This is a genomic window from Pseudomonas citronellolis (assembly GCF_001586155.1).
Classification (GTDB): Bacteria; Pseudomonadota; Gammaproteobacteria; order Pseudomonadales; family Pseudomonadaceae; genus Pseudomonas; species Pseudomonas citronellolis.
Window position 1 is genome coordinate 1,129,880 of record NZ_CP014158.1, and the last position, 113,228, is coordinate 1,243,107.

Annotated in this window: 95 protein-coding genes, 1 tRNA gene and 1 pseudogene (1 of these 97 cut by a window edge); 48 read left to right on the forward strand and 49 right to left on the reverse strand. The window is 67.2% G+C overall.

Translation table 11 applies throughout. The features are described 5' to 3' along the window. The first annotated feature begins 395 nt into the window (after positions 1-395). Genes cyoA through cyoE form a run of 5 tightly spaced genes read left to right on the forward strand, consistent with a single transcriptional unit; the run spans position 396 to position 5,176 of the window. The gene (cyoA, locus tag PcP3B5_RS05190; RefSeq protein ID WP_009617601.1) at positions 396-1,322 is read left to right on the forward strand and encodes a ubiquinol oxidase subunit II; all 927 of its coding nucleotides are present in this window, start codon (positions 396-398) and stop codon (positions 1,320-1,322) included. An 8-nt stretch (positions 1,323-1,330) separates the two neighbouring features. Next, entirely contained in the window at positions 1,331-3,307 is a 1,977-nt protein-coding gene (gene cyoB, locus PcP3B5_RS05195; protein WP_009617603.1) for a cytochrome o ubiquinol oxidase subunit I, read from the forward strand. 3 nt (positions 3,308-3,310) lie between these two features. Further along, positions 3,311-3,940: a cytochrome o ubiquinol oxidase subunit III gene (cyoC, locus tag PcP3B5_RS05200; protein WP_009617605.1), complete on the forward strand. Its 630-nt coding sequence runs from the start codon at positions 3,311-3,313 to the stop codon at positions 3,938-3,940. Beyond that, the gene (cyoD, locus tag PcP3B5_RS05205; RefSeq protein WP_009617607.1) at positions 3,940-4,278 is read left to right on the forward strand and encodes a cytochrome o ubiquinol oxidase subunit IV; all 339 of its coding nucleotides are present in this window, start codon (positions 3,940-3,942) and stop codon (positions 4,276-4,278) included. The genes cyoC and cyoD overlap by 1 nt, the downstream gene beginning before the upstream one ends. 10 nt (positions 4,279-4,288) lie before the next feature. After that, the gene (gene cyoE / locus PcP3B5_RS05210; protein WP_009617609.1) at positions 4,289-5,176 is read left to right on the forward strand and encodes a heme o synthase; all 888 of its coding nucleotides are present in this window, start codon (positions 4,289-4,291) and stop codon (positions 5,174-5,176) included. A gap of 373 nt (positions 5,177-5,549) precedes the next feature. Here cyoE and PcP3B5_RS05215 read toward each other — a convergent pair whose 3' ends face one another. From PcP3B5_RS05215 to PcP3B5_RS05225, 3 genes are all read right to left on the reverse strand, one after another. Beyond that, positions 5,550-6,848, reverse strand: a complete 1,299-nt coding sequence (locus PcP3B5_RS05215) for an NAD(P)/FAD-dependent oxidoreductase (protein WP_061560719.1) — start codon at positions 6,846-6,848, stop codon at positions 5,550-5,552. A gap of 46 nt (positions 6,849-6,894) precedes the next feature. Further along, positions 6,895-7,068: a DUF3094 family protein gene (locus tag PcP3B5_RS05220; RefSeq protein ID WP_009617611.1), complete on the reverse strand. Its 174-nt coding sequence runs from the start codon at positions 7,066-7,068 to the stop codon at positions 6,895-6,897. A 69-nt stretch (positions 7,069-7,137) separates the two neighbouring features. Beyond that, entirely contained in the window at positions 7,138-7,767 is a 630-nt protein-coding gene (locus PcP3B5_RS05225; RefSeq protein ID WP_009617612.1) for a DUF1780 domain-containing protein, read from the reverse strand. A gap of 132 nt (positions 7,768-7,899) precedes the next feature. Here PcP3B5_RS05225 and PcP3B5_RS05230 point away from each other — a divergent pair, with 132 nt between their 5' ends. From PcP3B5_RS05230 to PcP3B5_RS05245, 4 genes are all read left to right on the forward strand, one after another. Beyond that, entirely contained in the window at positions 7,900-8,316 is a 417-nt protein-coding gene (locus tag PcP3B5_RS05230) for a GNAT family N-acetyltransferase (protein WP_058071484.1), read from the forward strand. Positions 8,317-8,318: 2 nt separating this feature from the next. After that, a complete protein-coding gene (locus PcP3B5_RS05235) occupies positions 8,319-8,795 on the forward strand; it encodes a hypothetical protein (protein ID WP_061560720.1) in 477 nt (158 codons plus the stop codon). Further along, on the forward strand, positions 8,792-9,508 hold the full coding sequence (locus PcP3B5_RS05240) for an energy-coupling factor ABC transporter permease (RefSeq protein WP_061560721.1): 717 nt from the start codon (positions 8,792-8,794) through the stop codon (positions 9,506-9,508). The genes PcP3B5_RS05235 and PcP3B5_RS05240 overlap by 4 nt, the downstream gene beginning before the upstream one ends. A gap of 107 nt (positions 9,509-9,615) precedes the next feature. Further along, the gene (locus tag PcP3B5_RS05245) at positions 9,616-9,831 is read left to right on the forward strand and encodes a hypothetical protein (RefSeq protein ID WP_061560722.1); all 216 of its coding nucleotides are present in this window, start codon (positions 9,616-9,618) and stop codon (positions 9,829-9,831) included. A gap of 6 nt (positions 9,832-9,837) precedes the next feature. On the opposite strand, the gene PcP3B5_RS30520 is transcribed toward PcP3B5_RS05245, so the two are convergent. The 7 genes from PcP3B5_RS30520 to pilB all read right to left on the reverse strand — a co-directional run bounded on the left by PcP3B5_RS30520 (position 9,838) and on the right by pilB (position 15,258). After that, positions 9,838-10,113 (reverse strand): type II toxin-antitoxin system RelE/ParE family toxin, encoded by a 276-nt coding sequence (locus PcP3B5_RS30520; RefSeq protein ID WP_024128153.1) that lies wholly within the window; start codon positions 10,111-10,113, stop codon positions 9,838-9,840. After that, positions 10,113-10,307 carry a type II toxin-antitoxin system RelB family antitoxin gene (gene relB, locus PcP3B5_RS05255; protein ID WP_009617620.1) on the reverse strand — a complete coding sequence of 65 codons (195 nt, stop codon included), beginning with the start codon at positions 10,305-10,307 and terminating at the stop codon, positions 10,113-10,115. The genes PcP3B5_RS30520 and relB overlap by 1 nt, the downstream gene beginning before the upstream one ends. A 265-nt stretch (positions 10,308-10,572) precedes the next feature. Next, positions 10,573-10,782, reverse strand: coding sequence for a DNA gyrase inhibitor YacG (gene yacG / locus PcP3B5_RS05260; RefSeq protein ID WP_043272268.1), 210 nt, complete (start codon positions 10,780-10,782; stop codon positions 10,573-10,575). Beyond that, positions 10,779-11,387, reverse strand: a complete 609-nt coding sequence (coaE, locus tag PcP3B5_RS05265; protein WP_009617624.1) for a dephospho-CoA kinase — start codon at positions 11,385-11,387, stop codon at positions 10,779-10,781. The genes yacG and coaE overlap by 4 nt, the downstream gene beginning before the upstream one ends. Positions 11,388-11,460: 73 nt before the next feature. Next, positions 11,461-12,333, reverse strand: a complete 873-nt coding sequence (locus PcP3B5_RS05270) for a prepilin peptidase (RefSeq protein WP_061560723.1) — start codon at positions 12,331-12,333, stop codon at positions 11,461-11,463. Further along, a complete protein-coding gene (locus PcP3B5_RS05275; RefSeq protein ID WP_061560724.1) occupies positions 12,334-13,551 on the reverse strand; it encodes a type II secretion system F family protein in 1,218 nt (405 codons plus the stop codon). Between the two features lie 3 nt (positions 13,552-13,554). Next, positions 13,555-15,258, reverse strand: coding sequence for a type IV-A pilus assembly ATPase PilB (gene pilB / locus PcP3B5_RS05280; RefSeq protein ID WP_061560725.1), 1,704 nt, complete (start codon positions 15,256-15,258; stop codon positions 13,555-13,557). A gap of 229 nt (positions 15,259-15,487) precedes the next feature. Here pilB and PcP3B5_RS30525 point away from each other — a divergent pair, with 229 nt between their 5' ends. The 4 genes from PcP3B5_RS30525 (at position 15,488) to PcP3B5_RS05295 (ending at position 19,446) form a co-directional block, all read left to right on the forward strand. Continuing rightward, positions 15,488-15,907 (forward strand): pilin, encoded by a 420-nt coding sequence (locus PcP3B5_RS30525; RefSeq protein WP_082816254.1) that lies wholly within the window; start codon positions 15,488-15,490, stop codon positions 15,905-15,907. Between the two features lie 164 nt (positions 15,908-16,071). Further along, complete coding sequence (locus tag PcP3B5_RS30530; RefSeq protein WP_145923854.1) at positions 16,072-18,066, forward strand: sulfatase-like hydrolase/transferase; 1,995 nt, start codon at positions 16,072-16,074, stop codon at positions 18,064-18,066. Between the two features lie 80 nt (positions 18,067-18,146). Beyond that, positions 18,147-18,222 (forward strand) — tRNA-Thr (locus PcP3B5_RS05290). Positions 18,223-18,441: 219 nt separating this feature from the next. Next, positions 18,442-19,446, forward strand: a complete 1,005-nt coding sequence (locus PcP3B5_RS05295; RefSeq protein ID WP_420820162.1) for a diguanylate cyclase — start codon at positions 18,442-18,444, stop codon at positions 19,444-19,446. On the opposite strand, the gene PcP3B5_RS05300 is transcribed toward PcP3B5_RS05295, so the two are convergent. From PcP3B5_RS05300 to nadC, 3 genes are all read right to left on the reverse strand, one after another. Then, entirely contained in the window at positions 19,443-20,639 is a 1,197-nt protein-coding gene (locus PcP3B5_RS05300) for a type II toxin-antitoxin system HipA family toxin (protein ID WP_061560728.1), read from the reverse strand. The genes PcP3B5_RS05295 and PcP3B5_RS05300 overlap by 4 nt on opposite strands. Then, the gene (locus PcP3B5_RS05305) at positions 20,639-20,890 is read right to left on the reverse strand and encodes a helix-turn-helix transcriptional regulator (RefSeq protein WP_043318092.1); all 252 of its coding nucleotides are present in this window, start codon (positions 20,888-20,890) and stop codon (positions 20,639-20,641) included. The genes PcP3B5_RS05300 and PcP3B5_RS05305 overlap by 1 nt, the downstream gene beginning before the upstream one ends. Before the next feature lie 297 nt (positions 20,891-21,187). After that, a complete protein-coding gene (gene nadC / locus PcP3B5_RS05310) occupies positions 21,188-22,036 on the reverse strand; it encodes a carboxylating nicotinate-nucleotide diphosphorylase (RefSeq protein WP_061560729.1) in 849 nt (282 codons plus the stop codon). Positions 22,037-22,305: 269 nt separating this feature from the next. On the opposite strand from nadC, the gene PcP3B5_RS05315 reads away from it, so the two are divergent. From PcP3B5_RS05315 to PcP3B5_RS32510, 4 genes are all read left to right on the forward strand, one after another. Further along, the gene (locus PcP3B5_RS05315; RefSeq protein ID WP_061560730.1) at positions 22,306-24,588 is read left to right on the forward strand and encodes a DUF1631 domain-containing protein; all 2,283 of its coding nucleotides are present in this window, start codon (positions 22,306-22,308) and stop codon (positions 24,586-24,588) included. A gap of 700 nt (positions 24,589-25,288) precedes the next feature. After that, entirely contained in the window at positions 25,289-25,849 is a 561-nt protein-coding gene (gene ampD / locus PcP3B5_RS05320; protein WP_043318097.1) for a 1,6-anhydro-N-acetylmuramyl-L-alanine amidase AmpD, read from the forward strand. Continuing rightward, on the forward strand, positions 25,846-26,685 hold the full coding sequence (ampE, locus tag PcP3B5_RS05325) for a regulatory signaling modulator protein AmpE (RefSeq protein ID WP_009617658.1): 840 nt from the start codon (positions 25,846-25,848) through the stop codon (positions 26,683-26,685). The genes ampD and ampE overlap by 4 nt, the downstream gene beginning before the upstream one ends. Positions 26,686-28,162: 1,477 nt before the next feature. After that, positions 28,163-28,867: a methyl-accepting chemotaxis protein gene (locus tag PcP3B5_RS32510; RefSeq protein WP_370311529.1), complete on the forward strand. Its 705-nt coding sequence runs from the start codon at positions 28,163-28,165 to the stop codon at positions 28,865-28,867. A gap of 361 nt (positions 28,868-29,228) precedes the next feature. Here the strand turns inward: PcP3B5_RS32510 and PcP3B5_RS05335 are convergent, their stop codons facing one another. Next, on the reverse strand, positions 29,229-30,014 hold the full coding sequence (locus PcP3B5_RS05335; protein WP_061560732.1) for a TatD family hydrolase: 786 nt from the start codon (positions 30,012-30,014) through the stop codon (positions 29,229-29,231). Positions 30,015-30,019: 5 nt separating this feature from the next. Next, on the reverse strand, positions 30,020-31,012 hold the full coding sequence (cra, locus tag PcP3B5_RS05340) for a catabolite repressor/activator (protein WP_061560733.1): 993 nt from the start codon (positions 31,010-31,012) through the stop codon (positions 30,020-30,022). Positions 31,013-31,240: 228 nt separating this feature from the next. On the opposite strand from cra, the gene ptsP reads away from it, so the two are divergent. Genes ptsP through PcP3B5_RS05355 form a run of 3 tightly spaced genes read left to right on the forward strand, consistent with a single transcriptional unit; the run spans position 31,241 to position 36,830 of the window. Next, a complete protein-coding gene (gene ptsP / locus PcP3B5_RS05345; RefSeq protein ID WP_061560734.1) occupies positions 31,241-34,117 on the forward strand; it encodes a phosphoenolpyruvate--protein phosphotransferase in 2,877 nt (958 codons plus the stop codon). Beyond that, positions 34,117-35,079 (forward strand): 1-phosphofructokinase, encoded by a 963-nt coding sequence (gene pfkB / locus PcP3B5_RS05350; RefSeq protein WP_061560735.1) that lies wholly within the window; start codon positions 34,117-34,119, stop codon positions 35,077-35,079. Before ptsP ends, pfkB begins: the two co-directional genes overlap by 1 nt. A gap of 14 nt (positions 35,080-35,093) precedes the next feature. Further along, positions 35,094-36,830 carry a PTS fructose-like transporter subunit IIB gene (locus PcP3B5_RS05355; RefSeq protein ID WP_061560736.1) on the forward strand — a complete coding sequence of 579 codons (1,737 nt, stop codon included), beginning with the start codon at positions 35,094-35,096 and terminating at the stop codon, positions 36,828-36,830. 275 nt (positions 36,831-37,105) lie between these two features. On the opposite strand, the gene PcP3B5_RS05360 is transcribed toward PcP3B5_RS05355, so the two are convergent. The 8 genes from PcP3B5_RS05360 to arnB are packed head-to-tail and all read right to left on the reverse strand — an operon-like array spanning position 37,106 to position 45,974. Further along, positions 37,106-38,482 carry a UDP-glucose dehydrogenase family protein gene (locus tag PcP3B5_RS05360; RefSeq protein WP_058488561.1) on the reverse strand — a complete coding sequence of 459 codons (1,377 nt, stop codon included), beginning with the start codon at positions 38,480-38,482 and terminating at the stop codon, positions 37,106-37,108. Positions 38,483-38,499: 17 nt separating this feature from the next. Further along, entirely contained in the window at positions 38,500-38,955 is a 456-nt protein-coding gene (gene arnF, locus PcP3B5_RS05365) for a 4-amino-4-deoxy-L-arabinose-phosphoundecaprenol flippase subunit ArnF (RefSeq protein WP_043272300.1), read from the reverse strand. Next, entirely contained in the window at positions 38,952-39,296 is a 345-nt protein-coding gene (arnE, locus tag PcP3B5_RS05370) for a 4-amino-4-deoxy-L-arabinose-phosphoundecaprenol flippase subunit ArnE (protein ID WP_061560737.1), read from the reverse strand. Before arnE ends, arnF begins: the two co-directional genes overlap by 4 nt. Continuing rightward, the gene (gene arnT, locus PcP3B5_RS05375; RefSeq protein WP_061560738.1) at positions 39,293-40,939 is read right to left on the reverse strand and encodes a lipid IV(A) 4-amino-4-deoxy-L-arabinosyltransferase; all 1,647 of its coding nucleotides are present in this window, start codon (positions 40,937-40,939) and stop codon (positions 39,293-39,295) included. The genes arnE and arnT overlap by 4 nt, the downstream gene beginning before the upstream one ends. Continuing rightward, positions 40,936-41,820, reverse strand: coding sequence for a 4-deoxy-4-formamido-L-arabinose-phosphoundecaprenol deformylase (gene arnD, locus PcP3B5_RS05380; RefSeq protein WP_162493539.1), 885 nt, complete (start codon positions 41,818-41,820; stop codon positions 40,936-40,938). The genes arnT and arnD overlap by 4 nt, the downstream gene beginning before the upstream one ends. After that, positions 41,817-43,820, reverse strand: a complete 2,004-nt coding sequence (arnA, locus tag PcP3B5_RS05385) for a bifunctional UDP-4-amino-4-deoxy-L-arabinose formyltransferase/UDP-glucuronic acid oxidase ArnA (protein ID WP_061560740.1) — start codon at positions 43,818-43,820, stop codon at positions 41,817-41,819. The genes arnD and arnA overlap by 4 nt, the downstream gene beginning before the upstream one ends. Then, a complete protein-coding gene (gene arnC, locus PcP3B5_RS05390; protein WP_043272305.1) occupies positions 43,817-44,830 on the reverse strand; it encodes an undecaprenyl-phosphate 4-deoxy-4-formamido-L-arabinose transferase in 1,014 nt (337 codons plus the stop codon). Before arnC ends, arnA begins: the two co-directional genes overlap by 4 nt. A gap of 4 nt (positions 44,831-44,834) precedes the next feature. Continuing rightward, positions 44,835-45,974, reverse strand: coding sequence for a UDP-4-amino-4-deoxy-L-arabinose aminotransferase (gene arnB / locus PcP3B5_RS05395; RefSeq protein ID WP_061560741.1), 1,140 nt, complete (start codon positions 45,972-45,974; stop codon positions 44,835-44,837). A 263-nt stretch (positions 45,975-46,237) separates the two neighbouring features. On the opposite strand from arnB, the gene PcP3B5_RS05400 reads away from it, so the two are divergent. Then, on the forward strand, positions 46,238-46,441 hold the full coding sequence (locus tag PcP3B5_RS05400; RefSeq protein WP_061560742.1) for a hypothetical protein: 204 nt from the start codon (positions 46,238-46,240) through the stop codon (positions 46,439-46,441). Positions 46,442-46,520: 79 nt separating this feature from the next. On the opposite strand, the gene PcP3B5_RS05405 is transcribed toward PcP3B5_RS05400, so the two are convergent. Further along, complete coding sequence (locus PcP3B5_RS05405; protein WP_043272311.1) at positions 46,521-48,104, reverse strand: peptide chain release factor 3; 1,584 nt, start codon at positions 48,102-48,104, stop codon at positions 46,521-46,523. 113 nt (positions 48,105-48,217) lie between these two features. Further along, positions 48,218-49,489: a cation:proton antiporter gene (locus PcP3B5_RS05410; RefSeq protein WP_061560743.1), complete on the reverse strand. Its 1,272-nt coding sequence runs from the start codon at positions 49,487-49,489 to the stop codon at positions 48,218-48,220. A gap of 738 nt (positions 49,490-50,227) precedes the next feature. Here PcP3B5_RS05410 and PcP3B5_RS05415 point away from each other — a divergent pair. Next, positions 50,228-51,391, forward strand: coding sequence for a type III PLP-dependent enzyme (locus PcP3B5_RS05415; RefSeq protein ID WP_043315266.1), 1,164 nt, complete (start codon positions 50,228-50,230; stop codon positions 51,389-51,391). Positions 51,392-51,500: 109 nt separating this feature from the next. Beyond that, a pseudogene (locus PcP3B5_RS05420) lies at positions 51,501-52,921 on the forward strand (IS1182 family transposase). An 871-nt stretch (positions 52,922-53,792) separates the two neighbouring features. Here the strand turns inward: PcP3B5_RS05420 and PcP3B5_RS05425 are convergent. The 3 genes from PcP3B5_RS05425 to PcP3B5_RS05435 form a co-directional block, all read right to left on the reverse strand. After that, positions 53,793-55,583 (reverse strand): phosphoethanolamine transferase CptA, encoded by a 1,791-nt coding sequence (locus PcP3B5_RS05425; RefSeq protein ID WP_061560744.1) that lies wholly within the window; start codon positions 55,581-55,583, stop codon positions 53,793-53,795. Positions 55,584-55,698: 115 nt separating this feature from the next. Beyond that, positions 55,699-56,493, reverse strand: coding sequence for a tetratricopeptide repeat protein (locus PcP3B5_RS05430; RefSeq protein WP_009617708.1), 795 nt, complete (start codon positions 56,491-56,493; stop codon positions 55,699-55,701). A 1-nt stretch (position 56,494) separates the two neighbouring features. Continuing rightward, entirely contained in the window at positions 56,495-57,175 is a 681-nt protein-coding gene (locus PcP3B5_RS05435; RefSeq protein ID WP_061560745.1) for a Fe2+-dependent dioxygenase, read from the reverse strand. Positions 57,176-57,378: 203 nt separating this feature from the next. Here PcP3B5_RS05435 and PcP3B5_RS05440 point away from each other — a divergent pair, with 203 nt between their 5' ends. Next, positions 57,379-59,628, forward strand: coding sequence for a TonB-dependent receptor (locus PcP3B5_RS05440; protein ID WP_058071451.1), 2,250 nt, complete (start codon positions 57,379-57,381; stop codon positions 59,626-59,628). Positions 59,629-59,718: 90 nt separating this feature from the next. Continuing rightward, a complete protein-coding gene (locus tag PcP3B5_RS05445) occupies positions 59,719-62,262 on the forward strand; it encodes a PepSY domain-containing protein (RefSeq protein ID WP_237143097.1) in 2,544 nt (847 codons plus the stop codon). Between the two features lie 443 nt (positions 62,263-62,705). Here the strand turns inward: PcP3B5_RS05445 and lpxO are convergent, their stop codons facing one another. Then, positions 62,706-63,605, reverse strand: coding sequence for a lipid A hydroxylase LpxO (lpxO, locus tag PcP3B5_RS05450; RefSeq protein ID WP_061560747.1), 900 nt, complete (start codon positions 63,603-63,605; stop codon positions 62,706-62,708). A gap of 144 nt (positions 63,606-63,749) precedes the next feature. On the opposite strand from lpxO, the gene PcP3B5_RS05455 reads away from it, so the two are divergent. The 3 genes from PcP3B5_RS05455 to PcP3B5_RS05465 are packed head-to-tail and all read left to right on the forward strand — an operon-like array spanning position 63,750 to position 66,096. Continuing rightward, positions 63,750-64,505 carry a 5-oxoprolinase subunit PxpA gene (locus tag PcP3B5_RS05455; protein ID WP_043315259.1) on the forward strand — a complete coding sequence of 252 codons (756 nt, stop codon included), beginning with the start codon at positions 63,750-63,752 and terminating at the stop codon, positions 64,503-64,505. Beyond that, positions 64,502-65,179 carry a 5-oxoprolinase subunit PxpB gene (gene pxpB, locus PcP3B5_RS05460; RefSeq protein ID WP_061560748.1) on the forward strand — a complete coding sequence of 226 codons (678 nt, stop codon included), beginning with the start codon at positions 64,502-64,504 and terminating at the stop codon, positions 65,177-65,179. Before PcP3B5_RS05455 ends, pxpB begins: the two co-directional genes overlap by 4 nt. After that, on the forward strand, positions 65,176-66,096 hold the full coding sequence (locus PcP3B5_RS05465; RefSeq protein WP_061560749.1) for a 5-oxoprolinase subunit C family protein: 921 nt from the start codon (positions 65,176-65,178) through the stop codon (positions 66,094-66,096). The genes pxpB and PcP3B5_RS05465 overlap by 4 nt, the downstream gene beginning before the upstream one ends. Here the strand turns inward: PcP3B5_RS05465 and PcP3B5_RS05470 are convergent. Then, the gene (locus tag PcP3B5_RS05470; RefSeq protein WP_061560750.1) at positions 66,093-66,575 is read right to left on the reverse strand and encodes an Lrp/AsnC family transcriptional regulator; all 483 of its coding nucleotides are present in this window, start codon (positions 66,573-66,575) and stop codon (positions 66,093-66,095) included. The genes PcP3B5_RS05465 and PcP3B5_RS05470 overlap by 4 nt on opposite strands. 137 nt (positions 66,576-66,712) lie before the next feature. On the opposite strand from PcP3B5_RS05470, the gene PcP3B5_RS05475 reads away from it, so the two are divergent. Further along, on the forward strand, positions 66,713-67,339 hold the full coding sequence (locus PcP3B5_RS05475; RefSeq protein ID WP_061560751.1) for a LysE family translocator: 627 nt from the start codon (positions 66,713-66,715) through the stop codon (positions 67,337-67,339). Positions 67,340-67,883: 544 nt separating this feature from the next. Here PcP3B5_RS05475 and PcP3B5_RS05480 read toward each other — a convergent pair. From PcP3B5_RS05480 to PcP3B5_RS05515, 9 genes are all read right to left on the reverse strand, one after another. Next, on the reverse strand, positions 67,884-68,855 hold the full coding sequence (locus PcP3B5_RS05480; protein ID WP_061560752.1) for a peptide ABC transporter ATP-binding protein: 972 nt from the start codon (positions 68,853-68,855) through the stop codon (positions 67,884-67,886). Beyond that, the gene (locus tag PcP3B5_RS05485; RefSeq protein WP_043315253.1) at positions 68,855-69,826 is read right to left on the reverse strand and encodes an ABC transporter ATP-binding protein; all 972 of its coding nucleotides are present in this window, start codon (positions 69,824-69,826) and stop codon (positions 68,855-68,857) included. The genes PcP3B5_RS05480 and PcP3B5_RS05485 overlap by 1 nt, the downstream gene beginning before the upstream one ends. Further along, the gene (locus PcP3B5_RS31800; RefSeq protein WP_160336926.1) at positions 69,823-69,990 is read right to left on the reverse strand and encodes a hypothetical protein; all 168 of its coding nucleotides are present in this window, start codon (positions 69,988-69,990) and stop codon (positions 69,823-69,825) included. Before PcP3B5_RS31800 ends, PcP3B5_RS05485 begins: the two co-directional genes overlap by 4 nt. A gap of 11 nt (positions 69,991-70,001) precedes the next feature. After that, positions 70,002-70,913: an ABC transporter permease subunit gene (locus PcP3B5_RS05490; protein WP_058071443.1), complete on the reverse strand. Its 912-nt coding sequence runs from the start codon at positions 70,911-70,913 to the stop codon at positions 70,002-70,004. Positions 70,914-70,923: 10 nt separating this feature from the next. Continuing rightward, positions 70,924-71,934 carry an ABC transporter permease subunit gene (locus tag PcP3B5_RS05495; protein ID WP_061560753.1) on the reverse strand — a complete coding sequence of 337 codons (1,011 nt, stop codon included), beginning with the start codon at positions 71,932-71,934 and terminating at the stop codon, positions 70,924-70,926. Positions 71,935-71,998: 64 nt separating this feature from the next. Beyond that, the gene (locus PcP3B5_RS05500) at positions 71,999-73,582 is read right to left on the reverse strand and encodes an ABC transporter substrate-binding protein (RefSeq protein ID WP_061560754.1); all 1,584 of its coding nucleotides are present in this window, start codon (positions 73,580-73,582) and stop codon (positions 71,999-72,001) included. 10 nt (positions 73,583-73,592) lie between these two features. Beyond that, positions 73,593-74,972, reverse strand: coding sequence for an OprD family porin (locus PcP3B5_RS05505; RefSeq protein ID WP_061560755.1), 1,380 nt, complete (start codon positions 74,970-74,972; stop codon positions 73,593-73,595). Positions 74,973-75,117: 145 nt separating this feature from the next. Further along, positions 75,118-76,701 (reverse strand): ABC transporter substrate-binding protein, encoded by a 1,584-nt coding sequence (locus tag PcP3B5_RS05510; protein WP_420820163.1) that lies wholly within the window; start codon positions 76,699-76,701, stop codon positions 75,118-75,120. A gap of 239 nt (positions 76,702-76,940) precedes the next feature. Continuing rightward, positions 76,941-77,504: a helix-turn-helix domain-containing protein gene (locus tag PcP3B5_RS05515; RefSeq protein ID WP_009617731.1), complete on the reverse strand. Its 564-nt coding sequence runs from the start codon at positions 77,502-77,504 to the stop codon at positions 76,941-76,943. Between the two features lie 182 nt (positions 77,505-77,686). On the opposite strand from PcP3B5_RS05515, the gene PcP3B5_RS05520 reads away from it, so the two are divergent. Beyond that, the gene (locus PcP3B5_RS05520; protein WP_061560756.1) at positions 77,687-78,904 is read left to right on the forward strand and encodes a M24 family metallopeptidase; all 1,218 of its coding nucleotides are present in this window, start codon (positions 77,687-77,689) and stop codon (positions 78,902-78,904) included. Between the two features lie 379 nt (positions 78,905-79,283). Here PcP3B5_RS05520 and PcP3B5_RS05525 read toward each other — a convergent pair whose 3' ends face one another. From PcP3B5_RS05525 to PcP3B5_RS05545, 5 genes are all read right to left on the reverse strand, one after another. Further along, the gene (locus PcP3B5_RS05525; protein ID WP_061560757.1) at positions 79,284-80,672 is read right to left on the reverse strand and encodes an OprD family outer membrane porin; all 1,389 of its coding nucleotides are present in this window, start codon (positions 80,670-80,672) and stop codon (positions 79,284-79,286) included. A 264-nt stretch (positions 80,673-80,936) separates the two neighbouring features. Beyond that, complete coding sequence (locus PcP3B5_RS05530; RefSeq protein WP_061560758.1) at positions 80,937-82,319, reverse strand: OprD family porin; 1,383 nt, start codon at positions 82,317-82,319, stop codon at positions 80,937-80,939. 688 nt (positions 82,320-83,007) lie between these two features. Beyond that, positions 83,008-84,633 carry an ABC transporter substrate-binding protein gene (locus PcP3B5_RS05535; RefSeq protein WP_061560759.1) on the reverse strand — a complete coding sequence of 542 codons (1,626 nt, stop codon included), beginning with the start codon at positions 84,631-84,633 and terminating at the stop codon, positions 83,008-83,010. A 33-nt stretch (positions 84,634-84,666) separates the two neighbouring features. Then, the gene (locus PcP3B5_RS05540) at positions 84,667-86,268 is read right to left on the reverse strand and encodes an ABC transporter substrate-binding protein (RefSeq protein ID WP_061560760.1); all 1,602 of its coding nucleotides are present in this window, start codon (positions 86,266-86,268) and stop codon (positions 84,667-84,669) included. Between the two features lie 199 nt (positions 86,269-86,467). After that, entirely contained in the window at positions 86,468-87,181 is a 714-nt protein-coding gene (locus PcP3B5_RS05545) for an SIMPL domain-containing protein (RefSeq protein ID WP_009617743.1), read from the reverse strand. A 195-nt stretch (positions 87,182-87,376) separates the two neighbouring features. Between PcP3B5_RS05545 and PcP3B5_RS05550 the strand changes: the two genes are divergently transcribed. The 13 genes from PcP3B5_RS05550 to PcP3B5_RS05610 all read left to right on the forward strand — a co-directional run bounded on the left by PcP3B5_RS05550 (position 87,377) and on the right by PcP3B5_RS05610 (position 104,708). Further along, positions 87,377-88,633, forward strand: a complete 1,257-nt coding sequence (locus PcP3B5_RS05550; protein ID WP_009617745.1) for an ATP-binding protein — start codon at positions 87,377-87,379, stop codon at positions 88,631-88,633. A gap of 22 nt (positions 88,634-88,655) precedes the next feature. Next, positions 88,656-89,216, forward strand: coding sequence for a response regulator transcription factor (locus PcP3B5_RS05555; protein ID WP_009617747.1), 561 nt, complete (start codon positions 88,656-88,658; stop codon positions 89,214-89,216). Positions 89,217-89,287: 71 nt separating this feature from the next. Beyond that, entirely contained in the window at positions 89,288-91,021 is a 1,734-nt protein-coding gene (locus tag PcP3B5_RS05560; RefSeq protein ID WP_043272330.1) for an ABC transporter ATP-binding protein/permease, read from the forward strand. 199 nt (positions 91,022-91,220) lie between these two features. After that, the gene (locus PcP3B5_RS05565; RefSeq protein ID WP_061560761.1) at positions 91,221-92,168 is read left to right on the forward strand and encodes a M23 family metallopeptidase; all 948 of its coding nucleotides are present in this window, start codon (positions 91,221-91,223) and stop codon (positions 92,166-92,168) included. Then, positions 92,149-92,511, forward strand: a complete 363-nt coding sequence (locus tag PcP3B5_RS05570; protein ID WP_043315240.1) for a hypothetical protein — start codon at positions 92,149-92,151, stop codon at positions 92,509-92,511. The genes PcP3B5_RS05565 and PcP3B5_RS05570 overlap by 20 nt, the downstream gene beginning before the upstream one ends. 17 nt (positions 92,512-92,528) lie before the next feature. Continuing rightward, entirely contained in the window at positions 92,529-92,975 is a 447-nt protein-coding gene (locus PcP3B5_RS05575) for a bactofilin family protein (RefSeq protein WP_009617754.1), read from the forward strand. A gap of 73 nt (positions 92,976-93,048) precedes the next feature. After that, on the forward strand, positions 93,049-93,990 hold the full coding sequence (locus PcP3B5_RS05580; protein ID WP_061560762.1) for an AEC family transporter: 942 nt from the start codon (positions 93,049-93,051) through the stop codon (positions 93,988-93,990). A gap of 532 nt (positions 93,991-94,522) precedes the next feature. After that, the gene (locus PcP3B5_RS05585) at positions 94,523-95,329 is read left to right on the forward strand and encodes a YfaP family protein (protein ID WP_058488588.1); all 807 of its coding nucleotides are present in this window, start codon (positions 94,523-94,525) and stop codon (positions 95,327-95,329) included. A gap of 40 nt (positions 95,330-95,369) precedes the next feature. Then, positions 95,370-97,097, forward strand: coding sequence for a DUF2138 domain-containing protein (locus PcP3B5_RS05590; protein WP_061560763.1), 1,728 nt, complete (start codon positions 95,370-95,372; stop codon positions 97,095-97,097). Further along, entirely contained in the window at positions 97,067-97,726 is a 660-nt protein-coding gene (locus PcP3B5_RS05595) for a DUF1175 domain-containing protein (RefSeq protein WP_043315235.1), read from the forward strand. The genes PcP3B5_RS05590 and PcP3B5_RS05595 overlap by 31 nt, the downstream gene beginning before the upstream one ends. After that, a complete protein-coding gene (locus tag PcP3B5_RS05600; RefSeq protein ID WP_082816256.1) occupies positions 97,723-102,267 on the forward strand; it encodes an alpha-2-macroglobulin family protein in 4,545 nt (1,514 codons plus the stop codon). The genes PcP3B5_RS05595 and PcP3B5_RS05600 overlap by 4 nt, the downstream gene beginning before the upstream one ends. Beyond that, positions 102,268-103,905, forward strand: coding sequence for a DUF2300 domain-containing protein (locus PcP3B5_RS05605; protein ID WP_061560764.1), 1,638 nt, complete (start codon positions 102,268-102,270; stop codon positions 103,903-103,905). 5 nt (positions 103,906-103,910) lie between these two features. Next, positions 103,911-104,708, forward strand: coding sequence for a YfaP family protein (locus tag PcP3B5_RS05610; RefSeq protein WP_061560765.1), 798 nt, complete (start codon positions 103,911-103,913; stop codon positions 104,706-104,708). Between the two features lie 424 nt (positions 104,709-105,132). On the opposite strand, the gene PcP3B5_RS05615 is transcribed toward PcP3B5_RS05610, so the two are convergent. From PcP3B5_RS05615 to gatC, 5 genes are read right to left on the reverse strand one after another with little or no spacing between them, the layout of a single operon-like run. After that, a complete protein-coding gene (locus PcP3B5_RS05615) occupies positions 105,133-105,519 on the reverse strand; it encodes a carboxymuconolactone decarboxylase family protein (protein ID WP_061560766.1) in 387 nt (128 codons plus the stop codon). Positions 105,520-105,530: 11 nt separating this feature from the next. Continuing rightward, positions 105,531-105,917, reverse strand: coding sequence for a septal ring lytic transglycosylase RlpA family protein (locus tag PcP3B5_RS05620; protein WP_061560767.1), 387 nt, complete (start codon positions 105,915-105,917; stop codon positions 105,531-105,533). A 53-nt stretch (positions 105,918-105,970) separates the two neighbouring features. Then, on the reverse strand, positions 105,971-107,416 hold the full coding sequence (gatB, locus tag PcP3B5_RS05625; RefSeq protein WP_061560768.1) for an Asp-tRNA(Asn)/Glu-tRNA(Gln) amidotransferase subunit GatB: 1,446 nt from the start codon (positions 107,414-107,416) through the stop codon (positions 105,971-105,973). An 11-nt stretch (positions 107,417-107,427) separates the two neighbouring features. Further along, positions 107,428-108,882 carry an Asp-tRNA(Asn)/Glu-tRNA(Gln) amidotransferase subunit GatA gene (gatA, locus tag PcP3B5_RS05630; RefSeq protein WP_009617766.1) on the reverse strand — a complete coding sequence of 485 codons (1,455 nt, stop codon included), beginning with the start codon at positions 108,880-108,882 and terminating at the stop codon, positions 107,428-107,430. 19 nt (positions 108,883-108,901) lie between these two features. Then, positions 108,902-109,189 carry an Asp-tRNA(Asn)/Glu-tRNA(Gln) amidotransferase subunit GatC gene (gene gatC, locus PcP3B5_RS05635; protein WP_009617767.1) on the reverse strand — a complete coding sequence of 96 codons (288 nt, stop codon included), beginning with the start codon at positions 109,187-109,189 and terminating at the stop codon, positions 108,902-108,904. A 241-nt stretch (positions 109,190-109,430) separates the two neighbouring features. Here gatC and mreB point away from each other — a divergent pair, with 241 nt between their 5' ends. The 5 genes from mreB to rng all read left to right on the forward strand — a co-directional run. Next, positions 109,431-110,468, forward strand: a complete 1,038-nt coding sequence (gene mreB / locus PcP3B5_RS05640) for a rod shape-determining protein MreB (RefSeq protein WP_009617768.1) — start codon at positions 109,431-109,433, stop codon at positions 110,466-110,468. 127 nt (positions 110,469-110,595) lie between these two features. After that, the gene (gene mreC / locus PcP3B5_RS05645) at positions 110,596-111,612 is read left to right on the forward strand and encodes a rod shape-determining protein MreC (RefSeq protein ID WP_237143098.1); all 1,017 of its coding nucleotides are present in this window, start codon (positions 110,596-110,598) and stop codon (positions 111,610-111,612) included. Beyond that, complete coding sequence (gene mreD / locus PcP3B5_RS05650) at positions 111,612-112,100, forward strand: rod shape-determining protein MreD (protein WP_009617770.1); 489 nt, start codon at positions 111,612-111,614, stop codon at positions 112,098-112,100. Before mreC ends, mreD begins: the two co-directional genes overlap by 1 nt. Before the next feature lie 71 nt (positions 112,101-112,171). Further along, positions 112,172-112,756, forward strand: coding sequence for a Maf family protein (locus tag PcP3B5_RS05655; RefSeq protein WP_009617771.1), 585 nt, complete (start codon positions 112,172-112,174; stop codon positions 112,754-112,756). Positions 112,757-112,795: 39 nt separating this feature from the next. Next, on the forward strand, positions 112,796-113,228 hold the start of the coding sequence (rng, locus tag PcP3B5_RS05660; protein ID WP_009617773.1) for a ribonuclease G. 1,025 nt of this gene lie beyond the right edge of the window; 433 of the gene's 1,458 nt are visible here — the first part of the coding sequence; it begins with the start codon at positions 112,796-112,798; its stop codon lies beyond the right edge, outside the window.

Consider the following 113,228-nt stretch of genomic DNA (forward strand, 5'->3'; position numbering starts at 1 on the left):
GCCTCGGTTCCAGCGTCGCAGAACCTTGGCAGGCACCCGCCGCAGGCGGTGCTGGAATAACAACGAGGGGCTGACTGTGGTGGGTTTCCGCTCAACAACGAGTAGGGCAATCCGCTCGTGAACAGGTGTCGGCCAGGCAGGCTTCCGAGGAAGCGGCAGGGCAGGCGCCAACACGCTGAATAACACGGAACGAATCAGCACACGGATCGGTTTCGCTACGCGAAAGCCGGGCTGGGTTCCTTTTGCCTTGTTTTCTTGCAGCGCCGATTCGCTACCCCATGGATCCACTAAGACGTCTCGCCTTGGAAGGCGCGGCGGGCAGTTCGTCGAGCATGAACCCTGCGTGGGTAAATCTCATGGGCGGTGTAGCTATGTTCATCCATTAAGGCCGCAAGATGAAAATAGACCAGTACTCTGGATACCTGAAGAGATTGTCCGTGCTGCTCCCCCTGCTCTCGCTGGGTGGCTGCAACATGGTCCTGTTCGACCCCAAGGGGCAGATCGGCGTCGACGAGAAGTCGCTGATCATCACCTGCACCCTGCTGATGCTGCTCGTGGTGGTGCCGGTCATCGTCATGACCCTGGCATTCGCCTGGAAATACCGCGCTTCCAACACCAAGGCCACCTACATGCCCGACTGGGCGCACTCCACCCGCATCGAGGTGGTGGTGTGGCTGGTGCCCTGCATCATCATCGCCATCCTCGGCTGGCTGACCTGGGAATCCACCCACAAGCTGGACCCCTATCGCCCGCTGGATTCCGACGTCAAGCCGATCACCATCCAGGCCGTCTCGCTGGACTGGAAGTGGCTGTTCATCTATCCGGAACAGGGCATCGCGACCGTCAACGAGATCGCCTTCCCGAAAGACACCCCGGTGAACTTCCAGATCACCTCGGACACCGTGATGAACTCCTTCTTCATCCCGCAACTGGGTAGCCAGATCTACTCGATGACCGGGATGCTGACCAAGCTGCACCTGATCGCCAACGAAGAAGGCGTGTTCGACGGTATCTCCGCGAACTACAGCGGCAGCGGCTTCTCCGGCATGAAGTTCAAGGCCATCGCCACTTCCGAGCAGGGCTTCCAGGACTGGGTCGCCAAGGTCAAGTCCGCCCAGGCCGGCCTCACCGAGGAAGGCTTCCCCGAGCTGGCCAAGCCGAGCGAGAACGTTCCGGCTACCTACTTCTCCTCGGTCACCCCGGACCTGTTCCAGCACATCCTGACCAAGCACGAGCGTGCCGGTCTGGCCATGGGCAAGGGCAAGGCCGAGCACGCCGAAGGCGAAGCAGAATCGCAATCCAATCCGAGTATCCAGGAGTAACCGCGCAGATGTTCGGGAAACTGACTCTGTCGGCCGTGCCTTATCACGAGCCGATCATCATGGTCACGCTGGCGGTCGTTGCCCTGTTGGGCATCGGCGTCTTCGGCGCGATCACCTACTACCGCAAGTGGACCTACCTGTGGACCGAATGGCTGACCTCCATCGACCACAAGAAGATCGGCGTGATGTACATCATCGTCGCCCTGATCATGCTGCTGCGCGGCTTCGCCGACGCCATCATGATGCGCGGCCAGCTGGCCCTGGCCGAAGGCGCCAACCACGGCTTCCTGCCGCCTGAGCACTACGACCAGATCTTCACCGCGCACGGCATGATCATGATCATCTTCATGGCCATGCCCTTCATGACCGGCCTGATGAACCTGGCCGTGCCGCTGCAGATCGGCGCCCGCGACGTGGCCTTCCCGTTCCTGAACTCCCTCAGCTTCTGGCTGCTGGTGGTCAGTGCGATGCTGGTCAACGTGTCCCTGGGCCTGGGCGAATTCGCCCGTACCGGCTGGGTGGCCTACCCGCCGCTGTCCGAGCTGGCCTACAGCCCGGGCGTGGGTGTGGACTACTACATCTGGGCCTTGCAGATATCCGGCATGGGTACGCTGCTGACCGGTATCAACTTCCTGGTCACCGTGTTCAAGATGCGCACCCCGGGCATGAAGCTGATGCAGATGCCGATCTTCACCTGGACCTGCACCTTCGCCAACATCCTGATCGTCGCGTCCTTCCCGATCCTGACCGCGGCCCTGGGCCTGCTGTCGCTGGACCGCTACCTGGACATGCACTTCTTCACCAACGAGCTCGGCGGCAACGCCATGATGTACATCAACCTCTTCTGGGCCTGGGGCCATCCTGAGGTGTACATCCTGATCCTGCCGGCCTTCGGTATCTTCTCCGAAGTCACCGCCACCTTCGCCGGCAAGCGCATGTTCGGCTACACCTCGATGGTGTGGGCGAGCGCCGCGATCACCTTCCTCGGCTTCACCGTGTGGCTGCACCACTTCTTCACCATGGGTTCGGGCGGCGACGTCAACGGCTTCTTCGGCGTTGCGACCATGCTGATCTCCATCCCCACCGGGGTGAAGCTGTTCAACTGGCTGTTCACCATCTACCGCGGCCGCCTGCGCTTCGACACCCCGATCCTGTGGACCCTGGGCTTCATGATCACCTTCACCATCGGTGGCATGACCGGCGTTCTGCTGGCGATTCCGGGCGCTGACTTCCTGCTGCACAACAGCCTGTTCCTGATCGCCCACTTCCACAACACCATCATCGGTGGCGCGGTGTTCGGCTACCTGGCCGGCTTCGTCTTCTGGTTCCCGAAAGCCTTCGGCTTCAAGCTGGACGAGAAGTGGGGCAAGCGTTCCTTCTGGTGCTGGCTGGTCGGCTTCTACATGGCCTTCATGCCGCTATACATCCTCGGCTTCATGGGCATGACCCGTCGCCTGAACCACTACGACAACCCGCTGTGGAAGCCGTACCTGGTGGTGGCGTTCTTCGGCGCCGTGCTGATCCTGTTCGGCATCCTCAGCCAGCTGATCCAGCTGTTCGTCTCCATCAAGAACCGCAAGCAGCTGGCCGACGTGACCGGCGACCCGTGGGGCGGCCGTACCCTGGAATGGTCCACTTCCTCGCCGCCGCCGTACTACAACTTCGCCGAGCTGCCGGTGGTGCGTGACGTCGACGCCTTCCACGAAATGAAGCAGAACGGCCGCGCCTACCAGGCCCCGGCCTCGTACAAGCCGATCCACATGCCGAAGAACACCGCCGCTGGTTTCTCCATCGCGCTGTTCGCCTTCATCTTCGGCTTCGCTGCGATCTGGCACATCTGGTGGCTCGCGGGCATCGGCTTCGTCGGCATGATCGCCTCCGTCATCGTGCGCAGCTACGTCACCGACCTGGACTACTACGTCCAGCCGGACGAGATCGAGCGCATCGAGAACCGCCACTTCCAGCAACTCGCCAAACAGGTCTGATCCATGTCTACGGCAGTATTGAGCAAACACTCGGTCGCCCACGAAGCGGGGCATGACCACGATCACGAACACCACGACGCGGGTGGCATGACGGTCTTCGGCTTCTGGCTGTACCTGATGACCGACTGCATCCTGTTCGCCAGTGTCTTCGCCACCTACGCTGTGCTCGTCGGCCATACGGCCGGCGGCCCCAGCGGCAAGGACATCTTCGAACTGCCCTACGTGGCCGTCGAAACCGCGATCCTGCTGATCTCCAGCTGCACCTACGGCCTGGCCATGCTGGCCGCGCACAAGGGCGCCAAGGCCAAGGCCATCGCCTGGCTGGGCGTGACCTTCCTCTGCGGCGCCGCGTTCATCGCGATGGAAGTCAACGAGTTCCATCACCTGATCGTCGAAGGCTTCGGCCCGAGCCGCAGCGCGTTCCTGTCGTCCTTCTTCACCCTGGTCGGCATGCACGGCCTGCACGTGACCGCCGGCCTGCTGTGGATGCTGGTGCTGATGGCGCAGATCGGCAGCCGTGGCCTGACCGCGCAGACCAACACCCGCATGATGTGCCTGAGCCTGTTCTGGCACTTCCTGGACATCGTCTGGATCTGCGTATTCACAGTCGTCTACCTGATGGGGGCCGTGTAATGAGCGCCGCTGCACACGACAACCACGGCGCCGGCCACGGCAGCCTGGGTTCCTACGCAATCGGTTTCGTGCTGTCGATCATCCTCACCGCGATTCCGTTCTACATGGTCATGGACGGCGGCTTCACCCGCCACGCGACCATCCTCACCATGGTCATCCTCGGCCTGGTGCAGGTGGTGGTGCACCTGGTGTGCTTCCTGCACATGAACATGTCCTCGGAAGGCCGCTGGAACGTGATGGCGTTCATCTTCACGGTGATCGTCATCCTGCTGGTGGTGGGCCTGTCGCTGTGGATCATCTTCAGCGCCGATGGCCTGATGATGCCGATGGTGAACTGAGGCTGACGACGTGAAGCTGAAGCGTTATCTCCTGGTGACCAAGCCGGGCATCATCTTCGGCAACCTGATCGCCGTGGCGGGGGGCTTCTTCCTCGCCGCGCGCGGCAGTGTCGACCCGATGCTGCTGCTGGCGACGGTGATCGGGCTGTCGCTGGTGGTGGCCAGTGGTTGCGTGCTGAACAACTGCATCGACCGCGACATCGACCGCCACATGGAGCGGACCCGCGGCCGCGTGACCGTGACCGGGCAGATCTCGCTGAAGGCCGCTCTGGCCCACGGCGTGGTGCTCGGCCTAGCCGGCTTCGGCCTGCTGCTGTGGAAGACCAACCTGCAGGCGACCCTGATGGCGGCGTTCGGCTTCGTGGTCTACGTCGGCTTCTACAGCCTGTGGCTCAAGCGCACCTCGATCTACGGCACGCTGGTGGGCAGCCTCTCCGGGGCCATGCCGCCGGTGGTGGGCTACTGCGCCGCGGCCGGTCATTTCGACATGGGCGCCGCGGTGCTGCTGCTGATCTTCTGCCTGTGGCAGATGCCGCACTCCTACGCCATCGCCATCTTCCGCCTGAACGACTACAAGGCGGCGGGTATCCCGGTGTGGCCGGTGGCGCGTGGCATCGAAGCGACCAAGCGGCAGATCCTCTACTACGTGCTGGCCTTCGGCGCCGCCACCCTGCTGCTGACCCTGACCGGCTTCGCCGGCTACGGTTACCTGGTGGTGGCCCTGGCGGTCAGCGCCTGGTGGCTGTTCATCGCCGTGTCGGGCTTCCGCGCCGAAGACGATCGCCTGTGGGCACGCAAGCTGTTCGCGTTCTCCATCATCGCCATCAGCGTGCTGAGCCTGATGATGTCGATCGACTTCCAGGGCCTCCCGGCCCCGGCGCTGGTCGCAGCGCTCTAAGGCAAGCCAGTGGTACGAAAAAGCCGCCTCTCGGGGCGGCTTTTTCATGCCTGGAAAAACATCGCGGAGGACGGGTACGGCTTTTCGTAGGAGCGAGCTTGCTCGCGAACAATAAACCCACCGCCGAACCCTCCTGTAGGAGCGCGCCCTGCGCGCGAATCGCGGGCAGGGCCCGCTCCTACAGGGAGCACGGGGCGGATCGCGGATGAATCCGCTCCTACAGGCGTACGGGCCCCCTGGCGTAGGATGGCGTTGAGCGAAGCGATACCCATCACCGCGACCGCATGGGTTTCGTAAACTCAACCCATCCTACGAAAGGCGCCTCGGCGTAGGGCGCATAACCGTTCGCGGTTATCCGCCGTTTCCCGGCGCGTCAATGCAACTTCAGGCGCGGCTCGGTGCTGCGCCCGATGCGGTCGCCGATCATCATCAGCGCCGTGCGCGTCACGCCGTACAGCGCCATCTGGTGCATGCGGTACAGCGAGATGTAGAACATCCGCGCCAGCCAGCCTTCCAGCTTCACGCTGCCCATCAGGTTGCCCATGAGGTTGCCCACGGCGCTGAAGCGCGACAGCGAGATCAGCGAGCCATAGTCGGTGTAGCGGTATTCCCCCAGCGGCTTGCCGTCCAGGCGCGCCACCAGCGACTTGGCCAACAGCGAGGCCTGCTGGTGCGCGGCCTGGGCGCGGGGCGGCACGTTGCGTTCGCTGCCGTCGCCGAGCGGGCAGGCGGCGCAGTCGCCGAAGGCGAAGATGTTCTCGTCGCGGGTGGTCTGCAAGGTCGGGCGCACCACCAACTGGTTGATGCGGTTGCTCTCAAGGCCATCCAGGTCCTTGAGCAGGCTGGAGGCGCGGATGCCGGCGGCCCAGACCTTGAGGCTGGCGGGGATGAACTCGCCGCTGGCGGTCTTCAGGCCCTCGGCGGTCACCTCGCTGACCGGCGAGCCGACCATCACCCGCACGCCGAGCTTCTCCAGGGTGCGGTGCACCGGCTGGCTGATGCGCTCGGGCAGCGCCGGCAGCACCCGCGGGCCGGCCTCGATCAGGGTGATGCGCATGTTCTCCGGCTGGATGCCGGTCAGCCCGTAGGCTGCCAGCTCCTGCGCGGCGTGGTGCAGCTCGGCCGACAGCTCGACGCCGGTGGCGCCGGCGCCGACGATGGCCACGCTGATCTGGTCGTCCTCGCCCTGGCGGGCATGGGCGCGCAGGTAGTGGGTGAGCAACTGCTTGTGGAAGCGTTCGGCCTGCTCGCGGGTGTCCAGGAAGATGCAGTGCTGCGCGGCCCCGGCGGTGCCGAAGTCGTTGGTGGTGCTGCCGATGGCCAGGACCAGGGTGTCGTAGTCCAGGGTGCGCGCCGGCAACAGCTCGCGGCCGTCCTCGTCGAGGGTGGCGGCCAGCTGGATGCGCTTGGTCGCGCGGTCCAGCCCGCTCATCCGGCCGAGCTGGAACTGGAAGTGGTTCCATTTCGCCTGGGCGACGTAGTTCAGCTCATCCTCCGAGGAGTTGAGCGAGCCGGCGGCCACTTCGTGCAGCAGGGGTTTCCAGATGTGGGTGAGGTTGGCGTCGACCAGGGTGACCTGGGCGCGGCCCTTCCTACCCAGGGTGCGGCCGAGACGGGTCGCGAGCTCCAGCCCGCCGGCGCCGCCGCCGACGATCACGATACGATGGGACATGGGACGTACTCATAGCTAGGGAATCCTGTGCGGGCCGGCGGCGCTGCTAGTGCGCGAGGTAGGCCAGGAGGCGGCTGAGCAGTCCCAGGACGATGACCACGAGGGTGAGCCCGGCCATCATCAGCCAGGGCTTGAAAGGTGCACGCTCGACTTGGTGAACGGGCGAGCTGAGGTACTGCTCGACCTTCTGCTGGTCTTCGGGGCTCAAGCGACTGGGCATGGGCGGCCTCCGTTTCTAATGCCGAGCATTCTAGTCGGCTGTTGGCTCGCGCTCAATCCGACCCGGCGGTCAGAGCCCGACACCGTTGTCCAGCAGCACCACGCGGCCGAGCTGGTCGCGCAGGAAGTCCGGGGCGTCGTCGTGGGCGAAGATCACCCGGGCGAAGTTCGGCCCCACCAGCGACAGCGAACGCCAGCCCTGGCGCAGGAACTCGGTGGGCGGCGGAAAAGGGGTGTTGAAGTCCGGCGTTTCGCGCTTGAGGCTGACGAAGGCGAGCAGGTCCAGTTCTCCCGGGTCGATGCCGCGCTCGCTGTAGTTGTGCGCCTTCTTGCGCAGGGTCGGCGCCAGGCGCCGCTGCAGCTCGGCGCAGTTGATCCGCCTGGGCTTCTGCTCGCGGCGGATCAGCTGGCGCAGGCTCTGGGCCAGGCGCCGGCGCTGCAGTTCGTCGCGCCATTCCTCGTTGAGCCGGCGGCCCTCGTCGAGGACGAAGAACACCTCGAAGCAGGCATCGCGAAACAGCACGTCCGGCGGCTGCTGTTCCGGCGCGATGAACTCGTCCTGGCGAAAGGGCACCTTGAGCGTCTGCAGCAGGCGCTCGCAGGCCCAGCATTCCCGGTCCCACTTGCGCGCGTTGGAGAGGAACTCATTGGCCAGTTCCGCCTGGCGCCGGAGCAGGTGCAGGTAATCGGCTTCATTCATATCAACAGCTTAGCCGCTGCTGGCGCTTCGGTCCCGCTGCGACATGGCGCCTCACCCCGCGGCGGGGCAAAAGCGGCGGAATCGGCGGCGCCCTGTGTACACTGTGGCGATCCTTCCCCGGAGCCCTTCAGCATGTTCCTGCGCAGCGCCTCGACCGCCGACCACCCGCGGCTCATCGCCCTCTGGGAACGCACGCCGGGCATCCAGCTGCGCCGCGACGACGAATTCGAACCCTTCGCCGCCTACCTCGCGCGCAACCCCGACCTCAGCCTGGTGCTGGAGGCCGAGGGTGCGCTGATCGGCAGCCTGCTGGTCGGCCATGACGGCCGCCGCGGCTACCTGCAGCACCTGGTGGTGGACGCGCCCTACCGCGGCCGCGGGCTGGCCCGGAGGATGCTCGACGAGGCCCTGGCACGCCTGGCGCGGCTGGGCATCGGCAAGTCCCATGTCTTCGTCCTGCGCGACGCGCCCGAAGCGCTGGCCTTCTGGGAGGGCCAGGCCGGCTGGGGGCGGCGCGACGACATCCTGGTCTATTCCGCCGGAGCCTGAGCATGAACATCAGAAGAACCTGCGCCGCACTCTTGCTATTCCTGGTCCCGCTGCTGGCCCTGGCCGCCGGCGAGGAGGGCGCCCCGACGGGCTGGACGCTGCTCGACCAGTACGACAAGCCCTACACCCAGAACGATGACCTGAAGGTCCTGCTGGTGGCCCGCGACATGGCCGGCGGCAAGTTGATGAAGGCAGCATTGGAAGGGCGCCCGCAAGGTTACCTGGAGCAACGCCACGCGGTCTTCGTCGCTGACATCAGCCGCATGCCCTCGCTGATCTCGAAGATGTTCGCCGTGCCGGTCATGCGTGACTACAACTACCGCGTGCTGCTCGACCGCGAACCGCGGGTGGCCAGCCACTTCCAGGTGCCGGAAGACAGCGTGCTGTGGATAAGCCTGCAGCAGGGCAGGGTGCTCGTCAGCCAGGCCTATACCTCGGCGCCCGCGTTGCGTGAGGCGCTGGAGCAGGTCGCCAAGTGATAGCCGCGCAACTGCTCTCGGAAGAGAGCCTGGCCCTGGGTTGGGCGATCTACCTGCCCGCGCTGGCCCTCGCCGCATGGCGAGCGCCCTGGGTGGAAATGGTCAGCGACTTCCGCCGCCAGCACCTGGTGTTCGGCACCATGCTGGCGCTGTTCCTGCTGTGGCTGGTGCGCCGGGACTTCGCTTCGGGGCTGTCGTTCCATTTCATCGGCATGACCGCGGTGACCCTGCTGCTGGACTGGCCGCTGGCGCTGCTCGTCGGCCTGGTGGCGCAACTCGGCCTGTGCCTGCTGGGGCGCCAGGACTGGGCGGCGATCGGCGTCAACGGCGTGCTGCTGGTGCTGGTGCCGGTGTTCATCACCGAAATGGCGGCGCTGTTCGTCGAGCGCCGCCAGCCGCGCAACCTGTTCGTCTACATCTTCTGCTCGGGCTTCTTCCCCGCGGCGCTGGCGGCCCTGTGCTGCATGCTGCTGGGCCTGGGCCTGCTGTGGGTCGACGGCATCTTCCCGATGCCGCCCTGGCTGGACGACTTCATCGGCTACCTGTGGCTGATCATGTTCCCCGAGGCCTTCATCAACGGCACCGTGGTCACCGGCCTGGTGGTCTTCTACCCGGACTGGCTGGAAACTTTCAACCGCACCCGCTACCTGCAGGCGCCCTGGAAGGAAGAGAAGAAGGAAGAGGGCAAGGACGACGAGGATGAGCCGCGTTGATGACAGCCAATTCGCCGCTGTCATCCTTTTCCTCGGATTGATCCAGGTCAGTTCGCCGTGATCGCCACGCCGGAACACTCTGCTGCCCCACAGCAATGGAGAACGGCATGAGCATTCACAGTTGGGCCGAACAACACCTTCACGAACTGCTGCTGGAAGCCGAAGCAGCGGGCATGGACACGCAACTGGTGCTGCGCGCCCTGCTCAGCTCGGTGGTGCGGGCCAACGCCCAGGTCCGCACGGAAGAAGACCTGGCGCACGAACTGCACTTCCTCGCCGAGAACCTCGACGAGGAGCGTGACTACGCGTTCATGCGGCCGTGAAGACGATCAGGGATATTCCTGGCGCGAATGCAGGACGCTGACTACTTCGATGCATTCAGCGTCGATCCGGTAAACCAGGATGTAGTTGGGGTGGATCACGACTTCTCGTGTGCCGGGTACTCGTCCATGACGGTAAAGGTAGGGATGCTGGGCCAACGGCAGCACGGCAGACTCCACGCGTTCCTTGAGGCGCCTTGCTGCTTGGGGATCCTCGTTGGCTATATAGGCGAGAATGGTCGCGAGGTCATCACTGGCACTCCTGCGCCAGATGATCGATAGCACTAGTCGTTGCCCTGGCGCCGGGCTTCGGCCTGGGCAATGATGGCGTCCATGTCGACCATTACCTCGTCATGGGGACGCCCTGGTTGGTTGTCTGTAAGGGACTTCTGCACCTTTTGGCGGAACCAGCGATCATGGCTGGCTGCCTGCTCCGGGGTTTCGAACTCGGAGACTATGGGGGAAAGTCGGGCGCTCATGATTCGGGCCTCTGCTGCAATTCTCGTCAGTCTACACCCCGGCGTGGGCCAGGGCGCAACCGTGAAGTCTCTGGTTGGTTCGTAGGAGCAACAGTCTTGCCGACTGCGCCGAGATGCTCTTTGTAGGATGGGTTGAGCTTGCGAAACCCATGCGGTCGCGGTGATGGGTATCGCTTCGCTCAACACCATCCTACGGGGGAAGGTGTAGGAGCGGATTCATCCGCGATGCCGGCCAACAGGCCGGCCCATCCAACTCGGCGAACCCTCAATGCCCCCGCAGCGGCGGGGCATCCAACTCCCCGGAGAACACATCGTCCTCCAGATCGTTGCCGGGAATCGCATGCTCCTCGGCGGCCCAGGCGCCCAGGTCGATGAGCTTGCAGCGTTCGGAACAGAAGGGGCGGTAGAGGCTCTTGGCACTCCACTCCACCGGGGCGCCGCAGGTCGGGCATTCAACGGTCAGGGGCTGGCTCATGGGCGTCCTCCGCGCAGGCTGAGATAAAAGTCGTGCAGGCGCTCCACTTCGCGCTGCAGGTGGCCGAGATCGCGGTCGTTCAGCAGTATGTCATCGGCATGCTTGAGGCGGTCGTCGCGTTGCGCTTGCGCCTGGAGAATGGCGCGCACCTGTTCCTCGGAAACGTTGTCCCTGCGCACGGTGCGCTCCAGCTGCAGGTGCTCGGGCGTGTCCACCACCAGCACCCGCTGGGCCATGCGATGCTGCCCGGACTCCACCAGCAACGGCGAAACCAGGATGGCATAGGGCGACTCGGCCTGCGCCAGGTTGCTGGCGATCTCCTGGCCGATCAGCGGGTGCAGCAACTGCTCCAGCCAGCGGCGCTCCTCCGCGGACTGGAAGATGCGCTCGCGCAGGGCGGCGCGGTTCAGGGTGCCGTCGGGCTGCAGCATGGCTTCGCCGAAGCGCTCCACGATACTCGCCAGCGCCGGCCGGCCGGGCTCGACCACCCAGCGCGCGGCATGGTCGGCATCCACCATGTGCACGCCGAGGTTGGCGAAGTGGGCGGCGGCGGCGCTCTTGCCGCTGCCGATGCCGCCGGTGAGGCCAAGAATCCAGGGTTTCATCGTACTCCTCGCGCCAGGCTCCCCGTCGCCCCGCGAACGCGGGGGCCCGGGCGAGCCAGCGTTCGAGCAGGAGCTACCGGAAACCGGCGAACTGCAGATAGGTAGTGGTTATTTGATCACCCCAGAGCAGCGCAATCCAGCCGGCGATGGCCAGATAGGGCCCGAAGGGGATCGGCGTGCTGGTCTCGGCATTGCGCAGACGCAGCAGAATGACGCCCAGCACGGCCCCGACCAGGGACGAGAAGAGAATGGTCAGCGGCAACACCTGCCAGCCGCCCCAGGCGCCGAGCATGGCCAGCAGCTTGAAGTCGCCATAACCCATGCCTTCCTTGCCGGTCAGCAGCTTGAACAACCAGTACACCGACCACAGGCTCAGGTAGCCGAACACCGCGCCCCAGAGCGCATCGCCCAGGCTGGTGAAAAGCCCGAAGTAATTGACGATCAACCCCAGCCAGAGCAACGGCAGCACCAAGGCGTCCGGCAGTAGCTGGTGATCGACGTCGATCAGGCTCATGGCCAGCAGCCCCCAGGTCAGCAACAGCATGGCCCCGGCCTGCCAGGTAAAGCCGAAATGCCAGGCAACGAAACCGGAAAGCAAAGCGGTGGCCAGCTCGACCAGCGGATAACGCGCACTGATCGGCGCCTTGCAGGCCGAGCACTTGCCGCGTAGGGCCAGGTAGCTGACTACGGGGATGTTCTCCCAGGCACGGATTTCATGACCGCAATGCGGGCACTGGGAGTTGGGCAGAACCAGGTTGTAGGTGGCCTTTTTCTCGGGTTGGGGCAGGGAAAGCGCATCACGCGCTTGTTGCTGCCACTCCAGTTCCATCATCTTTGGCAGGCGGTGGATAACTACGTTGAGGAAGCTGCCAATCAGCAGGCCGAGTAGGGCGGCGCATAAAACAAAGGCCAGCGCGTGGCTGGCCAGGAAGTCGAGTACAGGCATTTAGACGACGTTGCCGAGTTGGAAGATAGGGAGGTACATGGCGATGACCAAGCCGCCTACCAATACACCAAGAACGGCCATGATCATCGGCTCCATCAGAGTGGTGAGGTTGTCGACGGCATTATCGACTTCTTCTTCGTAGTAGGTGGCCACTTTGTCCAGCATTGCGTCCAGCGAGCCGGATTCCTCACCTATGGCGGCCATTTGTATTGCCAGCGTGGGGAACGCTCCAGTGGTACGCATGGAAAAGTTGAGTTGAGTACCCGAAGAGACGTCTTGCTTGATTTTGTTCACAGCATTACGAAAAACGACGTTGCCAGTAGCGCCGGCAACCGAGTCCAGCGCCTCCACCAAGGGAACGCCTGCTGCGAAGGTGGTTGCTAGCGTGCGTGCATACCGGGCAACAGCGGACTTGTAGATAATGCCGCCTACGATCGGTAGTTTCAGAATGCCGCGGTCAACAGAGTCGCGGAATTTCTCCGATCGTTTATGCGCCTCCTTCAGGGCGAAGGCAATTATAAATAGTGCTATCAGGACAATAATCCACCATTTCTGGAGCACTTCTGACAAGTTGATGACCATCTTGGTAAAGGCGGGCAGTTCGGCTCCGAAACCTGCGAACACCGATTGGAACTGGGGGACGACTTTGATCAGCAGGATTGCCGAAACTACAAGTGCCACGATGATGACTGCGATGGGGTAGGTCATCGCTTTCTTGATCTTGGCTTTCAGCGACTCGGTTTTTTCCTTGTAGGTGGCGACGCGGTCCAGCAGCGTTTCCAGTGCGCCGGACTGTTCACCAGCATCGACAAGGTTGCAGTAGAGGTCGTCGAAGTATTGCGGCTTCCTGCGCAGCGAGTTGGCGAGGCTGTTACCGGCAGCGACCTCCTGCTTGATGTCCTCGACCAGCTTGCGCATGTTGGGGTTGTCGAAGCCCTCGGCAATGATGTCGAAGGATTGCAGGAGCGGAACCCCCGAGCCCATCATGGTTGCCATCTGCCGGGTAAAGAGAGCGATATCCAGGGGCTTGATTCGCTTGCCCTTGCCCAGTAGCGAAATACCCTTTTTGCGTACCTTGGTCGGGTTGATGCCCTGCTTGCGCAGTTGTGCCTTGACCAGTGCGGTATTGGTGCCGGAAAGCTCCCCTTTTACCTTCCCGCCCTTGCGATCCGTACCCTCCCAGGTAAAGACGCTCATCTTCAGTGCTTTTTCCGCCATGGATTAATCCTTGGTCACGCGGTTGACTTCCTCGAGGCTGGTAATGCCTTGCATGGCCTTGAGCAGGCCCGAGGTGCGCAGGTCATTGAAGCCTTCTTTGCGGGCTTGCTCCGCGATCTGAATGGAGTTGCCTTCCTCCATGATAATCCGCTGCAGCGCCGGCGTGATTTTAACCACTTCATAAATACCCACGCGGCCCTTGTAGCCGTTCTTGCAATTTTCACACCCCACGGGGGAGTACAGCTTGAAGCTGCCGACCTGGTCCTCGGGGAAGCCTTCGTGGAGGAGGGTTTCGTTGGGGATGTCGTGTTCCTTCTTGCAGTGCGGGCAGAGCTTGCGCGCCAGGCGCTGGGCGATGATCAGGTTGGTGGAGGTAGCCAGGTTGAAGGAGGCCACGCCCATGTTCAGCAGGCGCGTCAGGGTTTCCGCAGCGCTATTGGTGTGCAGCGTGGACATCACCATATGGCCGGTCTGCGCCGCCTTGATAGCGATCTCGGCGGTTTCCAGGTCGCGAATCTCGCCGACCATGATTACGTCTGGATCCTGGCGCAGGAAAGCACGTAACGCCTGGGCGAAGTCCATGCCCTGGCGAGGGTTGACGTTGACTTGGTTGATGCCTTCCAGGTTGATCTCCACAGGGTCTTCGGCGGTGGAAATATTGATGTCCGGAGTATTGAGGATATTCAGGCCGGTATATAAGGATACGGTCTTGCCGGAGCCGGTCGGGCCGGTCACGAGGATCATGCCCTGAGGTTGCTTGAGCGCCTCCAGGTAGAGTTCCTTCTGAGCCTCGTCGTAGCCGAGCGAGTCGATCCCCATTTGCGCGCTGGCCGAGTCGAGGATCCGCATCACGATTTTCTCCCCCCACAGAGTAGGTAGGGTGTTGACGCGGAAATCGATGGATTTGTTCTTGGACACCCGCATCTTGATGCGGCCGTCCTGAGGCTTGCGCCTTTCGGAAATATCCAGGCCAGCCATCACCTTTAGGCGCGCCGAGATACGGCTAGCCAGTTGGATAGGAGGCTTGGCCGCCTCATGCAGCATGCCGTCGGTACGGAAGCGTACGCGGTAGATCTTCTCGTAGGGCTCGAAGTGCAGGTCCGATGAACCTCCCTTGATAGCGTCCAGTAGCATCTTGTTGACGAAGCGGACTACCGGAGCGTCGTCAGCATCGCCTCCAATGCTTTCTTCCTTGCGGTCTGCGTCACCACTTTCAATATCCAGCCCATCCAGATCGACATCGGCCAGATCGTCCAGGCCGCCGGTGGCACTTTCGAAGAGTTTTTCGATGGTGTCGCCGAGCTTGTCGTCCTCGACCAGAATCGCCTCGGTGGTCAGGCCGGTACTGAACTGAACATCGGTGATGGCTTGATGATTCGTGGGATCAGATATACCTACGAATAGCTTGTTGCCGCGCCGCCAGAGTGGAATGACGCGATGCTGACGCACCAGCTTCTCGCTGATCAATTCCTTTGGAATGCCGTCCTTGTCGATGGCCGTCAGGTCGCAGAAGGCGACACCGAACTGATCGGCGGCTAGCTCGGTCAGAGGCCGGCTCTTCACCAGCTTGTTCTGCACCAGGTAGGTCACCAGCGAAAGTTTGTTGCGTTGAGCCTGCTGCTGGGCCTGCTGGGCGCTTCTTTCGTCCAGTAGCTCGGCGATGACCAACTGACGGGCGAGGCCGGATAGCACGACTTGATCGTTCATGGGGAGGCATTGTTCGAGCTGAGATGGAAGGTCTTATAACGCACCGACTCGACTGTGCCAAATGCGCCAGTAGCGATGTGCCATTTTTTGTCAGATATTGCCTTCGAATGATTTCTTTGGCTGTAGGTTTTTGCTTAGGCCTTTGGATTTTGGGTGTGGGAATTTTGGCACGACACGTGCTTGGTTTCTGACAGGTCGCTAGACCTCTACCCATCTCAAGGAGAGTTTCATGAAGGCTCAAAAAGGCTTCACCCTTATCGAGTTGATGATCGTGGTCGCGATCATCGGTATTCTGGCTGCAATCGCCCTGCCGGCCTATCAGGATTACACCGTACGTTCCCAGGCTGCCGCGGCCCTTTCCGAAATCACCCCCGGGAAAACCGCATTTGAAGTCGCTGTGAATGAAGGTAAGACTCCCTCGACCACTGCTACTGATAATGGTTATATTGGTGTGCCTGCAACTACCACCTACTGCTCGGTAGCGGTTACCGCAACTACTATCGCTTGTACTACTAGGGGTGGTAATGCAGCTAATTTCAATGGTGAAACTATTACTTGGACCCGTGATGCTGATGATGGTACTTGGACTTGCAGCACTACGCTTGCCGCCAAATATCGTCCGGGTAGTTGCGGTGCAGCTGGTAGCTGATTTTAAAGGCTAGATGTTTGCTGTAAGAAAAGCCCTGCCTTAGCAGGGCTTTTTTGTTTTATAATTCTGTATCTCGCGTTTTGAATCAGCGAATTCTTGTCGGGGGAGCATATTTCGCTGGGGCAGAAGATTCGTTTTTTTGAAAAAATTTAAGGACTATTCAAGTGAAAGGGACTACTAGGTTCTGTGTTGGTAATGGCGCCTGGCTTTATTTGAAGGGGGCTGGTGTCTTGTTTTTTTTAAATTCTCTAATGCTTGCCGTAAATGGTTATTTCCGAGTTGTTGGGGGGAGGGATAAAAAGGTTATATCTTCGATCGACTTGGAGCAGTTGCTGTCCTCTAGCTTTTTGAATGATGTTCTTTGGTTCTTTTTTTCTATTTTTTCTCTTTGTGTCTTTTGGGCTTTGGTGGTAGCGCTAGGTGCATTTTTTTTCAGGGTTGGTTTGGGGTGGGAAAGGGGGAGAGCTAGGGAATGTTATTGGCTTTTGTTGTTGTTGAGCTTTTTAGCTTTGTTGCTACTCAACTCTGTTGAGTTTCCAGATGGTGCATGGAGTAGTGCATTTTCTAGTTATTCACTTTTCTATGTCTTGGTTGGTTGTAGTGGATTGGTAATTGTTTGGGGGGTAGGACGTATAGTTGTGAGGCGTCCGGCTTTGAGCCTATTTGGTTTCCTATTGTTGGTTCTTGGTTTTTCGGCCCATATGAATGAGGTAAATGGAGGGGCAGAGCAGGTAGTGAGAAAGGAACGGCCAAATATGCCAAATATACTGATAATAGGTTTTGACTCGCTGCGACCAAGTGCTCTCTCTTCTGGGTTAATGCCGTCGCTCAGTTATGAGTTAAGTCGTAGTGTAAGGTTCTCTAATGCAGTGACTCCTATGGCTAGAACATTTCCGTCATGGATGAGTGTTTTGAGCGGGCGCGACCCACAAGCTACCGGTGCAAGATTCAATCTGACTTCGTATTCAATGATTAAAAGGGATGTGCCGTTACTTACAGATTTTTTAAAGGAAGAACGTGGGTATGAAACTTTCTATGCTATGGATGAGCGGCGCTTTGCAAATTTTGATGAGCAATATGGATTTGATAATATTGTGGGGCCTAGGGTTGGAGTAGGTGATTTCGTTTTGGGGGGTATATCAGATGTGCCTCTTATTAATTTTTTTCGCTCTTTTCGTATAGGTGGTTGGTTTTTTCCATTTGTGAGATCTAATAGAGCTGTAGATATATCGTACTCTACCGGGGAGTTTTTAAGTGATATATATTACGGGCTGAGCTCTTCTTTGCAGGTCGGGAACACCGGAAAGATGATGGTGTTTCACTTCTGTGGTGCTCACTGGCCATACTCAAGAGATGTTGTAGAAGATGCGCGTGGTGATGAGATGTATGGGCGGTATCTAGGGGCTCTGTCGGATGTTGATGGTCAGTTCTATTCGTTGATGAAAGACTTACAGTCCGGTGGGTATCTGGAAAATGCTCTCGTTTTCTTTATCTCTGATCATGGCGAGTCATTTGACAGAGACTTTCGTCGTTTTTCATCTCTTCGAGACGGAGGTGAGGATGTTCTCCTTGGGGGCTGGGGACACGGAACAGTAGTCACAGTCCCTGAGCAATTTAAGGTGTTGCTCGCATATCAAGAATATCGAGGCGGTAAATTGGTAAACAAAGCTGCTGTTCACGATAAAATGGTAAGCCTTCTGGATATTTTCCCCACTGTAAAAGAATTCTTGGGGGTTGATGGTGAGGTGAAATTGGATGGTCAATCTTTGTTTGGCTTGCATGGTGAGAGATATTTCTTTTTGGAGACTGGTTTTTCTGTTCCTGCTATTTTGCAGAAAGATCCCGATGAGGGTGCAGCGTTCGCTCAGGGGGCTGACTATTATCAGGTGGAGAAGAATGGGTATGTTAGCCTAAGGTATGATAGGTATAATGAGCTCTTGCTGAAAAAAGATCTTGCCTCTATTAAAGGGGATGAGATGGTGTACTTTAGTGTTGATAAGGATGGTCGAGGGTTTTTCAGGTATTTAAATTTTAAGACACTGCAATGGTCGGTGCTGGATTATGAAAATAGCCCGGGGCAGCATCTTTTATCTGAGTTGTGTGAGCATTTTTCCTCTGATCCGCGTCTACGAAACAATGCACTTTGCGGTTTTCGCTAGGCTAGACGCATTGTTTAATGCAGACACTCCTCTCTGAGCGTTGATGTGTAGGGGAACTGCTGTTAAAGTGCCTCCCGCCCGCCGGTGTAGCTCAGTCGGTAGAGCAGCTCATTCGTAATGAGAAGGTCGGGGGTTCGATTCCTCTTACCGGCACCATCTCTGGCAAAGGCCCCGCTTCGGCGGGGCCTTTTGCTTTCTGGCTCCAAAGCCGCCGTACTTGCCGCTCGGGCGCTATCGAACTGCCATCATTCGCCGGACTATACTCCCGCTGCCCAGGGAAGCTTTCGGTGAGGAAGGGAGCGGTCTGTGAAGCAGTCGAGTGAGTCCGCCAGGTTCAGCCGTTCCTATGCCCAGCGCGTGCTTTTGCCGCGCGCGGTGGGCTTGGCCGTGGGGTTTTTCTGTGTCGCCGGTGTGCTCTGGGGGAAGGGGCATTCGCCGTGGCTGTGGGGGCTGCTGTTGTGGTTCTGCTATCTGTGGCCGCTGATGGCCTACCAGATCACTTCGCGTTCGCCGCGGCCCAAGGAGCTGGAGCGGCGTTTCGTGCTCTTCGATTCGCTGATGGGTGGGTTCTGGATCGCCACCATCCAGTTCAACGTGCTGCCTTCGGTGATGATGCTTTCTATGCTGGCGATGAACAACACCGCCGCGGGCGGGGCGTGGTTCGTGGCTCAGGGGTTCGTGCTGCAGGCGCTCGGCATGGTGCTGTCCGGCCTGGTGCTGGGCTTCGGTTTCTCGCCTGACACCTCCCAGGCCGAGCTGTATGCCTGCATTCCCATGCTGGTCATCCACCCCATGACCATCGGCCTGGTGCTCTATCGGCTGGCCATCCAACTGTCGCGGCACAAGAAGGCGCTGCGCGACCTGAGCCGTACCGACAGCCTGACCCAACTGTTCAACCGCGGCTACTGGAAGGAGCGTCTGCAGCAGGCCTTCGAGCATTGCCGGCAGGCGCAGAAGCCCGCTTCGCTGGCATTGATCGACGTCGACCACTTCAAGACCACCAACGACCGCCACGGGCACGTGATCGGCGACCTGGTGTTGCGTCGGCTCAGCGAGTTCATGCGCAGCCACCTGCGCGCCGAGGACCTGGCCGGGCGCTATGGTGGCGATGAGTTCTGCGTGCTGTTGCCGGGGCTGCAGCCGGAGGCGGCGCGGGAGGTCCTGGCGCGGCTGTCCCGCGAGTTGGCCGGGGAGGAGTGGGAGCGGGTGCCGGAATTGCGTGTCAGCCTCAGCATCGGCATCGCCGGCTTCGATCCGGCCATGCCCGACGCCACCGAGTGGCTGCGTCGGGCCGACCAGGCGCTGTACGAGGCCAAGGGGCAGGGACGCGACCGCATCGTCCTGGCTTCCGAGCTGGACGCCGCCGCGCGCCGGGCCTAGCCGAAGGTCCTGGCGAAGGGTTCGGCGCTGCGCCGGATGGCGGCCACCACCTGGGGCGCCTGCTCGCAGAGCCCGGGGTGGCTCGCCAGCACCTTTTCCACCGCTTGCAGCTGAGCGCGTATGACTTCGGCCGGCCGGGCCACATCACATGCCCTGGCAAGGTCCAGAAGCCCTTGCCGCGACGCGAACAGCGACTTGTTGCCGGCAAGGTTCAGGGCAAGCACGTCCTCTGGGATATAGGCGGTGGTATTGACGATGTCATAGGCCGGCGCCAGCCGCGCGTCGCCTTGCGTCGGATCCGAATAGAGCAGGCCGAAATTCTTCAGGTGCGCGTCGCCATTGCCGACGATGCAGCTCAGGGACACGATGCCGAAAAGCTGTTCCAGGGAGGCCGGCACATGCTCGGGAGGACAGAACAGCCGGATGGCCTTGGCAATGGCTGCATAGCTCTTGCTGTACTTCTGTTGCGCAGAGAGCCCCATCAGGGCCGCCATGTCCTCGAAGCCGATGGGGTCGAGTTGTTCGTCCCTGTCGAAACGTCTCATGACGAACAGCCTGGCGTTGTCTGACAGGTAGAACTCCGGAACGGGAATGCCGTATGCCTTTGCCATGGACATGCAGAGGAATTCATTGATCGCCAGCCCCGGGAGTTCAGCCCGGCCGCTCTTGATGATCAGGTCGGAGGTTTTCGAGGTGAACCGCTGCGGTACCGAATCCCGGTGTTCCGGAACCAGCACCTTGGGCTGTACGCCCGATATGCCGGCCCGCAGGATGTAGCGGTCCATCAGTTCGGCAAAGATATCGTCCGTGCCGTCCCAGGCCAGGATTTCCTCCAGCTTCTCACCTGGAAACTGCCTGCGTTGCAGTAGCGCATCGACCTCTTGCGAATTCACCAGGACCCGTCCGATAGGCGCACTGCTGCCAGACAGGGCCAGCAACAGCATCGGGTCCACGTTCGCCACCTTGGCCAGGCGGTTGCGCAGTTGTTCCAGGACATAGCCCTCGGGCAGGTTCATCTGGAAAATCGGGTGCAACTCGCGATGGCGATACTCTTCCAGGCGCACGGGCATGAGCAGGCTGACCGCGGTGCGCGCATCCGTCCCTTCCTGATAGCGAAACAGGTAGTCATCCGCGCTACTGAAGAGTCTTCCGCTCGGACCTTCTGGCGTCGAAACCTTCAGCGTCGCCGGCATCAGTCGAACACTCCCTGGATTTCTTCCAGCGTAGGCCTCGCCGCTGGTACGAGCGCGAACTCGCAATCCAGGGCGCCGAGGATGCGGGCATAGGCCATCATGGCGACCGACAGGCTGCCTTTCTCGGCGGCGATGATCTTTTGTCGGGTGAGCCCGGCCATGGAGGCAAGCGCGGCCTGGGTCAGCCCGCGATTCAGGCGCCTCTGTCGAATCTGCTCACCCAGGCGGGTCGAGATGAGGGAATAGTCCATGTTCTGAATACGTGACAAGTCATGTGTTATGTAACGTATACGGAACCTGCTGGAAAGGCAAAGTCCTGGGTCGCCTACGCCGCCCCACCCGCACCATTCCCTTGTAGGAGCGCGCCCTGCGCGCGATTTCGCGGGCAGGGCCCGCTCCTACAGGTAGCCGGGAAGCACGGTATTCCTCCCCCGTAGGACCTTGTCCGCGATGGCCGGGAATATCGGCGCGGTTCGCGGATGAGATCTCCTACGCTGCCCCACCCACGCCATTCCCTTCTGGTGGAGCTGATCTGACCCGCCGCGCCGTTACAGACTCAACCGCATCGACAGGTCCAGCGCCTTGACGTCCTTGGTCAGGGTGCCGATGGAGATGTAGTCCACGCCGGTTTCGGCGATGCCGCGCAGGGTGCTTTCGTTGATTCCGCCGGAGGCCTCCAGCTTGGCGCGGCCGGCGGTCACTCGCACGGCGGTGCGCATGTCTTCCAGGCTCAGTTCGTCGAGCATGATGATGTCGGCGCCGGCGGCCAGGGCCTGATTCAGTTCGTCCAGGTCTTCCACCTCGATTTCCACCGGCTTGCCCGGGGCGATGCGCCGGGCCTCGGCGATGGCCTGGGCGATGCCGCCGCAGGCGGCGATGTGGTTTTCCTTGATCAGGAAGGCGTCGTACAGGCCGATGCGGTGGTTGTGGCAGCCGCCGCAGGTGATCGCGTACTTCTGCGCCAGGCGCAGGCCGGGCAGGGTCTTGCGGGTGTCCAGCAGCTTGACGCCGGTGCCTTCCACCAGGTCGGCGTAGTGGCGCGCGCGGGTGGCGGTGCCGGACAGCAGCTGGAGGAAGTTCAGCGCGCTGCGCTCGCCGCTGAGCAGCGCGCGGGCCGGGCCCTGCAGGCTGAACAGCGTCTGGTCGGCGCTGACCCGCTCGCCGTCGCGCACCTGCCATTGCACCTGCACGCGCGGGTCGATCTGCCGGAATACCTCGTCGACCCAGGCTGTGCCTGCGACGGTGGCGTCCTCGCGGGTGATGACGCGGGCCTGGGCCTCGCGCTCGGCGGGGATCAGCTGCGCGGTGATGTCGCCGCTGCCGATGTCTTCGGCCAGGGCGGCGCGGACGTTGGCCTGGATTTCCCCGGAAAGGTCGGCAAGGGTGAGGTTCGGCATGGCGGACTCCTGATTCGCGGTGGCGGGATTATACGGGGCGCGGCGGCCGCCGTGTGCATCCGCGGCGGCCGGCGGGAGTCGGACGAACGGTGGCTGTTCTTGTGTGAATTTCATCAAGAATGCCTTCTAAGGGTCTTGGTTGTCATAGGCGCTTCTCTATAATGACTAAGAATATTCTTATTTTGACGTCAGTCGATTGACATTCCGAACGACGCTTACCCGATTGGTGTCATCGGGCCTTTGGTAGGCCCGGCGGCAGGAGACTAGCGATGCAGAACGACGCGAACGTAGTGCCGCTGAGCAAGGCGGCCCAGGGCCAGTCGCCGACTGCTATCCCCGGGCGTTTGCCCGCGGCGCTGGTCAACGTCCGCGACAAGGCTTCGGTGCAGCTGCGCCAGGCCTTGCAGGTGCTGTTCGACAATGCCGACGACACCCTCTTCGAGATGGCCGACCGCGCCACCAGCAACGCCGAGCAGAGCGCCTTCTTCGAGGCCATGCGCGACCTGCGCCTGAAGCGCAAGGGCATCGAGCGCGGCTTCGTGCAGAAGTTCTTCGAGGGCTTCGCCAACCTCAACCAGTACCAGATCGGCAAGGCGCCGCAGCTGGACGCCGTCTCCTTCGACAACCTGTCGCTGGTGCAGAACGACGAGCTGGAAGAGACCGTGGCGATGGACGCCATGGTCGGCAAGGTGCTCAGCCGCGACGGCCTGGCCCTGGGCCACCTGACCACGCGCCTGAACACCCTGGTCAGCAACAAGGTCGAGGACAAGACCAACCCGCTCGGCCCGCGCCCGCTGTGCGAGGCCTTCCTCGAGGCCTGCCAGGGCCTGGGCGTGGAGATCAAGGTCAAGCTGATCGTCCTCAAGCTGTTCGAGAAGTACGTGCTTGCCGAGCTCGAGCAACTGTATGCCGAGGCCAACGAGATTCTCGTCGCCCATGGCGTGCTGCCGGAGCTGAAGTCCGCCCCTGTGCGCCGCCCGCCGCGTCCCGCCGCCGAGGCCCCGGCCAGCGCCGGCTACGCCGGTGCCGCCGCCCAGGCCGCCGCTTCCGGCGCCTACCTGGATGCCGACAGCCAGGAGGCCTTCGGCGCGCTGCAGGAGCTGATGTCCCAGGTCCGCGGCAGCCTGGCCGCGCGCCGCCAGGTGCCCGCCGACGCGGTGCCGATTTCCAGCAACGACCTGATGCGCCTGCTCTCGCACCTGCAGGACCACCTGCCGGCCCAGGGCATGGACGAGGTGGACGTGCGCCACCACCTGGACCACCTGCTCACCCGCGTCAGCCACAAGAGCGGGCGCTCGCGGGTGGTGGGGCAGGTCGACGAGGACGTGATCAACCTGGTTTCCATGCTCTTCGAGTTCATCCTCGACGACCGCAACCTGCCGGATTCGCTCAAGGCCCTGATCGGCCGCATGCAGATCCCCATGCTCAAGGTCGCGGTGCTGGACAAGACCTTCTTCAGCCGCGGCAACCACCCCGCCCGGCGCCTGCTCAACGAGATCGCCTCGGCGGCGCTCGGCTGGGCGGAACAGACCGACCTGCAGCGCGACAGCCTGTACCAGAAGATCGAGCAGGTGGTGATGCGCCTGCTGAACGACTTCGTCGACGACACGGCGATCTTCGGCGTGCTGCTGGAAGATTTCATCGCCTTCACCGGTGATGAACGCCGCCGCAGCGAACTGCTCGAACAACGCACCCGCGACGCCGAGGAAGGCCGAGCCCGCGCCGACGCGGCCCGGCGCGAGGTGGCGCAGGTGCTCAACCAGCGGCTGTTCGGCCGCACCCTGCCCGAAGTGGTGGTGCGCCTGCTGCGCGAGGCCTGGAGCAAGGTGCTGCTGCTGACCTGCCTGAAGCACGGTAGCGACTCGCAACCCTGGCGCGACGCCGTGGCGACCATGGACGACCTGATCTGGAGCGTCGAGCCTCACGAGGACCCGGAGTCCCGCACGCGCCTGCTGGAAATGGTGCCGCAACTGCTCAAGTCGCTGCGCGAGGGCCTGACCAGCGCGGCCTTCGATCCGTTCTCCACCGGCGAGTTCTTCAGCCGTCTGGAGAGCCTGCACGTGCAGGCCTTCCAGCGCTTCAAGCAGGCGCAGGAAGCGGCGGCCGACGACGACCTGCTCGATGGCATTCCGCTGCTCGACGACGCTGTCGAGGCGCCTGCGGCCCAGGCTAGCGGCCAGCCGGAAATGGTCGCCGTGGTGGAGGAAATCGTCCTGGCGACGCCCGGCGAGGAGCGCGTGCCTGAGCCGGAAGAACTGCTGGCGGACGACGACGAGTCGCTGCGCAAGGTTGACGAGTTGCGCGTCGGCAGTTGGGTGGAAATCCTCGAGGATTCCGAGCACAAGCTGCGTTGCAAGCTGGCCGCGGTGATCAAGCCGACCGGCCGCTACATCTTCGTCAACCGCACCGGCATGAAGGTGCTGGAAAAGACCCGCATGGGCCTGGCCGTGGAATTCCGCCGCAACGCCGTGCGGCTGCTGGATGACGCGCTGCTGTTCGACCGGGCGTTGGAGTCGGTGATCGGCAACCTGCGGCGGTTGAAGAACGGCTGAGCCAGCCGCCTCCTGGGGACTGTGTAGGAGCGCGCCCTGCGCGCGAATCGCGGGCAGGGCCCGCTCCTACAGGGGATGCCGGGCTGCGGCGTATAACCGCGAACGGTTGTACGCCCTACGACTTGGGATCGAGCGAGCAGGCCTGCGGCCCCCTCACCCTAACCCTCTCCCGGAGGGAGAGGGGACCGTTCGGCAGACGCTGGTGTTCCTGAGTCAGCCGGCTGGCACGGCGGCTACCGGCTGAGGCCAGGCCTTCTCTCTGCACGGACAAGCTCCCTCTCCCTCTGGGAGAGGGGGCTGTTCGGCAGACGCTGGTGTTCCTGAGTCAGCCGGCTGGCACGGCGACTACCGGCTGAGGCCAGGCCTTCTCTCGGTACGGACAAGCCCCCTCTCCCTCTGGGAGAGGGGGCTGTTCGGCAGACGCTGGTGTTCCTGAGTCAGCCGGCTGGCACGGCGGCTACCGGCTGAGGCCAGGCCTTCTCTCGGCACGGACAAGCCCCCTCTCCCTCTGGGAGAGGGCTGGGGTGAGGGAACGGAGTCAACCCAACGCACCAGCGCCCCCGGGAAGCACGGTTCGCGAGCAAGCTCGCTCCTACGAAAAGCGCTTTGGCGCAGTCGGCAAGACTCTCGCTCCCGCATCGCAGCGGCCGTTCTCTTCCGCCGCCAGCTGCTTTAGAGTGGGCCCAATCAAGGAGCCCCTATGCAGTTCGATCCCCGCAGCGGCTGGTGCCAGGGCGTCAGCCACTGTCCTTCGCCCAATTTCAACGCCCGCCCGGAGGGGGAGGTGGTCTCCCTGCTGGTGATCCACAACATCAGCCTGCCGCCCGGGCAGTTCGGCACCGGCAAGGTGCAGTGCTTCTTCCAGAACCGCCTGGATGCCGACGAGCACCCCTATTTCGCCGACATCGCGCAGATGACGGTGTCCGCGCACTTCCTCATCGAGCGCGATGGCAGCGTGTTCCAGTTCGTCTCCTGCAACGACCGCGCCTGGCATGCCGGCGTGTCGCGCTTCGACGGCCGGGAGAACTGCAACGACTTCTCCATCGGCATCGAGCTGGAAGGCACCGACGACGAGCCCTACAGCGATGCGCAATATGCCGCCCTGGCGGAGTTGGGCCGGCAGTTGCTGCGGGCCTACCCGGCCATCACCCCTGAGCGCATCCAGGGCCACAGCGACATCGCCCCGGGGCGCAAGACCGATCCCGGCCCGGCTTTCGACTGGCAGCGTTTCCTCGCCGCCCTCTGCAAGGAGTCGACATGAGTTTCCTGGTACTGCTGCTGGCCCTGCTGGTAGAGAAATTCTCCGGCTGGCGCGCGCGCCTGCAGAGGGATGGCGCCTGGCTCGCCTGGCTGGGCCTGGTGCAGGGGCTGCCGGGCGTGGCGGCGCGGCCCTGGCTGGCGCTGCTGGTGGCCCTGCTCGGGCCCTTGCTGGTGCTGGCGCTGGTCCTGACCTTGCTGCAGCCGCTGGCCTACGGCCTGCTGGCGCTGCCGGTGCACCTGCTGGTGCTGATCTGGAGCCTGGGCCGCGGCGACGTGCACCAGGCCATGGGGCCGTTCCGCGACGCCTGGCGCCGCGAGGACCTGCAGGGCGCCTACCACGTCGCCGAGCGCGATCTGGGCGTGCAGGCCGATTCCGATGCCGAGCTGTTCGCCCAGGTCCAGGGCATGCTGGTGTGGCAGGCCTTCCAGGGCTTCTTCGCGGTGATCTTCTGGTACGCCCTGCTGGGCCCGGCGGCGGCCCTGGCCTATCGCCTGCTGTCGCTGACCGAGGTGCACCTGGGCCGGGGCTCGGGCCTGGGCGAGCGGGCCGCGCTGCTGCGCCACGCCTTCGACTGGCTGCCGGCGCGGGCCCTGGCGCTGAGCTTCGCCTTCGTCGGCAACTTCGTCGCCGTGGCCCGGGTGCTGCTGCACCACCTGCTGGCCTGGGACTACCCGGCGGCGCGCCTGCTGGCCCAGGCCGCCTGCGTCGGCGAGGACCTGTGCGACGCCACTCCCGGCCCGGCCGGGGTAGCCAGCCTGGATGCGCTCTGGCAGCTGCTGGTGCGCACGGCGGTGCTCTGGTACGCGGCCTTCGCCCTGTGCGCGATTTTCCTCTGAGTACCGCACGTCGCCACTGATGGCGTTTTAACCTTAAGTTACAGAACGTCCCGCCGATATCGGGTACACAGGAGCCTGCGCCAAGCGCGGGCTCACCGCCCGCTTCGGCCATCCCACACAAGAACAACAACGGGAACAGGAGACGTCTTACGTGAAGACCGTGCTCTATCCAGCTATCGCACTGATGAACCGCCTGAGCTTCGGCATGAAGTTCAGCCTCATCAGCGTGCTCTTCTTCCTGCCGATGCTGGTGACCAACTTCTACCTGGTGCGCGATTCCTACCGCCAGTTCGTCAGCACCCGCGCCGAGCTGCAGAGCCTGCAGCTGATCGCCTCGGGCATGCAGATCCGCCGCGACGTCGAGGCCTACAACGACCTCCTGCAGATCAACATCGGCATCGGCCAGACGCGCACCACCGGCGACCTGGACAGCCGCATCGGCCAGTTGCAGCAGCGCCTGAACACGGCGCTTTCGGCGCTGCAGCCGGTGGCGCGGGACAGCGAGCAGGTGGCCGCCTTCACCGCCAAGCGCGACGAGCTGCTCGCCGCCCTCAAGGCCGTGGAGACCGAAGGTTCGATGCAGAGCAAGGCCGGCATGGCCATGCGCCTGCTGAGCAACGTGCAGATCTTCAACAAGCTGCTGGCCACGCAGTCCGGGCTGAGCCAGGACGACAGCGCCGAAGTGCGGCAGATGGCCGACCTGATCAGCAGCGTCACCCCGGCGGTCACCGAGACCATCAGCCGCGGCCGCGTGCTGGGCACCGCGGCGCTGGGCCAGGGGTTCCTCAATTCCTCCACCAGCGGCAAGCTCGACGACCTGCTGCAGGACCTGGAGAAGCTCCACGCCGAATACGCCCTGAAGCTGCAGGAGGCGCTGGGTGCCAGCAGCGCGGCGCAGCAGGCGCTGGCCGGCGAGGCCGAGGCCAGCCGCGAGACGCTCAAGAGCCTGGGCAAGCTGATCGAGGACAAGGTGGTGATGGCCGACTCCCTCGACCTGCCCTGGGCGCAGTTCTACGACCAGGTCAGCCAGGGCATGGACAAGACCTACCAGCTCGACGACAAGGTGCTCGGCTACCTCGGCGGCCAGCTGGAGCAGCGCCTGACCGGCAAGCAGGCGCAGATGGTCCTGCTGGTGGTGGCGCTGCTGGTGGTGTTCCTCGCCATCGTCTACCTCTACGGCGGTTTCTACGTGTCCACCCGCTCCACGCTCAAGAGCCTGGGCGCGACCATGGAACGCGTCGCCGCCGGCGACATGACGGTCAACTACCAGGCGCAGAGCCGCGACGAACTGGGCGAGCTGGGCCAGGCCTTCAACGAGACGGTGCGCCGCGTGCACGACCTGATCGAGCAGGTGGGCCGCACCGTGGCCGAGGTGGAGCGGCAGACCGGTCGCGTGGAAGTGGTGTCGGCGCAGAGCAACCAGGCGGTGGCCGGCCAGCGCGACCAGATCGAGCAGGTGGCCACGGCGATGAACCAGATGGCCGCCACGGCCCAGGAAGTGGCGCGCAGCGCCGCCGCCGCGGTGGGCAGCGCGCAGAGCGTGAACCAGGAGACGGTCAGCGGCCGCGACCTGGTGGAATCCCAGGTGGGCAGCATCCAGCGCCTGGCCGCGGAGATCGACCAGTCGGTGGAAGTGATCAACCAACTGGCTGCCGACAGCGCCTCCATCAGCCGCGTGCTGGACGTGATCAAGGGCATCGCCGAGCAGACCAACCTGCTGGCGCTCAACGCCGCCATCGAAGCGGCGCGGGCCGGCGAGCAGGGCAGGGGCTTCGCGGTGGTGGCCGACGAGGTGCGCACCCTGGCCAAGCGCACCCAGCAGTCCACCGAGGAGATCGAGCAGATGATCTCGCGCCTGCAGAGTGGCGTGGGCGCCGCGGTGAAGGCCATGGGCAGCAGCCACCAGACCGCCGACGGCACCGTCAGCCAGTCGGCGCAGGTGCAGCAGGCGCTGGACAACATCCTCGGCGCGGTGGGCATGATCGTCGACCAGAACCAGCAGATCGCCGCCGCCGCCGAGCAGCAGACCACGGTGGCCCACGACATCGACCAGAACATCGTGCAGATCAACCAGGCCGGCGAGCGCACCGCCCTGGGCGCGAACGAGACCGAACGCGCCAGCCGCGAGCTGTCCGAACAGGTGGTGGAGCTGAAGCGGCTGATCGGCGCCTTCAGGGTCTAAGGGGGTTCACCAGCAGCCCGGCATCCGCGCGAGCGCAAGGATGCTTCCCCGTCTCGCGGGTGGCGGGTTGTCGGTGGAAGAGAGTGTTTGTCGTAGGAGCGAGCTTGCTCGCGAATGGCGTTCTGTCGGTGAGGTTCGGTGCGGCTCCCAAGAGCGCCCTCTCCCTAACTCTCTCCCTGAAGGGAGAGGGGACCGTTGGGCAGAAACGGGTAGTACGGAGTCAGCTGGGAACACTGGAGTCTCCGGCTGATGCCATGCTTGCAGCTGGCACGGACAAGCTCCCTCTCCCTTCAGGGAGAGGGCTGGGGAGAGGGTTGCGGACATCAACACCACTCCAAAGCCGAACCTGCCACCGCTCCAGCTACCCAACCCCCCACCCAAACACCTCCCTCGCATTCCGCGTACTAGCCTCCGCCAACTCCTCCGCACTCACCCCTCGCAGCTCCGCCAGCGCCTCGCAGATCGCCGGCAGGTGCTCCGGGCTGTTGCGCTGGCCGGGGAACATCGCCGGGGCCATGTCCGGGGCGTCGGTTTCCAGCACGATCGACTCCAGCGGCAGTTCCGCCACCGTCTTGCGCAGGCGGTTGGCCTGGGGCCAGGTGGGCGCGCCGCCCAGGCCCAGGCGGAAGCCCAGCTTGATGTACTCGCGGGCTTCCTCGCGGCTGCCGGCGAAGGCGTGGACGATGCCGCGGCGCGGCGGGCGGAAGCGCTTGAGGGTGGCGATCATCGCGGCGTGGGCGCGGCGCACGTGGAGCAGCACCGGCAGTTCGCAGTCGATGGCGATGCGCAGCTGTTCTTCGAACAGCGCCTGCTGCGCCTCGCGGTCCAGGTCCTCGAGGTAGTAGTCCAGGCCGATCTCGCCCACCGCGCACAGCTTCGGGTGGCCGGCCAGGCGTTGCAGGTGCTCGCGCAGGTCGCGCAGGTGTTCGGGGCGGTGCTGCGCCAGGTAGATCGGGTGCAGGCCCAGGGCGGCATAGAGCGAATCGTTTTCCTCTGCCAGTTGCAGCACCCTTTCCCAGTTCTCGCGGAACACCCCCAGCAGCACCTGGCGCTCCACGCCGAGCCCGGCGCAGCGTTGCAGCAGGGCGGCGCGGTCGGCGTCGAAGTCCGGGAAGTCGATGTGGTTGTGGGTGTCGACCAGGCGCATGGCGGTCACCCGGCGCGCAGCTTGAGGGTGCGCGGGATGGGGTGCACGCCGGGCTGGTAGTGCTCGTGTTCCACGGCCTCCAGGGCCAGGTCCAGCGCGCGGGCGGCGATCAGCGCGTGCTGCTGGGAAATGGCGTTGACCTTCAGTGGCACGAAGTCGAGCAGCTGGGTGTCGCCGAAGGTACCCAGGCGCAGGTCGCGCGGCCAGCCGCCGGACAGCGCCTGGAACACGTCGAACACGCCTTCGAGCAGCACGTAGGAGGTGGTGATCAGCGCGTCCGGCAGGTAGCCCAGGCGCTGCAGCAGGCCTTCCATCAACTGGCGGCCGCACTCGCGGCTGAAGCTGGCGCCCTGTTCGATGAAGCGCTCGCCGCCAAAGCCCTGCAGGGCCTGTTCGAAACCGGCGCTGCGTTCCTGGCTGATGATCAGCTCCGGGCGCGCGCCGAGCAGGGCGATGTGCCGCGGCGCGGGTTGCAGCAGGGTGGCGGTGAGGCGCTGGGCGGCATCGCGGTCGTCGCTGACCACCGAGCAGAAGCGCTGTGGGTCCAACTGGCGGTCGATGGCGATCACCGGCACGCCCTTGTCCAGCAATAGCTGGTGGCTGTCGTCGTCGGCCGGCAGGCAGCTGGCCACCACCAGGGCGTCGCAGCGCCGCGCGCGGAACAGGTTCAGGGCCTGGCGCTCGCTTTCCGGCTCGTCGTCGGAACAGGCGATCAGCAACTGGTAGCCGCGGGCGCGGGCGCCCTGTTCCAGCAGCTTGGCGATGCGCGCGTAGCTGGGGTTCTCCAGGTCCGGGAGGATGAAGCCGAGGGTGCGCGTCTGCCCGCGGCGCAGGCTGGCGGCCTGCTGGTCGGGGTGGTAGCCGTGGGCTTCGATCACCGCGCGCACGCGCTCCACGGTGGCCGCGCTGATGCGCCGCTGCACGGCCTTGCCGTTGATGACGTAGCTGGCCGTGGTCACCGAGACCCCGGCCAGACGGGCGATATCACTGAGTTTCAACACATACCCCGGCACTGCTGACTGACAACTGGAGGCTTCCAAGGATCACGCATTATCGGGTAACGTGCCAGTCTCAATAGGTGAAACGATTCAGCAAAGGCTGTCCCCCTGCCTGCGGCCACTATGCTGGTCACCAGGGACAGCCTCGCTGTTCACCCCAACAAGCGGATAACCGCCCCGTTTCGGCAGCCCGGCCTTCCTCCCGGGCCAGCCGCTGAGGAGAACGATGTGCTCGAACTGACCGCGCAGCAGGTCCGCATGCAACAGCGGGCCGCGGACAAGCCGGCCGCCCTCGAACTGCTCTGCCAGGCCCTGGAGGCCGACGGCCTGGTCGAGCCGGGCTACCTCGCCGGGCTCAAGGCCCGCGAGGCCCAGGGCTCCACCTACCTCGGCCAGGGCATCGCCATCCCCCACGGCACCCCGCAGACCCGTGACCTCGTGCGCCGTACCGGCGTGCGCCTGCTGCACTTCCCCGAAGGGGTGGACTGGGGCGACGGGCAGCTCGTCTACCTGGCCATCGGCATCGCCGCGCGTTCGGACGAGCACCTGAACCTGCTGCAACTGCTGACCCGCGCCCTGGGCGAGGGCGACACCGGCGCGGCGCTGCGCGAGGCGCGGGATGCCGAGCAACTGCTGAAGGCCCTGAGCGGCGCCCCGCAGGCCCTGGCCCTGGACGCGCAACTGGTGGCGTTGGGGCAGGGCGCCGAAGACTTCGACGAACTGCTGCTGCTCGCCGCGCGCCGGCTCAAGGCCGCCGGCTGCGTGGAGAGCGGCTTCCTCGCCGCGCTGCAGCAGGGCGAGGCGCTGCCGCTGGGTGAGGGCCTGTGGTGGCTGGGCGGCGGCGAGAAGGTCAGCCGGCCCGGCCTGGCCTTCGTCACCCCGCAACGCGAGCTGCAGCACGCCGGCCAGCCCCTGCGCGGGCTGTTCTGCCTGGCCGAGCGCGGCGATGCGGCGCGCGTTGTGCTGGAGCGCCTGTGCGACCTGCTGGTGGACGGCCGTGGCGCCGAACTGGCCCGTGCGACTTCGGTGCGCGCCGTGCTGGAGGCCCTGGGCGGCGAGCTGCCGGTGGACTGGCCGAGCCTGCGCGTGCCCCTGGCCAACCCCCATGGCCTGCATGCGCGGCCGTCGCAGGTGCTGATGCAGATGGCCCGCGACTTCGACGGCGAAATCCGCGTGCGCATCGCCGACAGCGAGGCGGCGCCGGTATCCATCCGCAGCCTGAGCAAGCTGCTCAGCCTGGGCGCGCGGCGTGGCCAGGTGCTGGAGTTCTTCGCCGAGCCGGCAATCGCCGAGGTGGCGCTGCCGGCCCTGCGCGAGGCAGTGGAGCAGGGCCTGGGCGAGGAAGTCCTGCCGCTGGCGGACGCGCCCGTGGAGGCCGAGGCGCGGGCCGAGCCGGAAGCGCCCTTGCCCGAACTGGTCCGGGGCGAGTGGCTGGGCGCCATCGCTGCGGCCCCGGGCATCGCCAGCGGTCCGGCGCACCTGCAGGTGGAGCCGACCTTCCAATTCCCGGCCCGCGGCGAATCCCCCGAGATCGAGGCGCAGCGCCTGGCCGAGGCCAAGGCCGCCATCGCCACGGAGATCGAGGCCCTGGTGGAGCACAGCCGGAGCAAGGCGGTGCGCGACATCTTCGTCACCCACCAGGCCCTGCTCGACGACCCCGAACTGGGCGCCGAAGTGGCCGTGCAACTGGCCGACGGCGCCAGCGCCGAAGCGGCCTGGCACGCGGTGATCGAACGGGCCGCCAGCCAGCAGGAGGCCCTCGGCGACGCCCTGCTCGCCGAGCGCGCGGCGGACCTGCGCGACCTCGGCCGCCGGGTGCTGGCGCGCCTGTGCGGGGTGAGCCTGCCTGCCGAGCCGGCGCAGCCGTACATCCTGGTGATGGACGAGGTCGGCCCCTCCGACGTGGCTCGCCTGGACCCCGAGCGCGTGGCCGGCATCCTCACCGTGCGCGGCGGCGCCACCTCGCATAGCGCCATCATCGCCCGCGCCCTGGGCATTCCCGCCCTGGTCGGCGCCGGCGAAGGGCTGCTGACGCTGCCGCCGGGCACGCCGCTGCTGCTCGACGGCGAGCGCGGCCGCTTCGTGGTGGCGCCTGCGGACGAGGTGCTGGAACAGGCCCTGCGCCAGCGTGAGGAACACCAGCGCCGCCAGGCCCTGGCCGAGGCGCGCCGGCATGAACCGGCGCGCACCCGCGACGGCCATGCGGTGGAAGTCTGTGCCAACCTCGGCGACAGCGCCGGCGCAGCTCAGGCCGTGGAGCTGGGCGCCGAAGGCGTGGGCCTGCTGCGCAGCGAGTTCGTCTTCCTCGACAGCCCGCGCGCGCCGGACCTGGCGGCCCAGGAAGCCGAGTACCGCCGCGTGCTCGACGCCCTCGACGGCCGCCCGCTGGTGGTGCGCACCCTGGACGTGGGCGGCGACAAGCCGCTGCCGTACTGGCCGATCCCGGCCGAGGCCAACCCCTACCTGGGCGTGCGCGGCATCCGCCTGACGCTGCAGCGCCCGCAGATTTTCGAGACGCAACTGCGCGCCCTGCTGCAGGCCGCCGCCGGGCGGGCGCTGCGGATCATGTTCCCGATGGTCGGCCAGGTCGAGGAATGGCGCCGGGCGCGCGACCTGGCGCTGGCCCTGCGCGAGGAATACGACTGCGCCGACCTGCAGCTGGGCATCATGGTCGAGGTGCCCTCGGCGGCGCTGCTGGCGCCGGTGCTGGCGCGCGAGGTGGACTTCTTCAGCGTTGGCACCAACGACCTGACGCAGTACGCCCTGGCCATCGACCGCGGCCACCCGACGCTGTCCGCCCAGGCCGACGGCCTGCACCCGGCGGTGCTGCAACTGATCGACATGACCGTGCGCGCCGCCCATGCCCACGGCAAGTGGGTGGGCGTGTGCGGCGAGCTGGCCGCCGACGCCCAGGCGCTGCCGGTCCTGCTGGGGCTGGCGGTGGACGAGCTGAGCGTATCCGCGCGCAGCATCCCGCTGGTGAAGCAGGGCGTGCGCGAACTGGACCTGGGCCAGGCCCGCGAACTGGCCGGCGCTGCCCTCGGCCTGGCCTCGGCGGCGGAGGTCCGCGCCCTGGTGGCGCGGGCCCTGGGGGAGGCGCGCTGATGGCCCGCATCCTCACCCTCACCCTGAACCCGGCGCTGGACCTCACTGTGCGCCTGCCGAGCCTGGAACTGGGCGCGGTGAACCGCAGCGAGGCGGTGCTGGCCCAGGCCGCCGGCAAGGGCCTGAACGTCGCCCAGGTGCTCGCCGACCTTGGCCATGAGCTGAGCGTGGGCGGCTTCCTCGGCGCCGACAATGCCGAGGCCTTCGACGCGCTGTTCCGCCGCCGCGGCTTCCGCGACGCCTTCGTCCGGGTACCGGGCGAGACGCGCAGCAACATCAAGCTGGCCGAGCGCAGCGGGCGCATCACCGACCTCAACGGCCCCGGCCTGGAAGTGCATGCCGAGGCCCAGCGGCGTCTGTTGGAGGGCCTGGACGAACTGGCCGCCGATCAGGACCTGGTGGTGGTGGCCGGCAGCCTGCCGCGCGGCGTGCAGCCGCAGTGGCTGCATGAGCTGCTGCTGCGCCTGAAGCGCCTGGGCCTGCGCGTGGCCCTGGATAGCAGCGGCGAGGCCCTGCGCCAGGGGCTGGCGGCCAGGCCCTGGCTGGTCAAGCCGAACGCCGAGGAGCTGGCCGAGGCCTGTGGCCCGGTGGGCGAGGGCGGCATCGATGCCCAGGCCCGCGCCCTGCGCGCCGGCGGTGTCGAGCACCTGGTGCTTTCCGAGGGCGCCGAGGGCGTGCGCTGGTACGGCCCGGACGGGCTGTGGCAGGCGACGCCGCCGAAGGTCGAGGTGGCCAGCACCGTGGGCGCCGGCGACTCGCTGCTGGCGGCCATGGTCGACGGCCTGCTCGCCGGCCGGCCCGCCGCGCAGGTGCTGCGCGAGGCCACCGCGGTGGCCGCCCTGGCCGTGACCCAGTTCGACTTCGGCATCGCCGACCGCGAGCGCCTGGCCCGCCTGCAGGCGCAGGTGGCGGTGCGCGCGCTGGATCGATCCGCCCGCCCGCCGCGCCGGGCGGAGCCATGACAAGAGGTACGACGATGAACCTTGCCCTGATCACTGCCTGCCCCAACGGCCAGGTCACCAGCCTGCTCAGCGCGCGCCTGCTGCGCGCCGCCGCCGAACGCCTGGGCTGGTCGGTGTGCGTCGAGAGCAACGAGCCGCAGCGCCCCGAGCAGCGCCTGAGCGCCGAACAGATCGGCGCGGCCGACCTGGTGCTGGTGGTCAGCAGCCAGCCGCTGGACTTGTCCCGCTTCGCCGGCAAGCCGCTGTTCCAGGCGCGCCCGGCCGAGGCCCTGGCCGAGCCGGCGGCCTTTCTGCAACGCGCCGCCGCCGAGGCGCAGCCCTGGCAAGGCACCGCCGAGCTGAAAGTTGAGACCAAGGCGGTGCGGGTAGTGGCGGTGACCGCGTGCCCGACCGGTGTAGCGCACACCTTCATGGCCGCCGAAGCGCTGCAGCAGGCCGCCGAGCGCCTGGGCTGGCAACTGCGGGTGGAAACCCAGGGCTCGGTGGGCGCGCGCAACCCGCTGTCGGCCGAGGACATAGCCGCCGCCGACGTGGTGCTGCTGGCGGCCGACATCGAGGTGAACGCCGAACGCTTCGCCGGCAAGCGCATCTTCCGCTGCGGCACCGGCGTGTCCTTGAAGCAGCCCGAGGCGACCTTGCGCAAGGCACTGGAGGAAGGCGCCACGGAAAGCACCGTCGCCGCCGCTGCGCAGAAGCCGGGCAAGGGCGAGGCGCGTGGGCTGTACAAGCATCTGCTGACCGGGGTGTCGTTCATGCTGCCGATGGTAGTGGCCGGCGGCTTGCTGATCGCGCTGTCCTTCGTGTTCGGCATCCAGGCCTTCAAGGAGCCGGGCACCCTGGCTGCGGCGCTGATGCAGATCGGCGGCGAAAGCGCCTTCAAGCTGATGGTGCCGATGCTCGCCGGCTACATCGCCTGGTCCATCGCCGACCGCCCGGGCCTGGCGCCGGGGATGATCGGCGGCCTGCTGGCCAGCAGCCTGGGCGCCGGCTTCCTCGGCGGCATAGTGGCGGGCCTGCTGGCCGGCTACTCGGCGCGCGCGGTGAGCCAGTGGCTGAAGTTGCCGCAGAGCCTGGAGGCGCTCAAGCCGATCCTGCTGATCCCGTTGCTGTGCAGCCTGTTCACCGGGCTGGTGATGATCTATGTGGTGGGCCAGCCGGTGGCCGGGCTGATGAGCGCGCTCACCGATTTCCTGGCCGGCATGGGCACGGCCAACGCCATTCTCCTCGGCCTGCTGCTCGGCGGCATGATGTGCGTCGACCTCGGCGGGCCGATCAACAAGGCCGCCTACGCCTTCTCCGTGGGCCTGCTGGCCTCGCAGAGCTACGCGCCGATGGCGGCGACCATGGCCGCCGGCATGGTGCCGCCGATCGGCATGGGCCTCGCCACCCTGCTGGCCCGACGCAAGTTCGCCCAGAGCGAGCGCGAGGCCGGCAAGGCGGCGCTGGTGCTGGGCCTGTGCTTCATCTCCGAGGGCGCCATCCCCTTCGCCGCCAAGGACCCGCTGCGGGTGCTGCCGGCCAGCGTGGTGGGCGGCGCGCTGACCGGGGCGCTGTCGATGTACTTCGGCTGCAAGCTGCTGGCGCCCCATGGCGGGTTGTTCGTGCTGCTGATTCCCAATGCGATGAATCATGCGCTGGCGTATCTGCTGGCGATCGTCGTGGGGAGTGTGGTGACGGGGGTGATTTATGCGCTGCTCAAGCGGGATGAGGTGCAGGGGATGGTGGGGGTGCCTGTGCGGGCTGCTGAGTGATTCCGTTGGGCAATGCACCGGTGCCAGTTCCAAGAGCGCCCTCTCCCTAACCCTCTCCCTGAAGGGAGAGGGGACCGTTCGGAGTGCTTGGATGTTCTGGAGTCAGCCGGCTAGCACGAAGTTTCCGACTGACGCCAGGCCTTCTCTCGGCACGGACAAGCCCCCTCTCCCTTCAGGGCGGGGCGCGCAGCCGAGGGCTGGGGAGAGGGAGCGGAGTCAATCCAACGCACCAGCGCCGCCGGGAAACACGGTTCGCGAGCAAGCTCGCTCGCCCCTCAGGCACTCCGCCGCAACGGCTGCTCCTGCGCCGGCACCGGCAGCCGGTGCGAATCCCCCCGGCCCATGGCGAAGTATTCGAAGCCATAGCGCGCCATCCGCTCCGGATCGTAGAGGTTGCGCCCATCGAAGATCACCGGCGCCTTCAGGCGGCTGGCCAGCAGCTCGAAGTCCGGGGCCTTGAACTGCTGCCACTCGGTGCAGATCACCAGGGCATCGGCGCCGCCCAGCGCTGCCTCGGGGGTGCCCATCAGCGTCAGGCGTTCGTCATGGCCATACAGGCGCTGGGCCTCGGGCATGGCTTCGGGGTCGAAGGCGCGGACCTTGGCCCCGGCCGCCCACAGCGCCTCCATCAGGGCGCGGCTGGGGGCGTCGCGCATGTCGTCGGTGTTGGGCTTGAACGACAGGCCCCAGAGGGCGAAGGTGCGGCCCTTGAGGTTGCCGCCGAAGTAGGCGGCGATGCGCTCGAACAGCTTGTGCTTCTGGCGCTGGTTGATGGCCTCCACCGCGCGCAGCAGGTCGCTGGAGCAACTGGCGTCGTCCGCGCTGTGGATCAGGGCCTGGACGTCCTTGGGGAAGCAGGAGCCGCCGTAGCCGCAGCCGGGGTAGATGAAGTGGTAGCCGATGCGCGGGTCGGCGCCCATGCCCTGGCGCACCGCCTCGATGTCGGCGCCCAGGTGCTCGGCCAGCTCGGCGATCTGGTTGATGAAGCTGATCTTGGTGGCGAGCATGCAGTTGGCGGCGTACTTGGTCAGCTCCGCGCTGCGCAGGTTCATGCACAGGATGCGGTCGTGGTTGCGGTTGAACGGCTCGTAGATCTCGCGCATCACGTCCAGCACCTCGGGCCGCTCGCAGCCGATGACGATGCGGTCGGGGCGGCGGCAGTCGGCCAGGGCCGAGCCTTCCTTGAGGAATTCCGGGTTGGACACGATATCGAAGTCCAGGCTGCGGCCATGCTGGCTCAGCACCTTGTGGATGTGCGCCTTGACCAGGTCGCCGGTGCCCACCGGCACCGTGGACTTCTCGACGATCACCACCGGCGCCTTGCGGTGCAGGGCGATGCCCTCGGCCACCGCGAACACCGCGCCCAGGTCGGCCGAGCCGTCGGCGCGCGGCGGCGTGCCCACGGCGATGAACTGCACCAGGCCGTGGGCCGCGGCCACTTCCACCTCGCTGGTGAAGCGCAGGCGGCCGGCTTCCAGGTTCTCCTTCACCAGCTCGGCCAGGCCGGGTTCGTAGATGCTCACCTGGCCGCGCTGCAGCTTGGCGACCTTGGCCTGGTCGATGTCCATGCAGACCACGTCGTGGCCCACTTCGGCCATGACCGCGGCCTGCACCAGGCCGACGTAGCCGATCCCGAATACGCTGATTTTCATGGTTGTGTCCCTGGTGGTTACGGGTGATTCGAGCGCACCGCCGTGCTGCCGCCCTGGCTGGATCCAGCATGCCGGTGCTTCGTTACGGTTCTTTTGCCGCGCGGCGCGTTGATGGTCAGCACGCCGGCGATCACCAGGGCCACGCCGAGGGCGCCGCGGGCGCTGAGCGGTTCGCCGAAGCCGGGCAGCGCGGCGGCGCCCAGGTAGACCAGGGCGTAGCTGATGCTCAGCAGCGAATAGGCGCGGCCCAGCGGCAGCTGGCGCAGGGCGCCCAGCCAGCACAGCAGCGACAGCGCGTAGGCCAGCACGGCGGCGGCGAGCACGCCCAGCAGCGGCAGGTGGTAGGTGCTCAGCGCTTGCAGCCAGTGCGCCGGCTCGGGCAGGCGCACCATGGCCCAGCGCATCCCCAGCTGGGCGCTACTGACCAGGGCCACGCTGCCCAGGGCCAGGGCGAAACCGGTGATGCGGCTCATGCCTGCGCCCCCAGCAGCGCCACGCCGGCGCCGATCAGCAGGATGCCCAGCCAGTGGCGCGCATCGACGCTTTCGCCGAAGAGCAGGCGCGCGGCCAGGGTGACCAGCACAAAGTTCAGGCTCAGCATCGGGTAGGCCAGGCCCACCGGCAGGCGCTGCAACAGCAGCAGCCAGAGCAGCAGGGCAGCGCCCAGGCAGGCCATGGCCAGCAGCAGCCAGGGCGACAGCAGCTTGCCCGCAAGGCCGAGGCTGCGTTCGCCCCAGCCGTCCACGGCGAGCTTCTGCGCCACCTGGCCGAGGCAGGTGAGCTGGCACACGGCGGCGAGCAGCAGGGCGGTCATGGCGCGGCCTGCGGGATCAGTAGGAAGACCAGGTGGTTTTCCCGGTAGCTGGTGACATCCCGCGGCATCAGCGCCAGCTCGGCTTCGTCGCCGGGGCTGTTGATGCGCAGGATCACGCCCACCGGCCCCTTGCGGCGCGCATCGGCGAGCCAGGCGGGGAAGCCCTCCAGGCTCAGCGAGCGGCCCTGGGCGTCGGGGTAGCCGAGGCCGTACTTGAGCTCGCCCTCGGTGTTGAGCAGGAACACCTCGCTGCGCCCGGTGCGCCAGGCCAGCGCCGAGGCGCTGCCCAGGTCGTTGCTCAGCAGGGTGCGGGCGCCGGCCAGTTCCTCCAGGTGCTGGGCGATGAACTGGTCGGGCATCTTGCTGTTGACCATGCGTTCGGGCAGCGCCGCCGGCGCCGCGGCCACCAGCAACCAGGCGGCCAGCGCCGGCGCGGCCCACAGTTGCTGCGGGCGCAGCCACTGCAGGGCGCCGCACAGGGCCCAGAGGGCGCAGACCAGGCCGATCAGCAGCAGGCTCGGCAGTTGCTGGTGGTACAACGCCTTCTTCGCCTGCAGGAATGCCAGCGCGGCCAGGCCGAGCAGGCCCAGCAGCAGGTTCAGCGCGCCGTTCAGGCGCAGCGCCCGCAGGCGCCCGCTCTCCAGGGCGCCGGCCAGGGCATCGGCCATCAGCAGGGCCAGGGGCGCGAAGCAGGGCATGATGTAGGTCGGCAGCTTGCCCCTGGCCAGGCTGAAGAACAGGAAGGGCATGGCGAACCACAGCAGCAGGAACACCGCGTGGGGCGCGCGGCGCGCCTGCCAGCCGCGCTGGAAGGCGGCGGGGACCAGCAGCGTCCAGGGCGCTGCGCAAGCGAACAGCAGCGGCACGAAGAACCAGAACGGCCGCGCGTGCTGGGCGTCGCTGCCGGCGAAGCGCTGGATGTGCTCGTGCCAGAAGAAGAAATGCCAGAAGTCCGGCTCGCGCAGGTGCACCGCCAGCACCCAGGGCAGGCTGGCCAGCAGCGCCACCAGCAGCGCCAGCGGGCCGAGCAGGAAGAGTTCGCGCAGGCGCCGGCGCCACAGCGCGTAGGGCAGCGCCACCAGCACCGGCAGCAGGCCGGCGAGGAAGCCCTTGGTCATGAAGCCCATGGCGCAGGCCGCGCCCAGCGCCACCCAGGCGCCGAGGCGGGCGCGGGGCGAGGTGGCCTCGAAGGCGAACCACAGGGCGAACAGGCTCAGATTCACCCACAGGGTGAATTGCGGGTCGAGGTTGGCGTAGCCGGCCTGCCCGGCGATCAATGTGAAGCTGCCGTAGAGCAGCGCGGCCATCCACGCCCGGCCCGGCTGCGGCCACAGCCGCCGGCCCAGCAGCCACACCAGCAGGGTGCTGCAGGCGCTGACCAGCACAGAGGCGAAGCGCACGCCGAACAGGTTCTCGCCGAACGCCGCCTGGCCGAGGGCGACCAGCCAGTAGCCGGCGATGGGCTTCTCGAAGTAGCGCAGGCCGAGGAAGTGCGGCGCTACCCAGTCGCCGCCATGCAGCATGTCCTGGGCGACCTGCGCGTAGCGCGCTTCGTCGGGTATCCACAGGCCGTGCAGGCCCAGCGGCACGAGGAAGAACAGGAGCAGCACGGCCCCGGCCAGCAAGCTATAGCGCCGGTTCATCGCTGTACGCCCAGCCAGCCTTCGCGGCCCGCCAGGCTGCCGCGGCGCAGCTCGCCCAGCGGCAGCGTCGCCGGGTCGGCCGGCAGCAACTGGCCGAGGGGGCGGAAGCGGATGCCGCCCTCGCGGGCATGGCCCAGCAGCGCGCGGAAGGCGTCGGCCATGACGATGCCTTCCACCTCGGCGTGCACGGTGTAGACGTTCAGCGCCCGCGGGCGGAAACGGGCCATGATGAAGTCGTTGAAGGCGCCGGCGGAAAGGTCCGGGCCCACCACCTCGTCGAAGGTCGGCAAGTCCACCGGCACCTGCGGGGTGCCCGGGCGGCCGTCGGCCAGGCGCGGGCGGAACGGCGAGGCGCCGCGGCAGTCGCTGTTGTAGCGGAAGCCGAAGGCCTCTTTCGCCTGCACGGTGCGCTCGTCGGCGCGCCAGCCGGCCACCGCCGAGCAGTCCACGCGCTGGCCGAGGATGTCGCTGAGGCTGTCCACGCCCAGGGCGATCTGCCGGTGCAGCTGCTCGGCGCTCCAGTGGCCGGCGTTGGCCTGCCAGCCGTGGTGGTCCCAGGCGTGTAGGCCGACCTCGTGGCCGGCGGCCAGGGTGCGCCGCATCAGCGGGCCGAGGTCGCGGCCGATGGGCCGGCCGGGCCAGGCGGTGCCGGCCAGGAGGATGTCCCAGCCATACAGGCTGGCGGCTTTGGAGCGCAGCATCTTCCACAGGAAGCGCGGCCGCGCCAGGCGCCACAGGTGGCGGCCCATGTTGTCCGGGCCGACGCTGAAGAAGAAGGTCGCCTTCACCCCGGCCTCGTCGAGCAGCTCCAGCAGCCGCGGCACGCCGTCGCGGGTGCCGCGGTAGGTGTCGACGTCGATGCGCAGCCCGGCCTGCATCAGCTGGCGACCCTCAGCTTGCCGGCCTGCTGCTGCTCGGCGATGGCTTCGCGCAGGAAGAAGTCGAGGGTCTTGGCGATGGTCTCGCGCATGTGCACCTTCGGCTCCCAGTCCAGCAGGCGGCGGGCGTTGTCGATGCTCGGCTTGCGGTGCGCCACGTCCTGGTAGCCGTCGCCGTAGAAGCTGCGGCTCTCCACCTCGCGGAAGCCGGCGAAGGGCGGGAAGTGCGCGCGCAGCGGGTGGGTCTCGAACTGGCGCAGCAGTTCCTCGCCCAGCTCGCGGATGCTCGCCTCGTTGTCCGGGTTGCCGATGTTGACGATCTGCCCGTCGCAGCGCCCGCCGTCGTTGTCGACGATGCGCGCCAGGGCCTCGATGCCGTCGTCCACGTCGGTGAAGCAGCGCTTCTGCGCGCCGCCGTCGACCAGGCGGATCGGCGTGCCTTCCACAAGGTGCAGGATCAACTGGGTGATCGCCCGCGAACTACCGATGCGCGCCGAGTCCAGGCGGTCCAGGCGCGGGCCCATCCAGTTGAACGGGCGGAACAGGGTGAAGCGCAGGCCCTTCTGGCCGTAGGCCCAGATCACCCGGTCGAGCAGCTGCTTGGACACCGAGTAGATCCAGCGCTGCTTGTTGATCGGGCCCACCACCAGGTTGGAGCTGTCCTCGTCGAAGCTGGCGTCGCTGCACATGCCGTACACCTCGGAGGTGGACGGGAAGATCACCCGCTTGCCGTACTTCACGCAGTAGCGCACCAGCTTGAGGTTTTCCTCGAAGTCCAGCTCGAACACGCGCAGCGGGTTGCGGGTGTATTCGATGGGGGTGGCGATGGCCACCAGCGGCAGCACTACGTCGCACTTCTTGATGTGGTACTCGATCCACTCGGTGTGGATGCTGATGTCGCCCTCGACGAAGTGGAAGTCCTGGTTGCTCTTCAGCCGTTCGATGGCGTCGGAACCGATGTCCAGGCCGTACACCTCGTAATTGCCGTCGCGCAGCAGGCGCTCGGAGAGATGGTTGCCGATGAAGCCGTTGACGCCGAGGATCAGCACCCGCGTCTTGCGCCGGGGCTTGCCCACCGCGTGCAGCCGCGAGCCGGTCACCAGGCCCATCTCGCGGGCCAGTTGCGCGCCGGCGAGGAACAGCCCGGCGTCGCCCTGCTGGCCGGCGACTATCTCCAGGCTGTCTTCGCCGCAGGCGATGCGCAGCGGCTCCACACTGAGCACGGCGCCGGCCGGGCGGCCCTGGTTGCCGGGCACCACCTTCGACTGCCAGACGATCAGCTTGCGCTCGCCCACCGGGGCGAAGGCGCCGGGGTAGGGCTGCGTCACCGCGCGCACCAGGTTGTGCAGTTCGCTGGCCGGGCGGCGCCAGTCGAGCTGGCCGTCGGCGGGGGTGCGGCGGCCGAAGTAGCTGGCCTGGCTTTCGTCCTGCTCGCGCTCGACGAAGTCGCCTTCGAGCATCGCCGGCAGCAGCCGCTCGAGCAGTTCGCCGGCGGCTTCGCGCAGCTTGCCGTGCAGGCTCAGGGCGGTGTCTTCGGCGTCGATGGCCACGCGCTGCTGGGCGATGATGGCGCCGGCGTCGGGGCGCTTGACCATGCGGTGGAGGGTCACGCCGGTCTCGCTTTCGCCGTTGACCAGCACCCAGTTGGCCGGGGCGCGGCCGCGGTAGCGCGGCAGCAGCGAGCCGTGCAGGTTGAAGGCGCCGCGGCGGGCGCAGGCCAGCAGTTCCTCGCCGAGCAGGTGGCGGTAGTAGAACGAGAAGATGAACTGCGGCTGCAGCTCGCGGATGCGCGCGATCCACAGCGGGTGGTTGACGTCCTCCGGGGCGTGCACCGGGATGCCGCGCTGCGCGCACAGCTGCGCCACCGAGCCGAAGAAGCGGTTTTCCCGCGCGTCGTCGGCGTGGGTGAACACCGCGTCGATCTGGTAGCCGGCGGCCAGCAGGGCTTCGATGCCGGCGCAGCCGATGTCGTGGTAGGCGAATACGAGGGTCTTGGCGCTCATTGGGCTAGGGACTCGACGGCAGGGGTAGGGGAGATCGACGCGGTGCTGGCGGTGGGCAGGGCCGCGCCGCGCGCCACGCGCTCGATGAAGAAGCGCGGGCGGGCGCGCACGTCGTTGTACATGCGGCCCAGGTACTCGCCGAGCAGGCCCATGCCGACCAACTGCACGCCGCTGAACAGGAAGAGGATGGCGAACAGCACGAACAGGCCGTCGCCGGCCCAGGCCGCGCCGAACAGCAGGCGCAGCGCCAGCAGCAGGACGCCGAAGGCCGTCCCGGCCAGGGCCATGCCGGCGCCGACCAGGCTGAGCAGGCGCAGCGGGCTGGTGGTCATGCAGGTGACCAGGTCGAACATCAGGTTGACCAGGCGCAGGAAGCCGTACTTCGACTCGCCGTGCTCGCGCTCGGCATGGCCGACCACGATCTCGCTGGTGTGGCGGGCGAAGCTGTTGGCCAGGATGGGGATGAAGGTGCTGCGCTCGCGGCAGGCCAGCATCGCCTTGACGATGCCGCGGCGGTAGGCGCGCAGCATGCAGCCGTAGTCGCTCATGGCCACGCCGGTGGAGCGCTGCACGGCCAGGTTGATCAGCTTCGACGGCCAGCGGCGCAGGGCCGAGTCCTGGCGGTCGCCGCGCACCGTGCCGACCACGTCGTAGCCCCTGGCGGCCTGCTCGACCAGCCGCGGGATTTCCTCCGGCGGGTTCTGCAGGTCGGCGTCGAGGGTGATCACCAGGTCGCCGCGGCACTGCTCGAAGCCGGCCATGATCGCCGCGTGCTGGCCATAGTTGCGGTTGAGGATGACCGCCAGCACGTGGCTGTCGGGCGCCTCGGCGGCTTCCTGGAGCAGCTCGGCGGAGCCGTCGCGGCTGCCGTCGTCGACCAGCACGATTTCGTAGGCGCGGCCGAGCTGGTGGCAGGCGGCGTCGGTGCGGCGCAGCAGTTCGGGCAGGCTGTCCTGCTCGTTGTACACCGGGATGACCACGGAGACGCAGTCGATGGCATAGGGTTTCACGGGTTCACCGAAGAAGGGTTTCGCAGGCCCCGACCACGCGCTCCAGGTCGGCGTCGGTCATGTCGGGGAACAGCGGGATGGAACACAGGCGCGCCGAGTTCCATTCGGTGGCGGGCAGGCTGACGCCGGGGAAGCGCTGGCGGTACCAGGTGTGCAGGTGGGTGCCGATGAAGTGGATGCCGCTGCCGATGCCGCGCTGCTGCAGGGCCTGCATGAAGGCGTCGCGATGCATGCCGCAGGCCTGCTCGTCGATGCGCAGGATGAACAGGTGCCAGGCGTGCTGCTGCGGGTAGCCGGGCACGCTCAACGGCTGCACCGGCAGGTGCGCCAGGCGCTCCAGGTACTGCGCGGCGAGTTCGGCGCGGCGGGCGTTGAGGGCGTCCAGGCGCTCCAGCTGTACCAGCGCGATGGCTGCATTGATGTCGGTGAGGTTGTACTTGAAGCCCGGCTCGATCACCTGCGCCTGGGGCTTGCGGCCGTGGCTCAGGCGGTCGTAGGCGTCCACCCCCAGGCCGTGGAACTTCAGGGTGCGCACGCGGTTGGCCAGGGCCTCGTCGTCGCTGACGAACATCCCGCCCTCGGCGCAGGTCATGTTCTTGATGGCGTGGAAGGAGAAGATCGCCGTGCCGCGTGAACCGACGTGGCGGCCGCGGTAGCGGGTGCCGGCGGCGTGGGCGGCGTCCTCGATCACCGCGATGCCGTGTTTTTCGGCCAGCGCGTAGAGCGGGTCGAGGTCGAAGGCGGCGCCGGCGTAGTGCACCGGGATGATCGCCTTCGTGCGCGGGGTTATGGCCGCCTCGATGCGCGCGGCGTCGGTCATCAGGGTGTCGCGGTCGACGTCGACGAACACCGGCGTGGCGCCCAGCAGGCAGATCATGTTGGCGGTGGACACCCAGGTCTGCGACGGGGTGATCACCTCGTCGCCCGGGCCGATGCCCAGCGCGAGCAGGGCGATGTGCATGGCGCCGGTGGCCGAGGCCACGGCCACCGCGTGCTTGCAGCCGACGTAGTCGGCGAAGCGCTGCTCCAGCAACTGGTTCTGCGGGCCGGTGGTGATCCAGCCGGAGCCGAGCACCTGGCTGACGGCCTGGATTTCCTCGGCGCCGATGCTGGGCCGGGAGAAGGGGAGGAACGCGTTGTCCATGCGGGTCACGGGACTGTGGCCATTGAATGCATCCATGCTCGCCGAGCAATCGTTAAGAACCCGTTATGAGCATGTTCGGAAAATGTCGCGGCCCTGCCTGCACCCTGGCGGGGCAGGGCAGACGGGTGGGAAGGGATCGTTGCGGGCCCTTCGCCAGGAGTGCCGGTGGCTGCCGCGCAGGGCGCCGAAAATGGGCCCGCAGGCCGCGGTCGCTCTATTCCGGGGCAAATTGAACGAGCGCTCGATTTGGCCGGAAAACACTGTTGAACACTCGTTCATTCGTGGTTGTGGTGATGCCACGCCCCGCCGCCTGGGATATCCACTACGCCGCCGTGGCGGCGCAACGCGCCGGGGAGGACGCGATCGTCCTCAGCGTCGGCGATCCGGACTTCGCCACGCCGGCCTTCATCACCGATGCGGCGGCCGAACCCGAAGCGCGCCTGGGATCAAGGTCAAACGGCGGATAACGCCGTAGGCGTTATGCGCCCTACGGCTGGAAACGAAAACGCCCGCACGACGGCGGGCGTTTTCACGAAGGCACCTGACTCAGTGATGCTCGCGCGTCGCGCGGAAGGTGATGTCCGGCCAGCGCTCTTCCATCAGGCTCAGGTTCACCCGGGTGGGGGCCAGGTAGGTGAGGTGGCCGCCGCCGTCCACGGAGAGGTTCTCGAAGGCCTTGTCCTTGAACTCCTTGAGCTTCTTCTCGTCCTTGCACTCGATCCAGCGGGCCGACCAGACGTTGATCTGCTCGTAGGCGCACTCGACCTTGTATTCCTCCTTCAGGCGGCTGGCGACCACGTCGAACTGCAGCACGCCCACGGCGCCGAGGATGATGTCGTTGTTGCGCTCGGGGAAGAACACCTGGGTGGCGCCTTCCTCGGCCAGTTCCTGCAGGCCCTGGCGCAGCTGCTTGGACTTCAGCGGGTCCTTCAGGCGCACGCGGCGGAACAGTTCCGGGGCGAAGTGCGGGATGCCGGTGAAGCCCAGGTTCTCGCCTTCGCTGAAGGTGTCGCCGATCTGGATGGTGCCGTGGTTGTGCAGGCCGATGATGTCGCCGGCGTAGGCCTCTTCCAGCTGCTCGCGCTCGCTGGAGAAGAAGGTCAGGGCGTCGGCGATCTTCACGTCCTTGCCCAGGCGCACGTGGCGCATCTTCATGCCCTTCTCGTACTTGCCCGAGCAGATGCGCATGAAGGCGATGCGGTCGCGGTGTTTCGGGTCCATGTTCGCCTGGATCTTGAACACGAAGCCTGTGAACTTCTCCTCGGTGGGCTCGACGATGCGCTCGTGGGCAGCGCGCGCCAGCGGCTGCGGGGCCCAGTCGACGATGCAGTCCAGCACCTGGTCGACGCCGAAGTTGCCCAGCGCGGTACCGAAGAACACCGGGGTCATCTCGCCCTTGAGGAAGGCTTCCTTGTCGAACTCGTGGCAGGCGCCCTGCACCAGTTCCAGCTCTTCGAGGAAGTTGTCGTAGAGGTCGCCCAGGTGCGCGCGGGCCTCGTCGGAGTCGAGCTTGTCGATCACCTGGGTTTCGATGCGCTCGTGGCCGTGGCCGGGCACGTAGACGATGATCTTGTCCTCGGCCAGGTGGTACACGCCCTTGAAGTCCCGGTAGCAGCCGATCGGCCAGGTGATGGGCGCGGCCTTGATCTTCAGCACCGCCTCGATCTCGTCGAGCAGCTCGATGGGGTCGCGGATGTCGCGGTCCAGCTTGTTGATGAAGCTGACGATGGGCGTGTCGCGCAGGCGGCAGACTTCCATCAGGGCGATGGTCCGCGGCTCCACCCCTTTACCGCCGTCGAGCACCATCAGCGCCGAGTCCACCGCGGTCAGGGTGCGGTAGGTGTCTTCGGAGAAGTCTTCGTGGCCGGGGGTGTCGAGCAGGTTGACCATGTGCTCGCGGTAGGGGAACTGCATCACCGAGGTGGTGATGGAGATGCCGCGCTGCTTCTCCATCTCCATCCAGTCGGAGGTCGCGTGGCGGTCGGACTTGCGCGACTTCACGGTGCCGGCGACGGCGATGGCCTTGCCCATCAGCAGCAGCTTCTCGGTGATGGTGGTCTTACCGGCGTCGGGGTGGGAGATGATCGCGAAGGTACGGCGCTTGGCGACTTCGGCGGCCTGGTTGGTCATGGGTGCGTGCCTGCTGGAGTTCGGTGACGGCGGGCGCGGTCGGCCCGGAAAAGCGCGGGATTATAGCCCAAAGCCTTGCGTCGCCGGCAGGTGCGGCGACGCAAGGCCCCGCCTCAGTGGCCGTCGTCGGCCGCGGGCGCCGCGCCGCGGTAGAGGGTGCGCACCAGCGGGCCGATGGACAGGCCCTGGAGCAGGATGGACACCAGCACCACCACGTAGGTCAGGCTGAGGATCAGGTCGCGCTGCTCGCCCAGCGGCAGCGACAGCGCCAGGGCCACCGAGACGCCGCCGCGCAGGCCGCCCCAGACCAGGATGCGGATGGTCCCGCCCGGCACCTGGCGGCGCCCGGCCTCGGTCTGGCGCAGCACCAGGATGGCCGGGGCCACGGTGAGCAGGCGCGAGGCCAGCACCGCGCCGCCGAGGACCAGGGCGGCCACCACGTGCAGCCAGTTGAACGGCAACAGCAGCAGCTCCAGGCCGATCAGGGCGAACAGCAGGGCGTTGAGGATTTCGTCGATCAGCTCCCAGAACTTGTCGATGTAGCGCCGCGTCTCGTCGGACATGGCGTACTGGCGCGCCTGGTTGCCGATGATCAGCCCGGCCACCACCATGGCGATCGGCGCCGACACGTGCAGGCGCGCGGCCAGGGCGGCGCCGCCGATGACCAGGGCGAGGGTCAGCATCACTTCCACCTGGTACTGGTCGATGCCGCGCATCATCAGGAACACCCCGTAGCCCAGCGCCGCGCCGAACAGCACGCCGCCCACCGCTTCCCGCAGGAACAGCCAGGCGGTGGTCGAGACGGTCGGCGTCTCGCCGGCCATGAGGATGCCCAGGAGAATGGTGAACACCACCACCGCGGTGCCGTCGTTGAACAGCGACTCGCCGACGATGGTGGTGGCCAGCGGCTTGGGCGCGCCGGCCGAGCGCAGGATGCCGAGCACGGCGATGGGGTCGGTGGGCGAGATGAGCGCGCCGAACAGCAGGCAATAGATGAAGTCCACGTGCCAGCCGAACAGGGCGAAGGTGTAGTAGGCCAGGTAGCCGATCACCGTGGTGGCGATCAGCACGCCGAAGGTGGCCAGCAGGCCGATGGGCCACTTGTAGTTGCGCAGGTCGCCGAGGTTCACGTGCAGGGCGCCGGCGAACAGCAGCGCGGGCAGGAACCAGGTCATCAGCACTTCGGAGAAGTCGATGCGGCGGATGATCTGCTGCATCTCCACCTCCAGCACCGGGTAGCCGGCCATCGACAGGCCCTGGGCGAGGAGCGAGAACACCAGCGCCGTGGCCATCACGCCGATGGTCGGCGGCAGCCGCACGAAGCGGTAGTTCACGTAGGTGAGCAGGGTGGTCAGCGTGATGAACGCCGCGGCGAGGTCGAGCATGTCGCAGGTACTCCTTGGCAAGGCAAGTGGGCCGGCCCCAGTGACCTATCCCTGGGTCGGGGGCACGCGGAAAGAGAGCGGATGATAACCGGATATGGCGGGCATATTGGCGAGCGCCGAGGTTTCGTCCGACAGGGGCGGGGAGTATGGGGTCCAGCCGTGGTTCGGGTTTCCGAGCCTGGTGCGCGAACTTTCCCCAAAGTCAGGGGGCGGTGGTCGGTCGGCACTGCTTGCGGATGAACCCTCGTCGCTGTCCCCGGTCTGTCAAAAAGAAGGGGGATGATCGGGTCGTTCCGAAACCCCTAGAACGCCCGTGCTGTGCGGTATTCCGTGCATTTTGTGGAGTATCTAGAACAGTCAACCGGCAAGGCGACAAAGGGATTCGGCAAAGCGGCAATTTCTGGTTGAACTCACGGACTTCAGGTCCTAAAGTTCGCGCCCGAACGTCCATGCTGGAAACGATCCATCCGGCTCAAGTACTGACGACGAGAGGTCGCCTCTGGTGCCCTGCGACTCCCGCAACCCTCTCCTGGCGTTGTTGCTCCGCCTTGCCGTAGGTCCACTACTGCCTGCGGCGAAGCGCCTAGCCATGAGAGGGTTGCAGTAGCCGCTGGAACATCGAAGGTCTGATCCTCGGCGACATGCCTTGGGAAGTAGGCGAACCAAAGTGGGGAAACGGATTAGACGTTCAGCTTCACCCCTACGTATCCATGTGTTTTGCCATTGGGAGTCCCAACCATGTCCATCAAGGTCGAGGATTACTTCGCCCCTGAAACCTTCCAGCGTATGAAGGCATTTGCCGACAAGCAGGAAACCCCCTTCGTCGTCATCGACAAACAGACCATCGCCGACGCCTACGACCAGCTGACCCACTGCTTCCCGTTCGCCAAGGTGTACTACGCGGTCAAGGCCAACCCGGCCACCGAGATCACCGAGCTGCTGCGCGACAAGGGCTCGAACTTCGACATCGCCTCGATCTACGAGCTGGACAAGGTGATGAAGACCGGCGTGGGCCCGGAGCGCATCAGCTACGGCAACACCATCAAGAAAGCCAAGGACATCCGCTACTTCTATGAGAAGGGCGTGCGCCTGTTCGCCACCGACTCCGAGGCCGATCTGCGCAACATCGCCAAGGCCGCGCCGGGCTCGAAGGTCTACGTGCGCATCCTCACCGAGGGTTCGACCACCGCCGACTGGCCGCTGTCGCGCAAGTTCGGCTGCCAGACCGACATGGCCATGGACCTGCTGATTCTCGCCCGCCAGTTGGGCCTGGTGCCCTACGGCATCTCCTTCCACGTCGGCTCGCAGCAGCGTGACATCTCCGTGTGGGACGCCGCCATCGCCAAGGTCAAGGTGATCTTCGAGCGCCTGAAGGAAGAAGACGGCATCGAGCTGAAGATGATCAACATGGGCGGCGGCTTCCCGGCCAACTACATCGCCAAGACCAACGACCTGGAAACCTACGCCGAGGAAATCATCCGCTTCCTCAAGGAAGACTTCGGCGACGACCTGCCGGAAATCATCCTCGAGCCGGGCCGCTCGCTGATCGCCAACGCCGGCATCCTGGTCAGCGAAGTGGTGCTGGTGGCGCGCAAGTCGCGCACCGCGGTGGAGCGCTGGGTGTACGCGGACGTAGGCAAGTTCTCCGGCCTGATCGAAACCATGGACGAATCCATCAAGTTCCCGATCTGGACCGAGAAGAAGGGCGAGATGGAAGAAGTGGTGATCGCCGGCCCGACCTGCGACAGCGCCGACATCATGTACGAGCACTACAAGTACGGCCTGCCGCTGAACCTGGCCGCCGGCGACCGCCTGTACTGGCTGTCCACCGGCGCCTACACCACCAGTTACAGCGCGGTGGAGTTCAACGGCTTCCCGCCGCTGAAGGCCTTCTACATCTGAGCCGTAGGTGAACCGAAGAAACCCCGCCGATCAGACTGTGTGAAAACCTAGCCGTCTGAGTGGAGGCCGAAGACAATGCCCGTATCGATCGATACGGGCATTGTCGTTTATGGGCTACATCCAGGGAGAGGCGCGCGGTCAGGACAGTCTGTTTCCTCCGTCATTGGACGAACTGGTTCCCGAGGACCATCTGGTGCGGGTGATCGAGGCCTATGTGGCGCAGCTGGACCTGCAGGTCCTGGGTTTCAGCAAAGCGCAGCCGCAGAAGACGGGGCGGCCGGCCTACGATCCCGCGGACCTGCTCAAGCTTTACCTGTACGGCTACTTCCAGCGCATCCGTTCCTCGCGCCGGCTGGAAGCCGAGTGCCGGCGCAATGTCGAGGTGATGTGGTTGCTGGGCCGGTTGGCACCGGACTTCAAGACCATTGCCGACTTCCGCAAGGACAATGGGGCGGCCTTTCAGGCGACCTGCCGGGCCTTCGTGCAGTTCTGCCGTCAGGTGGGGCTGATCAGTGGCCAACTGGTGGCCATCGATGGCAGCAAGTTCCAGGCGGTGGCGTCGCAGCGCAAGCACCTGAGCCTGGCCAAGCTCAAACGCCAACAGGCCAAGCTGGAGGCGCAGATTGCCCGCTATCTGGCGGAGCTGGACGAGGCCGACCGTAGCGAAGCGACTGAAGTGGTCGATCGCAGCGCGGTCAAGGCCGCGCTGCAACACCTGGATAACCGGCATGCCGACAACCTGACAGCCCAGGCACTGATGGAGGCGCAGGGGCTGGAGCAATTCGTGGTTGGCGAGAGCGAAGCCCGCCTGATGCGCACTCACCAAGGAGTCAAGGTGGCCTTCAACGTGCAGAGTGCGGTGGATGGTGAGCATGGCCTGATCCTGCATCATGCGGTGACCCAGGACGGCAGCGACAACCAGCAACTGGAACCCATGGCCAAGGCCGCCCAGGCCGTGCTGGAACAGGCGCACTTGACGGTCACGGCGGATGCCGGCTACTCCAATGGCGAGCAGTTCCAGGCCTGTGACGAGGCCGGCATCACCGCCTATGTGCCGGCGAATCGGGGGATCAACAATCAGGGCGACGGTCCCGCGCTATTCGACCGCAGCGCCTTTACCTACGACGCGGAAACCGACCAGTACCAATGCCCGGCGGGCGAATGGCTGCCGCTCAAGCAGGTGAACGGCAAGCAGCGCATCTATGCGGCCCGCACCGATTGCAGCGCTTGCCCCTTGCAGCCGCAGTGCACGAAAGCCAAACGCCGACACGTCACCCGGCATGCCCATGAAGCGGCTTTCGAGCGCATGCAGCAGCGGATGCAGGCCCATCCGGAGATGATGGTCAGGCGCCGGTCCATCGTCGAACATCCCTTCGGCAACCTGAAACAGTGGATCCTGGGCAACGGCCGCTTCCTGCTCCGCCAGTTGCAGGGGGCGCGCACGGAAATGGCCTTGGCGGTCAACGCTTACAACCTGAAACGGGCCCCAATGTGCTCGGTGCTCGCCGGTTGATCGAGCTGATGGGCTAAAAGCCCACCCTTTTTCCATGGCCCAGAAACACCAACGCCCCGAACCAGTCGGGGCGTTGGCTTGGCCTGCAGTCAGGGTGTTTTCACACGGCCTGCGATGCGGGGTTTTTTCTTTTGTCCCAGCCAATGCCTTTCCGACTGCGCCGAGGGGCTTTTCGTAGGATGGGTTGAGCTTGCGAAACCGATGCGGTGGTGATGATGGGTATCGCTTCGCTCAACCCATCCTACGGGCGCGGAGGTGTAGGCAGGATAGCTCGGACGTAGGAACGAACTCTGTCCGCGATAGCCGGAGGTGTCGGCGCGATTCGCGGATGAGATCCGCTCCTACGCCGCCCCGCCCACACCATCCCCGGGACGCACGTCATGCGCACGAAATCGCGGGCAGGGCCCGCTCCTACAGTTCCAGGAAAGCACGGGCGTAGGAGCGGACCTTGTCCGCGATAGCCGGGGGTGTCGGCGCGATTCGCGGATGAGATCCGCTACGCTGCCCCGCCCACATCATCCCCGGGACGCACGTCATGCGCACGAAATCGCGGGCAGGGCCCGCTCCTACAGTTCCAGGAAAGCACGGGCGTAGGAGCGGACCTTGTCCGCGATAGCCGGAGGTATCGGCGCGATTCGCGGATGAGATCCGCTCCTACGCTGCCCCGCCCACACCATCCCCGGGACGCACGTCATGCGCACGAAATCGCGGGCAGGGCCCGCTCCTACAGTTCCAGGGACGCACGGGCGTAGGAGCGGACCTTGTCCGCGATAGCCGGAGGTGTCGGCGCGATTCGCGGATGAGATCCGCTCCTACGGGTTGCCCCAACACCGTGCCCATGTAGGAGCGCGCCCTGCGCGCGAAATCGCGGGCAGGGCCCGCGCGGCCTCAACCCTCGTTGGCCTGGCGCACCTGGACGGTGGCGGGCGCCTTGCCTGCCTTGGCCAACTGCTGGTCGCCCATTGCGTTATCCAGCGGCAACTTGTCGAACTCGTGCAGGCCGTTCTTCGCGTAGGGATCGCCGATCCAGCGCGGCGCCGCGACGAACTCGGGGCTGACCAGGCTCTTGCCCGGCTCGTAGCGGTCGTAGCTCAGGCCGGCCAGGTCGGACAGGGTGTGGATCAGGTGCGAGCTGCTGTAGGGCCTTCCGCTCAGCGCCTGCAGGTCGCGCGGGTGGGCCTGTTGCCAGCTCGGCGAGGTCCAGAGCAGGAAGGGGATGGTGTACATCGGCCGCGTCGGGTCGCCTTCGTTGCGCCCCAGGCGGTCGTGCTTGCCGGAGCTGAAGACTTCCTCGCCATGGTCGGAGAGGTACACCAGGAAGCCGTTCGGCTCGCTAGCGGCGTAGCGCTTGATCAGGCTGGCGACCACGAAGTCGTTGTGCAGCACCGCGTTGTCGTAGGCGTTGTAGGTGTCCGCCTGGTCGTCCGAGAGCCCGGCCGGCACGCCCTGGCGGTCCTTGAAGCGGGCGAACGCCTCGGGGTAGCGATAGCGGTAGTCCATGTGGGTGCCCAGCAGGTGCACCACGATGAGTTTCTTCGGCGCCGGGTCCTTGAGCACCTGTTCGAAGGGCGCGAAGACCACGTCGTCGTACTGGCGGGCGTTCTGGTTGCGCTGGTTGTTCAGGTAGAACTGCTCGTCCGTCTGCTGCGAGAAGGTGGTGAGCATGGTGTTGCGCTTGGTCATCGTCTGCTGGTTGGTGATCCAGAAGGTCTTGTAGCCGGCCTGTTTCATCAGGTTGATCAGCGACGGGTCGGTGAGGAAGCGGTCCGGGTGCTGCTCGTCGCCGAAGGTGAGGATCTGCTGCATCACCTCGATGGTGTAGGGGCGCGGCGAGACCACGTCCTTGAACACCGTCAGGTTGCGGTCGCCGGCGGCCAGGGCGTCGAGGTTCGGCGTGGTCGGCCGGTCGTAGCCGTACAGGTGCATGTGCTCGCGGGTGGTGGATTCGCCCAGCACCAGCACCAGGGTGCGCGGCGCCTCGCCGCTGCCATCCTTGAGGTTCTTCAGCGGCGGCAGGGCGGCGTTGCGCTGCAGCAGCTTCTGCATGTTGTCCAACTGCTGGCGGTACTGCGCGTAGCCCACCACCAGTTGCCAGGGCACCGCCGGCTCCATGCGCTGCTGCACCTTCTCCAGGGCCTGGGCGAAGCTGCGCTCCTGGCTGACCATCTGCTTGTAGAAGGGGTAGGCCAGGTTCGCCGCCACCAGCAGCACGGCCAGGGCCACCCGGGCCGGCGCCGGCATGCGCAGCGGGCGCACGCGCCGCCACAGCAGCACCGCCACCGCCGTGTAGAGCAGCAGGGCCAGGCACAGCCAGGTGCTGAAGTACTGGCTGAAGTATTCGCCGGCCTCGGCCGTGTTCGACTCGAACATGACGAAGATGACGCTCTGCGAGAACTCCTGGTGGTAGATGCCGAAGTAGCTCAGGCCCACCAGCGAGGCCGCCCACAGCACCAGGCCGATCAGCGCCGCCAGGCCGCGGGTGAAGCGCGGCAGCAGCAACGGCGGGGCCAGCCACAGGCTGCTGAGGAAGAAGGCGTCGCGGAAGCCGGCGAAGCCGGTGGTGCCGCTGAACAGGATCAGCGCCTGGGTGACGCCGGAGAAGTACCAGAAGAACAGCAGCAGCCAGCCCAGGCCGGCCCAGTCCACCTTGCGGCGGGAGGGGTTGGTTGCAGTCGACACGCTTGCCTCGTCTTGCAGGGGCCGCCCGTGTGGGGCGGTCAGTTGGCTTGCGAGCCTAGCGAGGCATGTGTGAAGGGCGGGGCAAGGGTATGTGAAAAAAACGTCAAGAAATCGCTTACAGGCGTTTGAGCGCCGCGGCGAACAGGTCGGCGTCGGCCGTCTCGCCGAGTTCCGCGGCGCGCCGGTAGTAGGCCAGGGCCAGGCTGCGCAGCTCCGGCTGCGGCGCCCGTTCCAACTGCTCGCGGGCCACCCGCAGGAAGTTCAGGTTGCCGCCCTCCAGGGCGCGCAGCAGCCAGTAGCGCGCGTCCTCCACCTCGCCCCGTTCGGCCAGCGCCGCGGCGTGGCTGAACTGACCGCGGAAGTCGCCGGCCACCGCCGAGCGGCGGTACCACTCGCGGGCCTGCTCGGGGTCGCGCGGCACGCACAGGCCTTCCTCGTAATGGCGGCCGACCAGGTTCATCGACTTGGCGTGGCCGAGGTCGGCGGCGCGCCGGTACAGCGCCAGGGCATGGGCCGCGTCGCGCGGCACGCCGCGGCCGGTGGCCAGCAGGTTGGCCAGGTTGTACAGGCCCCAGTCGAGGTCCACCGCCGCTGCGCGGGCGTAGTGTTCGGCCGCCTCGGCGGGGTTGGCGGGCACGCCCCAGCCGTGCTCCAGGCAGCGCCCGAGCATGTTGCGCGCCATGGCGTGGCCGCGCTCGGCGGCGATGCGGAACCAGGTCGCCGCCAGCGCGGCGTCGCGCTCGATGCCCTGGCCGTCGAGGAGGATCTGCCCGAGCAGCGCCTGGGCCTCGACGTCGCCCTGGCGCGCGGCTTCGAGGATGGCCGCCGCGGCCTGGCGCGGGTCGCTGGCCAGGCGGGCGCGCAATTGCTCCACCGAGAGCTCTTCGCGCCGGCGCAGGACGAACGCCATGTCAGACCTCGACCCAGCGCCGCAGCAGGTTGTGGTAGGTGCCGGTCAGCTCGATCAGGGCCGGGTGCTCCGGCACGTCGGCGGTGAGCTTCTGGATCGCCTGGTCCATCTGGAACAGCAGGGCGCGCTGGCTGTCCTCGCGCACCAGGCTCTGCGTCCAGAAGAACGAGGCGAAGCGCGCGCCGCGGGTCACCGGCTCGACCTTGTGCAGGCTGGTGCCGGGGTAGAGCACCAGGTCGCCGGCCGGCAGCTTCACGCGCTGCTCGCCGTAGGTGTCCTGGATCACCAGCTCGCCGCCGTCGTAGTCCTCGGGGTCGCTGAAGAACAGGGTGGAGGAGAGGTCGGTGCGCACCCGTTCGCGGCCGCCCTGGACGTCGCGCACGGCGTTGTCGATGTGGAAGTCGAAGCTGCCGCCGCCGGTGTAGCAGTTGAACAGCGGCGGGAACACCTTGTGCGGCAGGGCCGCGGACATGAACAGCGGGTTCTGCCACAGGCGCAGCAGCATGGCCTCGGAAATCTCACGGGCCAGCGGGTGGTCCTGGGCCAGCTGCAGGTTGTGCTTGGCCTTGGCCGACTGGTAGCCGGCGGTGACCTTGCCGTCGCCCCACTCGGCCTGCTCCAGGGCGGTGCGGATGCGGGTCACCTCGTCGCGGGTGAACAGGCCGGGAATGTGCAGCAGCATGGCGGGGCTCGGTCAAATGAAAATCCGACGCCGATGATAGACATTTGCATTTGCAGCGTATAGCGGAGGTGGCGAACGGTCGCACGGGGTAAATGTAAATGTTGTAAATAAAGTGCGTCTGATAATATTTACTAATTGATACAGATTCTCGTTTTGCACTAGATTGCGCCGCCTTCAGCAAGTCCCTGGGGAGGGAACTTTCGATGTCGCGTCAATCTGTCGAAGCCACCAGCGCTCCGCGCCTGCTGGTCTCCGCCGTCGGTGTGGCCATCACCGCCATGTCCGGCAGCCACTTCGCCCAGGCGGCGGAGTCCACCGAGAAGAAGCCCGCACAGGATGTGCTGTCGCTGGATGCCGACACCGTCGTCGGCCAGCAGGGCGAAGAAACCTACAACGTCCAGCAGTCGGCCTCGCAGAAGTACACCGCGCCGCTGCTCGACACGCCCAAGACCGTCACCGTGATCCCGCAGCAGGTGATCAAGGACACCGGCGCCCTGACCCTGGTCGATGCTCTGCGCACCACGCCCGGCATCACCTTCGGCGCCGGCGAGGGCGGCAACCCGGCGGGCGACCGTCCGTTCATCCGCGGTTTCAACGCCGAGAGCGACACCTTCCTCGACGGCATGCGCGACGTCGCCTCGCAGACCCGCGAAGTGTTCAACATCGAGCAGATCGAAGTCAGCAAGGGCCCGGGCTCGGCCTACACCGGCGCCGGCTCCACCGGCGGCAGCCTGAACCTGGTGAGCAAGACCGCCAAGCTGCAGGACTTCAACGACGCCAGCTTCACCTACGGTTCCGACCAGACCCACCGCACCACCCTGGACGTCAACCACACCCTGGGCGACAACGCGGCCTTCCGCCTGAACCTGATGAAGCACGAAGCCAACGTCGCCGGCCGCGACGACGTCAGCGTCAGCCGCTGGGGCGTGGCGCCGACCATCACCTTCGGCTTCAACACCCCGACCCGCGCGACCTTCTCCTACTACCACCTGGCCACCGACGACATCCCGGACTACGGCCTGCCGCTGACCAACGTCGACCGCAGCAAGCACAACCCGAGCAAGCCGGCCTCGGTCGACCGCGACAACTTCTACGGCCTGACCCACCGCGACTACCGCAAGAGCACCACCGACAGCGGCACCTTCCGCATCGAGCACGACCTCAACGACGACCTGACGCTGTCCAACAGCTTCCGCATGGTCCGCACCACGCTCGACTACGTGGTCAGCAACCCCGACGACAGCCGCGGCAACGTCGCCAACGGCTACGTCTATCGCTCGTCGAAGAACCGCAATTCCACCTCCAAGGGCTGGGTCAACCAGACCGACCTGAAGGCCACCTTCGACACCGGCAGCATCAGGCACAGCCTGGTGACCGGCCTGGAGTTCAGCTACGAGGACGTGCACAACCGCCCCTACGTGGTGACCCCGGGGGCCGCGGGCAACACCTGCAACGCCGCCCTGCTGGCCAGCGGCGACTGCACCAGCCTGGCCAACCCGACGCCCAAGGACCCCTGGACCGGCAGCATCGTCGACAGCCAGGCCTACACCGACACCGATACCAAGACCTCGGCCGTCTACGTGTTCGACACCCTCAAGCTCAACGAGCAGTGGGACCTGAACCTGGGCCTGCGCTACGACGACTTCGACACCGAGTCCAGCGGCTACAGCACCGGTGGCCGCGGCTCGGCGCCGGGCAACTTCAAGCGCGAGAGCAACACCCACTTCTGGAACTACCAGACCGGCCTGGTCTACAAGCCGCTGCCCAACGGCAGCATCTACCTGGCCTGGTCCACCTCCAGCAACCCCAGCGGCGAGACCGCAGGCGAAGGCGGCCAGGAAGTCAGCGCGGCCAACACCAGTCTGGACCCGGAACGCAACCGCAACCTGGAGCTGGGCACCAAGTGGGACTTCTTCGACGAGGCGCTGTCGCTGAACGCCGCGGTGTTCCGCACCGACAAGACCAACGCCCGCGTCGCCGACCCGGACAACAGCTCCTTCCAGGTGCTCGACGGCGAACAGCGCGTACAAGGCGTAGAACTGGGCTTCAGCGGCCAGCTGACGCCCAAGTGGAAGGTCTTCGGCGGCTACACCTACCTGGATAGCGAGATCCGCAAGTCGACCACCAAGTCCGACGAAGGCAACCGCATGCCGCAGGTGGCGCCGAACAACTTCACCCTGTGGACCACCTACGAGGTGCTGCAGGACCTGACCATCGGCGGCGGCACCACCTACGTGGACAAGCAGTTCGGCAACACTGCCAACTCGACCTACATCCCGTCCTACTGGCGCTACGACGCCATGGCCAGCTACAAGCTGAGCAAGAACGTCGACTTGCAGCTGAACGTGCAGAACCTGACCGACAAGCGTTACTTCGACCAGGTCTACAGCACCCACATGGCCCACGTGGCCCCGGGCCGCACGGCGCTGCTGGGGGTGAACCTGCACTTCTGATCGCACGGCCTTCCGTGCACCCCGCCCGTTGCTCCTTCGGGCGGGGTTTTCTATTGTTTGGCGCCCCGCGCCCGAGGTGAGAGCAAGGTGTTGAAGAAAGTCTGGTTCCAGCTGCATTGGTTCTTCGGCATAAGCGCCGGCCTGGTGCTGGCCCTGATGGGCGTGACCGGGGCGGCGCTGTCGTTCCAGGACGAACTGCTGCGCGCCTTCAACCCTGCCAGCCTGACGGTGCAGGAGCAGCCCGGCGGCACCCTGGCGCTGGACGAACTGGTACAGCGGGTGGAGTCCGCCGAGCCGGGCAGGAAGGTGTCCTTCGTCTGGGCCAAGGTCGACGGCGACGAGGCCGCGCGCATCTTCTTCACCCCGCCGCCGGGCCAGCGCCGCGGCGAATCGCGCTACGTCGACCCCTACACCGGTGCCTCGCTGCCGGCGCCGTCCGGGGAAGGCTTGTTCATGTTCATCATGCAGCTGCACCGCTTCCTGGCCCTGGGCGAGTTCGGCAAGCAGGTGACCGCGGCCTGCACCCTGATCCTCATCTATTTCTGCCTCTCCGGCCTGTACCTGCGCTGGCCGCGCAAGACCCTGAGCTGGCGCGCCTGGCTGGCCCTGGACTGGCGCAAGAAGGGCCGCGCCTTCAACTGGGACCTGCACGCGGTAGCCGGCACCTGGTGCCTGGCCTTCTACCTGCTGGCTTCGCTGACCGGCCTGTACTGGTCCTACGACTGGTACCGCGGCGCGCTGTTCAAGCTGCTCGACGACGCCCCGGCCGGCCAGCAGCGCCAGGGCGGCCGCGGTGGCCGTGGCGGCGAAGCGCCCAAGGGGCCGCCGCTGGAAGTGGACTACAGCGCCCTGTGGAACACCCTGCGCAGCACCGCCGGCCCTGGTCTTGAGGCCTACAACCTGCGCCTGCCGCCGGTGGGCGGGCAGCCGGCCACGGTGTTCTACCGCCTGGACGACGCCGCCCACGAACGCGCCTTCAACGAAATGCGCATCGACCCGAAGAGCGGCCGCCTGCTGGGCGACAAGCGCTACGCCGACAGCAGCTTCGGCAAACAGCTGCTGACCAGCGTCTACGCCCTGCACGTGGGCAGCTACTTCGGTATGCCCGGGCGCATCCTGATGATGCTGGCGAGCCTGGCCATGCCGCTGTTCTTCGTCACCGGCTGGCTGCTCTACCTCGATCGCCGGCGCAAGAAGAAAGCCGCCCAGGCTGCCCGCGTCGAACTGGCTGGCGCCGGCGGCGCCGATGCCTGGCTGGTGGGCTACGCCAGCCAGAGCGGTTTCGCCGAGCAACTGGCCTGGCAGAGCGCCGGGCAGCTGCAGGCCGCGGGCCTGGCGGTGCGCGTCGAGCCCCTGGCGCGCCTGGACCGCCAGCAACTGGAGCAGACGCGCAACGCGCTCTTCGTGGTCAGCACCTTCGGCGACGGCGAGGCCCCGGACAGCGCCCGCGGCTTCGAGCGCAAGCTGCTCGGCGAAGCCGCCGGCCTCGGCCAGCTGCGCTTCGCCATGCTCGCCCTGGGCGACCGCCAGTACCAGGCCTTCTGCGGCTTCGCCCGGCGGATGCAGGGCTGGCTGCAAGGGCAGGGCGCGCAGCCGCTGTTCGACGGCGTGGAAGTGGACAACGGCGACGCCGCCGCCCTGCGCGAGTGGCAGCAACACCTGGCGCAACTGACCGGCGTGACCGCGCCGGCGCCCTTCGCCGCGCCGCAGTACGAGCTGTGGAGCCTGGCCGCCCGCGAACACCTGAACCCCGGCAGCCAGGGCCAGTCCACCTGGCTGCTGCGCCTGCAAGCGCCGGCCGGCAGCAGCGTCGACTGGCGCGCCGGCGACCTGGTGGAAATCCTTCCGCAGCACCCGCGTGAACGCGTTCTGGCCTGGCTGGCGCGGCTGGGGGTGGACAGCATGGCCTGCGTCGAGGTCGACGGCGGCCGCGTGGGCCTGGCCGAAGCCCTGACCGGGCGCGAGCTGCCGGCCTCCCTCGGCCACCTGGTCGGCCTGCACCCGCAGGCGTTGCTGGACGCCCTGGTGCCGCTGGCGGCGCGGGAATACTCCATCGCCTCGCTGCCCAGCGACGGCGCCCTGGAGCTGATCGTGCGCCAGGAGCGCCACCCCGACGGCAGCCTGGGTGTGGGCTCCGGCTGGCTCACCGAATACCTGCAACCCGGCGCCGGCCTGGCCCTGCGCCTGCGCCGCAACGCCGGCTTCCACCTGCCGGAGGAAGACCGCCCGCTGATCCTGATCGGCAACGGCACCGGCCTGGCCGGCCTGCGCTCGCTGCTGCGCGCCAGCATAGGCGCGGGCCGCCGGCGCAACTGGCTGCTGTTCGGCGAACGCAACCGCGAGCACGACTTCTACTGCCGCGAAGAGCTGGAAGGCTACCTGCTGACCGGCGAACTCCAGCGCCTGGACGTGGCCTTCTCCCGCGACCAGGCGAGCAAGGTCTACGTGCAGGACGTCCTGCGCGAACGCGCTGAGGAGTTGCGGCAGTGGCTGGAAGAGGGCGCGGCGATCTACGTCTGCGGCAGCCTGGAAGGCATGGCCGGCGGCGTGGACGCGGTGCTGCGCGAAGCGCTGGGGGACTTGGCGGTGGAAGCGTTGCTGGAAGAAGGGCGCTATCGGCGGGATGTTTACTGATGAACCGGCCCACTGCAACGTCTCTGGACCGAACGCCAGCCTTGCCGGCGTAATCGCGGACAAGGTCCGCTCCTACAGGGGGAATGCCGTGTTTCCCTGCTACCTGTAGGAGCGGGCCCTGCCCGCGAAATCGCGCGCAGGGCGCGCTCCTACAAGGGAATGGCATGGGTGGGGTAGCGTAGGAGCGGATCTCATCCGCGAACCGCGCCGGAATCTCCGACTATCGCGGACAAGGTCCGCTCCTACGGGGGAGGAACGCCGTGTTTCCCGGCTACCTGTAGGAGCGGGCCCTGCCCGCGAAATCGCGCGCAGGGCGCGCTCCTACATGGGAATGGCATGGGTGGGGTAGCGTAGGAGCGGATCTTATCCGCGAATCGCGCCGATATGCCCGGTTATCACCTGTAGGAGCGAGCAAGCTCGCTCCTACGAAGAGCACCGCACCTTCAGATCCAGAGAATGAACGCCAGGATCGCCCCGAAGAACGCCCATTTCTGCAGGTAGTACAGCTTGCGGTTGCGCTTCTTCAGGGCCTTGCCCTGCAGGCGGATCTTGTACAGCGTGCCGAAGGCGCGGTTGATGCCGCCGGTCTTGTCGCCGTCGTCGTTGGGCGAGGCGGCGGCGGCCATCACGTTGCGGCTGAACCAGCGGTTGAAGGCCTGCGCCCAGCGGTACTTCAGCGGCCGCTCGACGTCGCAGAAGAGGATCACCCGGTCGTGCTCGGTGGTGTTCTCGGCGTAGTGGATGTAGGTCTCGTCGAACACCACGGCCTCGCCGTCCTTCCACGAGTAGCGCTGGCCGTCCACCTCGATGAAGCAGCCCTCGTCGTTCGGCGTGAACAGCCCCAGGTGGTAGCGCAGCGAGCCGGCGTAGGGGTCGCGGTGGCGCACCAGGCGCGAGCCCGGCGGCAGCTCGGCGAACATCGCCGCCTTCACCGAGGGGATTTCCCGCAGCAGCGCGGTGGTCTGCGGGCAGACCACGTCGGCCGAGGGGTGGGCGTCGTCGTACCACTTCAGGTAGAAGCGCTTCCAGCCGGTCTTGAAGAAGGAGTTGAAGCCGACGTCGTTGTACTGCTCGGAGCGCTTGATGCTGCCGGCCTCACGCAGGCGCAGGGCCTCGGCGCGGATGACTTCCCAGTTGTCGGTGAGCTTCTGCATCTCCGGGAAGGCGTTGGGCGTCAGGTACGGCGTGTTGGGCACCCTGGAGAACAGGTACATGAAGCAGTTCAGCGGGGCGAGGAAGCTGGAGTGGTCGCTCAGCTGCCGGGACAGCTTGTGGCGGACCTTGCCGCGTACGTGCACATAGGCGATGCAGGCCGCGTAGGCAGCCAGGATCAGGGCTTTCATCTTCGAGTCGATGGCTTTCGGCGGGAGGAAGCGGAGGATATTACTCCCCTGAATCGTTACTGAATATTCCTAAGACTAAATGATGGCCCTCTGGTTTAACCTAGGGATGTTTCCGAAACTCGCCGGCGAAGTCGAGGCAGTATCATGACCGATCAGTCAACTCGCATCCTGCTCAACTGCGACATGGGGGAAAGCTACGGCGCCTGGCGCATGGGCGACGACGTCCACGCCATGCCGCTGATCGACCAGGCCAACCTGGCCTGCGGCTTCCACGCCGGCGACCCGCTGACCCTCCAGCGCACCGTGCGCCTGGCGGTGGAGCAGGGCGTGAGCATAGGCGCGCATCCGTCCTACCCCGACCTGGCCGGTTTTGGCCGCCGCCATCTGAGCTGTTCGCCGGAAGAGGTGCAGGCCCTGGTGCTGTACCAGGTGGGCGCGCTGGACGCCTTCTGCCGCGCCGCCGGCACCCGCGTCGACTACGTGAAGCCCCACGGCGCGCTGTACAACGACCTGGTGCGCGACGACGCCCTGCTGGCGGCGGTGCTCGATGCCTGCGCGGCCTACCGCAAGGGCCTGCCGCTGATGGTCCTGGCCCTGGCCGACAACCGCCGCGAACTGGCCCTGGCCGATGCTGCCGACGTGCCGCTGATGTTCGAGGCCTTCGCCGACCGCGCCTACCTGCCCGACGGCCAGCTGGCCCCGCGGCGCCTGGTCGGCGCGGTGCACCACGAGCCGCAGCGTATCCTCGACCAGGCCCTGGCCATCGCCCGTGGCGAGCCCTTCCCGGACATCGACGGCAACCCGCTGCGGCTGCGCGCCGACAGCCTCTGCGTGCACGGCGACAACCCCGAATCCCTGGCGGTGCTGCGGCGCCTGCGTGGCCTGCTGGACGCCGCATGATCCGCGTCGAGCCCTTCGGCGCCGAAGCCCTGCTGCTGACCCTGGCCGAACGCCCGGACGCGTACCTGCCGCTACGCATCGCCGCCCTGGCCGAACGCCTGCGCTCGGCCTTGGGCGAGGTGCTGACCGACCTGGTGCCGGGCTGGACCACGCTGCTGCTGCACTACGACCTGCGCCGCACCGACCCCCTCGACCTGCAGCGCCGCCTGGCGCCGTTGCTGGCGGACTGGCCCGGCCCCGAGCCGAGCGACGCCGCCGGGCGCCTGCATGAAATCCGCGTGTGGTACGCCGGCGAGGACCTCGACGAGGTGGCCCGGCGCTGCGGCCTGCGGCGGGACCAGGTGATCGAACTGCACAGCGCCCGCGAGTACCGCGTCGGCGCCATCGGTTTCGCGCCTGGCTTCGCCTATCTCGGCGAGCTGGACGAGCGCCTGGCCCTGCCGCGCCGGGCCAACCCGCGCACCCGCGTGGCGGCCGGCAGCCTGGCCATCGCCGAGCGGCAGACCGCGGTCTATCCACAGGCCTCGCCGGGCGGCTGGCACCTGCTGGGGCTCACCGCGCAGCGCCTGTTCGATCCGCATCAGGAGCCGCCGTGCCCGCTGGCGGTGGGCGACCGGGTGCGTTTCCTGCCCATCGACGAGGCTGCCTTCCGCCGCGCCGGAGGTCGCTCATGAGTGGCCTGCGGGTACTCAAGGCCGGCCCGCTGAGCCTGTTGCAGGATGCCGGCCGCCACGGCTGGCAGCATCTCGGTGTATCCACCGGCGGGCCTGTGGATATCCATGCCGCGGCCTGGGCCAACCATCTGCTGGGCAACGCCTGGGGCACGCCGCTGCTGGAGGTGGCACTCGGCGGCCTGCGCCTGCGGGCCGAAGCGGATTGCTGGTTGGCGCTGTGCGGTGCGCAAGTGCCGATCCGCGTGGACGGCGAAGCGCGCCCTGGCTGGTCGCGCTTCGCTCTGCGCGCCGGGCAGGAACTGGAACTGGGCTTCGCCGCCAGCGGCCAGCGCGCCTACCTGGCCGCGGCGGGCGGCTTCCGCGTCGAACCCGTGCTGGGCAGTGTCGCCTCCCAGCGCCGCGAGGGCCTGGGCGGTCTGCACGGCGACGGCCGGGCGCTGGAGGAGGGCGACCTGCTGCCTTGCGCGGCTAGCGGTGCAGCCTTCGAACGCGGCGCCAGCGTGCCCTGGCCCTACGTGCCGGACTACCGCGACACGCCGGTGCTGCGCGTGCTGCCCGGCGGCGACGCCTTCGAGCCGGAGCAGCGTGCCGCCTTCTTCGAGCGCACCTGGCAACTCAGCCCGCAATCCGACCGCATGGGCGCGCGCCTGCACGGCGAGCCGATCCGCGCACCCCGCCGGCAATGGTCGCTGGGCATGGTCCGTGGCGCCATCCAGGTGCCGCCGGATGGCCAGCCCATCGTCCTGCAGGCCGACCACCAGAGCATGGGCGGCTACCCGCTGCTCGGCTTCGTCCACCCCCTGGACCTGGGCCTCCTGGCGCAGTGCCCGGCCCACGCTGAGGTGCGCTTCGCCGAGGCGGAGTTGGAGGCGGCGCAGGATGAACTGCGGCGCTTCTACCGTTTTTTCCGCGGCTAGCGGGGCAGGTGCTGCAAGGGCAGCGGCGCCGATTCCTTGAGGGTGCTGATGGCGAAGTTGCTGCGGATGTCGCTCACCCCCGGCAGCTTCAGCAGGGTGCCGGTGAGGAAGTGCTCGTAGGCGCGCAGGTCCGGCACCACCACCTGCAGCAGGAAGTCCGCTTCGCCGGAGACCAGGTGCACCGAGATGACCTCGGGCAGGTCGACCACCGCGCGACGGAAGGCTTCGGCCTGCTCCTCGTGGTGGCGCTCCACCTTGATCCCGACGAACACCGTCAGACCCAGGCCGATCTGGTCGCGGTCTAGGTCGGCGCCGTAGCGGCGGATCACCCCGGCCTCTTCCAGCAGGCGCACGCGGCGCAGGCAGGGGGAGGGCGACAGGCCGATGGCCTCGGCCAGTTGCACGTTGCTCAGGCGGCCGTCGCGTTGCAGGGCGGCGAGGATGCGGTGGTCGTAGGCGTCCAGTTTGTGGTTTGGCATATCTGGCCAGATTTCAGGATTTTGATTGGCAGATCATGCCAAAACCAGACGGGCTGGCAAGCCGAATACGCAAGCACCTGCCCTGGCCTTCGGGCATAGAATCCTTGACCGGAGTCCCTTGCTGCGGAGTGCGAACCATGGATTTCGGCGTCTTCCTGCTGGCCCTGGCGATGGTCTACCTGCTGCCCGGGCCGGACATGCTCCTGCTGCTGCACACCGGCGCCAGCCGCGGCGGCCGCACGGCCCTGGTCACCGCCCTGGGCCTGGCCACGGCGCGGGGCTGCCATGTGGTATTGGCTGGTGCCGGGCTGGCGCTGTTGTTCCGCAGCGTGCCCTGGACCTTCAATGTGGTGCGTCTGGCTGGCGCGGCCTACCTGGCCTGGCTGGGGCTGCGCATGTTGCTGGCGCGGCCGTCGTTGGCGGGCATCGAGCCTGTGGCCGAGGTGCAGGCGCGGAGTTGGCGGCGGGCCTTTGGCAATGGGTTGCTGACCAATCTGCTCAATCCCAAGGCGTTGTTGTTCTGTTCGGTGCTGCTGCCGCAGTTCGTGCGGCCGGATGCGGGGCCGTTGGCGTTGCAGTTCGGCGTGCTGGGGGCGGTGTTGGTGGGGGTGGGGTTGGCGTTCGATAGTTTCTATGCGTTGAGCGGGGCGCGGTTGGGGCGTTGGCTGGAGCGGCATGCCTTGGCGCAGCGGGTGCAGCAGTGGGTTTTTGCTTCGTTGCTGATCGGGTTCGGGGCGCGGTTGGCGTTGTTGAGGGCGGTGTAGGGGTGTGGGGGAATTGTGGAGTACAGGGATGCTCCGTTGCCCTCACCCCAGCCCTCTCCCGGAGGGAGAGGGGGCTTGTCCGTGCCGGCTGGGGGTGAAGTTTCAGCCGGATATCACAGCGTCCAGCTGACTCCGAAATATCAGCACACCCCGAACGGCCCCTCTCCCGGAGGGAGAGGGGGCTTGTCCGTGCCGGCTGGGGGTGAAGTTTCAGCCGGATATCACAGCGTCCGGCTGACTCCGAAATATCAGCGCACTCCGAACGGCCCCTCTCCCGGAGGGAGAGGGGGCTTGTCCGTGCCGGCTGGGGGTGAGGTTTCAGCCGGATATCACAGCGTCCAACTGACTCCGAATATCAGCACACTCCGAACGGCCCCTCTCCCGGAGGGAGAGGGGGCTTGTCCGTGCCGGTTGGAAGTGTGGTTTCAGCCGGACAGCACGGAGAGATATCCGGCTAACTGCAGAATACCCAGCTCTGCCCAACGGTCCCCTCTCCCTTTGGGAGAGGGTTAGGGTGAGGGAGCGGAGCCCAGCATTAGCACCATTACCCCAGAAACTGCTCCGCATGATGGCAAGCCACCTGCCGCTCATCCAGCAGCCGCAGTTCCGGCACTTCCACCTTGCAACGCTCCGTCGCATAGGGGCAGCGCTTGTGGAAGGCGCAGCCGCTGGGCGGGTTGAGCGGGTTGGGCAGTTCGCCCTGGATCTTGATCTTCGGCTTGCCCGGGTCCGGGTGGATCGCCGGGGTGGCCGAGAGCAGGGCGCGGGTGTAGGGGTGCAGCGGGCGTTCGTAGAGCTTGTCCGCCGGGCCCATTTCCGCCGGGCGGCCGAGGTACATCACCAGCACGTCGTCGGCTACGTGGCGCACCACCGCCAGGTTGTGGGAGATGAACACGTAGGCGGTGCCGAACTCCTGCTGCAGGTCCATGAACAGGTTGAGCACCTGGGCCTGGATGGACACGTCCAGCGCCGAGGTCGGTTCGTCGGCCACCAGCACCTTGGGCTGCAGCATCATGGCGCGGGCCAGGGCGATGCGCTGGCGCTGGCCGCCGGAGAACATGTGCGGGTAGCGCTGGTAGTGCTCCGGGCGCAGGCCCACCTGCTGCATCATCGCCTGCACCCGCTCGCGGCGTTCGCTGCGCGACAGGCTGGTGTTGATCAGCAGCGGCTCGCCGAGCTGGTCGCCGATCTTCTGCCGTGGGTTGAGCGAGGCGTAGGGGTTCTGGAACACCATCTGCACGTCGCGGCGCAGTTGCTTGCGCTGCTCGTGGCTGGCGCCCTTCACTTCCTGGCCGGCGATGCGCAGGGAGCCGGAGGTGGGCTCCTCGATCAGCGTCAGGGCGCGGGCCAGGGTGGACTTGCCGCAGCCGGACTCGCCGACCACCGCCAGGGTCTTGCCGGCCTGCAGTTCGAAGGACACGCCGTTGAGGGCGCGGACCAGGGCGTGGGGCTTGAACAGGCCCTGGGCGATGTCGTAGTGGCGGGTCAGGTCGCGGGCGGTCAGTACGGCTTCCATCAGACCACCTCCTTCAGGTTCAGCGGGTAGTAGCAGCGCACCGCGCCGCGGACGTGGGGTTCCAGGGCCGGGCGGATGGCGCGGCAGTCATCCTGCACATAGGGGCAGCGCGGCGACAGCAGGCAGCCCTGTGGCCGGTCGTAGCGCCCGGGGACGATGCCGGGCAGGGTGGCCAGGCGTTCTTCGCCTGCGCTGTGCTCGGGAATCGCCTTGAGCAGCGCCTCGGTGTAGGGGTGGGTGGGCAGGTCGAACAGCGCCGGCACCTGGCCGATCTCCACCGCCTGGCCGGCGTACATCACGCAGACGCGCTGGGCGGTCTCGGCGACCACGGCGAGGTCGTGGGTGATCAGGATCAGCGCCATGCCCTGGTCGCGCTGCAGGTTCAGCAGCAGTTCCATGATCTGCGCCTGGATGGTCACGTCCAGGGCCGTGGTGGGCTCGTCGGCGATCAGCAGCTTGGGCTCGCCGGCGATGGCCATGGCGATGGCCACGCGCTGGCTCATGCCGCCGGAGAGCTGGTGCGGGTAGGCGTCCAGGCGCTGGGCGGCGCCGGGGATCTCGACCTTCTCCAGCAGTTCCAGGGCGCGCTGGCGCGCGGCCTTGCCGCGCAGGCCCAGGTGCAGGCGCAGCACTTCCTCGATCTGGAAGCCCACGGTGTAGCTGGGGTTGAGGGCGGTCATCGGGTCCTGGAAGACCATGGCGATGTCCTTGCCGACGATGCGCCGGCGCTCGCGGCCCTTGAGCTTGAGCATGTCGCTGCCGTCGAAGCGCAGGGTGTCGGCGGTGATGCGCCCGGGGGCGTCGATCAGGCCCATCAGCGCCATCATGGTCACCGACTTGCCGGAGCCGGACTCGCCGACGATGGCCAGCACCTCGCCCTTGTCGACGTTCAGGTCGAGGCCGTCGACCACGGGCACGGCGTCGGCGCCGCCGAAGCGCACCGAGAGGTTGCGGATTTCCAGGAGGCTCATACGGCGGTCTCCATCAGGCGCTGCACGGGAACATTCATCGTTGCGGGGGCGGGCATGCGGGGCGCGTAGGATGGGTTGAGTGCAACGAAACCCATCGGCTTGGCGCTGGCGTGATGGGTATCGCTTCGCTCCACCCATCCTACGAGGAGCATGAAGTTCTTCATCTGCATGTTCCTTACGCCGCGCTCTTGAGTTTCGGGTCCAGCGCGTCGCGCAGGCCGTCGCCCACCAGGTTGATGGCCAGCACGCTGAGCAGGATGGCCAGGCCCGGCAGGCTCACCACCCACCAGGCGCGCTCGATGTAGTCGCGCGCCGAGGCCAGCATGGTGCCCCACTCCGGGGTCGGCGGTTGCACGCCGAGGCCGAGGAAGCCCAGGGCGGCGGCGTCGAGGATGGCCGAGGAGAAGCTCAGGGTGGCCTGGACGATCAGCGGCGCCATGCAGTTGGGCAGCACGGTGACGAACATCAGCCGCCAGAGGCCGGCGCCGGCCAGGCGCGAGGCGGTGACGTAGTCGCGGTTGACCTCGCCGAGCACCGCCGCGCGGGTCAGGCGCACGTAGGAGGGCAGCGAGACCACGGCGATGGCGATCACGGTGTTGAACAGCCCCGGGCCGAGCACCGCGACGATGGCCACCGCCAGCAGCAGCGAGGGCAGCGCCAGCATGATGTCCATCAGGCGCATGATCACCGGGCCCAGGCGGTTCGGCGAGAAGCCGGCGACCAGGCCCAGCACCAGCCCCGGCAGCAGCGAGATGACCACCGAGCTGAGGGCGATCATCAGCGACAGGCGGGCGCCGAAGATCAGCCGCGAGAGCATGTCGCGGCCCACTTCGTCGGTGCCCAGCAGGAACTGCCCGGTGCCGCCTTCCAGCCACACCGGCGGGGTGAGCAGGAAGTCGCGGAACTGCTCGCTGGGGTCGTAGGGCGCCACCCAGGGTGCGAACAGCGCGCAGAAGACGATCAGCACCATGAAGGCCAGGCCGCCCACCGCACCCTTGTTGTGCGCGAAGGCTTGCCAGAACTCTTTCAGGGGCGAGGGGTAGACCAGGCTCGGGTCGCCGGCGGGAGCGTTTTGCATGGAATTCATCGCGGGCTCCTCAGCGTTGGTGGCGGATGCGCGGGTTGACCAGGCCGTAGAGGATGTCCACGGTGAAGTTGACCAGGATCACCAGGGTGGCGACCAGCAGGATGCCGTTCTGTACCACCGGGTAGTCGCGGCGGCTGATGGCGTCGATCAGCCACTTGCCGATGCCCGGCCAGGAGAAGATGGTCTCGGTCAGCACGGCGCCGGCCAGCAGCGCGCCGACCTGCAGGCCGAACACGGTGAGCACCGGGATCATGGCGTTGCGCAGGGCGTGCACGAACACCACGCGGGCCGGCGACAGGCCCTTGGCGCGGGCGGTGCGCACGTAGTCCTCGCGCAGCACCTCGAGCATGGCCGAGCGGGTCATGCGGGCGATCACCGCCAGCGGGATGGTGCCCAGCACGATGGCCGGCAGGATGAGGTGGTGCAGGGCGTCGAGGAAGGCGCCTTGCTCGTCGGAGAGCAGCGTGTCGATGAGCATGAAGCCGGTCTTCGGCTCGATGTCGTAGAGCAGGTCCAGGCGCCCGGACACCGGCGTCCAGCCGAGGGTCACGGAGAACAGCATGATGAGGATCAGGCCCCACCAGAAGATCGGCATCGAGTAGCCGGCCAGGGAGATGGTCATCACCCCGTGGTCGAAGACCGAGCCGCGCTTGAGCGCCGCGATCACCCCCGCCAGCAGGCCGAAGGTGCCGGCGAAGAGCATGGCGGCGATGGCCAGTTCCAGGGTCGCCGGGAACAGCGTGAGGAACTCGTGCCAGACGCTGTCGCGGGTCACCAGGGATTCGCCGAGGTTGCCCTGGGCGAGGTTGCCGATGTAGTCCAGGTACTGCTGGTACAGCGGCTTGTCCAGGCCCAGGCGGTGCATGGCCTCGGCGTGCATCTGCGGGTCGACGCGGCGCTCGCCCATCATCACCTCGACCGGGTCGCCGGGGATCATGCGGATCAGCGCGAAGGTCAGCAGCGTGACGCCGAAGAAGGTCGGAATGAGCAGGCCGAAACGGCGTGCGATGAAACTCAGCATGGTGGGGGCGGACTCCTCATCACGCGGCTGCCCGCGGGGATAACGCGGGCGCCCGTTTTTATTGTCACTTCACCCGGGTTTCGGCGAAGTTGTTATTGCTCAGCGGGCTGATGGTGTAGCCCTCGATATTGCTGCGGCGCACATTGAACAGCTTAGGATGCGCCAGGGGAATCCAGGGGGCCTGTTCGTGGAATATCTTTGTCGCCTTTTCATAAAGTTCCTGCCGCTTCGACCGCTCGTCGGTGCGCCGGGCCTGCTGGATCAGTGATTCGAAGGCCGCGTCGCACCAGCGCGCCTGGTTTTCCCCGGATTTGGCCGCCGCGCAGCTGAGGTTGGGGCTGAGGAAGTTGTCCGGGTCGCCGTTGTCGCCGGCCCAGCCGAGCAGCGAGAGGTCGTGCTCGCCGGCCTTGGAGCGCTTGAGCAACTCGCCCCATTCCAGCGAGCGGATCTGCAGCGCGATGCCGACCTTGGCCAGGTCCGCCTGCATCATCTGTGCCGCCAGCGCCGGGTTGGGGATGGTCGGCGAGCTGCCGTTGCGGATGAACAGCGTCAGCTTCAGGCCGTCGTCCACCCCGGCTTCCTTGAGCAGGGCCCGGGCGCGCTCGGGGTCGTGCGGCCAGTCCTGGAGCTGCCGGTTGTAGCCGAGCAGCGTCGCCGGGTAGGGGTTGATCGCCGGGGTCGCCGCGCCGGGGCCGAACACCGCCTCCAGCAGCGCCGGCTTGTCGATGGCCAGGTTGATGGCCTGGCGCACCCGCGCATCGTCCAGTGGCTTGTGCTGGGTGTTGAGGGCCACGTAGGTGGTCAGCAGGGCGTCGGTGCTGTCCACCGCCAGGTTCGCTTCCTTCTGCAGCTGCGGCACGTCGGCCGGTTTCGGGTAGAGCGCCACCTGGCACTCGCCGCGGCGCAGCTTCTGCATGCGCACGTTGGGGTCGAGGGTGATGGCGAACACCAGGTTGTCGATGGCCGGCTTGCCGCCGAAGTAGTCCGGGTTGGCCTTGTAGCGCACCTGGGCGTCGCGGGCGTAGCGGCTGAAGACGAAGGGGCCGGTGCCGATGGGCTGGGCGTTGAGCTGTTCCTGCCTGCCGGCCTTGAGCAACTGGTCGCCGTATTCGGCCGAGTAGATGGAGGCGAAGCCCATGGCCATGTCGGCGAGGAAGGGCGCTTCCGGGTGGTTGAGGGTGAAGCGCACGGTCAGGTCGTCGAGCTTGTCCACCGACTTGATCAGCTCGCCCATGCCCATGGCCTCGAAGTAGGCGTAGCCGCGCGGCGCCGAGGCGTGCCAGGGGTGTTGCGGGTCCAGCGCACGCTGGAAGCTCCAGAGCACGTCGTCGGCATTCAGCGTGCGGCTGGGCTTGAAGTAGTCGGTGCTGTGGAACTTCACCCCCGGGCGCAGGTGGAAGGTGTAGGCCAGCCCGTCGGGGCTGACCTCCCAGCGCTGCGCCAGGGCCGGCACTACCTCGGTGGTGCCCGGGCGGAACGCCACCAGGCGGCTGAACACCGTCTCGGCGGCGGCGTCGGCGGTGACCGCGCCGGTGTACTGGACGATGTCGAAACCCTCCGGGCTGGCCTCGGTGCACACCACCAGGTTCTGCGCCAGCGCGGGGCCGGCGCCGAGCGCCAGGAGCAGGGGCAGGTAGCGCGGGATCATGGGGGTTCTCCTACAGCAGGTCGAAGGGGAAGGTGCTGACCAGGCGGACCTCGTCGACGCTGCCGTCGACCTGGTTCTGGCTGGCCAGGTGCTTCATGTACATCAGGCGGAACTTGCTGCGCTTGAGCGGGCCGTCCTGGACCACGTAGGTGCCCATCAGGCCCAGTTCGTGGTGCTTCTCGCCGTCCTGGCCGCGGACCTCGGCATAGTTGCCATAGGCGCCGTTGCGATCGCCGTCGTAGTGGGTGCCGTCGATGTCCCAGCCCTTGGCGTACCACACCGCGGTGCTCAGGCCGGGCATGCCGTAGGGCGCGAAGTCGGTGCCGTAGCGCAGCTGCACGGACTTTTCGTTGGGACCGTTGTAGTCCGACAGCAGCGAGTTGGCCAGGTAGATGGCCGAGGTCTCGTGCACGTAGTCGAAGTACTCGTTGCCGTCCACCTGCTGCCAGCCGAGCATCAGGCTGTGGGCGCCGTGGCTGAGGGTGAAGGCCAGGCTCCAGGTGTCGTTGTCGATGTAGCCGGCCTCGCGGTTGCCGGTGTCGCGGGTGCTGTAGAGGTTGAAGCTGGTGTTCAGGGCCAGGCTCTGCGCATCGCCCAGGTCGTGGGAGAAGCCCAGGTAGTACTGGTTCCAGACGTCCTCGAAATGCCCGCCGTAGGCGCTCACCGAGAGGTTGTCGGCGACCTTGTAGGTGCCGCCGAGGTAGCTGTAGCGGTCGCCCTTGACCTGGCGCGTGCCGTACTCGGTGGTGAAGTCCTCGTCGCCCGCCCCGGTGCGCGGGCTGGCGCGGGTGAAGCTGCCGGCCTGCAGCGAGAGGCCGGCCAGCTCTTCGCTGAGCAGGCCGACGCCGTTGAAGCTCGACGGCAGGGCGCGGTTGTCGATGCTGTTGAACACCGGCGTCTCCACCTGGAAGCGCCCGGCCTTGAGCTCGGTGTTGGAGACGCGCAGGCGCAGGTTGGCGATGCCCAGCTTCGACCACTCGTCCAGCGCCTCGCCGTCGCTGTGGGCCAGGGTGCGGTTGCCGCCGCCGCCGATCACGCCCTTGCCGCGCTCCAGGTTGATGGCGTTGAAGCCGGCCACGTCGAGGCCGAAGCCGACGGTGCCCTGGGTGTAGCCGGAGCTGTACTGGAGGATGGTGCCCTGCACCCAGGCGCGGCGGCTGTGGGTGAATTCCGAGCCGCCTTCCTTGGGAATGCGGAAGCCGAAGCTGTCGTGCATCTGCTCGCGGGAAAAGAAGTTGCGCGTGCTGAGGGTCAGTTTCTGGCCCTCGATGAAGCCGCTGGCGCCGGCCTGGCCCTTGTTCGCATCGTCCTCGGCGGCCTGGGCCTGGCCGAGCAGCCCGGCGCCGATCGCCAGGCCCAGTACAGCGGGTTTGAAGTAGGGACACTGCATGGATTGCTCCTTTTTCTTCTTCGTTGTTGTTCGAGACGGCAAACGCATCCCGCCGCGCCTGCCTGGGCGGGCGCGCGGGGTGTGGGGCAGTGGCGAAACGAAGGGCTGCCCGGTCTGCGCCGGGTCGGCGGGCCGAAAGCCTCGGCTAGGGCTGGTTGCTCACGCCGTAGAAGGTGTTGCGCCCGAAGGGGCTGATGAGGAAGCCCTGCACCGACTTGCGCATGGGCTGGTACACCGTGGAGTGGGCGATGGGGCTGATGGGCAGCTGCTGGGCGAGCAGTTGCTGGGCCTGCTGGTAGAGGGCGACGCGCTGGGCGTGGTCGGTGGTGGCCTTGGCCTGCTTGACCAGCTTGTCGTAGGCCGCGTCGCACCACTTGGAGATGTTGTTGCCGTTGACCGCGTCGCAGCCGTAGAGGGTGCCGAGCCAGTTGTCCGGGTCGCCGTTGTCGCCGGTCCAGCCGAACAGGGCGGCGTCGTGCTCGCCGGCGTGGGCGCGCTTGATGTACTCGCCCCACTCGTAGCTGACGATCCTCGCCTTGATGCCGACCTTGGCCCAGTCGGCCTGGATCATCTCGGCCATCAGCCTGGCATTGGGGTTGTACGGGCGCTGCACCGGCATGGCCCAGAGGGTGATCTCGGTGCCTTCGGCGATGCCGGCCTGCTTCAGCAGCTCCCGGGCCTTCGCCGGATCGTAGGCCTGGCCCTTGATGGATTCGTCATAGGACCACTGCGTCGGCGGCATGGCGTTCACCGCCAGCTGGCCGGCGCCCTGGTAGATGGCGTCGATGATCGCCTGCTTGTTCACCGCCATGTCCAGCGCCTGGCGCACCTCGACGCGGTCCAGCGGCTTGTGGGTGACGTTGTAGGCGATGTAGCCGAGGTTGAAGCCCGGCTGCGAGGGCATGTTCAGGTTGGCGTCCTGCTTCAGCGAGGCCAGGTCCGCCGGGCGCGGGTTGAGGCTGATCTGGCATTCGCCGGCCTTGAGCTTCTGCATGCGCACCGAGGCGTCGGTGTTGATGGCGAAGATCAGGTTGTCCAGGCGCACGTCCTCGGGCTTCCAGTAGTCCTTGTTGCCCTTGAAGCGGATCAGCGCGTCCTTCTGGTAGCGGCTGAGCACGAAGGGCCCGGTGCCGATGGGCTTCTGGTTGATCTCGCTGGCCTTGCCCCGGGCGAGCAACTGGCCGGCGTACTCGGCGGACTGGATGGCCGCGAAGCTCATGGCCAGGTTCTGGATGAACGCGGCGTCGACTTCGTTGAGGACGAACTTCACGGTGTAGTCGTCGAGCTTCTCCACCCTGGCGATGTTGCGGTCCAGGCCCATGTCGGTGAAGTAGGGGAACTCGGTGGGGTAGGCCTTGCGGAACGGCTGGTCCTTGTCGAGCATGCGCTCGAAGGTGAAGACCACGTCGTCGGCGTTGAACTCGCGGCTGGGCTTGAAGTAGTCGGTGGTGTGGAACTTCACGCCGTGGCGCAGGTGGAAGGTCCAGGCCTTGCCGTCGGCGCTGGTCTCCCAGCTTTCGGCCAGGGCCGGCACGGCCTCGGTGCCGCCGCGCTCGAACTGCACCAGACGGTTGAACAGGGTTTCCGACGTGGCGTCGTAGTCGGTGCCGGTGGTGTACTGGCCCGGGTCGAAGCCGGCCGGGCTGCCTTCGGAGCAGTACACCAGGGTGCTGCCGGCGAAGCTCGCCGAGCTGGCCAGCAACAGGCCGCCGGCGACCAGTGAATGCATGGAGTTACGACGCTTCATACGCATGCCTAACCTCGTTGTTCTTTTTCTGAGGGAGCCGGGCGCGGGCCTGATGGACCTGTGTCGGCTCGGGCGCCACCGCTCCCCCGTGGGCGATGGTCGGATGCCGCCGGGGTAGCCGGCGAACGTCGAACGCGAAGTTAAGTCAGGCTGAAATTAAGGTCAACTTAAATTCAGTGCTACTGCAAAAATCAGAAGCGTCCTAATGCCTAGGGAATGTCTCAGGTACCCGGATGCTCGCCGAACAGCGGCATGGTGGTGACGGTCAGCACCTCGGCGGTTTCCTCGCCGGCATTGCGCAGGCAGTGGGGCTTGCCGGCGTCGAAGTGCACCGAGTCGCCGGGGCCCAAGGGGTAGCTGCGGCCGTCGATGGTGTAGACGATGCTGCCGCTGAGCACGTAGGCGAATTCCGCGCCCTCGTGGGCAATCAGCTCGGACTGGTAGCCGACCGGCATGTTCATCTTCACCGCGTTGAGCTGGTTGCCGGGGAAGGAACTGGACAGGCGTTCGTAGCCCAGCGGCTGGCCCTCGATGGCATAGCGCACGCGCTCGCCCTGGTGGGTGTCCGGCTGCGCTTGCTGCGGCTGGTCGAACAGTTCGTTGAGCGGCACCCCCAGGGACTTGGCGATGCTGGCCAGGGACGAGATGGAAACCCCGGTGAGGTTGCGTTCGGCCTGGGACAGGAAGCTGGCGGTGAGGCCGGATTCGCTGGCCACCTGGTTGAGGGTCTTCTTCGCGGCGCGCCGATAGCGACGCAGGCGCTCTCCGATTCGATCGACGGTCATTGGCTGGGCTCTTGGAGGATGCCGGCAGTATACCGGCGAAGGAAGGCGGAGGAAGAGGGCCGGAAAGGTTGGCTTGCGAAGAGGGCTTTTGCCGTGATTTTAAGTGGTGCTTAAAATTCGTTTGGCACGGATTTTAAGTAATGCTTAAATTCCGCCGGAGTTTTCAGGATGGGAGTTGGGCGATGACGTTGGGCGTTGGGGGCAGCAGCCCCGAGCAGGCTCTGGCGGGGCTGCGCGACATGAGCGGCGGCGTCGAGCCGATCGGGCTGGACGAATACCGGGCCCGCGTGGCCGGCCTGCAGGCGCGCCTGCGCGAGCAGGGCATGGCCGCGGCGTTCGTCGATGCCGGCAGCTACCTGCGCTATTTCAGCGGGGTGAAATGGAACCCCAGCGAACGCCTGGTCGGCCTGCTGGTGCCCGCCGAGGGCGCGCCGCAGTACCTCGCCCCGGCCTTCGAGGAGGGCACGGTGCGCGACTTCCAGGTGCTGCCCGGGGCGATCCGCACCTGGCAGGAACACCAGAGCCCCTACCGCCTGCTGCTGGACATGCTGGTGGAGCTGGGCGTGCCGGCCAACGCCCGCCTCGGCCTGTGCCCGAGCCTGCCGTTCGGCATGGTCGAGCGCCTGCGCGAGGTTGCCGGCGCCCTGCGCCTGGTGGATGCGAGCGCCGCCGTCGACCATGGCCGGCAGCGCAAGTCGGCCGCCGAGCTGGCGCTGATGCAGCGCGCCAAGGACATGACCCTGGAAGTGCACAAGGCCACCGCCAGCATCCTCCGCGAAGGCATCAGCACCACCGAGGTGGTGCGCTTCATCGAGGCGGCGCACCGCCGCGTCGGCGCGCCCGGCTCGACCTTCTGCATCGTGCTGTTCGGCGAGGACAGCGCCTTCCCCCACGGCGTGCGCGAGCCGCGCCCGCTGCGTGAAGGCGACATGGTGCTGATCGACACTGGCTGCCAGTTGCACGGCTACAACTCGGACATCACCCGCAGCTACGTATTCGGCACGCCCAGCGAGCGCCAGCGCAGCCTGTGGAACCTGGAGAAGGCCGCGCAACTGGCCGCCTTCGCCGCCGCCGTGCCGGGTGCGCCCTGCCAGGCGGTGGACGCCGCCGCGCGGCGCTGCCTGGAGGCCGGCGGCCTGGGCCCGGACTACGCCTTGCCCGGCCTGCCGCACCGCACCGGCCACGGCATCGGCCTGGACATACACGAAGGCCCCTACCTGGTGCGCGGCGACGAAACCCCGCTGGAGGCCGGCATGTGCTTCAGCAACGAACCGATGATCTGCGTGCCCGGCGAGTTCGGCATCCGCCTGGAAGACCACTTCTACATGAGCGCCGAAGGCCCGCGCTGGTTCACCCGGCCGAGCCATTCCATCGACGATCCATTCGGTCTGGCGGGGTAAGGCCTACCGCACCGGAGGGCATTGTAGCGGGCCCTGCCCGCGATTCGCGCGCAGGGCGCGCTCCTACAGGGGGATGGCGGCGCAGGATTTCATCCGTGATCGCACCGGGGCGTTCGGCTATCGCGGACAAGGTCCGCTCCTACGGGAGAAATACCGCGCTGCCCGGCAACCTGTAGGAGCAGGCCCTGCCTGCGATTCGCGCGCAGGGCGCGCTCCTACAGGGGGATGGCGCGGGTGGGGCAGCGTAGGAGCGGATCTCATCCGCGAACCGCGCCGGGACGTCCGGCTATCGCGGACAAGGTCCGCTCCTACGTTGCAGGCGAGCACGGCTTTTCGTAGGAGCGAGCACCTCGGTACAGCCTGCAATGTTGCACGGTGGCTAGAGCAACTCGAAGGGAAAGGTACTGACCAGCCGCAGCTCGTCGACGCTGCCGTTGCTCTGTTTCTGGCTGGCGCGGTGGCTGACGTACATGAGGCGGAAGTGGCTGCGTTTGAGCGCCCCGTTCTGCACCACGTAGGCGGCCGACAGGCCCAGTTCGCGGTGCTTCTCGCCGTCCTGCTCGCGGCCCTTCGCGTAGTTGCCGTAGGCGCCGTTGCGGTCGCCGGTGTAGCCCGTGCCGTCGATGTCCCAGCCCTTGACGTACCACACCGAGGTGCTCAGCCCCGGCACGCCGTAGGCTGCCCAGTCGGTGTTGTAGCGCAGCTGCGCGGATTTCTCGTTGGGCCCGTTGTAGTCGGCGAAGGCCACGTTGCTCAGGTGGATGGCCTTGGTCTCGTGCACGTAGTCGAAGTATTCGTCGCCTTCGACCTGCTGCCAGCCGAACATCAGCGAGTGGGCGCCGCGGCTGAGGGTGAAGTCCAGGCTCCAGGTGTCGTTGTCGATGTAGCCGGCGGCGCGGCGCCCGGTGTCGCGGGTGCTGTAGAGGTTGGCGCGGGTCCGCAGGGCGAGCTTCTGCGGGTCGCCCAGGCTGTGGCTCAGGCCCAGGTAATACTGGTTCCAGATGTCCTCGAAATGCCCGCCGTAGAGTGTCGCCGACAGGCCGCCGGGGGCCTTGTAGCTGCCGCCGAGGTAACTGTAGCGGTCGCCCTTGGCCAGGCGGGTGCCGTATTCGGTGGTCAGGTCTTCCTCGCCGGCGCCGGCGCGCGGGCTGGCGCGGGTGAAGCTGCCGGCCTGCAGCGCCAGGCCCGGCAGTTCCTCGCTGAGCAGGGCGAAGCCGTCGAAGCTGGCGGGCAGGACGCGGTTGTCGTGGCTGTTGAACACCGGCGTGTCGACCTGGAAGCGGCCGCCCCTGAGTTCGGTGCTGGAGACGCGCAGGCGCAGGTTGGCGATGCCCAGCTTGGACCATTCGTCCACCGCGTTGCCGTCGCTGTCGGTCAGGGTGCGGTTGCCGCCGCCGCCGGCGATCACACCCTTGCCGCGCTCCAGGCTGAGGGCGTGGTAGCCGGCCACGTCCAGGCCGAAGCCGACGGTGCCCCGGGTGTAGCCGGAGCTGTACTTGAGCAGGGTGCCCTGCACCCAGGTACGGCGGTTGTGGGTGAACTCCGAGCCGTCTTCCTTGGGGATGCGGAAGCCGTTGCTGTCCTGGGCCTGCTCCAGGGCGGCGAAGTTGCGGGTGCGCAGGCTGAGGCTCTGGCCTTCGACGAAACCCTTGGCGCCGGCCTGGCCGCGGGCCTCGCGGCGGTCGTCCTCGGCGGCCCAGGCCTGGCCGAACAGGCAGGCGCCGAGGGACAGGCCCAGGGCGGTGGGGCGGATGTGCTGCTGGATCATTGGCTGTTGCTCCCTTCTTGTTCTTGTTGGAGGGGCTAGGCCGATGACGCCGTGGGTGCGCTGGCCCCTGTGAGGGGCCGAAGCTAAGTGGGGGCGGGAAGGGCGATCAAGGCGGATTCGGCCGCGCTGCGAAAAACGGAAAATTCCGAATATTCAGGGGATTGCATTCGGGCGGCGGGGTACTCGTCGAAGGTAGGCGCGGGGGCGATGGAGGGCGCCTACCTGCCCGGCGCCGCCTCTGGCGGGGCGGCGCCGGGGTGGGGGCTACAGCAGGTTGAAGGGCAGGGTGGTGATCAGGCGCACGTCGTCGATGCTGCCGTCGGCCTGGTTCTGGCTGGCCCGGTGGCGCCGGTAGGTCAGCTTGATGCTGCTGCTCTTGAGCGGGCCGTTTTGGATCTTGTAGGCGAGCGTCATGCCCAGTTCGCGATGCCTTTCGCCGTCCTGCTTGCGCACCTCGGCGTAGCTGCCGTGGGCGCCGTTGCGGTCGCCGTCGTAGCGGGTGCCGTCGATGCCCCAGCCCTTGGCGTACCACAGCGTGCTGCTCAGCCCCGGTATGCCGTAGCGGGCCCAGTCGGTGCCGTAGGCCAGCTGGGCGGACTTCTCGTTGGGGCCGTTGTAGTCGGATTGCAGGTAGTTGACCAGGTAGATGGCCGCGGTCTCGTTGACGTAGTCGAAGTACTCGTCGCCATCAACCTGCTGCCAGCCCGCCATCAGGCTATGGGCGCCGCGGGCGAGGGTGAAGGCCAGGCTCCAGGTGTCGTTGTCGATGTAGCCGGCCTTGCGGCTGCCGGCATCGCGGGTGCTGTAGCCGTCGAAGCGGGTGTGCAGGGCCAGCACGTCGGGGTCGCCGAGGTCGTGGGAGAAGCCCAGGTAGTACTGCCGCCAGATGTCCTCGAACTCGCCGCCGTAGGCGCTGAGGCTGAGGTTGGGCGTCGCGCGGTAGGTCCCGCCGAGGTAGCTGTAGCGGTCGCCCTTGGCCTTGCGGTCGCCGTAGGTGGTGGTGAGTTTCTCGTCGCCGGCCCCGGTGCGCGGGCTGACGCGATCGAAGCTGCCGGCCTGCAGCCTGAGCCCGGTGAGTTCGCTGCTGGTCAGGCCGACGCCGCGGAAGGTGGAGGGCAGGGCGCGGTTGTCGATGGTGGCCAGCACCGGCGTCTGGACCTGGAAGCGGCCGGCGCGCAGTTCGCTATTGGACAGCCGCAGGCGCAGGTTGGCCACGCCCAGCTTGGACCACTCGTCCAGCGGCCGCCCGTCGCTGTCGGTCAGGGTGCGGTTGCTGCCGCCGGCGACCACGCCCTTGCCGCGCTCCAGGTTGAGGGCATGGAAGGCGCCGACGTCGAGGCCGAAGCCGACGGTGCCCCGGGTGTAGCCGGAGCTGTACTGCAGGATGCTGCCCTGCACCCAGGTGCGCCGGCTGTGGGTGGGCTCGTAGCCGTCGTCCTTGGGGATCTTGAAGACGAAGCGCCCATGTTTTTGCTCGCGGGAGGCGAAGTTGCGGGTGCTCAGGGTCAGGCTCTGGCCTTCGATGAAGCCCTTGGCGGCGGCCTGCCCCCGCTGCCTGTCGTCCTCTTCGGCCGCCCAGGCCTGGCCGGTGACGCCGGCGAGCAGCGCCAGGCCGATGGCGGTGGGGCGGATGTGTGGATTGGTCATCTGATTGCTCCTCGTTTCTAGTGCTGTGCGCAACGGCGGGCACCTGGGCGCGCGCCGGGAACGGCCGGTGGCCGGCTGCAAGGCGGAAAGCGAGTGCGGTGGGATGATTGTTGGAAGAGCCTGGCCGGTCGGGCCTGGCTCATGGCTGCCCGCAGCGGATGGGGCGGGCGCAGGGACGGCAGCGGCGGGTACGCCGTGCCGTGGAAGGCGTGGGGGCCGGGGCTGCCGGACCTTCAGGGGGGAAGCTAAGCCATGCCTGGCGGCCGCGACAATGAAAAAATGCCTGGTGCTTCACTACGCCGCTTCTCGCCGATGCCCGGAATAGAGGCTTCGCAGCGTGTTTGGATACAGTGTCGTAGGAATATTAGCGCCAACCTGTAGGAGCGGGCCCTGCCCGCGATATCGCGCGCAGGGCGCGCTCCTACATTGGAATGGTGCGGGTGGGGCGGCGTAGGAACAACTGTCTTGCCGGCTGCGCCGAGGTGCTCTTCGTAGGATGGGTTGAGCTTGCGAAACCCATGCGGCCACGGTGATGGGTATCGCTTCGCTCAACCCATCCTACGGGGGTGTTGCCGGAGGGTGTAGTAGCGGATCTCATCCGCGAACCGCGCCGGTGGTTCCGGCCATCGCTATACCGGTGGGCATGGCTTTTCGTAGGAGCGAGCACCTTGGCGCCGTCTTGCAGGACTCAGGGCCCCAGTTCGACGTGGGTGAAATTGTTCGAGCCCAGCGGGCTCAGGGTGAAGCCCTTCACCCGGGGGCTCAGCACCACGAACTGTTTCGGGTAGGCCAGGGCTATCCAGGGCGCTTCGCGCTGGAAGATCGCCAGGGCCTGGCGGTACAGCGCGGCGCGGGCGTCCTGGTCTGTGCTGGCGCGGGCCTGGCGCAGCAGGTCGTCGAACTGGGCGTTGCACCAGCCGGCCATGTTCTCGCCGCTCTGCGCGGCGGCGCAGGACAGGTTGGGGGTGAGGAAGTTGTCCGGGTCGCCGTTGTCGCCCACCCAGCCCATGAACACCAGGTCGTGCTCGCCATGCTTGGCACGGCGGATCAGCTCACCCCATTCGTAGACGCGGATGTCGGCGCGGATGCCCAGCTTGCCCAGGTCGTTCTGCAGCATCTGCGCGCCTATGCCGGGGTTGGGGTTGGCCGGGCCGCCGCCGGGGCGGGTCCAGATGCTGAGCTTCTGCCCGGGCTGCACGCCGGCCTCGGCCAGCAACTGGCGGGCCCGTTCGAGGTCGCGCGGCCAGCCCTTCAGGTCCGCGTCCGAACCCCACAGCGTCGGCGGGTAGGGCGCCACCGCGGGGCTAGCGCCGCCCTCGCCGAACTGCGCCTTGCGGTAGGCGTCGCGGTCGAAGGCGAGGTTGATGGCCTGGCGCACACGCACGTCGTCCAGCGGCTTGTGCCGGGTGTTGATGGCGACGTAGGCGACCAGCAGGGAGTCCAGTTCCTCCACCTTCAGGCGCGGGTCCCTGCGCAGTTCGGGGATGTCCGTGGGCCGCGGGTACACCGCCACCTGGCAGTCGCCGGCGCGCAGCTTCTGGATGCGCACGCTGGGGTCGGGGGTGATCGCCAGCAGCAGGCGCTCGATCTTCGGCGTGCCGCCCCAGTAGTCGGGGTTGGCGGCGAAGCGCACCTGGGCGTCCTTCTGGTAGCGCTGGAAGACGAAGGGGCCGGTGCCCAGGGGCAGGTTGTTCAGTTGCTCGGGCTTGCCGGCCGCCAGCAGCAGGTCGGCGTACTCGGCTGAATAGATGGAGGCGAAGCCCATGGCCAGGTCGGCGAGGAAGGGCGCCTCGGGATGGCGCAGGGTGAAGCGTACGGTCAGGTCGTCGAGCTTCTCGACGCGCTCGATCAGCCCCGGCAGGCCCATCGACTGGGCGTAGGGGAAGCCGCGCGGGGCCAGCCTGTTCCACGGATGCGCCGGGTCGAGCTGGCGCTGGAAGCTCCAGAGCACGTCGTCGGCATCGAGGGCGCGGGTGGGGGTGAAGTAGTCGGTGTGCTGGAACTTCACGCCGGGGCGCAGGTGGAAGGTGTAGGCCAGGCCGTCGGCGCTGATGTCCCAGCTCTGCGCCAGCGCGGGGATCACCTTCGTGCTGCCGGGGGCGAACTGCACCAGGCGTTCGTACACCGTCTCCGCCGTGGCGTCGGCGGTGGTGGCGGCGGTGTACTGGGTGATGTCGAAGCCTTCCGGGCTGCCCTCGGTGCATACCACCAGGGGCCGGGCCAGGGTCGGCGCGGCGACGAGCAGCAACGCCAGGGCCGCCCACGTGGGGCGGCCCGGTCGTCTATCGGTAAGCGGCTGTAACCAGCGCAGCATGGCGTGACGGCCGCCTCGCGGCGGCCGCGGGCCTTACTTGCCGACGCCCACGCCGTAGAAGGAGTTGAGCGCGAAGGGGCTGATCTTGAAATCCTCGACCGTCTTGCGCATGGGCTGGTACACGGTGGAGTGGGCGATCGGGGTGATCGGCACCTGCTCCTTGAGGATGTGCTGGGCCTGCTTGTACAGCTCGGTGCGCCTGGCCTGGTCGGGGGTGCGCTTGGCTTCCTTGATCAGCTTGTCGTAGGGCTGGTCGCACCATTTGGAGAAGTTGTTGCCGTCCACCGCGTCGCAGCTGTACAGGGTGCCCAGCCAGTTGTCCGGGTCGCCGTTGTCGCCGCTCCAGCCGATCAGCATGGCGTCGTGCTCGCCGGCCTTGGCACGCTTGATGTACTCGCCCCACTCGTAGCTGACGATCCTGGCCTTGATGCCGACCTTGGCCCAGTCGGCCTGGAGCATCTCGGCCATCAGCTTGGCGTTGGGGTTGTACGGGCGCTGCACGGGCATGGCCCACAGGGTGATCTCGGTGCCTTCGGGCACGCCGGCCTTCTTCAGCAGCTCCTTGGCCTTTTCCGGGTCGTAGCCGGCGTCCTTGATGCTGTCGTCGTAGGACCACTGGGTCGGCGGCATGCCGTTCACGGCGAGCTGGCCGGCGCCCTGGTAGACGGCGTCGATGATGGCCTTCTTGTTCACCGCCATGTCCAGCGCCTCGCGCACTTCCAGCTTGTCCAGCGGCTTGTGCAGCACGTTGTAGGCGATGTAGCCGAGGTTGAAGCCCGGCTGCGAAGGCATGTTCAGGTTGGCGTCCTTCTTCAGCGACTCCAGGTCCGCCGGGCGCGGGAACAGGGTGATCTGGCACTCGTTGGCCTTGAGCTTCTGCATGCGCACCGAGGCGTCGGTGTTGATGGCGAAGATCAGGTTGTCGATCTTCACCTCGCCGGGCACCCAGTAGTCCTTGTTGGCCTTGAAGCGGATCATCGCGTCCTTCTGGTAGCGGCTGAACACGAAGGGCCCGGTGCCGATCGGCTTCTGGTTGATGTCGCTGGCGCGGTTCCGCTTGAGCAACTGGTCGGCGTATTCGGCGGACTGGATGGAGGCGAAGCTCATGGCCAGGTTCTGGATGAACGCGGCGTCGACCTCGTTGAGGACGAACCTGACGGTGTAGTCGTCGACCTTCTCCACCTTGGCGATGTTGGCGTCCATGCCCATGTCGGTGAAGTAGGGGAATTCGGTGGGGTAGGCTTTACGGAACGGGTGGTTCTTGTCGAGCATGCGCTCGAAGGTGAACAGCACGTCGTCGGCGTTGAATTCGCGGGTCGGCTTGAAGTAGTCGGTGGTGTGGAACTTCACGCCGTGGCGCAGGTGGAAGGTGTAGGTCTTGCCGTCGTCGGATACGTCCCACTTCTCGGCCAGCCCGGGGATCACCTGGGTGCCGCCGCGTTCGAACTGGGTCAGGCGGTTGAACACCGTCTCGGCGGCGGCGTCGAAATCGGTGCCGGTGGTGTACTGGCCGGGGTCGAAGCCCGCCGGGCTGCCCTCGGAGCAGAACACCAGGTTGCCGGCGGCGTGGGCGAAGGGAGCGCTGGCGATCAACCCAGCGGCGATCATGGAGCGGATGACGGCATTCTTGCGCATGCTGACCTCAGTTTGTTGTGGTTGTCATCGAGGCACGTCCTTGTGGGGCGTGTCGCCTGAAACTATGCAGGGCACATGCCGGGCGCAAGGGCCACACCCGCCACAGTGTAGAAGCTGTGGGGAAGTCGTAAGGGAATGTCGCAATAACGCAAGAAGCCCGTCGCGGCGCCCGGGCGGGTGGCGCCGCGGCGGGCCCGCATCAGGGCATCTGCACTTCGATGGTGCCGTCGGCGGTCACCGTGACCTGGCTGGTGCCGGCCTCGATCTCCGGGGCCGCGGCGAAGCCGGCGTCGGCCTTCATCGCCGCCATGCGCATCACCGGCATCGGCCGTGGCGCGCCGGCGCTGTTCAGGTTCAGGTTGACCAGGCGGTAGCCCTTGCCGCCGAGGGAGTCGGTCAGCAGCTGGGCGCGGGCCTTGAACGCCGCCACGGCGTTCTTCATCAGGCTGTCCTCGTTCTGCTGGCGGGTGGAGTCGGCGATGCTGAAGCTCATGTTGCCCATCTTCAGCTTGCCCAGCAGGCTGGCGGTGAGCTGCGACAGCGCGGCGAAGTCGGAGCTTTCCAGGCGCAGCTCGGCGCGTTCGCGCCAGGCGGTGATCTTCTGGCCCTTGTCGTCGTACACCGGGTAGCTGTTGCGGCTGCCCAGGCTGACGGTCACGCCCTTGGCCTTGCGCGCCTCGGTCACCGCGGCGTTGAGGGCGGCGGTGGTCTCGGCGGCGAGCTTGGCCGGGTCGCTGGCCTGGGCTTCGTTGAAGAGGGTCACGTGCATCTGGTCGTGGGCCACTTCCTGGCTGGCTTCGGCGTGCAGCGACACCAGGTTGTAGCGCGGCTCGTCGGCCTGGGCGGCGAAGCTGGTGGCGGCCAGGGCGACGGCTGCGGCCAGGGCGGCGAGGCTTTTCTTCAATGCGGACATGTTCGACTCCTTGGTCCTGTAATGAGTCCCGGGTGCAGGGTAGACGACCCCGCACATGGACAGTCAGACCTATTGACGCAGGTCGGCGTTCAAAGGGGTTGAATCGCGATAGCCTTTATCTCGTATGCTGTGTCGCTATGACGCACCGAGAGGGGAAGGGGCTTGGCTATACTCGCGCAAATTCCGGAATTCACCATGCGCACACCGGTTTTCCAGTTATCCGCCAGCCGGCAGAACCTGCTGCACCTGACGCTCATCCGTATTCTCGTGCTGGCCGCCCAGGCCGGTTCGGTGGGCATCGCCTACAAGGCCCAGTTGATCCCGCTGCCCTGGGCGGCGCTGGGGGTGACCCTCGGCGTGTCCCTGGTGCTGTGCCTGGCCACCGCCCTGCGCCTGCGCGGGCCCTGGCCGGTGACCGAGGTGGAATACGCGGTGCAGCTGGGCTGCGACCTGATCATCCACAGCGCCCTGCTGTATTTCTCCGGCGGCTCGTCCAACCCCTTCGTCTCCTATTACCTGGTACCGCTGACCATCGCCGCGGCGACCCTGCCGTGGCTCTACACCATCGTCCTCGCCGGCCTGGCCCTGGCCGCCTACACGGTGCTGCTGGTGTGGTTCCACCCGCTGAACATCGCCCCGGCGCAGCGCGACTACCTGCTGATCTACGGCATGTGGCTGAGCTTCGCCCTGGCCGCCGGGCTGATCACCTTCTTCGTCGCGCGCATGTCCCAGGCGCTGCGCCGCCAGGAACAGATAGTCGCGCAGCGCCGCGAGGAGGGCATGCGCGACCAGCAACTGCTCGCCGTGGCCACTCAGGCCGCCGGCGCCGCCCATGAGCTGGGCACGCCGCTGGCGACCATGAGCGTGCTGCTCAAGGAACTGCGCCAGGCGCACCCGAAGGACCCGCTGCTGCAGGAAGACCTGGCGCTGCTGCAGGAGCAGGTCAAGCTGTGCAAGGACACCCTGCAGCAACTGGTGCGCGCCGCCGAGGCCGACCGTCGCCAGGCCATCCAGGAACAGGGCGTCAACGAATGGCTGGAGGCGGTGCTGCGCCGCTGGCACCTGATGCGCCCGGAGGCCACCTACCGCTACCTGAACCTGGGCCCGGGCAGCGCCCCGCGGCTGACGCCGCCCACCGACCTCACCCAGGCCCTGCTGAACTTGCTGAACAACGCCGCCGATGCCTGCCCGGACGACCTGGAGATCTGCGTCGACTGGACTGCCACCGACATCTGCCTGAGCATCCGCGACCACGGCCCCGGCGTGCCGCTGGCGATCGCCGAGCAACTCGGCAAACCCTTCTTCACCACCAAGGGCAAGGGCTTCGGCCTCGGCCTGTTCCTCAGCCAGGCCAGCGTCACCCGCGCCGGCGGCACGGTGAAGTTGTACAACCACGAAGACGGCGGCACGCTCACCGAGCTGCGCCTGCCGCGCAGCTATGGTGTGGTGTGAACCCACGCGCGAGGAAGTACCCATGAGCGAAGAGAATCTGTTCGAAGGCGAAGAGCAACCCCACCTGCTGCTGGTGGACGACGACGCCACCTTCACCCGTGTGATGGCGCGCGCCATGAGCCGCCGCGGCCTGCGCGTATCGGTCGCCGGCTCCGCCGAGGAAGGCCTGGCGCTGGCCAAGGAAGACCTGCCCGACTACGCCGTGCTCGACCTGAAGATGGACGGCGACTCCGGCCTGGTGCTGCTGCCCAAGCTGCTGGAGCTGGATGCGGAGATGCGCGTGGTGATCCTCACCGGCTACTCCAGCATCGCCACCGCGGTGGAGGCCATCAAGCGCGGCGCCACCAACTACCTGTGCAAGCCGGCCGACGCCGACGACGTGCTGACCGCGCTGCTCTCGCAGCACGCCGACCTGGACAGCCTGGTGCCGGAAAACCCCATGTCGGTGGACCGCCTGCAGTGGGAGCACATCCAGCGCGTGCTGGCCGAGCACGACGGCAACATTTCCGCTACCGCCCGCGCCCTGGGGATGCATCGGCGGACGTTGCAGCGTAAGCTGCAGAAGCGCCCCGTGAGGCGTTAAGGAATTCATAAGACAGGGAGCGCCAACTGGGCGCTCCTTTTTTTTGTGCCGCCCGTGCCGAGCCCTGACTGATGACCGAAAGCGCCGAATACCGTGCCGCGAACGATGCCGTTCGCGGGCATTTCTTCTCCCAGGTGTGGAAACTGACGGCGCCCTACTGGCGCAGCGAAGAGAAGGGCATGGCCTGGCTGCTGCTGATCGTGGTGATCGCCCTGTCGCTGGTCGGCGTGGGCGTCTCGGTGTGGGTCAACACCTGGTACCGCGACTTCTACAACGCCCTGCAGAACAAGGACCTCGACGCCTTCATCCGGCTGATCCTGTACTTCTGCGGGATCGCCGCGGTGGCCATCCTGGTCGCCGTATACCGCCTGTACCTGACGCAGATGCTGACCATCCGCTGGCGCCGCTGGCTCACCGAGAAGCACTTCGCCGCCTGGCTGTCCGACAAGAACTACTACCGCCTGGAACAGCGCGGCTACACCGACAACCCCGACCAGCGCCTGTCCGAGGACCTCAACAGCTTCACCGACACCACCCTGAGCCTGGGCCTGGGGCTGATCCGCAACCTGGTCAGCCTGGTGTCCTTCTCGGTGATCCTCTGGGGCGTGTCCGGCAGCATCGAGCTGTTCGGCATCAGCATCCCCGGCTACATGTTCTGGGCCGCGCTGCTCTACGCCCTGGTCGGCAGCTGGCTGACGCACCTGATCGCCCGCCGCCTGATCGGCCTGAACAACCAGCAGCAGCGCTACGAGGCCGACCTGCGTTTCGGCCTGGTGCGCATCCGCGAGAACGCCGAGAGCATCGCCCTGTACAACGGCGAGGGCAGCGAGAACGAACGCCTGATGACGCGCTTCCGCAACGTCTGGGGCAACTTCTGGGAGCTGATGAAGGTGCAGAAGCGCCTGACCTTCTTCAGCTCCGGCTACGCCCAGATCGCCATCATCTTCCCCATCGTGGTAGCCGCGCCGCGCTACTTCGCCGGCAAGATCCAGCTCGGCGAGCTCATGCAGATCAACTCCGCCTTCGGCAACGTCCAGGACGGCCTGAGCTGGTTCATCGACGCCTACTCCAGCCTGGCCACCTGGCGCGCCACCTGCGACCGTCTGCTGAGCTTCCGCAACGCCATGGACGAGGTCGCCGGCGAGCACGAGAGCATCGCCGTGCACGCCGCCGGCAACGGCCTGCAGCTCAAGCACCTGAGCCTGCGCCTGGGCGACGGCAGCGTGCTGCTGGAGCCTACCGACCTGACCCTGCGGGCCGGCGAGCACGTGCTGATCAGCGGCCCCTCCGGCGCCGGCAAGAGCACCCTGCTGCGCGCCATGAGCGGGCTCTGGCGCTACGGCGCCGGGCAGGTGCAGATGCCCGCGGCGCGCACGCTGTTCCTGCCGCAGAAGCCCTACCTGCCGATCGGCAGCCTGGCCACGGCCCTGAGCTATCCGGAAGAACCCGGCCGGCACGGCCCCGAGCGCCTGCGCGAAGTGCTGCGCCTGTGCCGCCTGGAGCACCTGGGCGAACGCCTGGACGAAGCCCAGCACTGGCAGCGCCTGCTCTCGCCGGGCGAACAGCAGCGCCTGGCCATCGCCCGCGCGCTGCTCTATGCGCCGGCCTGGCTGTTCCTCGACGAGGCCACCTCGGCGCTGGACGACAACGACGAAGCCGCGCTCTACCAGACCCTGCTGGAGCAACTGCCCGGCGTGACCCTGGTCAGCATCGGCCACCGCGCCGACCTCAGGCGCTTCCACGAGCGCCAGCTGCGCCTGGAGGATCGTCACCTGCGGGAGGTCGAGGCGGTGCTCCCGGCCTGACACGCCTACCTGTCGCAAGGGAATCCCCCGGCGATAGGATTTTGGGAAAGATCGTGCTGTGAATTCCTTCAGATTTTGCAGGAAAGCTCGCAATTGATTGGCAGTTTTGGGGACTGCTGCATCGTTCCCGGACCCATACCCGGTACCCTCGACGGCTTTGCGGTAAACAGCCCGTCGCATTCGGATTCCGGATATCGCCATGCATGGTCTTTCCCCCTCTGGTCAGGCGTTGACGCGCGAGGCATTGCGCCTGGTGAACCCGCGTCGCTTCCTTGGCCTCGCGCTCGCCGGCGCCGCGGCGCTGGCGCTGCTGGCCTTCGCCGCCGGCCTGTGGCTCGGCCGCGTCATGGCGCCGCCCGCGCCGCTGGCCGAGGCCGCCCCGCAGCAGACGCCGGAGCAGCGCTTCGCCGTGGCGCGCCTGGGCGAGCTGGCCGGGCGCCTGCAAGTGCTGGAAAAGGACGCCGCCTACCTGCTGAAAGTGGTCGACGGCCACGAGGACATCGCCCGCAAGCTGGCGCGCATCGACCCCGGCCTGGTGCCGGAGCAGGCACCGGCACGCGGCGCTGACGGGGAGGGCGGCCTGCTGCTGCCGCCGCGGCCATGCCAGGCCGCGCCGCTGGTCGACGTGCAGCAGGGTACCGAGGCCGCGCGTTGCCTGAGGCGCCAGCTCGACCTGCTGCTGGACGCGGTGTCGCGGCGCAATGCCGACTTCCTCGCCATCCCCACCCATCGCCCGGTGGACAAGGCGCGCCTGGGCTCGGCCTTCGGCAACCGGCTGGACCCGTTCAACCGCCGCCTGGCCTTCCACTCCGGGCTCGACTTCGCCGCGCCCGGCGGCACCGAGATCCAGGCCGCCGCCGGTGGCCGGGTGGTCGCCGCCGGCCCCTTCAGCTCCTATGGCATCCGCGTGGAAATCGACCACGGCAACGGCCTGCTCACCCGCTATGCGCACCTGTCCAGGGCCGAGGTGCGCGTCGGCGACGTGGTGATGCCCGGCCAGCGCATCGCCGCCATGGGCTCCACGGGCCGCTCCACCGGCTCGCACCTGCATTTCGAAGTGCTCTACCGCGGCGAGTTCGTCGACCCGCAGCACTTCCTTTCCCTCGGCGACATGGAGAAGGCCCTCGATGCGCTGGCGCAGGACTAGGCCGGCGACCACCCGCGAACTGCTGCGCGCCGAGCACCAGCCACGGGCCCAGGTGGCGCGCAGCTACCGGCCGCTGCTCTGGGCCGCGCTGGCGCTGGCCATGGCCTTCGCCGCGGTGCATTTCTGGCGCGGCTCGCAGCAGGCCGAAACACAGCAGCGCATCGAAGCGCTGCAGGCCGGCAATGCCGCGCTGGCCGCCGACCTGCAGCGCCAGCGGCTGCTGACCGCCGAGGCCCAGGCCACGCGCGAGCAGCTGCAGCGGCGCATCGACCAGATGTCCGGGGAACTCAAGAAGCTCAAGACCGACCTGGCGTTCTACCGCCAGCAGAAACCCGCCAAGTGATCCGCAGGAGGACGAACATGTTCAGCAGCAACAAGAAGAAAGGGCCGCAGGTGGCGGTGGACAGGTTTTCCAGCCTGCTGTCGGGCAACCTGGCGCTGGTGGGCGACCTGGAGTTCGAGGAGGGCCTGAAGGTCCAGGGCCGCATCCAGGGCAACGTGCGCCACAAGCCGGGTACCCAGAGCCTGCTGGCCCTGGGCGCGGAAGGGCGGATCGAGGGCTGCGTCAGCAGCTACGACGCGCTGATCGACGGCACCATCGTCGGCGACCTCTACGTCGAGCACCTGCTGGAACTGCATTCCAACGCCCGCGTCATCGGCAACATCCACTACCGCCAGCTGAGCATGGAGAACGGCGCCAGCGTCGACGGCAAGCTCACCCGCCTGGACGAGCAGCGCCCGCTGGAACTGCCGGCGCCCGAGAGCCACCGGGCACGTGCCGGGGCCGAGGAAGCGGAGCCCGCCTGAGGCAAATCGTTAGCACGCGAAGCACCGCCCCTTGTTATGATCGCCGCAGTTCTTCCGCCGGCGTTTCCCCTCCATGCTCGCACTGCTGTTCCAGACCCTCGGCATCACCGCGCCGGTGTTCTCCATGCTGTTCATCGGCGTGCTGCTGCGCCGCGTCGGCTGGATCGACCAGGGCTTCATCCAGACCGCCTCGGCCCTGGTGTTCAACGCCACCATGCCGGTGATGCTGTTCCTCGGCATCTACCATTCCGACCTGCACCGCGCGGCCAGCCCGGCGGTGCTGACGTTCTTCTGCCTGGCCACCCTCGGCGGCTTCCTGCTCGCCTGGGCCTGGGCGCACTGGCGGGTGCCGCGGCAAGAACGCGGCGTCTACGTGCAGGGCGCCTTCCGCGGCAACAACGGCATCGTCGGCCTGGCCCTGGCCACCAGCCTCTACGGCGAGCACGGCCTGGCCCTGGGCTCGGTGCTCGCGGCCCTGGTGATCCTCTGCTACAACACGTTGGCCACCGTGGTCCTGGCGATCTACAGCCCGGTGCTCAAGTCCGACCCGCTGAGCATCGCCCGCCAGGTGCTGGTCAACCCGCTGATCATCGGCGTGCTGGCGGCCTTCCCGTTCGCCTGGTGGGGCATCCAACTGCCGGCCTGGGTGCTCACCTCCGGCGACTACTTCGCGCAGATGACCCTGCCCCTGGCGCTAGTCTGCATCGGCGGCACCCTGTCGCTGCCGGCCCTGCGCAGCAGCGGTAGCCTGGCCCTGAGCGCCAGCCTGATGAAAATGCTCTGGCTGCCGGCGCTGTGCACCGCCGCCGCCTGGCTCTGCGGCTTCCGCGGCGCCGAACTGGGCGTGCTGTTCCTCTACTTCGCCAGCCCCACGGCCGCCGCCAGCTACGTGATGGCGCGCGCCGCCCAGGGCAACGCCGAACTGGCGGCCTCGATCATCGTCATCACCACCCTGTCGGCGGCGCTGACCACCAACCTCGGGCTGTTCATCCTGCAGTGGGGTGGGTGGATCTGAGGTGCTCAACCCCGAATCGCAACGTCAGCCGGCAAGTTCGTAGGGCGTATAACCGTTCGCGGTTATACGCCGCTTCACCTAACTCATGCCCGGCGTTGCGGTCGAGCCCGGAGTGTCCCGAAACAGGCGCTCCGTGGCCGAACCCGAAGCGCGCCTGGGATCGAGGTCAAACGGCGTATAACGCCGTAGGCGTTATACGCCCTACGCCCAGCCCTCCCTCGGCGTAGGGCGTATAACCGTTCGCGGTTATACGCCGCTTCACCTAACTCATGCCCGGCGTTGCGGTCGAGCTTGGAGTGCCCGAAACAGGCGCTCCGTGGCCGAACCCGAAGCGCGCCTGGGATCGAGGTCAAACGGCGGATAACGCCGTAGGCGTTATACGCCCTACGCCCTGGACAACCTCCCACTGGGGCGCGGTCTAGGCAGAATCTGAATTCGCAGACAGCATCACTTACTCTGCCCGAAGGCCATTTCAAGCCGTTTTACAGGCGGTTACACTGTCCCCCTTCCAACGCGCGACAAAGGATTGCTCATGCGTTTCCAGGATTCCGCCCGCAGCCTCGCGCTGCTGCTCGGCCTGCTCTGGCTGGCGTCGTCGTATGCCGGGCCCGGCGCCGAATTGTCCAGCCCGGCCGCCGGCTGGCGCTACTCGGGGTTGCTCGACGACCTCGACAGCCCGCGCGTGGCCTATCCGACCCCGCCCATCGACCGTGGCGGCCAGCGCGGCCGCAGCCTGATCGAGGGCGACCTGAAGAACCTCGCCGGCACCGACCGCGCCCAGCGTCTGGTGGTCAACGGCAACCCGCTGCCGCTCTATACCGACGCCCAGGGCCATTTCGTCCGCCCCTACGCCTTCGGCGCGGGTTCCAACAGCGTCGAGGTGGCCAGCGCCGACGGCCAGTCGCTCAAGCGCGTGCAGTTCTACGAGGCCAACGCCGGGCGCGTGCCGCCGCGGGTGCGCGTGGCCCTGGGCTGGGACGACCCCAAGGCCGAGTTGGACCTGCACATAGTCACCCCCGACGGCCAGCACGCCTTCTGGGCGCGCCCGCGGCTGGGCAACGGCGGCGGCCTCGACCCGGACGGCGTCGACGGCCCCGGCCCGGAAATGTTCAGCATGGCCGCGCCGCTGCACGGCACCTACCTGGTCTACGTCAACTACTGGGGCAATTTCGGCGCGCAGGGCTATAACTTCCAGGCCGGCGCCAACCAGCAGGACGTGATCACCGCCCAGGTCAACCTGGTGTTCAACGAAAACAGCGTCGACGAGAAGCGCGAGACCTTCGTGGTGCCGCTGCGCACCATCGGCGATCTGGTCCTGGTCAAGACCTTCACCTACTGAAAGCTGTCCCCTGCCAGGGATGAAACGGGATCGAGCAAGCATGAGCGACAACACCACTCCCAGCCCCACTCCTTCCGCCGAAGCCGCACCGGTGAAGCGCTGGCCGCTGATCTTCGGCGGCCTGGTGCTGGCCCTGCTGGTCCTCGGCGGCCTGCTGGCGCGCTACGTCTGGCTGGCGCCGCCGAGCGGCCCGCTGGCCGGGCTGGAGGCGCCGCCGGCCAATACCCCGGGCCGCGACATCAGGCACCCCGACGCGCTCATCGAAAGCGCCTCGCTCGCCCGCCTGCCCAAGGAACTGCTGGAGGTGCCGTTGCTGCGCGACACCCTCACCGAGGACTTCGTCTTCTACTACGAGAACGACGGCGACCGCCTCGGCCTGGCCGGCAGCCTGCGGCGCATCGTCTACGAGCACGACCTGACGCTGAAGGACAGCCTGGTCGAGGAACTGCTCGACCAGCCGGCCCAGGTCGCCCTGTGGCGCGGCGCCGACGGCCGCCTGCGCGACTTCCTGGTGGTGATGAAGCGCGGCGGCCTGGCCAGGCTGCTGGAGCCGCTGGCGCACATCGCCGCCGACGACAGCCAACTGCGCAAGGTCGGCGAGCTGAAGGGCGGCACCGGTGTCTATCGCCTGCGCTACAACGCCCAGAAGACCCTGCTGTTCGCCTCCAGCGGCGACTACCTGGTGCTGCTGTCCAACCCGAAGATGCTGTTCCCCGACGCCAGCGACGATGAGCCCGGCGCGGCCGACGCCCAGGTCAGCGCCGACCTGGCCGCCCTGCTCGGCGGCGACGACGCCTTCCCGCGCGCCTTCGGCCTCGGCCCGCGCGGCGAGCTGAGCCAGCGCATCAGCCTCGGCGCCGGCGCCCTGGCCATGGGCTACCAGCGCTTCATCCCGGCCTTCGCCGGGGTGCGCTTCGACAAGGATGCCAAGGGCTGGAGCAGCTACCTGGCGCTGAACGCGGTGGAGCGCCAGCCGGACCTGGACTTCAGCCCCGTGTGGCAGGCCATGCCCATGGGCGCCAGCGCCTGCGTGGCCTTGCCGCTCACCCCGGGCCTGTACGACAGCCTGCTGGTGCGCCTGGGTGCCGAGCAGAAGATGGCCGCGGCCTTCTCCGAACACCTCTCCGGCGCCGCCGGCCTGTGCTGGTACGCCGACTCGCGCCTGTACACGCCGCTGCTGGTGGCCACGCTCAGCGCGCCGCCCGGCCCGGAACTGGACGCCGACCTGGGCAGGCTGTTCGACAGCCTGGTGGGCGCCTACGAGGCCAACGCCGAAGGCGGCAACTTCCCAGTGGACGAGCAGAACCAGGGCGAGACCCACAAGTGGCTGCGCCAGGTCAGCTCCAATTTCGGCCAGTACGCCGCCGCCGATGCGGCCGACCCGGATGCGGTCAGCGGCCGTGGCTTCTTCCGCGTCGGCCTGGCGCGGCAGGGCAGCACCCTGTTGTTCTCCCTCGACGACCAGTTGCTGGACAAGGCCCTGGGCACCCTCGACAAGCGCTTCCCGCCGCTGGCCGACGTGCTGCCCAAGGACGCCCTGGTGCCGGCCTACCTGGCGCCGCAGTCGCTGTCCACGCTGCTCCAGCGCGAAACCCTGGACAGCCTGCCGCAGGACATGGAGCCGGTGTTCCGCAACGCCGCCGACAGCCTGCTGCTGCCGCGCCTGAAGGCCCTGGCCGGGCACGGCGGCTACGCCCTCGGCCTGCCCGCCGGCAGCCGCGCCGAACAACCCTGGCAATGGCTGCCGCTGCAGTGGCGCGCGCTGTGACGGCACGCGCCCTGCTGCTGGCGTTCGGCCTCTGGGCCGCCCAGGCGGCACAGGCCGGTAGCGCGTCGCTGGACCCGCAGCAGTCCCAGGTGTTCCGCGCCTGGTTCGTGCGCATCGCCGAGGAACAGCTGCGCCAGGGCCCCAGCCCGCGCTGGCACCAGCAGGACTGCGCGGGCCTGGTGCGCTTCGCCGCCAACGAGGCGCTCAAGCCCCACGACGCCAAGTGGCTGCGCGCCAACGGCCTGTCCAACCGCTACCTGCCGCCGGAGCTGGCGCTGAGCGACGAGCAGCGCGCCCTGGCGCAGAACTGGCGGCAGGGCGGCGGCCAGGTCGGCCCCTACGTCAACGCCATCAAGCTGATCCAGTACAACAGCACCCTCGTCGGCCGCGACCTCAACCAGGCGCGGCCCGGCGACCTGATCTTCTTCGACCAGGGCGACGACCAGCACCTGATGATCTGGATGGGCCGCAACATCGCCTACCACACAGGTACCAGCACGCCGACCGACAACGGCATGCGCTCGGTCAGCCTGCAACAACTCATGACATGGAAGGACACCCGATGGATACCCGACCCTGCCAACCCCAACTTCGTCGGCGTGTACCGCTTGTCGTTCCTCGCCCGATGAAGCTGCTCGCGCTGTGCGCCGGCCTGGCCCTGGGCGGCCTGCTGGCGGGCGCGCCGGCGCAGGCGTGGGCCGACGACGAGGTGCCGGCGAGCAACTACGCGCCGATCAGCGGCGAGTCGTTCTTCCTGCTCGCCGACAGCAGCTTCGCCCCCGACGAAGAGGCCCGCGTGCGCCTGGAGGCGCCGGGCCGCGACTACCGCCGCTACCGCATGGAGGCCTACGGCGGGGTGGACATGCGCGTCTACCGCATCGACAAGCCGCTGGACTTCCTCAAGCGCCAGAAGAACCTGCACCGGGTGCTGGCCGAGGGGCAGTTCAAGGGCGAGGGGCTGTCCAACACCCTGGCCTACCTGTGGGACAACTGGTACCGCAAGTCGCGGCGGGTGATGCAGCGCGCCTTCTCCTACGAGTCGCGCAAGCAGGTCACCGAGGTGGTGCCGGAGCTGAAGATGGGCCAGGCCATGGCCGCGCCCACGCCCTACGATGCCCAGCCGCAGTACGCGCCGATCCCCGGTCTGCCGCTGGTCGAGCAGTTCCGCTATCCCCTGTGGGACGCCAAGCCCATAGAGCCGCCGGCCGACGTCAAGCTGGCCGGTTCCTCCAGCGAGTTCATCAACGTCTCGCCGGGCAACGTCTACGTGCCGCTGGGCAAGCTCAAGCCGGGGCTGTACCTGGTCGAGGCTCTGGTGGGCAAGTACCGCGCCACCACCGTGGTGTTCGTCTCCAGCACCGTGGCGGTGAGCAAGATCGCCGGCAACGAATTGCTGGTGTGGTCGGCGCGCAAGCATGAAGGCACCCCGGTACCGGATACCCAGGTGCTCTGGACCGACGGCATGGGCGTGATGAGCAGCGGCCGCACCGACGCCGAGGGCCTGCTGCGCCTGCAGCACGCCAGCCCCGAGCGCTCCTTCGTGATCGGCGAGGACAAGGAAGGCGGCGTCTTCGTCTCGGAAAACTTCTATTACGACAGCGAAATCTACGACACCAAGCTCTACGCCTTCACCGACCGCCCGCTGTACCGCCCCGGCGACTGGGTGGCGCTGAAGATCTACGGCCGCGAATTCAAGAACGCCCGCGACTCCGCCGCGCCCCAGGCCGCGCCGGTGAAGCTGAGCGTGATCGACGCCGCCGGCACCACCCTGCAGACCCTCGACCTGCAGCTGGAGCCCAAGGCCGGCGCCAACGGCCGCTTCCAGCTGCCGGACAACGCCGTGGCCGGCGGCTACGAGCTGCGCTTCGACTACCGCGGGCAGACCTACAGCAGCGCCTTCCGCGTGGCCGAGTACATCAAGCCGCACTTCGAGATATCCCTCGACCTGGCCAAGCCGGACTTCAAGACCGGCGAAGCGGTGAAGGGCAACCTGATCCTGCTCTACCCGGACGGCAAGCCGGTGGCCAACGCCAAGCTGCAACTGAGCCTGCGCGCCCAGCAGCTGTCCATGGTGGACAACGAGCTGCAGTACCTCGGCCAGTTCCCGGTGGAGCTGAGCAGCACCGAGCTTGCCACCGACGCCCAGGGCCGCGCGGCCCTCGAACTGCCGGCGGCGGACAAGCCCAGCCGCTACCTGCTGACGGTGTTCGCCAGCGACGGCGCCGCCTACCGGGTGAAGACCAGCAAGGAAATCCTCATCGAGCGCGGCGCCGCGCGCTACCGCCTGGCCGCGCCGCAGCGCTTCAGCGCGGTGGGCGACAAGGTCGAGTTCAGCTACGCGCCCGAGCAGCCCACCGAACTCAAGCCCAAGAGCTATCGCTGGGTGCGTCTTGAGGACCGCTCCACGGGGGACGGCGAGGCTGGCGACGACAAGTTCGTCATCGCCTTCGACAAGCCCGGCACCTACAGCATCGAGCTGCGCGACGCCCAGGGCCAACTGCTCGGCGGCACCGGCCACTCGGTGAGCGGGGAGGGCGTGAAGGCGGTGCCCGGCACCGTGGAAATCGTCCTCGACAAGGCCGAGTACCAGGCCGGCGACGAAGCCCTGGCGCTGATCACCTTCCCTGAGCCAGTGGACGATGCCCTGCTGTCGCTGGAGCGCGACAAGGTCGAGGCCACCGCGCTGCTGTCCAAGGGCGGCGACTGGCTGAAGCTGGAGAAGCTCAACCCCACCCAGTACCGCGCGCGCATTCCGGTGAAGCCCGACTTCTCGCCGAACCTGACCTTCTCCGTGCTCTACACCCGCGGCGGCGACTACAGCTTCCAGAACGCCGGCATCAAGGTGACGGTGCCGCAGGTGGAAATCGCCATCGCCACCGACAAGGAACGCTACGAGCCGGGCGACACAGTGACCGTCGACCTCTCCACCACCTACGCCGGCAAGCCGGTATCCAGCCAGGTGGCGGTGGGCGTGGTGGACGAGATGATCTACGCCCTGCAGCCGGAGATCGCCCCGGGCATCGACCAGTTCTTCTACCACCCGCGGCGCAACAACGTGCGCACCAGCGCCAGCCTGTCGTTCATCAGCTACGACGTGGCCCTGCCGGGCAGCGCCAGCGCGCCGGGGCGCAGCAACCGCAGCGAGCGCGGAGTGAAGGTGCTGGAGCGGCCGCGCCGCGAGGACGTCGACACCGCCGCCTGGGAACCCAAGCTGGTCACCGATGCCGAGGGCAAGGCGCGCTTCAGCTTCCGCATGCCCGATTCGCTGACGCGCTGGCGCATCACCGCGCGGGCCATGGACGGCGACGGCCAGGTCGGCCAGAAGAAACAGTTCATCCGCTCGGAAAAACCGCTGTACCTGAAATGGAGTGGCCCGAAGCGCTTCCGCGCCGGCGACAAGCCGGACCTCGGCCTGTTCGTCTTCAACCAGGGCGAGCAGGCCAAGGCCGAGCTGCTGGTGCGCTATGCCGGCCAGGAGCAGACCCAGGCGCTGGAACTGGCCAAGGGCGTGAACTACGTGCGCCTGCCGGCCCAGGCCCTGAGCGACGGCGAGTGGAGCGCCGAGCTGCGCCAGGACGGCCAGGTGCGCGACAGCCTGGCCGTGCGCTTCGCCCTGGCCGCCGACGGCTGGCAGGTGCTGCAAGCACGCAGCCTGCAACTGGCCGGGCAGAACAGCCCGCTGCAACTGCCGGCGGACGCCCGCGACATCCGCCTGCGCCTGGACGACAGCGCCAGCGCGCTGTTCCGCGGCAGCCTCGACGACCTGCTGGCCTACCCCTACGGCTGCGTCGAGCAGACCGCCAGCCGCCTGCTGCCGCTGAGCGTGGCCTACCCGCTGCTGGCCGAGGGCGAGCCGCGGGTGCGCGACCGTCTGCGTCTGATCATGCAGAACAGCCGCCTGCGCCTGGTGCAGATGGCCGGGCCGAACGCCTACTTCACCTGGTGGGGCGACAACACCGACAGCGACGCCTTCCTCACCGCCTACGCCTACTACGCCGACTGGCACGCCAGCCGCGCCCTGCAGATCAGCCTGCCGCCGGAGCACTGGCAGCGCGTGCTCGACCTCTACGCCAAGCTGGCCGAGCAGACGCCGCTGCTGCAACGCGCGCTGATCCTCGGCTTCGCCCGCGACATGCAGCTGCCGGTGCAGACCCTGGTCGGCGGCCTGCTCGACGACCTGGCCAAGGCCGGGGAGGGCGAGGACGCGAAGCTGCCGGCCGACGCCGAAGTCAGCCTGGTGATGGCCGAGCCGGACTCCAGCCTCGGCCTGGCCGTGGCGCGGGTGCTGGCCGCGAACCTTGCGCAGCAGGCCAAGGTGCCGCTGCCGGCGGCCTTCGCCAAGCAGTTGGACGGTGCGCGGCTGAAGGTCAACGGCAGCGACCAGCCGTTCGCCCAGGCGGTGCAGCTGTCGCTGGCGGCGCCCGACGTCAACCGCGCCCGCGCCCTGCTGGCGCGCCTGGGGCCGCAGCAGTCGACCCTGGAACGCGCCCTGGCGCTGACCTGGCTGCAGCGCGCCCTGGCCCAGGCTCCAGCGGCCGAACCGCTCAAGCCGGGCAAGGACTGGGCCGAGCAGCAGGGCCCCAGCGGCGAGCGCTACTGGCAGTGGCAAGGCCAGGGCGTGCCCGCCGAGCTGACCCTGCAGACTCCGCCGTCGCGCCCGCTCAATGCTTCGCTCAGCTACCGCAGCGCCGAGGCGCCGGCCAGTCAGTTGCTGGTGAGCATCAGCCGCCGCCTGCTGCGCCTGGTGCCGGGGGACAAGGCCTTCGAGTTCAAGGTCAAGGAACTGGGCGACAAGCCGCTGTCCAGCGACGAGCTGTACCTGGACGAAGTGACGGTCAAGACCGAGCAGCCCACCGCGCTGCGCTACGGCATGCTGGAAGTGCCGTTGCCGCCGGGCGCCGACGTCGAGCGCACCACCTGGGGCATCCAGGTCAGCGGCCTGGGCGGCACCGAGGCGACCAGCCTGGAACGCGCGCGCAACGAACCGGGCGACCTGCACTACGGCATCCCGGTGGACAGCCTGGCCGGCGAACTGCGCTTCCGCCACCTGGTGCGCTTCTCGCAGAAGGGCGAGTTCGCCCTGCCGCCGGCGCGCTATGTGCGCATGTACGCGCCGGCGGAGCAGGCCCTGGAGCAGAACCCGGCGCTGGCCAGGGTGAAGGTGCAGTAAATGGGACGGCGCCTGGCCTGGCTGCTGCTTCTGCTGCCGCTGTGCGCGGCGGCGCAGGCGCCCGTCGAGCTGGCCTGGCGCAGCCCCCAGGGCGACCTGCTGCTGCATCTGGACCAGCAGCAGGTGCTCGCCCGCGAGCCCCTGCCGGCGGACCTGCGCACGCCGCTGGGCAGCCTGTGGAAACTCTTCGTCTTCGCCTGGCTGGTGGACAACGACCGGCACGAGCCGGAGTACGCCTGCAAGGGCCAGTCCCGCGAGGAGGTGTACTGCTGCTCGGCCGGGCAGAGCATCGGCCGCGACCAGGCGCTGGTGAAGTCCTGCGGCCTCTACTACCAGCCGGCGCGCCTCGGCCTGGACGCCGCGACCTGGCGCCGCTACTGGCAGGAACGCCAGGCGCCGGCCTGGCTGCTCGACCTCGAACACCTGCAACCACAGACCGAAGTGCCGGTGGCCGAACTGCTCGACATGCTGACGCGCCTGCCGGCCCAGCCCGAGGCGCGCCAGGTGCTGCTCGACGTGGTGGTCAACGCCGACGACGGCCGCGCTCTGGCCAGCCTGGGCGGGCGCCTGCGGGTGAAGACCTGGAGCTGGCTCGATCCAAACGATTCGCAGGCCCGCCGCGGCGGTTTCGCCGGCTGGCTGGCGGACGGCTCGGCGGTCTGGGTCTCCGGGCCCGGCACCAGCAAGACGGTGCTGGCGCACTACGCCGAAGCCCTCGGCGCCGCGCTGCCGACGCCCTGGCCGCGCGAGCCGGGGCGCTGCGTGGCGGTGGCGCTGTTCGAGCGCTACCCGCTGCGCGAGGTCTTCGACGTCCAGGGCCGCCCGGCGGCGGCCGGTGGCCTCAGCGGCAGCTACCGGGTGAGCTTCGCGAACGGCAACGACCTGGATATCCACAGCGACGGCGAACTCTTCCTGCAGCGCGACGGCAAGCCGCAACTGGTGGCGCGCCTGGACCGCGAGGAATACGTCGCCCGGGTGCTGCAGCGCGAAGCCGCGGCGACCCCGGTTGAGGCCGCCCGCGCCCTGGCCGTGGCCATCCGCAGCTACCTGCTGCAGAACGCCGGGCAGCGCGGCGAGTGCCTGAGCATCGCTGACAGCAGCCAGCGCCAGCGCGTCGCCCCGCGCCCGGCCACGGCGCAAATGCGCGCCGTAGCGGCCTTCACCGACGGCCTGGTGCTGGCCGGTAGCCCGGTCACCTACCACGCTGACCAGGCCGGCCCGGCGAAACTCTCCTGGCAGGACGCCAAGGCCCAGGCGGCCAACGGCCTGCGCTTCGACGCCATCCTCGCCCGCGCTTTTCCACAAGCCAGCTTGAGCGCCTGGAACAACCCGGTGGCCGCCTGCCAGCCGCTGCCGGCGGCCGAGGACTGGCTGCGCAAGCAGCGCCGCACGTGGCGCGCGAAGCTGGACGGTGAGCCGGGCTACGAGGAACTGCAAAGCTTCGCCGTGTGCCAGCTATCTTCCGGGCGCCCCTACGTCGACCGCGAGCGCCAGCGCATCTACGTGCGCGGCCTGTACTCGCTGCAGGACCGCCTCGATCTCACCCACGAATACCTGCACCTGGCCTTCCAGGCGCACCCCAACGGCCAGGACGAGGGCTTCGTCGAAAGCCTCGCCCGCCGCCTGATACTGGAATGACCGCCATGAAGCTGCGTCCCTGCCTGTTCCTTCTCCTCATCACCGGGCTTGCCCATGCCGCCGAGCCGGGCATCCGCCTGGACGCCCCGCTGGGCGGCTGGCGCCCCGGCAACGGCGAGGGCGCCAACTTCCGGCAGAGGGTGAACTACCCGGCGGCCTCGGTGAACACCCCGGCCGACCAGGCCATGACCGCGCGGATCAAGGGCGAGATCGCCAACGTGGCGAAGGACAAGCCGGCCACCCTGGTGGTCAACGGCGTGTCGATGCCGCTGAAGATAGGCGAGGACGGCGGCTTCGACCGTCCTTACGCGTTCCCAGCCGGCAGCAACAGCCTGGAAGTGATCAGCCCCGATGGCCAGCAGCGCAAGCGCGTGCAGTTCTACCACGGCGGTGGCGGCGGCGAGGTGCCGGCCAAGCTGCGGGTGATGCTGTCCTGGGACAGCGACAACACCGACCTCGACCTGCACCTGGTGACCCCCGACGGCGGCCACGTCTGGTACGGCAACCGCAGCTTGCCCAACGGCGCCACCCAGGACGTCGACGTGACCACCGGCTACGGCCCGGAAATCATCGCCACCCCTACGCCGCTGAAGGGCGCGTACCTGGTCTACGTGAACTACTTCGGTGGTGGCTACAGCCAGGATAGCGAGAGTGGCGACGTCGAGGCCGCCCAGCCGCTGACCACGGCCAGGGTGACGATAGTGACGGAGGAGGGCACGCCGAACGAGAAACAGGAGAGCTTCCTGGTGCCGATGCGCCAGCCGGGGGAGCTGACGTTGGTGAAGCGGTTCAGTTATCCGTAAGGGCGGCTGGAGGCTGGAAGCCGTAAGCAAAAGCGTTCCCTACGAAAGCGCCGGGGTTGCCGGCTGACTCCTGACCTTGAGCTTGCTCAGGACAGGCTCCCTCTCCCTTCAGGGAGAGGGCTGGGGAGAGGGTTACGGACTTCGCCCACACACCTCTGCCAACCCTGACTCCGCTCCCTCTCCCTAACCCTCTCCCTGAAGGGAGAGGGGACCGTTTGGAGCGAGCTGGAATCGCGGAGCTCCCGGTTATCCGCCATTGGCCCCGGTCTCCGGCGTTCCGGCTGTCGTAGGAGCGGACCTTGTCCGCGATAGCTGGACGTATCGGCGCGATTCGCGGATGAGATCCGCTCCTACGGGCTGCCCCAACACCATGCCCATGTAGGAGCGCGCCCTGCGCGCGATTCGCGGGCAAGGCCCGCGCCCGTCAGGCCTGTCGATCCTCCTGCCACGCCTCGATCACTTCCTGCGCCGCGCGGAAGGCATCGATCGCCGCCGGCACCCCGGCGTAGACCGCGCAGTGCAGCAGCGCCTCGCGGATTTCTTCCACCGTGCAGCCGTTGTTCAGCGCGCCGCGCACGTGGCCTTTCAGCTCCTGCGGGCATTTCAGCGCTGTCAGGGCGGCCAGGGTGATCAGGCTGCGGGTCTTGCGCGGCAGGCCGTCGCGGGACCAGACGCTGCCCCAGGCGTTTTCGTTGACGAAGTCCTGCAGCGGCTGGGTGAAGTCGGTGGCGTTGTTCAGGGCGCGGTCGACGAAGGCGTCGCCCATCACTTCGCGGCGAACCTGTTCGCCGGCCTTGCGCTTGTCGGTCATTCGGACTGCTCCTAATCGATGGCTTCCAGGCGCACCGGCGCGGTGCCGTTGCGCAACATGTCGAGGCGTTCCGCGGCCGCCCGCGACAGGTCGATGATCCGCCCGCGGCCGAAGGGCCCGCGGTCGTTCACCCGCACCACCACGCTGCGGCCGTTGTCGAGGTTGGTGACCTTCAGCCGCGTGCCGAACGGCAGGCTGCGGTGCGCGGCGGTCAGGGCGTGCTGGTCGAAGCGCTCGCCGCTGGCGGTTTTCTTCCCATGGTGCGCGCGGCCGTAGTAGGACGCGGTGCCCTCGGCGCGGTAGCCGCGCGCCGAGCCGCTTTCATAGGACGAGCTGGCGCAACCGGCCAGCAGGGCCAGGCCGCAGAGCAGGGCAGGCAGGGCGAGGGAGCGCAGCATCGAACCTCCGGACGAAAAAACGCCGGGCAAGCCCGGCGTCAGGAAGAGTGGGCTCAGCCTTCGAGCTTTTTCTTCAGCAGTTCGTTCACCTGGCCGGGGTTGGCTTTCCCCTTCGAGGCCTTCATCGCCTGGCCGACGAAGAAGCCGAACATCTTGCCGCGCTTGGCCTCGTCGCTGGCGCGGTACTGTTCGACCTGCTCGGCGTTGGCCGCCAGCACTTCGTCGAGCATCTTGTCGATGGCGCCGGTGTCGGTGACCTGCTTCAGGCCCTTCTTCTCGATGATCTCATCGGCCGAGCCTTCGCCGGCGGCCATGGCCTCGAAGACCATCTTGGCGATCTTGCCGCTGATGGTGTTGTCCTTGATGCGCAGGATCATGCCGCCCAGCTGTTCGGCGGAAACCGGCGACTGCTCGATCTCCAGGCCGTCCTTGTTGAGCAGGCTGGACAGCTCGCCCATCACCCAGTTGGCCGCCAGCTTGGCATCGGCGCAGATGCCCTGCACCTGCTCGAAGTAGTCGGCCATCTCGCGGCTGGCCGAGAGCACGCTGGCGTCGTAGGCGGACAGGCCGTACTGGCTCTCGAAGCGCTCGCGCTTCTGGTCCGGCAGCTCCGGCAGGCCGGCGCGCAGCTCTTCCAGGAAGCTGCGCTCGATCACCACCGGCAGCAGGTCCGGGCAGGGGAAGTAGCGGTAGTCGTTGGCTTCTTCCTTGCTGCGCATGGAGCGCGTCTCGTCCTTGTTCGGGTCGTACAGGCGGGTTTCCTGCACCACCTTGCCGCCGTCCTCGATCAGCTCGATCTGCCGCTGCACTTCGTGGTTGATGGCCTTTTCGATGAAGCGGAAGGAGTTGACGTTCTTGATCTCGGCGCGGGTGCCGAACTCGGCCTGGCCCTTCGGCCGCACCGAGACGTTGCAGTCGCAGCGCAGCGAGCCTTCGGCCATGTTGCCGTCGCAGATGCCCAGGTAGCGCACCAGCGCGTGGATGGCCTTGACGTAGGCCACCGCTTCCTTGGCGCTGCGGATGTCCGGCTCCGAGACGATCTCCAGCAGCGGCGTGCCGGCGCGGTTCAGGTCGATGCCGCTCATGCCGTGGAAGTCTTCGTGCAGGCTCTTGCCGGCGTCCTCTTCCAGGTGCGCGCGGGTGATGCCGACGCGCTTGACGGTGCCGTCTTCCAGGGTGATGTCGAGGAAGCCCTTGCCGACGATGGGGTGGTCCATCTGGCTGGTCTGGTAGCCCTTGGGCAGGTCCGGGTAGAAGTAGTTCTTGCGCGCGAAGACGTTGCGCTCGGCGATTTCGGCGTTGATCGCCAGGCCGAACTGGCAGGCCATGCGCACCGCCTCGGCGTTGAGCACCGGCAGGGTGCCGGGCATCGCCAGGTCGATCAGGCTGGCCTGGGTGTTGGGCTCGGCGCCGAAGGTGGTGGCGCTGCCGGAGAAGATCTTCGATTGGGTGGCGAGCTGCGCGTGGATTTCCAGCCCGATCACGGTTTCCCATTGCATGTGCGTCGTCCTCAGAATCCAGCCGGTGCTTGTTTGTGCCAGTCGGTCACCTGTTGGTACTGGTGCGCGACGTTGAGCAGGCGGCCTTCCTGGAAGTACGGGGCGAGCAGCTGCACGCCCACCGGCAGGCCATCGACGAACCCGGCGGGCATGGACAGCCCGGGGATGCCGGCGAGGTTGGCGGTGATGGTGTAGATGTCTTCCAGGTACTGGGCGACCGGGTCGTCGTTCTTGGTGCCGAGCTTCCAGGCCGGATTCGGCGTGGTCGGGCCGAGGATGACGTCGACGTCGGCGAAGGCGCTGACGAAATCGTTCTTGATCAGCCGGCGAATCTTCTGCGCCTTCAGGTAATAGGCGTCGTAGTAGCCGGCGGAAAGCGCGTAGGTGCCGACCATGATGCGGCGCTTCACCTCGGCGCCGAAGCCTTCGGCGCGGGAGCGCTTGTACAGGTCCTGCAGGTCCCTGGGGTTCTCGCAGCGGTAGCCGTAGCGCACGCCGTCGAAGCGCGACAGGTTGGAGCTGGCCTCTGCAGGCGCGATCACGTAGTAGGCCGGGATGGCGTGCTGCATGTTCGGCAGGGAGATGTCCTTGACCTGCGCGCCCAGTTGCTTGAGCTGCTCGACCACGGCCAGCACCGCGTCGGCGATGCGGCTGTCCAGGCCGGCGCCGAAGTATTCCTTCGGCAGGCCGATGCGCAGGCCGGCCAGGGGCTTGCCCAGGGCGGCCAGGTAGTCGTCCAGCGGCTGGTCGACGCAGGTGGAGTCCTTGGGATCGAAGCCGGCCATGGCGCCGAGCATCAGCGCGCAGTCCTCGGCGGTGCGCGCCAGCGGGCCGGCCTGGTCGAGGCTGGAGGCGTAGGCGATCATGCCCCAGCGCGAGACGCGGCCGTAGGTCGGCTTGATCCCGGTGAGGTTGGTCAGCGCCGCCGGCTGGCGGATTGAGCCGCCGGTGTCGGTGCCGGTGGCCGCCGGGATCAGGCGCGCGGCCACGGCCGCGGCCGAGCCGCCGGAGGAGCCGCCGGGCACGCGGCTGGTGTCCCAGGGGTTCTTCACCGCGCCGTAGTGGCTGGATTCGTTGGCCGAGCCCATGGCGAACTCGTCCATGTTCAGCTTGCCCAGGCTCACGGCGCCGGCGGCGGCCAGGCGCTCGACGACGGTGGCGTCGTAGGGCGAGACGAAGTTGTCGAGGATCTTCGAGCCGCAGCTGGTGCGCACGCCCTTGGTGCAGAACAGGTCCTTGTGGGCGATGGGCGCGCCGAGCAGGGCGCCAGTCTCGCCATTGGCGCGCCGTTGGTCGGCTGCCTTGGCCTGGGCGATAGCCTGGTCGGCGGTGACGCTGATGAAGCTGTTCAGCTGCGGGTCGAGCTGCTCGATGCGGCTCAGCAGGGCACGGGTCAGCTCTTCGGCGGAGAACTGTTTGTCGGCGAGGCCGCGGGCGACTTCGGCGAGGGTCAGTTGGTGCAGCATGGGTCCGTGTCCTTCCTTATTACTCGATCACTTTCGGAACCAGGTACAGGCCGTCTTCCACGGCCGGTGCGATGGCCTGGTAGGCTTCGCGCTGGTTGCTTTCGGTCACCAGGTCCTGGCGCAGGCGCTGGGTGGCTTCCAGGGGGTGGGCGAGGGGTTCGACGCCGTCGGTGTTCACCGCCTGCATCTGGTCGACCAGGCCGAGGATGTTGTTCAGGGTCGCGGTGGTCGGTTGGACGTCGGTTTCCGCCAGGCCCAGGCGGGCCAGGTGGGCGATTTTTTCCACGTCGGAGCGGTCAAGCGCCATCGGGGGTCTCCAGGCTAGAGCTGCCAGCGTCGATCGGACGCATGGCCGGACGAAACGTAGGCGGGGGAACGGAACCCGCGGCGGGCGGTCCCAGGGACCGCGGGGACAGGCCTCAAAGGCACTGAAAGTCAAGCAATTTAACACAATGCCGCCTTGCCCAAAATCCCCGTCGTTGTTAGAGTTTGCCGCACTTTTTTACCCGCGCATTTTTCACCCACGCATCGTCCAGGGTTCCCTTTCCATGTTCAAAAAATTGCGTGGCATGTTCTCCAGTGATCTGTCGATCGACCTGGGCACTGCCAATACCCTTATTTATGTGCGCGAACGCGGCATCGTCCTCAATGAGCCTTCGGTAGTGGCCATCCGCAACCATGGCAACCAGAAGAGCGTGGTCGCCGTCGGCACCGAGGCCAAGCGCATGCTCGGCCGCACCCCGGGCAACATCTCGGCCATCCGCCCGATGAAGGACGGCGTCATCGCCGACTTCAGCGTCTGCGAGAAGATGCTGCAGTACTTCATCAACAAGGTGCACGAGAACAGCTTCCTGCAGCCCAGCCCGCGCGTGCTGATCTGCGTGCCGTGCAAGTCCACCCAGGTGGAACGCCGCGCCATCCGCGAGTCGGCCCTCGGCGCCGGCGCCCGCGAGGTGTACCTGATCGAGGAGCCCATGGCCGCGGCCATCGGCGCCGGCCTGCCGGTCGAGGAAGCCCGTGGCTCGATGGTCGTCGACATCGGCGGCGGCACCACCGAGATCGCCCTGATCTCGCTGAACGGCGTGGTCTACGCCGAGTCCGTGCGCGTCGGCGGCGACCGCTTCGACGAAGCCATCGTCACCTACGTGCGCCGCAACTACGGCAGCCTGATCGGCGAATCCACCGCCGAGCGCATCAAGCAGGAGATCGGCGCGGCCTTCTCCGGCGGCGAAGTGCGCGAGGTGGACGTCCGCGGCCGCAACCTGGCCGAAGGCGTGCCGCGCAGCTTCACCCTGAACTCCAACGAGGTCCTGGAAGCCCTGCAGGAATCCCTGGCGACCATCGTCCAGGCGGTCAAGAGCGCCCTGGAGCAGTCCCCGCCGGAGCTGGCCTCGGACATCGCCGAGCGCGGCCTGGTGCTGACCGGCGGTGGCGCCCTGCTGCGCGACCTGGACAAGCTGCTGGCCCAGGAAACCGGCCTGCCGGTGATCGTCGCCGAAGACCCGCTGACCTGCGTGGCCCGTGGCGGCGGCAAGGCGCTGGACATGATGGACCGTCACTCCATGGACCTGCTCTCCACCGAGTGAGGTGGGAGCCTTGAGGGTGGTTGACGTTTTGTCGCGCGCGGCGAAACATCAACCGCCTTCAATCAGCTAGGAGCTGGTCATCAAACCGCTATTCTCCAAAGGGCCCTCGCTGGGCGTGCGCCTGCTGGTGCTCGCCGTGCTCTCGGTGGGCCTGATGGTGGTCGACGCGCGTTTCGACTACCTCAAGCCCGTGCGCAGCCAGATGGGCCTGGTGCTGACCCCCTTCTATGGCGTGGCCGACCTGCCGGTGCGCGCCTGGGAAGGCGTGCGCGACCAGTTCACCAGCCGCAGCGAGCTGCTCGCCGAGAACGAACGGCTGAAGGCCGAGTCGCTGTTGATGCAGCGCCGCCTGCAGAAGCTGGCCACCCTGACCGAACAGAACGTGCGCCTGCGCGAGCTGCTCAACTCCGCCGCCCTGGTGGACGACAAGGTGCTGGTCAGCGAGCTGATCGGCGTCGACCCCAACCCCTTCACCCAGCGCATCCTCATCGACAAGGGCTCGAAGGACGGCGTGTTCCAGGGCCAGCCGGTGCTCGACGCAAGCGGCCTGATGGGCCAGGTGGTCGAGGTCATGCCCTACACCGCCCGCGTGCTGCTGCTCACCGACACCACCCACAGCATCCCGGTGCAGGTCAACCGCAACGGCCTGCGCGCCATCGCCGTCGGCACCGGCAACCCGGAACGTCTGGAACTGCGCTTCGTCGCCGACACCGCGGACATCAAGGAAGGCGACCTGCTGGTCAGCTCCGGCCTCGGCCAGCGCTTCCCGGCCGGCTACCCGGTGGCGGTGGTCAAGGAAGTCATCCATGATTCCGGCCAGCCGTTCGCGGTGATCCGCGCCGTGCCCACCGCGAAGATGAACCGCAGCCGCTACGTGCTGCTGGTGTTCAGCGACAGCCGCACCCCCGAACAGCGCGCCACCGAGGCCGCCGAAGCCCAGGCCGAGGCCGACCGCAAGGCCGCCGAGGCCGCCGGCCAGGCACCGGCGCCGAGCGCGCCTGCGCCTGCCGCTCCGGCCACGCCTGCCGCTCCGGCTGCCCCGGCCCAGGGCGCCGCTCCGGCGCCCGCACCCGCCGCTCCGGCCGCGACTCCCGCGCATCCGCCGGCGCCGGCCCAGGCCGCGCCACAAAGGAATCGTCACTGATGCCCGCCCAAGGACCGCGCAACGGCTGGCTGATCTGGGTCAGCCTGCTGCTGGCGCTGCTGCTGTCGGTGGCGCCGATGCCCAGCTTCACGGAAATCGGCCGGCCGCTGTGGCTGGCGCTGTTCCTCACCTTCTGGGTGCTGATGGTGCCGCAGCGGGTGGGCATGGTCACCGCCTGGGTCTGCGGCCTGGCCGAGGACGTGCTGTACGGCAGCCTGCTCGGGCAGAACGCGCTGATCCTCAGCTTCATCGTGTTCCTGGTCATGGCCCTGCAGCAGCGCCTGCGCCTGTACCCCGTCTGGCAGCAGTGCCTGGTGCTGATGGTGGTCTACGGCCTGGCGCAGCTGGTGCAGCTGTGGCTCAACGCCCTGACCGGCAACCGTCCGCCGACCCTGGCCTTCCTGTTGCCGGCGCTGGTCAGCGGCCTGCTCTGGCCCTGGGTGCTGGTGCTGCTCAAGGGCCTGGGCCAGCGCCTGAAGGTCTACTAATACCCGTCCCGCCGCTTCCCACCTGGCACGGGCCGGGGGAGGGGCGGCCGGGACTCTTCCGGGAGTCGCAGATGCCCCAGCTTTACCTGGCCTCCAGCTCGCCGCGCCGGCGTGAGCTGCTGACACAGATCGGCCTGTCCTTCCACCTGGTTTCCGGCAACATCGACGAAACCCCGCAGGACGGCGAGACGCCGGCCGCCTACGTCGAGCGCCTGGCGCGCGGCAAGGCCCTGGCCGGACTGACTATGCTTGCCCAGAGGCCCGACGTCTGCGTGCTCGGCGCCGATACCGCGGTGGTGCTCGACGGCCGCATCCTCGGCAAGCCGGCGGACCGCGAGGACAGCCTGGCCATGCTGCGCGCGCTGTCCGGCCGCCAGCACCAGGTGCTGACCGCGGTGGCGGTGGCCGACCGCGACCGCTGCGAGGTGCGGGTGGTGACCAGCCTGGTATCGTTCCGCAATGTTTCCGAGGCCGAAGCCGAGGCCTACTGGGCCACCGGCGAGCCCCAGGACAAGGCGGGCGGCTACGCTATCCAGGGGCTGGCGGCGATCTTCGTCAACCGCGTCGAGGGCAGCTACAGCGGGGTGGTCGGCCTGCCCCTGTGCGAGACCGCGGAACTGTTGGCTGACTTCGCGATCCCTTGCTGGCAGTCTTGAAGAAGTAGCGCTGCACACGGGCGCGATAAGGAAGGGCGCATGAGCGAAGAGATCCTGATCAATATCACGCCGATGGAATCGCGCGTGGCGGTGGTGGAAAACGGTGTCCTTCAGGAAGTCCACGTCGAGCGCACGCTGCGCCGCGGGATAGTCGGCAACATCTACAAGGGCAAGGTGGTCCGCGTGCTGCCGGGGATGCAGGCGGCCTTCGTCGACATCGGCCTGGAGCGCGCGGCCTTCATCCACGCGGCGGAAATCTCCACCCGCGAGGGCAGCGCGGTGGAAAGCATCGGCGCCCTGGTCCACGAGGGCCAGAGCCTGGTGGTGCAGGTCACCAAGGACCCGATCGGCACCAAGGGCGCGCGCCTGACCACGCACCTGTCGATCCCCTCGCGCTACCTGGTGTACATGCCGCGCACCAGCCACGTCGGGATTTCCCTGAAGATCGAGGACGAGCAGGAGCGCGAGCGCC

Bases quoted from the DNA above. Each gene is read 5' to 3' on its own strand.
- cyoA (WP_009617601.1), top strand. From the start codon at position 396: ATGAAAATAGACCAGTACTCTGGATACCTGAAGAGATTGTCCGTGCTG.
- cyoB (WP_009617603.1), top strand. From the start codon at position 1,331: ATGTTCGGGAAACTGACTCTGTCGGCCGTGCCTTATCACGAGCCGATC.
- cyoC (WP_009617605.1), top strand. From the start codon at position 3,311: ATGTCTACGGCAGTATTGAGCAAACACTCGGTCGCCCACGAAGCGGGG.
- cyoD (WP_009617607.1), top strand. From the start codon at position 3,940: ATGAGCGCCGCTGCACACGACAACCACGGCGCCGGCCACGGCAGCCTG.
- PcP3B5_RS05215 (WP_061560719.1), bottom strand. From the start codon at position 6,848: ATGTCCCATCGTATCGTGATCGTCGGCGGCGGCGCCGGCGGGCTGGAG.
- PcP3B5_RS05220 (WP_009617611.1), bottom strand. From the start codon at position 7,068: ATGCCCAGTCGCTTGAGCCCCGAAGACCAGCAGAAGGTCGAGCAGTAC.
- PcP3B5_RS05225 (WP_009617612.1), bottom strand. From the start codon at position 7,767: ATGAATGAAGCCGATTACCTGCACCTGCTCCGGCGCCAGGCGGAACTG.
- PcP3B5_RS05230 (WP_058071484.1), top strand. From the start codon at position 7,900: ATGTTCCTGCGCAGCGCCTCGACCGCCGACCACCCGCGGCTCATCGCC.
- PcP3B5_RS05235 (WP_061560720.1), top strand. From the start codon at position 8,319: ATGAACATCAGAAGAACCTGCGCCGCACTCTTGCTATTCCTGGTCCCG.
- PcP3B5_RS05245 (WP_061560722.1), top strand. From the start codon at position 9,616: ATGAGCATTCACAGTTGGGCCGAACAACACCTTCACGAACTGCTGCTG.
- relB (WP_009617620.1), bottom strand. From the start codon at position 10,307: ATGAGCGCCCGACTTTCCCCCATAGTCTCCGAGTTCGAAACCCCGGAG.
- yacG (WP_043272268.1), bottom strand. From the start codon at position 10,782: ATGAGCCAGCCCCTGACCGTTGAATGCCCGACCTGCGGCGCCCCGGTG.
- coaE (WP_009617624.1), bottom strand. From the start codon at position 11,387: ATGAAACCCTGGATTCTTGGCCTCACCGGCGGCATCGGCAGCGGCAAG.
- PcP3B5_RS05270 (WP_061560723.1), bottom strand. From the start codon at position 12,333: ATGCCTGTACTCGACTTCCTGGCCAGCCACGCGCTGGCCTTTGTTTTA.
- PcP3B5_RS05275 (WP_061560724.1), bottom strand. From the start codon at position 13,551: ATGGCGGAAAAAGCACTGAAGATGAGCGTCTTTACCTGGGAGGGTACG.
- pilB (WP_061560725.1), bottom strand. From the start codon at position 15,258: ATGAACGATCAAGTCGTGCTATCCGGCCTCGCCCGTCAGTTGGTCATC.
- PcP3B5_RS30525 (WP_082816254.1), top strand. From the start codon at position 15,488: ATGAAGGCTCAAAAAGGCTTCACCCTTATCGAGTTGATGATCGTGGTC.
- PcP3B5_RS05300 (WP_061560728.1), bottom strand. From the start codon at position 20,639: ATGCCGGCGACGCTGAAGGTTTCGACGCCAGAAGGTCCGAGCGGAAGA.
- PcP3B5_RS05305 (WP_043318092.1), bottom strand. From the start codon at position 20,890: ATGGACTATTCCCTCATCTCGACCCGCCTGGGTGAGCAGATTCGACAG.
- nadC (WP_061560729.1), bottom strand. From the start codon at position 22,036: ATGCCGAACCTCACCCTTGCCGACCTTTCCGGGGAAATCCAGGCCAAC.
- PcP3B5_RS05315 (WP_061560730.1), top strand. From the start codon at position 22,306: ATGCAGAACGACGCGAACGTAGTGCCGCTGAGCAAGGCGGCCCAGGGC.
- ampD (WP_043318097.1), top strand. From the start codon at position 25,289: ATGCAGTTCGATCCCCGCAGCGGCTGGTGCCAGGGCGTCAGCCACTGT.
- ampE (WP_009617658.1), top strand. From the start codon at position 25,846: ATGAGTTTCCTGGTACTGCTGCTGGCCCTGCTGGTAGAGAAATTCTCC.
- PcP3B5_RS32510 (WP_370311529.1), top strand. From the start codon at position 28,163: ATGGCCGCCACGGCCCAGGAAGTGGCGCGCAGCGCCGCCGCCGCGGTG.
- PcP3B5_RS05335 (WP_061560732.1), bottom strand. From the start codon at position 30,014: ATGCGCCTGGTCGACACCCACAACCACATCGACTTCCCGGACTTCGAC.
- pfkB (WP_061560735.1), top strand. From the start codon at position 34,117: ATGGCCCGCATCCTCACCCTCACCCTGAACCCGGCGCTGGACCTCACT.
- PcP3B5_RS05355 (WP_061560736.1), top strand. From the start codon at position 35,094: ATGAACCTTGCCCTGATCACTGCCTGCCCCAACGGCCAGGTCACCAGC.
- PcP3B5_RS05360 (WP_058488561.1), bottom strand. From the start codon at position 38,482: ATGAAAATCAGCGTATTCGGGATCGGCTACGTCGGCCTGGTGCAGGCC.
- arnF (WP_043272300.1), bottom strand. From the start codon at position 38,955: ATGAGCCGCATCACCGGTTTCGCCCTGGCCCTGGGCAGCGTGGCCCTG.
- arnE (WP_061560737.1), bottom strand. From the start codon at position 39,296: ATGACCGCCCTGCTGCTCGCCGCCGTGTGCCAGCTCACCTGCCTCGGC.
- arnT (WP_061560738.1), bottom strand. From the start codon at position 40,939: ATGAACCGGCGCTATAGCTTGCTGGCCGGGGCCGTGCTGCTCCTGTTC.
- arnA (WP_061560740.1), bottom strand. From the start codon at position 43,820: ATGAGCGCCAAGACCCTCGTATTCGCCTACCACGACATCGGCTGCGCC.
- arnB (WP_061560741.1), bottom strand. From the start codon at position 45,974: ATGGACAACGCGTTCCTCCCCTTCTCCCGGCCCAGCATCGGCGCCGAG.
- PcP3B5_RS05405 (WP_043272311.1), bottom strand. From the start codon at position 48,104: ATGACCAACCAGGCCGCCGAAGTCGCCAAGCGCCGTACCTTCGCGATC.
- PcP3B5_RS05410 (WP_061560743.1), bottom strand. From the start codon at position 49,489: ATGCTCGACCTCGCCGCGGCGTTCATCACGCTGACCACCCTGCTCACC.
- PcP3B5_RS05415 (WP_043315266.1), top strand. From the start codon at position 50,228: ATGTCCATCAAGGTCGAGGATTACTTCGCCCCTGAAACCTTCCAGCGT.
- PcP3B5_RS05430 (WP_009617708.1), bottom strand. From the start codon at position 56,493: ATGGCGTTCGTCCTGCGCCGGCGCGAAGAGCTCTCGGTGGAGCAATTG.
- PcP3B5_RS05435 (WP_061560745.1), bottom strand. From the start codon at position 57,175: ATGCTGCTGCACATTCCCGGCCTGTTCACCCGCGACGAGGTGACCCGC.
- PcP3B5_RS05440 (WP_058071451.1), top strand. From the start codon at position 57,379: ATGTCGCGTCAATCTGTCGAAGCCACCAGCGCTCCGCGCCTGCTGGTC.
- lpxO (WP_061560747.1), bottom strand. From the start codon at position 63,605: ATGAAAGCCCTGATCCTGGCTGCCTACGCGGCCTGCATCGCCTATGTG.
- PcP3B5_RS05455 (WP_043315259.1), top strand. From the start codon at position 63,750: ATGACCGATCAGTCAACTCGCATCCTGCTCAACTGCGACATGGGGGAA.
- pxpB (WP_061560748.1), top strand. From the start codon at position 64,502: ATGATCCGCGTCGAGCCCTTCGGCGCCGAAGCCCTGCTGCTGACCCTG.
- PcP3B5_RS05465 (WP_061560749.1), top strand. From the start codon at position 65,176: ATGAGTGGCCTGCGGGTACTCAAGGCCGGCCCGCTGAGCCTGTTGCAG.
- PcP3B5_RS05470 (WP_061560750.1), bottom strand. From the start codon at position 66,575: ATGCCAAACCACAAACTGGACGCCTACGACCACCGCATCCTCGCCGCC.
- PcP3B5_RS05475 (WP_061560751.1), top strand. From the start codon at position 66,713: ATGGATTTCGGCGTCTTCCTGCTGGCCCTGGCGATGGTCTACCTGCTG.
- PcP3B5_RS05480 (WP_061560752.1), bottom strand. From the start codon at position 68,855: ATGGAAGCCGTACTGACCGCCCGCGACCTGACCCGCCACTACGACATC.
- PcP3B5_RS05485 (WP_043315253.1), bottom strand. From the start codon at position 69,826: ATGAGCCTCCTGGAAATCCGCAACCTCTCGGTGCGCTTCGGCGGCGCC.
- PcP3B5_RS31800 (WP_160336926.1), bottom strand. From the start codon at position 69,990: ATGAAGAACTTCATGCTCCTCGTAGGATGGGTGGAGCGAAGCGATACC.
- PcP3B5_RS05490 (WP_058071443.1), bottom strand. From the start codon at position 70,913: ATGAATTCCATGCAAAACGCTCCCGCCGGCGACCCGAGCCTGGTCTAC.
- PcP3B5_RS05495 (WP_061560753.1), bottom strand. From the start codon at position 71,934: ATGCTGAGTTTCATCGCACGCCGTTTCGGCCTGCTCATTCCGACCTTC.
- PcP3B5_RS05500 (WP_061560754.1), bottom strand. From the start codon at position 73,582: ATGATCCCGCGCTACCTGCCCCTGCTCCTGGCGCTCGGCGCCGGCCCC.
- PcP3B5_RS05505 (WP_061560755.1), bottom strand. From the start codon at position 74,972: ATGCAGTGTCCCTACTTCAAACCCGCTGTACTGGGCCTGGCGATCGGC.
- PcP3B5_RS05510 (WP_420820163.1), bottom strand. From the start codon at position 76,701: ATGCATTCACTGGTCGCCGGCGGCCTGTTGCTGGCCAGCTCGGCGAGC.
- PcP3B5_RS05515 (WP_009617731.1), bottom strand. From the start codon at position 77,504: ATGACCGTCGATCGAATCGGAGAGCGCCTGCGTCGCTATCGGCGCGCC.
- PcP3B5_RS05520 (WP_061560756.1), top strand. From the start codon at position 77,687: ATGACGTTGGGCGTTGGGGGCAGCAGCCCCGAGCAGGCTCTGGCGGGG.
- PcP3B5_RS05525 (WP_061560757.1), bottom strand. From the start codon at position 80,672: ATGATCCAGCAGCACATCCGCCCCACCGCCCTGGGCCTGTCCCTCGGC.
- PcP3B5_RS05530 (WP_061560758.1), bottom strand. From the start codon at position 82,319: ATGACCAATCCACACATCCGCCCCACCGCCATCGGCCTGGCGCTGCTC.
- PcP3B5_RS05535 (WP_061560759.1), bottom strand. From the start codon at position 84,633: ATGCTGCGCTGGTTACAGCCGCTTACCGATAGACGACCGGGCCGCCCC.
- PcP3B5_RS05540 (WP_061560760.1), bottom strand. From the start codon at position 86,268: ATGCGCAAGAATGCCGTCATCCGCTCCATGATCGCCGCTGGGTTGATC.
- PcP3B5_RS05545 (WP_009617743.1), bottom strand. From the start codon at position 87,181: ATGTCCGCATTGAAGAAAAGCCTCGCCGCCCTGGCCGCAGCCGTCGCC.
- PcP3B5_RS05550 (WP_009617745.1), top strand. From the start codon at position 87,377: ATGCGCACACCGGTTTTCCAGTTATCCGCCAGCCGGCAGAACCTGCTG.
- PcP3B5_RS05555 (WP_009617747.1), top strand. From the start codon at position 88,656: ATGAGCGAAGAGAATCTGTTCGAAGGCGAAGAGCAACCCCACCTGCTG.
- PcP3B5_RS05560 (WP_043272330.1), top strand. From the start codon at position 89,288: ATGACCGAAAGCGCCGAATACCGTGCCGCGAACGATGCCGTTCGCGGG.
- PcP3B5_RS05565 (WP_061560761.1), top strand. From the start codon at position 91,221: ATGCATGGTCTTTCCCCCTCTGGTCAGGCGTTGACGCGCGAGGCATTG.
- PcP3B5_RS05570 (WP_043315240.1), top strand. From the start codon at position 92,149: ATGCGCTGGCGCAGGACTAGGCCGGCGACCACCCGCGAACTGCTGCGC.
- PcP3B5_RS05575 (WP_009617754.1), top strand. From the start codon at position 92,529: ATGTTCAGCAGCAACAAGAAGAAAGGGCCGCAGGTGGCGGTGGACAGG.
- PcP3B5_RS05580 (WP_061560762.1), top strand. From the start codon at position 93,049: ATGCTCGCACTGCTGTTCCAGACCCTCGGCATCACCGCGCCGGTGTTC.
- PcP3B5_RS05585 (WP_058488588.1), top strand. From the start codon at position 94,523: ATGCGTTTCCAGGATTCCGCCCGCAGCCTCGCGCTGCTGCTCGGCCTG.
- PcP3B5_RS05590 (WP_061560763.1), top strand. From the start codon at position 95,370: ATGAGCGACAACACCACTCCCAGCCCCACTCCTTCCGCCGAAGCCGCA.
- PcP3B5_RS05595 (WP_043315235.1), top strand. From the start codon at position 97,067: ATGGCTGCCGCTGCAGTGGCGCGCGCTGTGACGGCACGCGCCCTGCTG.
- PcP3B5_RS05600 (WP_082816256.1), top strand. From the start codon at position 97,723: ATGAAGCTGCTCGCGCTGTGCGCCGGCCTGGCCCTGGGCGGCCTGCTG.
- PcP3B5_RS05605 (WP_061560764.1), top strand. From the start codon at position 102,268: ATGGGACGGCGCCTGGCCTGGCTGCTGCTTCTGCTGCCGCTGTGCGCG.
- PcP3B5_RS05610 (WP_061560765.1), top strand. From the start codon at position 103,911: ATGAAGCTGCGTCCCTGCCTGTTCCTTCTCCTCATCACCGGGCTTGCC.
- PcP3B5_RS05615 (WP_061560766.1), bottom strand. From the start codon at position 105,519: ATGACCGACAAGCGCAAGGCCGGCGAACAGGTTCGCCGCGAAGTGATG.
- PcP3B5_RS05620 (WP_061560767.1), bottom strand. From the start codon at position 105,917: ATGCTGCGCTCCCTCGCCCTGCCTGCCCTGCTCTGCGGCCTGGCCCTG.
- gatB (WP_061560768.1), bottom strand. From the start codon at position 107,416: ATGCAATGGGAAACCGTGATCGGGCTGGAAATCCACGCGCAGCTCGCC.
- gatA (WP_009617766.1), bottom strand. From the start codon at position 108,882: ATGCTGCACCAACTGACCCTCGCCGAAGTCGCCCGCGGCCTCGCCGAC.
- gatC (WP_009617767.1), bottom strand. From the start codon at position 109,189: ATGGCGCTTGACCGCTCCGACGTGGAAAAAATCGCCCACCTGGCCCGC.
- mreB (WP_009617768.1), top strand. From the start codon at position 109,431: ATGTTCAAAAAATTGCGTGGCATGTTCTCCAGTGATCTGTCGATCGAC.
- mreD (WP_009617770.1), top strand. From the start codon at position 111,612: ATGCCCGCCCAAGGACCGCGCAACGGCTGGCTGATCTGGGTCAGCCTG.
- PcP3B5_RS05655 (WP_009617771.1), top strand. From the start codon at position 112,172: ATGCCCCAGCTTTACCTGGCCTCCAGCTCGCCGCGCCGGCGTGAGCTG.